The following is a 111,754-nucleotide window of genomic DNA, read 5'->3' as shown; positions in this document are numbered from 1 at the left end:
AAGGCGGGAAAATTCACCTTCCCGGGCGCCCATGCGGCGGCCGACGGCGTGGCGAACGGCGTGCCGCTGCAGGGCGATCCCGCGGTGAAGGGCGAGGTCTATGAGGGGATGACCGACGGCGCCGACGGCAGCCTGTTCCTGCGTGAGAAGGGCAACGGCGGCTATTTCGTCAGCATGGGCATGGGGTCCCGCAACTGCGCCGGCAGCATTCGCGGCCATGCGACAGTCCACGGCAACAGCCTGATCCTGCGCCTGAAAGAGGTGGCGGACATGCCCGACTGCGTGCTGACCGTGCGCAAGTCGGGACGCACGGTCACCGTGTCGGAGGAACATTGCATGGGCTTCCACGGCGCGTCCTGCGCCTTCGACGGGACGCTGACCCGCAAGCAGTGAGCCGGCCGGGGCAGGCGGTCCTTTACCCCGCCGGCACCAGCACGTCGGCGCAGATCGCCCGCACCACCTCGGCGCGGTCGGCCGCGGCGCCGGGGGCGAGCAGGCCCTGGCCGAAGGCGAAGGCGTAGAACAGGTAGGCGCGGGCGAAGGCCTGGTCGGGGGGCAGGCCCAGCGCCACGAACAGGCCGGCGACGCTGTGCAGGCGCTCGCGGTCGACCTCGGCGATCACGCTTTCCGCCTCCGGCGCGCGGCGGGCCCAGTCGCGCACCGCCAGTTCTATCGCCATGCCGCGCGGCTTGCTGCCGCCGTAGAGCGCCAGCAGGTCGCGCAGCTGCTGTGCCGGCTCGCGGCCGTCCAGCCGGGTCTGTTCCTTGATGGCGGCGATGCGGCCCGTCTTCCAGCTGTCGAGCAGGGCGTTCATCAGGTCGGTGCGGTCGCGGAAATGCCAATAGAAGCTGCCCTTGGTCACCTTCAGGGCCTTGGCCAGCAACTCCACCCGCACCTTGTCGACGCCGCCTTCGGCCAGTGCCGCGAAGGCGGCGGCCAGCCAGGATTCGCGGTTCTTCGTCTTGGATTCCATACCCGTCCTTCGCGCTTTCCGCCGCCCTGGCCCGCTTCCACAACTCCGGTGGCGATCTATACCCGAAAAGGAGGGCCGCTGACTATTCGCCCTGCTGCATCTGGATCGCGTCGGACGCCCGGCCGCGATAGTGGATGTTGCCGTCGGCGTCGAGGAAGGCGCGGTCGCCGGTCAGGTAATAGCGCCGGCCGTGGCGGAAGCGTTGGGCGGTGCGCTCCGGGTTGTTGGCGTAGGATTCGAACCAGAACAGCGGGGAATGGTCGACGTCGATGGCGATCTCCCCGGCGCCGCCCACCGGTGCCTCGCGCCCGTCGGGATCGAGGATGACGACGCGGAAGCCCGGCATCGGCCGGCCGAGCGAGCCGCTGGGCGGCTGGACCGCATCGCCGTCCTCCGGCGCGTCGGAGTCGTAGCGGCCGATTCCGTCGGGGTCGTACCTGTTGACGATGAAGATGCCGGTCTCGCGCTGGCCATACTGGTCGAGCAGCGGGACCTTCACCGTCCGGTTGGCCCAGGCGATCAGGTCGGGCGGCAGCGGCTCGCCCACCACCGACAGGATGCGCAAGGCGAACTGGTGCGACACGCCGGGATCGGCGCCGTGCCAGGCGCGGATCTGCGACGGCGCGGCGGTCAGGTTGGTGACGCCGAACTTGGTCAGCATACGGTAGCCCTGCCGGACGTCGTAGGGACCGTCGCAGAAGATCGTCGTCCGCCCCAGCAGCAGCGGCCCGACCAGACCGTAATAGGCGCCATAGGCCCAGCCGGGATCGGCCATGTTCCAATAGATGTCGTCGTCGCGCAGATCGAGGCCGATGCGCATGTACTGCTCGATCCCCGACAGCGCCTTGACCGGCAGGGACACGCCCAGCGGCGTCGGTTCGGATTCCGACGTGTAGATCAGGGCGAAGGCGTCGCCTTCGCGGTAGCGCGCCACCTCGGCCAGCGGGGCGGCCTCGTGCAGTGACGACCAGAAGGGCACGGCGTCGGGACCGAAGGCCTCGTCACCCTCCACCGTCACCACCGGGCGGGTGTTGTCGCGCGGCACCTTGCGGCGCAGGAAACCGTTGGTGACGATGGCGCGCGCGTCGCTGTCGGCCAGCCGGTAGGCGACGGCCGATGCGGTGTAGGTGGTGAACAGCGGCATATAGACGCCACCCAGCCGCCAGATCGCCAGCGCGGTGATCAGCAGCTCCGGCCCCTTGGGCAGCAGCACCGCCACCCGGTCGCCCGGTCCAACCCCCATGCCGGCCAGCACGGTGGCGAAGCGCGCCGAATCGCGGGCCAGCCGGGCGAAGCTCAGCTCCGTCGTCTGGCCGGCCACGCTTTCATGCAGAAGCGCCGCACGCGCGCCGTCGGCGGCGCGGACATGGCGGTCGCACAGCAGCGTCGCCAGCGCGATGGACTCGCCGCGGTATTCCGCACGCAGGAAGGCCGAGGGCCGCACCATCAGGGCGGGTGGCGGGGGTGGCGCCGGCGGGGAGGACGCGATTTCCGGCGGCTGGGGCGGAGCAGGGGTGGGAAGCGGGTCGGCAGGAGGGCGGTGGCGTAGCGCCGCCAGATCGCCCAGCGCCATCAGATCGGGACCCAGGTGATAGCGCTTGCTGCGGGCGTCCTGCTCCACCAGCCCGTCGCGCGCCAGCGCCATCAGCAGCCGGTGGGCGGTCGCCTTCGACAGCCCGACCCCGGTCATCAGGTCGGCCAGCCGCGCGCCGCCGGTTTCGGCGTCGGCGACCGCGCGCAGCAGGGCGATGGCGCGTTCCAGGCTCTGGGTGCCGCCCGCCGCATTCGGAGCGGCCGGAGAGGCGGCGATGTCGGCGTGACTGTTCATGAGGTCCATCATATGGACCGTGCGGCGCCTTATCACAACAAAAAACATGCACTGGCGGAATGTCAGTGTTGAAAACAGACGGAGGCTCGGTATATAGTCGGGAAGTTGCTCATGAAACGGTCCACAATATGGACCTCGCCGGCCACCAAGAGCCGGATCGTGACCCCGAGAAGCGGTACCAACTAGCAACGGAGGAGGAAATGTCCGGCGCGCCCGTCGCACCACACCCCGGCCCTGGCCAGAATTCCCCTGGCCAAAATTCGCCCACCACCCAGGCGGAGACCATTTTCGAGGCTCGGGGCGTCAACCTGCGCTTCGGGGGCGTCCATGCGCTGACCGACGTCAGCTTCGGCATCCGCAGGGGCGAGCTGTTCTCGATCATCGGTCCCAACGGGGCCGGCAAGACCTCCATGGTCAACTGCATCTCCGGCCGCTACCGGCCGACCGACGGCAAGGTCTTCTTCAAGGGCCGCGACGTGACGGGGATGACCCCGAACCATCGCGCCTCGCTCGGCATCGGCCGTACCTTCCAGAATCTGGCGCTGTTCGGGCACATGACCGTGCTCGACAACATCATGGTCGGCCGCCACCACCTGCTGAAGAACAACTTCCTGACAGGGTCGCTCTATTGGCTGACCGGCGCCAGGAAGGAGGAGCTGTCCCACCGCCGCGAGGTGGAGGAGATCATCGACTTCCTCGAAATCCAGCATGTGCGCAAGGCCACCGCCGGCACGCTGTCCTACGGCCTGCGCAAGCGGGTGGAGCTGGCCCGCGCCATCGCGCTGAAGCCGGACCTGATCCTGCTGGACGAGCCGATGGCCGGCATGAACCTGGAAGAGAAGGAGGACATGGCCCGCTACATCGTCGACCTGAACGAGGAGTTCGGCATGACCGTGGTCATGATCGAACACGACATGGGCGTGGTCATGGACATCTCGCACCGGGTGATGGTGCTGGAATTCGGCAAGAAGATCGCCGAAGGCAAGCCGGAGGAGGTTCTGGCCGATCCCCGCGTCCGCCGCGCCTATCTGGGCGAGGACGACGAGGAAGAGGCGCCCGCCGCCGCAGTTCCTCCGGCCCGGAAGGAGGTCGCGTGATGTCGAGCCTCAATCTGCCCGATCTTGTCGCCAACGACACCCTGCCGAAGCTGCTGTCCCTGCATGCCCGCGAGCATGGCGGCGACATCGCCATGCGCGAGAAGGATTTCGGCATCTGGCGCACCTTCACCTGGAGCCAGGTCCATGCCCGCGTCCGCGCCTTCGCGCTGGGCATGACCAAGCTCGGCGTCGTGCCGGGCGAGGTCGTCGGGCTTCTCGGCGACAACCGTCCCGACTGGGTGATGGGCGAGATCGCGACCCATGCGGTGCGCGGCTACAGCCTGGGCATCTACCGTGACGCGCTGGATGAAGAGGTCGCGTACCTCATCACCTATGCCGACGTGAAGGTGGTGTTCGCCGAGGACGAGGAGCAGGTCGACAAGCTGCTGAACCTCGCCGACCGTCTGCCGACGCTGCAGCACATCATATATTCCGATCCGCGCGGCATGCGCAAATACCACGACCCCCGCCTGATGCCGGTCACCGATCTGGTCCGGATGGGCGAGGAGCTGCATGCTCAGCAGCCTGACCTGTACGACCGCATGGTGGCCGCGACGAAGGGTGAGGAGGTCGCCGTCCTCTGCACCACCTCGGGCACCACGTCGAACCCGAAGATGGCGATGCTGCCGGCCGGCCGGCTGATCCGCCATGTCGCCAGCTACCTGTCCGCCGATCCGAAGGGGCCGGAGGACGAGTATGTCTCGGTCCTGCCGCTGTCCTGGATCATGGAACAGGTCTATGCCGTCGGCATGGGCATGGTGTCGCGGATGCGCGTGAACTTCGTCGAGGAAGCCGAGACGATGATGCACGACTTCCGCGAGATCGGGCCGACCTTCGTGCTGTTCGCCCCGCGCCTGTGGGAGCAGATCGCCGCCGACGTGCGCGCCCGCATGATGGACGCCTCGCCCTTCAAGCAGAAGATGTTCGACCTCGGCATGAAGCTGGGTCTGGAGGCGCTGGCGAAGGGGCAGCGGTCGGCGATGGCCGACGCGATCCTGTTCAAGGCTCTGCGCGACCGGCTGGGCTTCACCAACCTGAAATCGGCGGCGACCGGCGGTGCGGCCTTGGGGCCGGACACCTTCAAGTTCTTCCAGGCGCTGGGCGTGCCGCTTCGCCAGATCTACGGCCAGACCGAGACGATGGGCGCCTACACCGTCCACCGCGGCAACGACGTGGATTTCGACACGGTCGGCGTGCCGTTCGACGGCGGCATCGAGGTGAAGGTGATCGACGCCGACCACAACGGCGTCGGCGAGATCGTCACCCGCCACCCCAACATGTTCGCCGGCTATTACCGGAACGAGAATGCGACCGTCGCCGACATGCGCGACGGCTGGATGCACACCGGCGATGCCGGGTTCTTCGACAAGAAGGGCCATCTGGTCATCATCGACCGCATCAAGGACATCGCCACCACCGCCCAGGGCGACCGCTTCAGCCCGCAATACATCGAGAACAAGCTGAAGTTCTCGCCGTATGTGGCGGAGGCGGTGATCCTGGGCGACAAGCGCGACTATCTGTCGGCGATCATCTGCATCCGCTTCCCCATCGTGTCGAAATGGGCGGAGAAGAACCGCATCGCCTTCACGACCTACTCCGACCTGTCGTCGAAGCAGGAGGTCTACGACCTGCTGCGGGCCGAGGTGGAGCGGGTGAACCAGACGCTGCCGGAGTATCAGCGCATCTCCAAGTTCCTGCTGCTCTACAAGGAGCTGGACGCCGACGATGGCGAGCTGACCCGCACCCGCAAGGTGCGCCGCGGCGTCATCGGCGAGAAGTACGGCACCATCATCGACAGCATCTATGCCGGCCAGCCGAAGATCGACGTGGACACCACGATCGCCTTCCAGGACGGCACCAAGCAGCGCATCCGCACGACGCTGACCGTCATCGACCTGGCTCCGACCGCCGCGGTGAAGAAGCCGCAGCCGGTTGCGGCGTAACGCCGATGCAAACAGGAAAGACCCCTCTCCCCCCCGGGGAGAGGATGGGTGAGGGGGATCCGCTTGCCGGACGCTCCTCGCCACGCAACCCCCTCACCCTAACCCTCTCCCCGGGGGGGAGAGGGAATAACCCGATCCTCACGGGCGAGGCCACGCCATGACCCTTCTGTTTCAGCTTCTCGTCAACGGCCTGATCGTCGGCGCGCTGTATGGCGTGGTCGCCATGTCCTTCGTGCTGATCTACAAGGCCAGCCGCATCGTCAACTTCGCGCAGGGCGAATTCCTGCTGATCGGCGCCTGGACCTGCTGGTGGCTGCTGACCAGCTGGCAGTTGCCCTTCTGGATCGGCTTCCCGATCACGCTGGTCTTCATGCTGGCCTTCGGCGTCATCCTGCAGATCGTCGTCTTGAGGCCGATGATCGGCGAGCCGATTATCTCCGTCATCATGGTGACGATCGGCCTGTCGATCGTCTTCCAGGCGGCGATGAAGTGGATGTTCGGCGTCTTCGCCAAGCCCTTCCCGCCGATCTTCGCCAGCCCCACCATGAACCTGTTCGGGCTGGAGGTGCAGACCGTCTACGTCATGTCGCTGGTCATCTCGATCCTGATCATGGCGGGCTTCGGCTGGTTCTTCAAATACTCGCGGACCGGTCTCGCCATGCGGGCCACCGCCTTCGACCAGCAGGTGGCGCAGTCGCTGGGCATCTCGGTCCGCCACATGTTCGCGATGAGCTGGGCGATCTCCGCCATGGTGTCGGCGGTGGCCGGCGTCACGGTGGGCGTGGTCAACGGCGTGTCGTCGGCGCTGTCCTTCTTCGGCATCAAGGTGTTCCCGGCGGTGATCCTGGGCGGCCTCGACAGCGTCATCGGCGCGGTGGTCGGCGGCCTGATCGTCGGCGTGCTGGAGAACATGGCGCACTACCTGGACAGCCAGTGGCTGAACTGGGGCAACATGTACGAGATCGCGCCCTTCTACGTCCTGATCGCCATCCTGATGATCAAGCCCTACGGCCTGTTCGGCACCAAAGACATCGAGCGCGTGTGAGGCCCCCATGGCATCCGTCAGCATCATCCCGAGCGGCGATTACAAGACGTCCTACGGGTCCGACACCACCATCTTCCCGACCAGGACCAGCCGCAACTTCGCGATCCTGGGCGTGGTCCTCCTGCTGGCCTGCCCGGCCTTCATGGACCGCTACTGGCTCAGCCTGCTGATCCAGATCGGGTATCTCGGCATCGCGGCGCTCGGCCTAAACATTCTGGTCGGCTTCACCGGCCAGATCTCCATCGGCCATTCCGCCTTCTTCGGCTTCGGCGCCTTCGCCTCGGCCTGGCTCAGCAACAGCCTGGGCGTCCCGGTGGCGCTGGCCATTCCGCTGGCGGGCGTCGTCACCACGCTGGTCGGGCTGCTGTTCGGCATGCCGGCGGCGCGGCTGAAGGGCCTGTACCTCGCCATCGCCACGCTGGCGGCGCAGTACATCCTGCAGGACTTCTTCGCCCGCGCCGACTGGTTCACCGGCGGCACCGCCGGCACCATCGCCGAGCCGCTGACCATCTTCGGCTTCGCCTTCGACACCGACGAGCGGTACTTCTACGTCGCCCTGGTGGCGCTGGTGGTGATGTACATCCTCGCCACCAACCTGATGCGGACCCGCGACGGCCGCGCCCTGGTGGCGGTGCGCGACCATTATCTCTCCGCCGAGATCATGGGCATCAACCTGACGAAGTACCGGACGATGTCCTTCGGCATCTCCGCCTTCTACGCCGGCATCGGCGGCGCGCTGTACGCCCATTACCTGCAGTTCGTGTCGGTCGAGGGCTTCACCATCCTCTTCTCGATCCAGTTCCTGGGCATGATCATCATCGGCGGGCTGGGCTCGATCATGGGCACGCTGATGGGCACCGCCTTCATGGTCTTCCTGCCCGAGGCGATGCAGGCCCTGACCAAGCTGGTCAGCGGCACCGCGCTGGATACCGCGCTGAACCTGAAGGACAACATCGCCTTCCTGCGCGAGATGTCGATCGGCCTCGTCATCATCCTGTTCCTGGTGTTCGAGCCCGACGGGCTGGCCCACCGCTGGAAGCAGATCAAGGCCTACTGGAAGCTCTATCCCTTCTCGCACTGATGCCTAAGCTTTTGCCGATCAACAAACAGAACAGAATGGGGAGTAAACGCACCATGTCGATCAAGACCGCGCTCTTCGCGACCTCTGCGCTTCTGCTGGCGACCTCCGCCACCGCTTATGCGGACATCCCGGTCGGCCATCTGGCGGACCAGTCCGGCGCCACCTCCGACGTCGGCGTGCCCTATGCGCAGGGCGTGTCGGACGCGCTGGCCTACATCAACGCCCATGGCGGCATCAACGGCACCAAGCTGGCGGTCGACACCGTCGACTACGGCTATCAGGCGCCGCGCGCCATCAGCCAGTACAAGAAGTGGTCGTCGGGCAGCGACAAGATCGCCGCTCTCCAGGGCTGGGGCACCGCCGACACCGAGGCGCTGACCGGCTTCGTCGGCAAGGACGAGATTCCGGCCTATTCCGGCTCCTACTCCGGCCACCTGACCGACCCGACCGGCAAGGGCCCGCACGGCTCCAAGCCGGCGCCCTACAACTTCTTCTACGGCCCGTCCTATTCCGACGCGCTGCGCGGCATGCTGATGTGGGCGGCTGAGGACTGGAAGAAGCAGGGCGGCCAGGGCAAGCCGAAATACGTCCACATGGGCGCCAACCACCCCTATCCCAACGCGCCGAAGGAAGCCGGCGAGCAGCTGGCCAAGGAGCTGGGCTTCGAGGTGCTGCCGGCCGTGCAGTTCGCCCTGACCCCCGGCGACTACACCGCCCAGTGCCTGACCCTGAAGCAGTCGGGCGTCAACTACGCCTATCTCGGCAACACCGCCGGCTCCAACATCTCGGTGCTGAAGGCCTGCCAGACGGTCGGCGCCAAGGTGCAGTTCATGGGCAATGTCTGGGGCATGGACGAGAACGCCGCCAAGGCCGCCGGTTCGGCCGCCGACGGCGTGGTATTCCCGATGCGCACGGCGGTGACCTGGAACGCCGAGGTGCCGGGCATGAAGACGCTGAAGGACATCTCCAAGATCTCCGACCCGTCGGGCAACGCCTATCGCCCGGTGCATTACATGGCCGGCGTCTGCACCGCCTACTACATGAAGGAGGCGATGGACTGGGCGTCGAAGAACGGCGGCGTCACCGGCCCGAACATCCGCAAGGCGATGTACCAGAAGAAGGATTGGGTGCCGGCCGGGCTCGAGGGCGTCTGCGTTCCGTCGACCTGGACCGACACCGACCACCGCGGCATGACGGCGGTCAACATCTACCGCGCCAAGGTGTCGGGTGAGACCGGCGCCAGCGTGGACGATCTGGTCAAGGCCGGCACCATCAAGCTGGACAAGCTGACCACCGTCGACGTTCCGCGCAAGGCGGAATGGCTGGGCTGGTAAGTCCTTGAGCAAGCGGCGCCTCCGCCCCGTTTCCGGCGGGGGCGCCCCCCTTCTTACGAACAGTTCAGGTGCCGCATGCTGACCACCGCCACGGCCGCTTCGACCAACGCTCCCGCCCAAGCCGGAATGCCGCCCGTCACGGCTGCGAAGCGGATGATGCTGTCCGTCAACAACATCGAGGTCGTCTACAACGACGTGATCCTCGTGCTCCGCGGCCTCAGCCTGGAGGTGCCGGAGGGTGAGATCGTGGCCCTGCTGGGCGCCAACGGTGCCGGCAAGTCGACGACGCTGAAGGCGATCTCCGGCCTGCTGAAGACCGAGGACGGCGAGGTCACCCGCGGCGACATCACCTTCAACGGCGAGCGCATCAACGGCATCGACCCCGACCAGATCGTCCGCAAGGGCATCTTCCAGGTGATGGAGGGCCGGCGCATCATCGCCGACATGACCTGTCTGGAAAACCTGCGGCTCGGCGCTTACACCCGCCGCGACAACGGGGTGAAGGACGACCTGGACATGGTCTTCAGCTATTTCCCCCGGCTGAAGGAGCGCACCGGCCTTGCCGGCTACCTGTCCGGCGGCGAGCAGCAGATGCTGGCCATCGGCCGCGCGATGATGGCGAGACCGAAGCTGATCCTGATGGACGAGCCCAGCATGGGCCTGTCGCCGCTGATGGTTAAGGAGGTGTTCAGCATCGTCCAGCAGATCAACAAGGACCTTGGCGTCACCATCCTGCTGGTGGAGCAGAACGCCCGCATGGCGCTGCAGGCAGCCACCCGCGGCTACATCATGGAGAACGGCAAGGTCGTGCTGGACGGCACCGCCGACGAGCTGCGCAACAACGAGGACGTGAAGGAATTCTACCTCGGCGGCGGCAATGAAGAGCGCAAGAGCTTCAAGAATTTGAAGAGCTTCAAGCGGCGCAAGCGCTGGATTTGAGCCTCTCGGAGCTGCCGGCTGACGATGCCCCCACCCTAACCCTCCCCCGCTGGACGGAGGAGGGAACTGCCGCCGCTCTCCCGCATCAGCACTTGCTCCCTCCCCCGCCCAGCGGGGGAGGGTAGGGGTGGGGGCAAGACCCGCGTCACCTCGGCCGACCCCTGAACGGACGAACGACCATGACCGATTACTACGACGACCTCGAAACCCGTTCCTCCGACCGGCGCGAGGCCGAGCAGTTCGCGGCGCTGCCCGTCCATCTGCACCACGCCAAGGACGCGGCACCCTATTTCGGCCGGCTGCTGGCCGACATCGACCCGGCGTCGATCCACGACCGCAACGCGCTGGCCACGCTGCCGGTGACGCGGAAGTCCGACCTGATCGCGTTGCAGCAGGCGGATCCGCCCTTCGGCGGCCTGGCGGCGGTGGAGGTCGGGCGGCTGGCCCGCGTCTTCGCCTCCCCCGGCCCGATCCATGATCCGGAGCCGCATGGCACCGATCCCTGGCGCAGCGCCCGCCCGCTGTTCGCCGCCGGCTTCCGTGCCGGCGACCTCGCCCACAACTGCTTCGCCTATCACCTGACCCCCGCCGGCTCGATGTTCGAGACGGGGGCGCACGCCATCGGCTGCGCCGTCATCCCCGCCGGCACCGGCAACACCGAAATGCAGGCCCAGGTCGTCGCCAGCCTGAAGCCGCGCGGCTATATCGGTACGCCCGACTTCCTGAAGATCATCCTGGAGAAGGGCGACGCGCTGGGGCTGGACGTGTCGTCGATCCGCATCGCCAGCGTGTCGGGCGGCCCCTATCTGCCCGACGCCCGCGCCTTCTACGAGGCGCGCGGGCTGGAGGTCTACCAATGCTACGGCACCGCGGATCTCGGCATCGTCGCCTATGAGACGGAGGCGCGCTCCGGGCTGGTGGTGAACGAGGGGTGCATCGTCGAGATCGTCCGTCCCGGCACCGGCGACCCGGTTCCCGACGGCGAGGTCGGCGAGGTGGTGGTGACCATCTTCAACCCGGCCTATCCGCTGATCCGCTTCGGCACCGGCGACCTGTCGGCGGTGCTGCCGGGGACCAGCCCCTGCGGCCGGACCAACATGCGGCTGAAAGGCTGGATGGGCCGCGCCGACCAGACCACCAAGGTCAAGGGCATGTTCGTCCATCCGAGCCAGGTGGCTGAGGTGCTGCGCCGCCATCCCCAGGTCGCCCGCGCGCGTCTGGTGGTGGGGCGGCAGGATGCCAGCGACACGATGACGTTGCGTTGCGAAGCGGAGGAGAGCGGGGAGGGCTTGGCCGCCGCCATCCGCGAGACGCTGGCGTCGGTGACCAAGCTGAAGGGGGCGGTGGAGTTCGTGGCGCCGGGGAGTTTGCCGAACGACGGCAAGGTGATCGACGATACGCGGGGGTGAGTGGGTGGTGAAGTTAGACCCCCACCTGACCTCCCCCGCTCTCAGCGGACCTGCGGTCCGCCTGCCGCGTCAGCACAAAGCGAAGCTTTGTGCGAGAGCTGGGCGGGGGAGGGACTACCGCCGCCTTCCTGAGCAAGCACTTAGTCCCCTCCCCCGCCCAGCGGGGGAGGGTTAGGGTGGGGGTCTAACTTCGCAAGAATACCGCCCTCAGCACTCCGCGTCCGCCTGCGGCATCAGCTCGTACTGCGGCTTGTAGCCCGGCTGGGCGCGGACGCGGTCGGCCCAGGCCTGGACGTTGGGATAGTCCTTGGCGTCGATCCCGGATTCGGTCAGCAGGTCGATCCAGGGGAAGGCGAAGATGTCGGCGATGGTCAGCCGGTCGCACTCGATGAAGCTGCGGCCGGCCAGATGCTGGTCGAACAGCTTCAGGCCGCTGGCCGCCGAGGCGTCGATCCAGGGCAGGGCGTTGGCGTCGCCGTTGAACTTGCGCACCGCGCGGGCGCGCTGGACCGGCAGCAGCACGTCGGCCAGCCAGCTCAGCCATTCGGCGAGGCGGATCTTTTCGACATCGTCGCGGCCGCCGAACTGGCCGGTCTGTTCGGCCAGATAGGTCAGGATCACGCTGGACTCGGAAACCGACCGGTCGCCATGCACCAGCGTCGGCACCCGGCCGAAGCGGTTGATCGCCTGATATTCGGGCGACTTCTGCTGACCGTTGCGCAGGTCGACATGGCGGTACTGGAAGGGAATGCCGCCCAGCCGGAAGAACAGCGCGATGCGGGTCGCGGGCTGGGAATTCATGTTGCCGTAGAGGATGAAAGGCGCGGTCACGTTGCTCTGTCTCCCTGATTTGCGGACACCGGATCGACCAGTGTCCGGCATTTCAGGGAGCATGGCCTCAACCGGCCCGGCCGCGCCAGCGGAAACCGCGCCCACCTCCCCTCCGCCTCACACGTCGCTGGTCGCCGGCTCCTGCACCCGCTTCACGCCGAGCAGCTTCAGCACATAGCGCTCGTACACCGGTTCGCTGATGCCCTTGCGGACCTTGCGCAGGAAATAGCGCTCGAACCCGATCTTGGCGAAATGGACCCAGCGTCCGTGCGACGACCAGTTGACGTTGCGCGGCGGAATTTGCGGCATGGCGACGAAGGCGACGCCGCTGTCGCCGAAATCGGCGAGGCACAGCGCGCTCCAGGTCGCTTCCTCCACCGGCTCCTTGCCGTCGAGCAGGGAGCGGATGTTGCGGGCGGCGGCGGTGACCATCGTCTCGATCATATAGCCGGTCTTCGGCACGCCGACCGGCACCGGCGTCTTTTCCACCGGCGGGATGGCGATGCAGACGCCGACGCCGAAGACGTTGCGGTGGGTCGGATTGCGCTGGTGCCTGTCGGCCAGGACGAAGCCGCGCGGGTTGACCAGCCCCTCCGCACCGCGCAGGGCGGCGATGCCGCGGAAGGCCGGCAGCATCATGGTCAGGCGGCTTTCGACCACATGCGCCGTCTTCTCCCGGCCGTTCTCGTCCATCTCCGTGACATGCACGGCGTCGGGGGTGAAGCGGTCGGTGCGGGCGTTGACGATCCACTTGATGTGACGCTCGCGCAGCGCCGATTCCAGCAGCCCCTTGGTGTCGCCGACGCCGCCCAGCCCGAGATGGCCGACATAGGGTTCCGACGAAATGAAGGTGATGGGGACCTTGTGGCGGATCTTCCGGCGCCGCAAGTCGGCGTCGGCGATCATCGCGAACTCATAGGCCGGGCCGAAGCAGGAGGCGCCCTGCACCGCGCCGATCACCAGCGGGCCGGGGTCGCGGCAGAAGGCCTCCCAGCGCTCCGCCGCCTCCACCGCATGGTCGACATGGCAGATGGAGATGGTGTTGGCCTGCGGACCGAAGCCTTCGATCTCGTCGAAGGCCAGTTCGGGGCCGGTGGCGATCACCAGCTGGTCGTAGTCGAGGCTGGTGCCGTCATTCAGCTCCAGCCTGTTCTCCTCCGGTCGCACCCGACGGCAGCCGACCGGCGTGAAGGCGATGCCCTTGCGGGCGAAAGGTTCGGCAAGCGGGACGGTGATGTCCTCCCGCTTGCGCCAGCCCACGGCCACCCAGGGGTTGGACGGCACGAACTGGAAGCTGTTGCTGTTCGACACGACGGTGATCCGATCCTCCGGCCGTGCCAGTTCCTTCATTTCGTAGGCCATCGGGATGCCCCCGATGCCCGCCCCCAGGACGACGATATGCGCCATTGCTGTTTCCTCTCCTAAGGCAGGCCTTCTTCTCGGTCATCTCGACGGATTGACCGGCGGGCCTTGCGTTTGTGGAAGATGTGCGCCGCCGCTCCCTCAGGAGAAGGCGACGCCGGAACGCGCGCCCAGCCGCTTCAGGATCATCGCCAGCGGGCAGAAGCCGGTGAAGGAGGCCTGCAGCAGGTTGGCGCCGACGAAGGCGGTCAGCCAGAGCCACTGCGGGCTGTGCAGTTGCGACAGCGCCAGACTGACCAGGATCATGGTCCCGGCGAAGGCCATCACGATTCGATCGATGCTCATGTCCGTGTCTCCGGTGGGGAAGAGGGGAGTGCCGACGAATGGTCCGGCGGCGGTCCGTCGCAGTAGAGGCCCTGCAGCACCTCGATCACCGCGGCGGCCTCGGTGCTGGCCAGCGCATAGACGATCGAATGCCCAACGCGCCGGGTGCGGACGAGGCCGTCGGCGCGCAGCCGGGCCAGATGCTGCGACAGGGCCGATTGGCTGAGTCCGATGGCGGCCACGAGCGCGCCGACGCACATCTCCCCGTGCGCCAGATGGCAGAGGATGGAAAGGCGCCGTTCGTTGGCGATCGCCTTCAGCAGGCGCGCCGCGGAGCGGATATGGCGGCCATCCGAATCATTCATTGACACTAAATTAGAGTATTCTAAATTAAAGGTCAACAGGCGTCCGCCGCACCTATCCGTCCGTTCCTGCCGTTCGAGGTGGCCCAATGTCCCGTCGATCCTCTCCAGCCATTCTGGCCGCCCCCCTCGCCCTCGCCCTGGCCCTGCTGTGCGTCGCCGGCTTCCCGCCGGGCGCGCGCGCCCAGCAGACGGCCCCGCAGGCGGAGGTGAAGGCGACGGTGAAGTCGGAGCTACCTGCCAGCATCACCATCCAGCCCCGCCCGGTGGAGGATCTGAAGGCCGTCTACGCCACGGTGGAAAGCGTCCACGAGACGCTGGCCCGCACCCGCATCGGCGGCACCATCGCCGAGCTGAAGGTGAAGGAAGGGGACAAGGTCACCACCGGCCAGCTGCTCGCCACCGTCCGCGACCCAAAGCTGCCGTTGCAGATCGTCTCGCTGGACGCGCGCATCCAGGCTTTGCAGGCGCAGCAGCATCAGGCCGAACTGGAGCTGGACCGGGCGCAGCGCCTGCGCGCCAGCGGCACGGGCACGCAGCAGCGGCTGGACGACGCGCAGTCGGCGGTGGACGTCGCCCGCGCCCAGATCGCCGCCATGAAGGCGGAGCGGGCGGTGGTCGAGCAGCAGCTGCGCGAGGGCGAGGTGCTGGCCCCGGCCAACGGCCGCATCCTGCAGGTCAAGGTGATCGACGGCGCGGTGGTGGTCCCCGGCGAGACGGTGGCGAGCATCGCCACGGAAACCTATGTGCTGCGCCTGCATCTGCCGGAGCGCCATGCCCGCTTCATGCATGAGGGCGACCCGGTGCTGGTCGGCAACCGCGGGCTGGCGCCGGCCACGCCACAGGCTGCCACTCCGCAGGCTGCCGCTCCGGTTGGTGAAACCGCGTTGAAGCGCGGCACCGTGCGGCAGGTGTATCCGGAACTGTCGGGCGGGCAGGTGGTCGCCGACGCCACCGTCACCGGGCTGGGCGACTTCTTCGTCGGCGAGCGGGTGCGCGTCTATGTGGCGACCGGCACACGGCAAGCCATCGTGGTGCCGCCGGACTGGATCGTCCGCCGCTTCGGCACCGATTTCCTGCGGCTGGCCGACGGAAGCGAAACGCCGGTGCAGGTCGGCGGACCGATCCCGGCGCTGGACGGCCAGCCCGGCGGGATCGAGGTGCTGTCGGGATTGAAGCCGGGCGACGTGATCGTCCGGCCGGAGGGCGTGTGATGAAGCTCGGCATTTCCGGGGTGTTGACGCGGACCTTCATCCGCTCGCCCCTGACCCCCCTGCTGCTGCTGGCCTCGCTGGTGGTCGGCGCCGTCGCGCTGATGTCGCTGCCGCGCGAGGAGGAACCGCAGATCAGCGTGCCGATGGTGGACATCCTGGTCCGCGCCGACGGGCTGAAGGCCGACGATGCGGTCGAGCTGGTGACCAAGCCGCTGGAGGAGATCGTCAAAGGCATCGACGGGGTCGAGCACACCTACAGCCAGACCATGGACGACCGGGTGGTGGTGACCGCCCGCTTCCTGGTCGGCACCTCTTCCGACGACGCCATCCTGCGCGTGCACGAGAAGGTGCGCGCCAACATGAACCGCATCCCGCTCGGCATTCCGGAACCATTGATCGTCGGGCGCGGCATCAACGACGTGGCGATCCTGACCCTGACGCTGGCGCCCAAGCCGGACGAGGCGGGGCGCTGGACCGATACCGCGCTGCACGGCGTCGCCGACGAACTGCTGGCCCAACTGGTCCAGGTCGAGGATGTCGGCAAGAGCTACATCGTCGGCGGCCGGCCCGACCAGATCCGGGTGGAGCCCGATCCGGAAAAGCTGGCGCTGTTCGGGGTGACGCTGAACCAGTTGGTCGACAAGGTGAAGAACGCCAACCGGTCCTTCATCGTCGGATCGGTGCGGGCACAGGGCGGCAGCCTGCCGGTGGTGGCGGGACAGACCCTGCAGGGCACCGCCGACATCGGCCTGCTGCTGGTGACCACCCGCGACGGACGCCCGGTCTATGTCAAGGACGTGGCCGACATCGTCGTCGGCTCGCGGCCCGACGACAGCATGGCCTGGACGATGACGCCGGACGGCAAGGGCGGGCTGGTCCGCACCCCGGCCGTCACGCTGGCCATCGCCAAGCGGGCCGGCGCCAACGCCGTCACCATCGCCGAGCGCGTGCTGGAGCGCGTCCACGCCATCGAGAGTGAGTCGCTGCCGAAGGGCCTGACGCTGACCGTCACCCGCAATTACGGCGAGACCGCCAACGAAAAGGTGAACGAGCTGCTGTTCCATCTGGCGCTCGCCACCGTCACCATCGTCGCGCTGATCGTGCTGGCCATCGGCTGGCGCGAGGGCATCGTGACGCTGATCGTCATTCCGACGACCATCCTGCTGACCATGTTCGCGTCCTGGCTGATGGGCTACACCATCAACCGGGTCAGTTTGTTCGCCCTGATCTTCTCCATCGGCATCCTGGTGGACGACGCCATCGTCGTGGTCGAGAACATCGATCGTCATTGGGCAATGAAGGACGGCCGGTCCAAGGTGCAGGCCGCCATCGAGGCGGTGGCCGAGGTCGGCAACCCCACCATCGTCGCCACCCTGACCGTCATCGCCGCGCTGCTGCCGATGATGTTCGTGTCCGGCCTGATGGGGCCGTACATGAGCCCGATCCCCGCCAACGCGTCGGCGGCGATGGTGTTCAGCTTCTTCGTCGCCATGGTGCTGACGCCCTGGCTGATGGTGAAGCTGCGGCCCGGCGAGACGCCGGCTGCCGGACATGAGTCAGGACATGGTGGCGGCCACGAGGGCGGCGGCGCGCTGGGACGGATGTATCTGGCGGTGGCACGGCCGCTGATCCGCAGCAAGCGTCGGGCCTGGACCTTCCTGCTGGTGGTCGGCGTCGCGACCCTGGCCTCGACCACGCTGTTCTATACCAAGGACGTGGCGGTGAAGCTGCTGCCCTTCGACAACAAGTCGGAACTGCAGGTCGTCGTCGATCTGCCGCGCGGCGCCTCGCCGGAGGAGACCGAGCGCGTGCTGCTGACCGCGGCGCGGGCGATTGGCGACCTGCCGGAGCTGGAGAGCGTCCAGGCCTACAGCGGTACCGCCTCTCCCTTCAACTTCAACGGCCTTGTCCGGCATTACTACCTGCGCGACCAGCCGGAGCAGGGCGACCTGCAGGTGAACCTCGCGCCGAAGGGCGAGCGCAGCCGCAACAGCCACGAGATCGCGCTCGACGTCCGCGCCCGGCTGAAATCCGTTGCGGTGCCGGACGGCACGACGGTCAAGGTGGTCGAGGTGCCGCCCGGCCCGCCGGTGCTCTCCACCCTGCTGGTCGAGGTCTATGGCCCCGATGCGGCGACACGGCAGAAGGCGGCGCACATCGTCGAGGACGCCTTCCGCAGCGTGGACTTCATCGTCGACGTCGACAACACGGTCCGGCCGCCCGGCGAGCGGCTGCGCTTCGCGCTCGACCATGAAAGCCTGGAGTTCCATGGCGTCGAGGAACAGGCGGTCTACGACACGCTGCAGGCGCTGGTCGGCGGCGTGCCGGTCGGCTATTCCCATCGCGGCGCCGGGCGCAATCCGATCGAGATCGCGGTGCAGCTGCCGAAATCCGGCCTGTTCCTGTCCGAACGCATCCTCGCCACCCCGGTGCCGGGCACGCGCGGCACGGTGGAACTGGGCGATCTCGTCACGATGACGCGGGAGCCGGCCTCCTACCCGCTGTTCCGCCGCAACGGCCGCTATGCCGAGATGGTGATGGCCGACCTCGCCGGCCGGTTCGAGGCGCCGATCTACGGCATGCTGGCGGTGCAGGACCGCTTGAAGCAGGTCGATTGGAAGGCTGCCGGTCTGGGCGCGGAACCGGAGATCCTGCTGCACGGCCAGCCCGAGGACCAGAGCAAGCCGGCGCTGCTGTGGGAGGGCGAGTGGGAGATCACCTATGTCACCTTCCGCGACATGGGGGCGGCCTTCGGCGTGGCGATCCTCGGCATCTATCTGCTGGTGGTCGGCCAGTTCGGCAGCTTCAAGCTTCCGCTGGTGATCCTGGTGCCGGTGCCTCTGACGCTGATCGGCATCGTGCTCGGCCACTGGCTGTTCGGGGCGGCCTTCACCGCGACCTCGATGATCGGCTTCATCGCGCTGGCCGGTATCATCGTCCGCAACTCCATCCTGCTGGTGGACTTCATCCGCCACCTGCGGGAGCGCGGGATGAGCGTGCGCGAGGCGGTGCTGGAGGCGGGGGCGATCCGCTTCAAGCCGATCCTGCTGACGGCGGTCGCCGCGATGATCGGCGCCGCCTTCATCCTGACCGACCCGATCTTCCAGGGGCTGGCGATCTCGCTGCTGTTCGGGCTGCTCAGTTCGACGCTGCTGACCGTGCTGGTGATCCCGGCGATCTACGTCGTGCTGCGCGGCGACGCGCCCACCCCGCCGCCGCAGCGGGGGGAGACGGCAGAGACGCCGCAGGAAAAGGCCGTGGCGGCGAGGGAACTGGTGGGGACGTGAGGGAGTCCCCTCTCCCCCCCGGGGAGAGGGTTAGGGTGAGGGGGGTGCGTTGCAGGATTTTCACAAGGGTCCCGCCGTGCATCCCCCTCACCCCGACCCTCTCCCCGCTTTCGGCGGACCGGAGGTCCGCCTGTCGCGTCAGCGCAAACTTCGTTTGCGCGTGAGCGGGGGGGAGAGGGGGATTTCGGACGCGCAGAACAGGTGGTAGAGGTCGCCCAGGATCGGCCGCACCCGGTCGGAGCCGATGCGGTAATGGATCGCGGTGCCCTGCCGGCGGGTGGCGACCAAACCCTCCTCGCGCAGCTTGGCGAGATGCTGGGACAGGTTGGATTGCGACAGGCCGAGGCGGCGCACCAGTTCGCCCACCTGCATCTCGCCCTCCAGAAGGCTGCACAGGATCATCAGCCGATGGCGACTGGCGATGGAGCGCAGGAAGCCTTCCGCCTCCGCGGCGCGCGCTTCGAAATCGGCAGCCTCGAAATCGGGGGTATTGAGTGCTGTATCGCCCAGCGTTGAGGTCATCGCCTGGACCATCCTGCCGTCGGAAGTCTGCAAATTAGGGTAAACTAATATAACCCCTGGCAGAGTGGGTTCAAGGGATTTGTCGGCCGCATGGCGGCTCAGCCGATCCGCCGCAGCGACAGGCCCGACGCGGCGATGCGGAAGCTGCCATCCGGCGTCGGCTCGACCGGCTCGCCGCCGTCGAGGCGATAGCTCTTGCTCTCCGGAACCCAGCCGGCCGGGCCGCGGAAGGTCACCATCTGGATGAAACTGGTCGTCTCGACCACGGCATGGGTGCTGCCGTCCTCGGCCGTCGCCTCGAAGCGGTCCGTTTCCATCTCCTGACGCAAAGGCATCGACCTGCTCCCTCCCACATCCGCAGCGGTCCATAGCCTGCCATGGCGCCGCCAAAGCAAGGCATAAGTTTAATTTGGGGCTTCCGCGAGGAAAGCTCGTTTGTTCGCGCACCCCCGGCTTTTTATCGTCCGGCCATCGAAACAGCGGAAAACGGGGTTGGAGATGATCGGAAGACGGGGATTCCTGGCGGCGACGGGCGGGGTCCTGCTGCTGTCGGCGGCAGGGGCGGTGGCTGGGGCGCAGGCTGCGGAAGGCAAGAAGAGCAAGGCTGGCAACGCGTCCGGCAGCGACGCGCTGGCCGGAAAGATGACGGAGCTGGAAGCGCGCAGCGGCGGCCGGCTTGGCGTCGCGGTGCTCGATACCGCAAACGGCAAGCTGCATGGCTGGCGCGGGGACGAGCGGTTCCCGATGTGCAGCACCTTCAAATTTCTATTGGCTGCCGCCGTGCTGAAGGCTGTGGACCAGGGCAAGGACCGGCTGGACCGGCGGATCCCGGTGACCAAGGCCGATCTGGTGCCCTATGCCCCCTTCGCCGAAACCCGGCTGAACGGCGCGCCGCCGACGGTGGCCGAACTGTGCGAGGCGGCGATGACGCTCAGCGACAATGTCGCGGCCAACCTGCTGCTGCCGGGGATCGGCAATCCGGCCGGCCTGACCGCCTTCATGCGGGGCATCGGCGACAAGACCACCCGGCTGGACCGCAACGAACCGACGCTGAACACTGCCATCCCCGGCGATCCGCGCGACACCACCACGCCGGCCGCCATGGTGCGCAGCATGGAACGCATCCTGGTCGGCGACGTGCTGCGGCCGGACTCCCGCCGGCAACTGATCGACTGGATGGTCGCCAACAAGACCGGCGACAAGCGCCTGCGCGCCGGGCTGCCGGCCGGCTGGCGGGTGGGGGACAAGACGGGGACCGGCACCAACGGCACCGCCAACGACATCGCCATCGTCTGGCCGGAGGGCCGTGCGCCGCTGCTGGTCGCCTGCTACCTGACCCAGACGGCGGAGGGCTTCAAGCAGCAGGACTCCATCCATGCCGAGGTGGCGCGGGCGGTTGCCGGCCTGATCGGCTGAGGCCCTTCAAGCGAGTAGGGTCAGGCGGGAGATGCCGGCGTCGGTTGCGGCGGCTGGGCCCATCGCACGATGGACCGCACGGCGTTCAGGGCGTTCACATTGTCCTGAATGTGAAAATGCCGCCGCAACTCGGCGACCGCCGCCCACTCGCCGCTTTCGTGAAACGCCTTCTGGATTGCGGCGGCTTCATCCTGGCTGACGCTGAACATCCGACCCTCATGGCCGACCTTGCGACCTTCGCCGCCGATCATGCACCGGCGATGGTGTCGGTTGCAAGATCACCGACGGCCGATCCTTGCTGACGGGCCGGGAAAGGATGGGCGGCGGCATAGGCGGCGATCCGGCCGGCGAGATGGTCGGCCAGCGCGTCGACCCGCAAGGGGCGGCGACGGCCGGAGGCGAACAGCAGCTGGAGCGGGGAATCCTCGTCGCTCCAGTCCGTCAGCAGCGGACGCAGGCGTCCGGCGGTGACGTCGGCGGCGACATCAAGCCAGGATTTGTGGGCGATGCCGCAGCCGGCCAGCGCCCAGTCGCGCAGCACCGCGCCGTCGTCGGTGGCGCGGTCGGCCTCCACGACGATGCTGCGCTCGCCCGCCGGCCCGGCGAAGCGCCAGCGGTTCAGCGGCTCCCGGCCGCGCAGCAGGACAAGGCAGCGATGGCCGCGCAGATCCTCCGGCATGGTGGGGGTGCCGTGCGCCTCCAGATAGGCGGGCGAGGCCACCGGCACCCGGCGTGACGGTGCCATCCGCCGCCGGACGAAGGCGGAGTCCGGCAGGGCGCCATAGCGCAGCGCGCAGTCGAGATCGTCGCGCAGCAGGTCGGCCAGATGATCGCCCAGCAGCAGGGTGATGCGGATGGCCGGATGCCGGTCGTGGAACTCGTCGAGCCACGGGCGCAGGATCGTCCGGCCGAAGTCCGATGGCGCCGCCAGCCGCACCGGCCCGGCGAAGCGGCTGCGGTCGCCGGCCAGCCGTTCGGCCGCCGCATCCAGCTGTTCCAGAGCCTGCCGGCAACTGGCGAGATAGGCGGCGCCGGCATCGGTCGGGCGGACGCTGCGCGTCGACCGTTCGAACAGGCGGGCGCCCAGCGCCTGCTCAATCCGTTTCAACGCGGCGCTCGCCGTCGCCGGCAGCAGGCCGAGCTGCCGCGCCGCCGCCGACAGGTTGCCATGCTCCGCGACGGCAAGCAGCAGGCGAAGGTCGTCGAGCGCGATCATTGTCAAATCTCGTTTGGCAATATCTCAAAAACTCCCGGGATTATCCGCCAAGGCGCCGAGGGAGACAATCAGGTTCAAGGCAAGAGGGACGGCGCCGCCGCCCGGCCTCAGGAGATTTTCCCATGACAATCGAAACAGCGGCCGGTGCCGCATCGCTGGCGGATCGCAGCGTGGTCGTCATCGGCGGCGGGTCCGGCATCGGCCGGGCGGTGGCCGCGGCGGCGCGCGGGCAAGGGGCGCGGGTGGTCATCGCCGGCCATGACGCGGTGAGGACCCGCATCGCCGCCGAGGCCTTGGGGGTCGAGGGGCTGGTCGCCGACCTGGGAGACCGCCGCAGCCTGGACGCCCTGTTCCGCAGCGTCGGCAGCCTCGACCATCTGGTGGTGACCGCCGGGCCGCAGATCGGGTCCCCCGCCTTCGCGCAGCTCGACCTCGCCGCCGCCCGGCGGGCTTTCGAGGTGAAGCTGTGGGGTGCGGCCGACGCGGTCCAGGCGGCGCTGCCGCATCTGGCGCCGGACGGGTCGGTGACGCTGACCTCCGGCCTGCTGTCGCGCAAGGCGAGTGTCGGGTCTCTGGCCAAGACGGTGATGAACGCCGCCGTCGAGGCGTTGGGCAAGTCGCTGGCGAAGGAGCTGGCGCCGCTGCGGGTCAATGTGGTGTCGCCGGGCGTGACGGCGACGGAGAACTGGCGGGCCATCCCGGCGGACGGGCGCGACGCCTTCTTTGCGAAGGTCGGGGGCGGGCTGCCGGTCGGCCGTGTCGGCCGCGCGGAGGAGGTGGCTGCGGCCTTCCTGTTCGCGGTGACCACGGCTTTCGTCACCGGATCGGTGATCGACGTCGATGGCGGAGGCTTGCTGTGAGCGGGTCCTTGTTTTCCCCCTACCGGCTGGGCGGGCTGGAGCTGCCCAATCGCATCGTCATGGCGCCGATGACCCGTGCCCGCGCCGGCGAGGACGAGGTGCCGTCGGATCTCGCCCCGGCCTATTATGCGTTCGAGTAGCAACGGACACTGTTGGCGAAATTGGGGCCTATGCCGTGGATAGCTGGAGAGCGGCGAAACGGGAGATACGGGTTTTGGCCAGGGGTCGGTCAGTCCACCAAGCTTCCAGGCGGACGATGTTGAGGGCGACGGCGGTCAGGACGTGCTGCAACCGCGTCTTGGCCAGCCCGATGTACCGGCAGTGCCGCAGATCGAAGAGTTGCAGGGCTTGGGCCAGCGTGCTCTCGACCCCGGCACGGGTCGCGTAGCGACGGCGCCATTCCTCCGTTTCTTGCTGACGGCGCGCGTCCTGAAGCGCTTCATGTTCGGCGCGTGGTCGGAAGGTGAGATTCCGTGGGCTGGTCTTGGCCTGGGTGCAGAGCGTCCGTGCTGGGCAAGCGGTGCACGCCCGGACGGGAAATTTGACGTGGATGACCGCGTTACCCCAATGGTCCGTCTTCGGCACCCAGGATGTGGCGGTCTGACCCTGCGGACAGGTCACGGTTCGGGTGTTCCAGCCGATGATGAAGGTGCCCAGGTCGTAGGCTTGGCGCGTCTTGCCCTGCCAACTGGCGTCGGGACGGACTGGCCCCACTATCTCGATCCCGTGCTCGGCCTGACTGGCCAGCAGCAACGGGGCATCGACGTAACCGGCATCGAGAAAATGCACCGCAGGTGCCAGATCTCGCGCCACCAGAGCTTCGTGAATGGGGGCGGTACGATCGATGTCGCTGACCGGCGCCGGCGTGGTCTCGACGTGTGTGATCAGGTGGGGCGCTCCGGCATCGCAGGTCTCGGTCAGATGGACCTTATACCCGACCCAGGTCACGCTGCGTTTGTTGGCGTAGCGCGCCTCCACGTCATAGGGCGAGTCATGGCGTTGGCCAGCCGGCGGCAACTCGGCCGCGGTCCGCCAGCGGACCTGCTCATCCTCGACGTAGAACTGGTGAACCCAGGTCCGGCGCAACGCCTGGACCGCCGGCAGGGCGTGCAGGCCGGTCGGAGCGCCCGGAGCGTAGACCGCCGCCAGGATCTGATGGCCGTCCCGGCCGATCCGCTCGGCCAAGGCGGTCCGTGCCGTCTCGCCCTTGGGCAGCCGATACTCCTCGACCCGGCGGCCATAGCGCTCGAACCAGTCGGGAGCGATCCACTCGGTCAACCAGGCCGGTGCCACCTCGGCCAGGCTGTTCAACGCGGCCCGCAATGTCTCGCCGACCGTTTCCAGCCGGTTGAGCCCACGGATGGCGGCCAGGACGTGAGTGGAATCGGAGCGCTGCCGGCCACCGGGCTTGACCAATCCGGCCTCCTTGAGCCGAACCAGCAGAGTCTCCAGCAACAGCATCTCTTGCTCTCCGGCGACCAGTCGGTCACGGAACTCGCTCAGTACGGAAAAGTCGAAGCCCGGATCGGTGAGATCCAAGCTGAGAGCGTACTTCCAGTCGATCCGCCCGCGCACGGCATCAGCCGCCTGCCGGTCGGGCAGGTCTTCCAGAAACTGCAGCACCGAGACCAGCGCCAACCGCCACGGCGCCGCCGCCGGTTGGCCCCGCTCGGGGTACAAGGTGGCGAACAGTTCGTCCTGGTAGATCGTCCCCAGCTCGTCGCGGAGGCGGAGAACGGTCGTGCCCTTGGGAAAGGCGGCCCGCGCGACGGTCGCGGTCGTCTCGGGCACCGGCGGAATGGGCTGCGGCTTGAGCGACATGATCGGCCCCCTTTATTGAGGATGTCTCCTCAACAGCCGCCGTTACCAGGCCGTGCTGAGGCCCCGGATTTCGCCAACAGTGTCAGCAACGGAACAGAAAGTCCGATAGAGCAGGGATGGCTGTACGGAAAACTTCTCTGCGCTGGTTTCCGTACAGCCGATCAATCCGACAGGGTTTTCCGTCTGCGAATCTGAGGTATTGGAACAGTCGGGCGATTCAACGTTATCCCATGTCGGCAAACAGGTGATTTCCAGCGGGGTGGTAGATATACAATTGATTCAATATTGCCACACCTCTACGTTAATGCCTTCAGCGCAATGGCTGTACTGAAAACAACGAAGCTATTTATGAAACCAAACATAAGTTCAGATATGGTAATTCGAAGCTTTCCAGCGTTTGGATATCCTTTCGGCTCTGGAATAATTAGAGCATATGCAAAAACAATAATGAAGGAGATTATCAGACCATATACTTTATGTGTGGATGGAGGGTAGACCTCGCTCATCGCTCCCCAGACAAATGCAACAACAGCTGCACACCCAACTGTCGAGAAGGACGTACCTGCGGAATAAAAATCCTTCGCTCCGGAGGATATGTAATCCAGAACTTCTGTATCGTTTTTCTGCATTAAAAACCTCTAGCCTCCTGTGTCGTTCCACCCAAATTTTGCCGATCGGCGAAGCGGGCAAGGAGCTTAGCAACAGTCTAAGCAACCATAAAGGGTGTAGCAACATTTAGCGCCACTTAACTTGCGGAAGCCGCATGCTTTTGCCATTTTTGCAACACCAGAGACTTGAAACGGACTTTCTGTTCCAATGCCACTGAGATCCCTAAAATGCGTGACGCGCCGGCGCCGGGCTGATCGTGACCGAGGCGACCCAAGTCGGCCCCAGCGCGGCGGGTGTAACGTCGCGCAGCTCTGGCATACCGGGCGGGTGTCGCATCCGATGTTCGATGGCGGGGCGAAGCCACCGGCTCCATCGGCGATCCTGCTGGCGGAATTCCGCGCCGACAGCCTGTTCGGCGGCGGGGCGACGGGCTACACCGATTATCCGGCGGTCGATTCCACCGATTGAGGCTCAGGCGCCTTCCATCTCGGCGTCGGGCTCCATGCCGCCGGACTCGTCGAAATAATCGCCGGCGACGTCCGGCCCCCATTCCTGGACCAGCGCCACCTTCTTCTGCTTCAGCACCTCCACCCGCTTTTCGGCGCGGGTGACCTCCATCCCGGCGACCAGCGGCGGGATGCCGTAATAGAGGCCCCAGCCGACAGCGGCGGCGCTGTACATCACCAGCCAGGCCAGCGGGTCGGCGAACACCTTCGCTGCGGCGCCGATGGTGTGCTGGTGCTTCCACAGATCGATGGCGAAGGGCATGCAGCCGCAGAAATTCAGCCCGCCGACGGTGATCGGCGCCGATTTGTCTGGGTCGCGGTCGACGACATAGGCGACGATGGTCGGGATCATGCCGATGCCGAACAGGATGGTGGTCGGCAGCACGATCAGCGCCGCCGGGATGATCAGCAGGATCAGCGTGAGGCCGCCGCCCTTTTTCTTCTTCTTGCGCGCCATGGCGATCCCCCCGTTTTCCGGTCAGAAGGCGAAGAACAGGATGATGCCGGCGACCAGTACGGTCGACAGCAGGCTGGACGCGATGGCGGCGACCTGCCGGCCCGACGTTTCGATGATGGAATTGCGGTCGGCGATGGTGTGGCGGATCTTGTCCATCTCCGCATCGGCCTCGCGGTAGGCGATCTGCGCCGCCTCGAATTCCAGCCGGTCGCGGCGCAGCGATTCGGGATCGTCCACCACCTTCAGCAGTTCGGTCAGCCGTCCGTTGTGCGCGGCGGCGTCTGCCATCTTGCGCACCTCCTGCTGCTGCGGCCGGTTGTGGAAGCGGCGGAAGGCGGGGTCGAGCAGAGCCACCACCCAGCTGGCCAGATGGGTCAGCCCATCGACCCCGGTGCGGGCCTGGATGTCGGACAGGATGGTCAGCATGGCGATGACGCGCCGCATCGGCTCCACCCCGCTGCCGAGCTGGGTGTAGAGCAGCTCGTCACCGCGCTTGTGCCGGGCGCCCAGGAAGGCGGCGATCTGGCGGTCGATTGGGTCCTTGTGCCGCTCGCCCCCGGCGGCGATCCAGTCCAGCGCCCGCAGCAACTCGGCCGGCGAGGTCGGCAGCTGCTTGGCGACCAGACCGCTCATGCAGGGCATGGTCGGGTTCATCTCGTACAGCACGCGCTCCACCCCCAGCCCGTGGCTGGAGCGGTCGAGGAAGCCGCGCAGCTGGTCGAAACTCTGCACCAGCGGCACGAATTCCGGCTTGAAGTCGGTCTGGACGTTGACCCAGAACATCGGCAGCTGGTTGGCGATCACCTCCGCCACCGCCTGGGGGGATTCGCCGCGCATGAAGGCGTCGGCCAGCATGGTGGCGATGCCGTCCGGCATCATCGCCCGGCCGCGGTAGCGGATGGGGGCGGCGGGGTCGAGCGCGATGCAGACGCGGGCGACCAGCCGGTCGCCCTGGGTGCCGCCCTTGCCGCTGGAGGCGGTCTGGATCGCGTTGTTGACCGCCTCCGCCCGCACGTCGTCGCCCATCGACCGGCGCAGCCACTTGTCCAGCTCGCCGCTTTCGATGACGGAGGCGGCGGCGGGGGCATGGCGGGCGAAGGCGCGGGCCAGCGTGCGGCAATGCCAGTATTCCGACCCCTGGAATTCCAGCGGCCGGGCGGCGCGGCGGGAAATCTGCGGTTGTTTCGGGCTGAGCCGGCGGCCGGCCACCCACAGATCGAGGTCGTTCAGGGTCCAGCGCTGCTTCGGATCGTCCACCAGCAGGCCGCGCACCACCTCGTTGATCGCCAGAGGCAGACGGTGCTGCTGGACCAGCGCCGGATAGGAGCCGCGCTCCAGCTTCGCCTGCAGCACCGCCTCGTCGTCCAGGCCGGACAGCGGGTTTCGGCCGAGCGCCAGGATCAGCAGGGTGACGCCCAGCGAATAGAGGTCGTCGGCCATGGTGCCGGTGCCGCGCCCGGCCGGGTTGGCCATGCCGCGCTCGATCGTCTCCAGCAGGACCGGCTGGCCGTAGCCGGGCTGCGCCGACACGCAATCGCCCAGCATCAGCCCGCCGCCGGCCAGATCGCGGTAGAACAGGTTGGTCGGGCGGATCGCGCCATGGACGACGCCGCGGCTCGACAGCTCTTTCAGCGCCGAGACCAGCGGGTGGATGATCTGCCGGGTCAGCTGGTCTTCCGGCATCGGGTCCAGCGTGTCGGTCAGCGACCCCATCAGCCGCTTGCCGCCCGGCCGTTCGAACACCAGGCAATAGCGCCGCCCGCGGTCCTGCGGCCAGTCCACCAGCCCCCAGTCGAGCAGCCGCATGTGGGTGGCGTTGTCGAGGCTGCCGACGGTGGAGCAGATGTCCATCCGCGGCAGGATCGAGGCGTGACAGATGACGGCGAAGGGCTCGATCCGCTTTTCGCGCAGAGCCTTGGCGGTGAAGGCGTTGCCGCCGACGGCGTTCAGCAGCGGGATCGGCGCGCCCGGCTGGATCTCGTAGCGTTCGGCGAGCTTGACCGTTTCGGCGTTCGCCATCGCCCCCGTGGCGGCTCCCATCGTGGCGGTTTGGGCGTCGGATGGCATGGACGGCGGATCCCCGGGGCGTGCGAAAGTGCGCAAGCCTTAGGTGGCGTGAAAAGGGCAAACAAACCCTTAACGTGCGCGTGCGTAACACTATCGGATTGGACCGGAAAGGAAAACCCCCGCCGCGGTGTCGGAGCTTTGTCGGGTACGGGAGCGGCGGGCAAGATCAACACGGATGTCACGGATTAAAACACGGATTTCACGGATGCGGCGTTCCGAGGCGGCGGCTCCCGGAAAAAGCGGGGTGTCGCCAAGGCTAAAAAAATCCGTGTAATCCGTGTCTAAATCCGTGACATCCGTGTAAATCTTGCCGGCACAACCGAACGGTCCAAAAAGGCAGGGGCCGCCTTTCAGCGACCCCTTGAGCAGTCCCCCTCGCCCACAGTGGAAGAGGGGATATCTCGACGGAACGGTTACCCGTTCTTGACCTTCACGTAGGACCCCGGCGCGTCTTCCAGGGCGGGCAGGGCGCCGTCGCCGGGCTGGCGGGCGGGAACCTTGCCGTTGGCGTACTGGCCGACCCACTTGTTCCATTCCGGCCACCAGGAGCCGGGGGTCTGGGTCGCCTTCTCCAGCCACTCGTCGGAGGTCTTGGCCAGCTTGTCGCTGGTCCAGTAGCAGTACTTGTTGGCCGCCGGCGGGTTGACGACGCCGGCGATGTGGCCGGAGGCGCCGAGCACGAACTTCACCGGGCCGCTGAACAGCTGGGCGCCGCTGTAGGTGCTCTTCCACGGCGCGATGTGGTCCTCGCGGGCCGACAGGAACAGCGTCGGGACCTTGACCTTGCCCAGGTCGATCGGCACGCCCTTCAGCGTCACCGCCCCCGGCTGCGCCAGCATGTTCTTCTGGTACATGTTGCGCAGATAGAAGCTGTGCATCGCCGCCGGCATGCGGGTGCTGTCGCCGTTCCAGTACAGCAGGTCGAACGGGAACGGGTCCTTGCCCAGCAGGTAGTTGTTGACGACGAACGACCAGATCAGGTCGTTGGCGCGCAGCATGTTGAAGGTGGTCGCCATCTTGGAGCCGTCGAGATAGCCCTGCTCGGCCATCTGCCCTTCGATGAAGGTCAGCTGCTCCTCGTCGATGAAGACCGACAGCTCTCCGGCCTCGGTGAAGTCCAGCATGGTGGTGAAGAAGGTGGCCGACTTGATGCGGTCGTCCTTCTTGGCCGCCATGTAGGCCAGCGTCGAGGCCAGCAGCGTGCCGCCCAGGCAATAGCCGATGGCGTTCACGTCCTTCTCGCCGGTCGCCTTCTCGATGGCGTCGAGCGCGGCCAGCGGGCCTTCGACCATGTAGTCCTCGAAGCCCTTGGCCGCCAGCGTCTCGTCAGGGTTGACCCAGGACAGGACGAAGACGGTGTGGCCCTGGTCGACCGCCCATTTGATGAAGCTGTTCTTCTCGCGCAGGTCGAGGATGTAGAACTTGTTGATCCAGGGCGGCACGATCATCAGCGGGCGCTTGTTCACGTCCGGCGTGGTCGGCGTGTACTGGATCAGCTGCATCAGGCTGGTCTGGAAGACGACCTTGCCCGGCGTGACCGCGATGTTCTTGCCCAGCTGGAAGGCGTCGTAGTCGGTCATGGAGATGCGCAGCTCGCCCTTGCCGCGCTCCAGATCCTTCAGCAGATGCTCCAGCCCCTTGACCAGATTCTCGCCGCCGCTCTCGATCGTCGCGCGCAGCACCTCCGGGTTCGTCATGACGAAGTTGGAGGGCGCCATCGCGTCGACGAACTGGCGGGTGTAGAAATCGACCTTCTTGGCGGTGTGGTCGTCCAGCCCGTCGACCTGATTGACGGTCGACTGCATCCACCGGGCGCTCAGCAGGTAGGACTGCTTGATGAAGTCGAACAGCGTGTTCTCGTCCCAGGCGGCATCCTTGAAGCGGCGGTCGTCCTTGGCCGGCGCGATGACCGGCTGCGTCTCCTGCCCGAAGAAGCGCTGGGTGGTGCGCTGCCACAGGGTCAGGTAGTCCTGCCACAGCGACATCTGCGCCTGCATCAGCTTGGCCGGATCGGCCATCATGCGGGTGGTCATCTCCAGGAAGGCATGGCCGACGCCCATCGGATCCGGGCTCTTCGGGCCGGCGCCGTCGGAGGCCTGGCGCGCGAGGAACTCGGAGACCAGCCGCTGGCTCTGTTCGGCGATGCGGGTCATCGCCCGCGACATCTCGACCGGATCGGGAAGCTTGACGTCGGGCACCTGGGGGAAGCCGGGGTGGAAGCCTGGGGGGGGGCCTTGGTCTCGGCCATGAGCACGGTCCTTCTTCTTTGGGCGGGTGTCGCGTCGTCTCGGTCACATCGTGTCGACCACCATGGTCCTCATGGCCCGGCTTGCGCCAGATTGGGCTTTGGGCCTTGCGGACGGGCGGCTATACAGGCTTGCGGGCGATGGTCTTCGGTGGCGGTCTCCGGGGGTGTTCTGCACCATGTCGCTGTGGGTGGCGTGCGGCGGTCCGACCTTCTGGTGCGGTGCGGGAGAAATCCGGGACCTCTCATACACCGCTGATGTGAACATTTCATTTCGCGGATCGTCGCACAAGTGTGGCGTGGCGGCCAGACACGGGGAAGGATGATGGTGACGGGCAGTCAGGAAGGCGTTCGGGGCATCGTGGCGGCCGGACGGGCGGTCGGCGCGCTAATCGTAGCGATGCCAATGGTTTTCGGGCTGTCGGCCTGCAGCGACCGGGCGCTGGACACCGGCCTTCTGGGGGCCGTCACCGGCGAGCCCTCGCCGGTCAGCGACAATTCGTCGCCCATCCGCAACATGACCGGGGAGCGCACCGACTACCCCAACCTGGGGACGGTCCCGCCGCGTCCGACCGATCTGACCACCGAGGCGCAGCGCCAGCAGGCGATGGACCGCCTCGCCGAGGACCGTGCGGCATCGCGCCGCACGCGGGAGCAGACGGAAGCGATCCAGATGCCGGAGCCGCTGCCCATACCGCCGAAGCCCAACCTGCAGCCGGGCAAGAGCTGAGGGTTTTGGGTAAAGAAAAAGCCCGCGGCCGGATGGCCGGGGGCTTTTTCGTGTGTGGGGAAGGGGATGGCTGACGATGCCCCCACCCCAACCCTCCCCCGCTGGGCAGGGGAGGGAGCAAGTGCTTGTGCGGGAGAGTGGCGGCAGTCCCTCCCCCGCCCAGCTCTCGCACAAAGCTTTGCTTTGTGCTGACGCGGCAGGCGGACCGTAGGTCCGCTGAGAGCGGGGGAGGATAGGTGGGGGTCTAACCTCGCACCCCCATCCCCCATCCCCCATCACTCCTGGATGAACGCCTTCACGTAGGACTGGCGCAGCGGCTGGATCAGGTAGTCCAGCGGGGTGCGGGCGGAGAGCACGATGCGGGCTTCCACCGGCATGCCGGCCTTGATCTTCAGGTTGCGGACCTCGTGGCTATCCGCGTCCTTCAGGCGGATGCGGGCCAGATAATATTCCTGGCGGGTGGCGTTGTCGGTCAGGCGGTCGGCCGAGACGTAGGAGACGGTGCCGTCGATGGTGCCGACGACGCGGCTGTCATAGGCGGTCAGCTGCACCTTCACCGGCAGGTCGACGGCCATCGACTTGATGTCCTTCGGCTGGATGCGGACCTCGGCCAGCAGGGCCTTGTCGTCGGGGACGATGTCCAGCACCGGCTCGTTGGCGGTGATGGTGCCGCCGACGGCCGGGTGGCCGTACATCACGACGTTGCCGGCGTCTGGCGCCTTGATGGTGCGGTTGTCCAGGCGGTTCTTGGCGTCGCGGATCTGCTCGGCCAGCTTCTGGGCGTCGCCGCGCGCCTTGTCCAGCTCGACCAGCACCTTCTCGCGGAAGTCGCTGCGGCGGCGGACCAGATCGCCCTGGGCGTCGACCGCCTGCTGGCGCGACTGCGACATGCGGGCTTCCAGCTCGTGGTCCTGGGCGTGGAGCTGCGCGTTCTCCTTCTGCGCCGCCACCAGCTTGGTGCGGGTGGAGTTGCCGCGGTCCAGCAGGCCCTGGGTGATCTGGATGTCCTCGTCCGACAGCTTGATCTCGCGGTTCAGGAAGGCGCGCTGCTGCTCCAGGCTCTTCACCTCGTCGCCCAGCGTGGCGATGCGGTCCTGCGTCAGCTTCGCCTCGGTCTCCAGCTGGTTGCGGCGGACCTGGAACAGCTTCTCCTGGTTCTGCATGGCGTTGTCGACCGCCGGCTCCTTGCCGCGGCGGGCGGCCAGCTCGGCCGGCCATTCGATGGCGGGCTTCTCGAACAGCTCGGCCGACAGGCGCGCTTCGGAGGCCAGCGTGTCGAACAGCGCGGCGTTCAGCATGTCCAGGCGGGTCTGCGCCTCGGTGTTGTCCAGCCGCATCAGGACCTGACCGGCGTCGACCCGGTCGCCCTCATGGACCAGGATGGCGCTGATGACGCCGCCTTCGGTGTTCTTCACCACCTTGCGGCCGGTTTCCGGCGCCAGCGAGCCCGACGCGCTGATCGCGCTGTGCAGCGGGGCCACCGCCGCCCAGCCGGTCATGCCGCCGAAGCCGACCGCCAGGACCAGGAAGCCGCCCAACAGCAGGCCGCGCACGCTGGTTTCCGGCATCGTCGCCCGCAGCGCATGGATCGAGGTGATGGTCGCCGTCTTGCGCGACGGCTTGCCGGCGGGGGTTTCGGAACCGTTGTCACCGGACAGCGGGGTGGGGAACGTCGTGGTCATCGTGGTCATGGGGCTTCCTTGGCTCTGTCGGGTCGGGCGTCTTCAGCCGGATGGTCGGTCTTGGAGGCGGTGCCGGCGGTCAGCCGGCGGCCCCTGCCGTGGCGGCGGACGGACCCTGAGGGCCGAGATTGCGAAGGCGGGCGAGGTTGACGGCGCCGGGCTGGGCCTGCTGCTGGTCCGGACGCGGCAGCTCCATCGCCATGCCGTTCTTCAGGACATAGGTGTGGTCGGACATGTCGACGAAGATCGGGGCGTGGGTCATGACGATGGTGGTCGCCCCGCGCTCCTTGCAGGCCGCGACGAAGGCGCGGACCGCCTTGATGCCCAACTCGTCCAGGCCGGCGGTCGGCTCGTCCAGCACCAGCAGCGGCGGCTGGCCGAAGGCGGCGCGGGCAAGGCCGATCAGGCGGGCGCTGGCGCCGGTGATCGGGGACAGCGGATCGTTGACCTCGGTCTCGTAGCCCATGGGCAGGCTTTCGATCCACTCGTGGAGGCCGACGGCCTTGGCGGCCTCTTCCACCTGTTCACGGGTGGCGGTGGTGAAGCGGGCGATGTTGTCGGCGATGCTGCCGGGCAGGAGATCGACCTGCTGCGGCAGGTAGCCGATGCCCTGTTCGGGGCTGTCGGGGGTCAGGGTGGCGACGGACAGGCCGCCCAGCCGCACCGTACCGGCCGACGGCAGGGCGACACCGGCCAGCAGGCGGGCCAGAACCGACTTGCCCGAGCGGTTGGGGCCGGCGATGCAGACGGTCTCGCCGGGCTCGACCGACAGGGTGACGCTGCGCAGGATCGGCTTCTGGTCGCGGGGGGAGACGAACAGCAGGTTCTCGACGGTCAGGCGCTCGCTCTCGACGGGCACGGAGGGACGCTCCGGCTCACGCGACAGGCGCTTCAGCAGCGGCAGCAGGCGGCGGACGGCCTGGGCGGAGCGGACCAGCCCGCCCCAGGCGCCGGCGGTCTGCTCGATCGGGGCGAGGCCGCGGCCAACCAGCATCGAGGTGGCGATCATGCCGCCGAAGGACAGGTGCTGCTCGATCACCAGCCAGGCGCCGATGCCCGTCACAGCGATCTGCAGGACCATGCGGACCCACTTGGTGGCGGCGCCGATGGCGGCGCTGCGCTCATAGCCCTGGCCCTGCATGGCGCTGGCGGTCAGGAAGTCGCGGTTGACGGCATCCAGCGAGGCGTTGCCCATGCGCAGGCCGCGCACGGTGTCGGAGCGGGAGGCCAGCGCCTCGAACAGCTTCTGGGCGCGGCTGGCCGGCAGCTTGCTCTCGTCGTTGATGTCCTTGACGGCCATGTAGCCGATCCAGCCCATCACCGCCATGATCGCCATCGACACCACCAGCACCAGCGCCAGCATCGGATGGATGACGTAGATGCCGATGACGTAGAGCGGAGCCCAGGGCAGATCCATCAGCGCCGGCAGCGACGGACGCGAGAAGGCGCCCTTCAGCTCCATCAGGTCGGCGAGCGGACCGTTGTCCGGACGGCCGCGGCCGGCGGCGTCCAGCGCGTCGGCGGTCAGCCGGCGGCGCCAGCGCACCTCCAGCGCGTTGCCGGCGCGGGCCAGCAGGCGGGAGCGCACCATCTCCAGCAAGCCGCTCAGCGTCAGCGCGAGCACGACGATCAGCGTCAGCATGATCAGGGTGTCGTAATTGCCGGACGGAATGGCGCGGCTGAACACCTGAAGCGAATAAAGCGGCATGGCCAGCATCAGGGCGTTGATGGTGGCGCTGAAGATAAATGTACTAACGAGTATCCTGGTGAAATAACCGCGATTGAAAGCGGCTTCCGGCTTATCATTGCCGGGCTGTCGCAAAGAGTTGAACTTGGTAGTAACAGGCATGAACAGCCCTCCAATTGTCACCGGTCAGCGCAGTGCCCACTGGATGCAGGCGAGGTCAGAGAACGCCATCTTGGTAAATGGGACCTTAACATTCGGGGACGTCACAGGATTGCCACCGGATGCCACCACTTTTGCGCAAGACTACTCCGGTATTGTTTGTTCATTCGGGGTGATTTGCCCCGCTGGCCGGCAGGGACGCATGACCTATGGCCGGTTGGAGGGGCCGGGCATTGCCGGTATCGTGGCCCGCAGCGGCGATTCCGCCGGTCCACCCCAACCACAGCCGGAGAAGATGATGGAAGGGCGCAAGGTCCCCTCGGTGGTGTTCAAGACCCGCGTGCGCGACGAGAGCGTCGGCGGACCCAACCCGTTCCGTTGGCAGGATGTGCGGAGCGACGAGCTGTTCCAGGGCAAGCGGGTGGTTCTTTTCTCGCTGCCCGGCGCCTTCACGCCGACCTGCTCCAACGAGCAGTGCCCCGCCTTTGAGCGGCTCTATGACGATTTCAAGGATTTGGGCATCGACGAGGTCTATTGCCTCAGCGTCAACGACGCCTTCGTCATGTACCAGTGGGGCAAGAGCCTGAACCTGAAGAAGGTGAAGCTGATCCCCGACGGGTCGGGCCATTTCACCCGCCGCATGGGCATGCTGATCGACAAGGACCATGTCGGCTTCGGCTTCCGGTCCTGGCGCTATGCCATGGTCGTGAAGGACGGCGTCGTCGAGAAGTGGTTCGAGGAGCCGGGCATCAACGACGAAGGCGAGAACGGCGACCCCTACGGCGAATCCTCGCCGGAGACCGTGCTGGCTTACTTGCGGAGCTGAGACACCCGATTCGGCGCCGACCGGGTGCCGCAGGGCGGGACGGTCCACAGGGTGCAGGGTGAAAGGCCGGCGGGGCGAAGGCTCCGCCGGCCTTTTCCATGACCACCCCACGCCTCGCCGCCGGCGGGGGCAGGGTGCAGCATTGCGTATGAATGCGTGCATAACGGTGGTAAATATTCTTTTTATTAGAAAATCATTATTGCATTGCTACCTTCTGCGCCAGCTTCCACCACGGTTCCAGCCCGCGGGGCGGCCGGCAACAATCTGATCGTGCGCCGCCCGGCTTGCCGGGACAGGATCGGCACGGCGGGGACGGATGACGCGACGAAGGGGCGGGGCGCAGACCGCCGCTGTCCATGCGACGTTGACACCCTTAGCAGGGCAAAGGTGACCCTCCCATGAGCATTTCCAAGCAAGTCATTGTGAAAACCGCGCTGGCGGCGCTCGTCGTCCTGGCACCGCTTCCCGCAGCGGCGCAAGTCAAGCTGTCGGATTTGAAGCTGAAGATCGACCCGGCGCAGACCACGGTGTCGGGCATCTCCTCCGGCGCCTATATGGCCGGGCAGTTCCAGGTCGCCTATTCGGGGCTGGTCAAGGCGGCGGCCCTCGTCGCCGGCGGCCCCTATGATTGCGCCGAGGTGTCGGAGGGCGGCATCGCCCCGGCGGTGGTGGCGCTGAAGCGCTGCATGGACGTGGCGATGGGCGCTCCCAACGTCGACGCGCTGGTCGCCAACGCCAAGGCGCGCGAGAAGGCCAAGGACATCGATCCGCTGTCCAACATGGCGCAGTCGAAGATCTACCTGTTCAACGGCGACAACGACTTGACGGTGAAGCGCCCGGTCGCCGACGCCACGGAGCAGTTCTACAAGGCGCTGGGCGTGCCGGAGGCGAACCTCTCCTATGTGAAGCTGCCGAAGGCGGCGCACGCCTACATCACCGACGGCTATGGCGCCGCCTGCGACTTCATCCCGAAAGAGGATGAAAAGAGCGAATACATCAACAACTGCCAGTACGATCAGGCCGGCGCCATCGTCCGCTTCTTCTACGCCGACGCCAGAACCCCGAACGCCCCTACCGCGGCCCACCAGCCGCAGCTGTTCAACCAGGCGCCCTTCATCGGCGACACCAGCCGCAGCGGCATGGCCAAGACCGGCTACATCTATGTTCCGGAAGCCTGCGAGGGCGGCAAGCAGACCTGCCGCATCCATGTCGCCTTCCACGGCTGCAAGATGGCGTCGAACCTGATCGGCGACCATTTCGCCGTGAACGCCGGCTACAACCGCTGGGCCGACGTCAACAACATCGTCGTGCTGTACCCGCAGATCGACGGCGACGCCAAGCTGTCCTCCAACCCCAAGGCCTGCTGGGACTGGTTCGGCTACACCGGCTACGACTTCGCCCGCAAGGGCGGCTTCCAGATGACCGCCGTCCGCAAGATGATTGGGGCGCTGGCTGGGGAGTAAGGTTCGGCCTCTTGCCCCCACCCCACCAACAAAAAAGCCCCTCTCCGGCGACCCGGAGAGGGGCTTTTTCAAATCAGCGCGATCAGGCCTTCAGGATGCCGCGGCCGGCGAAGCGGGCGGCGACGCCCAGCTGCTCCTCGATGCGGATCAGCTGGTTGTACTTGGCCAGACGATCCGAACGGCTCAGCGAGCCGGTCTTGATCTGGCCGCAGTTGGTGGCGACCGCCAGATCGGCGATGGTGCTGTCCTCGGTCTCGCCGGAGCGGTGCGACAGGACGGCGGTGTAGCCGGCCTTGTGCGCCATATCGACCGCCTCCAGCGTCTCCGACAGCGTGCCGATCTGGTTGACCTTGACCAGGATCGAGTTGGCCACGCCTTGGCGGATGCCCTGGGCCAGACGCTTGGGGTTGGTGACGAACAGGTCGTCGCCGACCAGCTGCACCTTGTTGCCGATGGCATCGGTCAGCGCCTTCCAGCCTTCCCAATCGTCTTCGGCCATGCCGTCCTCGATCGAGATGATCGGGAAGCGGCCGACCAGATCGGACCAGTAGGAGACCATCTGCTCCGGCGACAGCGACTTGCCTTCGCCGGCCAGCTCGTACTTGCCGTTCTTGAAGAACTCGGTCGAGGCGGCGTCGAGCGCCAGCATGACGTCGTCGCCCGGCTTGTAGCCGGCGGCCTCGATCGCCTTCATGACGAAGCCGAGCGCCTCGTCGGTGGAGCCGATGTTGGGGGCGAAGCCGCCCTCGTCGCCGACGTTGGTGTTGTGGCCGGCGTCCTTCAGCTTCTTCTTGAGGGACTGGAAGATCTCGGAACCCATGCGGATGGCGTCGGCGCCGGTCTCGGCACCCACCGGCATGATCATGAATTCCTGGATGTCGATCGGGTTGTCGGCATGGGCGCCGCCGTTGATGATGTTCATCATCGGCACCGGCAGCAGCGAGGCGAAGGCGCCGCCGACATAGCGGTAGAGCGGCAGGCCGGCATCCTCGGCGGCGGCGCGGGCGACCGCCAGCGACACGCCCAGGATGGCGTTGGCGCCGAGCCGGCTCTTGTTCTCGGTGCCGTCCAGGTCGATCATGGCGAGGTCGATGGCGCGCTGGTCGTCGGCGTCCAGGCCGGCGAGCGCGTCGTAGATCTCGCCATTGACCGATTCGACCGCCTTCAGCACGCCCTTGCCGCCGAAGCGGGCCTTGTCGCCGTCGCGCAGCTCGACCGCCTCATGGGCGCCGGTGGAGGCGCCCGACGGCACCGCGGCGCGGCCGAAGGCGCCGCTGTCCAGCGCAACGTCGACTTCCACGGTGGGGTTGCCGCGGCTGTCCAGGATTTCGCGGGCGTGAATCTCGGTGATGACGCTCATGGTCGGTCGATCCTTCGAGGAATGGCAGCCGCGTTGTCTCGCAGGCCGCGTTTTAAGGCGCGCAGGCTTGATAGCCCCGACGTCCGGGCGATGCAATATCTGCTTCGGCTTACAACCACGCGAAAATGCGGGGTTTTGCCGCGGAAATCAGAGGAAACCCTCGACCAGCGCCGCAAATTCGGCCGGACGTTCGGCGTGCAGCCAATGCCCGACCCCCTCGATCATGCGGATTTCCGCCTTGGGGAAATGACGGCGGATGGCGTCGTGATGCTCCGGCCGGATGTAGTCCGACGCGCCGCCGCCGATGAACAGCGTCGGGCCGTCATAGCGGGCGCCGGCGAAATCGGGGAAGCCGATCAGCCCCGCCATGTTCGCCCCGATGGAGTCGAGGTTGATTCGCCAGGAGAAGACGCCGTTCTCCAGCACCAGATTCTGCATTAGGAAGGAGCGCAGCGGCGCCTCCGGCACGGCGTCGGCCAGCTGGGCCTCCACTTCCGGCCGGCGGGTGACGCCTTCCAGCTTCGCCGCCTTCATCGCGGCGACATAGGGGGTGTGGGTGTGGGTGTAGGCAACGGGGGCGATGTCGGCGACCACCAGCCGTTCCACCCGGTCGGGATGGGCCAGCGCCAGCGCCATGGCGGTCTTGCCGCCCATCGAGTGGCCGACGACGGTGGCGCGGGCGAAGCCGCGGTCGTCGAGGAAGCGCAGCACATCGGCCGCCATGTCCGGATAGCTCATGCTCTCCGCCCAGGGCGCGCCGCCATGGTTGCGCAGGTCCAGCGCATAGACCCGGTGCTGCTCGCCGAAGCGGCGGGCCAGCGTCTGCCAGTTGCGGGCCGAGCCGAACAGCCCGTGCAGGACAAGCATCGGCGTTCCGCCGTTGGCTTCGCCGGCTTCCAGATAGGTCAGGGGGAGGGCTTGCTGCTGCGGCATGTCGGTGCTTTCGGCCTGTGATGTCGGAAGATGCGTTCTGGACGAATGCGGGCGGCGATCCTATGACGAACGCGGCCGTGCCGCTAGGATGCCGCCGGGCTAATTCCGCACCACAAGAGCGACCCTGCCATCGTGTTCCGTCATATCCTGTCCGTCGGCGGCCTGACCCTGGCCAGCCGGGTGCTCGGTTTCCTGCGCGACGTGCTGACCGCGGCGCTGCTCGGCGCCGGTCCGGTGGCCGACGCCTTCTTCGTCGCCTTCCGGCTGCCGAACCATTTCCGCGCCCTGTTCGCCGAAGGGGCCTTCAACTCCGCCTTCGTGCCGCTGTTCTCGGGCAAGCTGGTGCAGGACGGTGCCGCCGCCGCCCGCCGCTTCGCCGACGAGGTGATGACGCTGCTGGTCATCGTGCAGATGGTGCTGCTGCTGGCGGTGCTGGCCTTCATGCCGCAATTCATGACGGTCTTCGCCCCCGGCTTCGCCGACGACCCGGAGAAGTTCCGGCTGGCGGTGCTGTTCACCAGCATCACCTTCCCCTATCTGCTGCTGATCTCGCTGGTCTCGCTCTATGGCGGCGTGCTGAACAGCATGAGCCGTTTCGGCGCGGCGGCGGCGGCGCCGATCCTGATGAATCTCTGCCTGATCGCGGCGCTGGTGGTCGGGACGCCGCTGATGCCGACGGCCGGCCACGCGCTGTCCTGGGGCGTTCTGGCGTCGGGCGTCGCGCAGTATCTCTATCTGGCCTGGGATGCCCGGCGGGCCGACATGACCCTGCGGCCGGTGATGCCGCGCCTGTCGGCCGACGTGAAGCGCTTCCTGAAAGTGCTGGGGCCGGCGGCGCTGGGGTCGGGGCTGACCCAGATCAGCCTGTTCGCCGACACGCTGATCGCCTCGGCCCTGCCGACGGGCGCGGTGTCCTACCTCTATTACGCCGACCGGCTGAACCAGCTGCCGCTGGGGGTGATCGGCATCGCCGTCGGGACCGTTCTGCTTCCGGAAATGTCCAAGCGGATCAAGAGCGGTGACGAGGCCGGCGCAGTGGACAGCCAGAACCGCGCCATCGAGCTGTCGCTGGTGCTGACCCTGCCGGCCGCCGTTGCCTTCCTGGTGGCGGGCACGCCGATCCTGTCGGTGCTGTTCCAGCGCGGCGCCTTCGGCCCGTCGGACGCCGCCGCTTCGGCGCTCACCCTGCAGGCTTATGCGTTGGGGCTGCCGGCCTTCGTTGTGATCCGCAGCCTGGTTAACGGCTTCTACGCCCGCCAAGACACCGCGACGCCGGTGCGGGTGGCGCTGGCGGCGGTCGGCATCAATGTGGCGCTGAAGCTGGCACTGATGGGGCCGCTGGCCCAAGTCGGGCTGGCGGTCGCCACCTCCGTCGGCGCCTGGGTGAATGCCGGGCTGCTGGCGCTGCTGCTGCACCGGCGCGGCCTGTTCCGGGCCGATGCGCGGCTGACCCGCAACCTGCCGCGCATGGCGATTGCCGCCGCTGCCATGGCCGGCGCCCTGTGGCTGGCGACGGAGCGGCTGGCTCCCTGGCTGGGCGCCATGGGCGTGGTGGAGCGGCTGGGCGGGCTGCTGGTGCTGGCGGTGGTCGGGCTGGCGGTTTATGCCGTCGCCGCCGTCCTGCTGGGGCTGGTGCGGCGCAGCGACCTCAGCCGTCTGCGCCGCCGCCGGGCGAAGGCGTGAAACCGGTGCTAGGAGCTTTGGCGCCGTGCCGCTTTGTCGGGCAAGATTTACACGGATGTCACGAATTTATACACGGATTACACGGATTTTTTTAGGCTCGCCTTGGGGTCAGCTCGCGGCTGGCCTGCGCGCTGCAGTGAAGCCATCCGTGACATCCGTGTTCCAATCCGTGACATCCGTGTCGATCTTGCCGAACACTCCTGCTCCTTTCCAAGTATCCTTCTGCCTCACCCTTCCGTCTGCAAAGGCCGCTGCGGATCGGCGCTCCATTCCGACATGGAGCCGTCATAGAGCCGCACGCCCGGCACGCCGGCGATTTCGCTCAGCGCGAACCAGGACACCGAGGCGAGGTGGCCGGTGTTGCAGAAGGTGATGGGCTGGTCCTGCAGCGGCAGTCCGGCTTGATCGGCCATTGCCTTCACCGCCTCGGGCGAGGCGAAGCGGTGCTCCGCTGGGGAAAAGAGGGCGGCGATGTCGAGATTGACGGCGCCGGGGATGGTGCCGGCCGCGCGGGCCTGCGGGCTCTTGGCCTTGCCGGCGAACTGCTCGGGCGAGCGGGCGTCGTGCAGCGGCGTGCCGCCGGCCTGCACCGCCGCCTCGACCTGCTCCAGGGTGGCGCGCAGGTCGGTGCGGGGACGGACGGTGAAGCCGGTCGGCTTGCGAACCGCCGGCTGCGGCGTCACCGGGCCGCGGTCCGCGGTCCAGGCGGCGAAACCGCCGTCCAGCACCGACACGGCGTCGTGGCCCAGCATCTTGAAGGTCCAATAGACGCGGGTGGCGTTGCCCATGTCGGACGCATTTGCGCCGGCCGCCACCAGAACGACATGGTCGCCGTTGCCGATCCCCAGCCCGCCGATCAGCCCCGCCAGCACATCCGGTTCCGGCAGCATCCCGGCCCCGCCGCCGACCACAGTCCGCCAGCCGGCCGTTGCGTAGTCGGAATGAACCGATCCCGAAACGAAGCCGCCGGCGGGCGGGGTCCGCACGTCGAGGACGACGATGCCGGGGCTGTCGAGCCGGCTTTTCAGCCAGGAAGCGTCCACAAGCGGGGAAATGCTGCTGTCGGTCATCAGGATGAACCCGGTTCCGGTTGGTCAATGCCCTGTCGTGCCTGGATTGTTGCGCATCGGCAACGGAAAGGTCGGCAGGTGGGCGGGCCGACAGTGTGGGCGAAGTGCCGGTATGGGAAAAGCCCAATCTTGTCGCAATCCCCATCGGTCGGTGGCGTTGCCGGCTAACCCGTCCGGGGTGTAGGATGTCCCGTTCGTGTAAGAAGGCGCCCATTCCGGCGCGGGAGCTTGGACAGCCATGGCCAACATCGACGACCTGCTCGGCGCGGCCGATCCCAACGACGGCGACGCCTCGTCCTTCGCCATCGGCGACGCGCCGGTGGAGATCAAGGTCGTCATCGGCACCGCCATGCTCCGCGTCCGCGACCTGTTGAAGCTGGGCCGCGGCGCCGTCGTGGAACTCGACCGTCATCTGAAGGATCCGACCGACGTCTATGTCGAAGGCGTGCTGGTCGCCCGTGGCGAGGTGGCGATCATCGACGACAAGATCGGCGTCACCCTGACCGACTTCATCAAGTCCAGCCGCGAATGGAAGCGCTGATCGCGCCCTCCCGCCATTGGGCCCGCCTTCCGGAATGCTTCATTCGGTAGCAGCCGCGCTCCCGCTGGCGTCTTGACGGCGGGCGGTGGCTTTTGGTCTCGTTGTGCGTGGTCGTGGGATGGGCCGTCGCCGACGGCACCGCTCACCGGCCGGCCCGGAGAGCGAAGCCATGCCCCACCACGCCATCTCCCCATCCTCCTGCCTGCCGCGCCATTTCTCCAATCCGCATGCCGACCATGACCGGGTCTATGGCCCGTCGGAACGCGCGATCCTCAGCCGTGCCGCCTTCGAGGAGGCGATGGCGGAGATCGGCGCCTGGCCCGGTTATGCGCCCACCCCGCTGCGCTCGCTGCCGGGACTGGCGCGGGAGGCGGGGATCGACCGCCTCTGGTACAAGGACGAAAGCGCCCGCTTCGCTCTCGGCAGCTTCAAGGCGCTGGGCGGGGCGTACGCCGTGCTCCGGCTGCTGGCGCGGGAGGTGACGGCGCGGGTGCCCGGCGTGCCGGTGACGGCACTTGACCTCGTCGTCGGCCGCTATGCCAAGGTGACGCGGACGCTGACGGTCACCACCGCCACCGACGGCAACCATGGAAGGTCGGTCGCCTGGGGCGCGCAGGTGTTCGGCTGCAATTGCGTGGTGTACGTGCCCGCCGCCTGTACGCCCGGCCGCCGCGACGCCATCGGGGCGTACGGGGCGCGGGTGGTGGTCGTCGACGGGCCATACGACGACGCGGTGCGCCGCGCCGCCGCCGACGCGGCGGAGCAGGGCTGGTTCGTCGTCTCCGACACCTCCTACACCGGCTATATGGATGTGCCGCGCGACGTGATGCAGGGCTACACCATGATGGTGGAGGAGGCGATCTCCCAGCTTCCGGCCAGCGAGCGGCCGACCCATGTCTTCGTACAGGGCGGCGTCGGCGGGCTGCCCGCCGCGGTCTGCGGCCATCTGTGGGAAAGCTGGGGCCGGCAGCGCCCGCGCTTCGTGGTGGTGGAACCGCACAGCGCCGACTGCCTGTACCAGAGCGCGCTGGCCGGGCGGCCGATGCGGTCGGAGGGCGATCTGGACACGGTGATGGCCGGCCTTGCCTGCGGCGAGGTCTCTCTGCTGGCCTGGGCGATCCTGGAACGCGGCGCCGACGATTTCCTGACCATTCCCGACGAAGGGGCGATTGCCGCCATGCGCAAGCTGGCGGAAGGCAAGCATGGCGGCCGTCCGGTGGTGGCCGGCGAATCCGGCGTCGCCGGGCTGGCCGGGCTGCTTTGTGCCGCGGCCCATGAGGAGACCCGGCTGGCGCTGGGCCTCGTTCCCGACGCCCGCGTGCTGGTGTTCGGGACCGAGGGGGCGACCGACCCGGAGGTTTACGAGCGGATCGTCGGCCGCACGCCGGAGGCGGTCGCCGAGGGGCTGGTCAGCGCAGCAGGTCGGTGACGATGTTGGCGCCGTCGGCGCTCAGCCGGTCGGCGGTCTCGCGGTAATCGCGGGCGCCGGAAAAACCGCCCTCCGCCGTCACCCGCTGGATCCAGGCCGGCGAGGCACCCAGGGATACCAGACGGTCCACCATCATCTGGATGGAGCGGAGCGTCATCCGGCCATTCTCCGCCATGCGCGGCGCATGCACCATGAACTCCGCCCGCGGGGCGGCATAGCGCGGATAGCCGGCCAGATAGAGGCCGACGCACATGCTTTCGCAGGAATCGCCGTCGCGCACCCGCGTGGCGACCGGCCGTCCCCCCTGGCGTTCGGCCAGCACGGCGTCGATCATCCGGTAGCCGGCGGCGGTGAAACCGCCCGGGCTCGACAATTCGATCACCAGCGGCCGGCGGGCCGGCAGGGCGCGCAGGGCATCGACGAAGTTGCGCTCCGCGCCCGGTGTGATGATGCCGTCCAGGCGCAGGATGGTGATGTCGCCCTGGTCGTCGCGGGACATGGCGGCATCGGGATAGTCGGACGAGGAGGGCGCGGCGGGTGCCGGGTTGACGGTGACCGGACCGGCCGGGCTGCCGACGGGGCTGAGCGACAGGCCGTCCGGCTGGGTGGCGGCATGGCCGAGGGCGGCGCCCGCCATCAGCAGGGCGCCCAGACCGACACCGAACCCGACCTTCCGCACCAGCTTTCGCACCGACATCAGACTCTCCTGCGCTCGTCCGGTTCAGCGTGGCGGGCAAAGCTTGCCTGAGGGTTAACGGCGCGTCTGTGGCCGGCCGCACAATGGTGGTAGGGCGGTGGTAGGAAAGCGGCGGCGCGATAAAGCGTGCGCGCGGGCGCAAAGGGCGTTAGAAGAAACAGGATTCCAAGGGTATGGCCGGGGCGCCCTTTTCCAGGGCGGCGCCCGTCCGGTCCCGTGCCGTGAACGTCGAAGAGCGGAACGATGTCGTATATCCAGGGTGAAACGGGCGATTGGGAAGTCGTGATCGGGCTTGAGGTCCATGCCCAGGTGATTTCGAACGCGAAGCTGTTTTCCGGCTCCGCCACCGAATTCGGGGCCGCGCCGAACAGCCAGGTCAGCTTCGTCGACGCCGCGTTCCCCGGCATGCTGCCCGTCATCAACGAATATTGCGTCGAGCAGGCGGTGCGCACCGGTCTGGGCCTGAAGGCGCAGATCAACCTGAACTCGGTCTTCGACCGCAAGAACTACTTCTACGCCGATCTGCCGCAGGGTTATCAGATCAGCCAGTTCCTGCAGCCGATCGTCGGCAAGGGCGAGATCGTGCTGGACCTGCCGGACGGCACCAGCCGCACCGTCGGCGTCACCCGCCTGCACCTGGAGCAGGACGCCGGCAAGTCGCTGCACGACCAGCACCCGTCCAAGACCTACATCGACCTGAACCGGTCGGGCGTGGCGCTGATGGAGATCGTGTCGGAGCCGGATATGCGGTCCTCGGAGGAGGCCGGCGCCTACGTGCGCAAGCTGCGCTCCATCCTGCGCTATCTCGGCACCTGCGACGGCAACATGGAGGAAGGCTCCATGCGCTGCGACGTCAACGTGTCGGTGCGCAAGCCGGGCGATCCCTTCGGCACCCGCTGCGAGATCAAGAACGTCAACTCGATCCGATTCGTCATGCAGGCGATCGAGTATGAGGCCCGTCGCCAGATCGAGATCATCGAGGAAGGCGGCAAGATCGACCAGGAGACCCGGCTGTGGGACACGACGAAGTTCGTGACCCGCTCCATGCGGTCGAAGGAAGAGGCGCACGACTACCGCTATTTCCCCGACCCCGACCTGCTGCCGCTGGAACTCGACGCGGCGTGGGTGGAGGACATCAAGAAGACCCTGCCCGAACTGCCGGACGACAAGAAAGCCCGCTTCATCGAGGACTACAAGCTGTCGGTCTATGACGCCGGCGTGCTGGTTTCGGAGAAGTCGAAGGCCGACTATTTCGAGGCGGTGGCCAAGGGCCGCGATCCGAAGCTGGCCTCCAACTGGGTCACCGGCGAGCTGTTCGGCTATCTGAACAAGGCCGGCAAGGAGATCGAGGAGAGCCCGGTGTCGGCCGAGAATCTCGGCGGCCTGATCGACCTGATCGCCGACAACACGATCTCCGGCCGCATCGCCAAGGAAGTGTTCGAGACGATGTTCGAGACCGGCGAGAAGGCCGCCGACATCGTCGAGAAGAAGGGGCTGCGCCAGGTCACCGACACCAGCGCCATCGAAGGCTCGATCGACGCCGTTCTGGCCGCCAACCCCGACAAGGTGGCGGAGTTCCGCAGCGGCAAGGACAAGCTGTTCGGCTTCTTCGTCGGTCAGGTGATGAAGGCGACCCAGGGCAAGGCCAACCCGGCCATGGTCAACGAAATCCTGACCAAGAAGCTGAAAGGCTAAGCGGCCACAGCCTGTTGGCGGGGCGAAATCCCCGCCCTGTCCGAAAGAAAGCCTCTCCGCCCGGCGGAGGGGCTTTTTTCTTGGGTACTGTCCGTCTGTACGGCAAAGCCGCAGTTGAATTTTCCCGGTTTCCATCGCCACAGTGCTGGAAACGGTGGAGGAACCATGGCGGCGGAGCCGGTGATGGTGGCGCTGGCGGCTGGTGCGGTCGGCGGTCTGCTCGGGGTGCTGCTGGGCCGGTATGCCGGGCGCCGGATGGACGGCCGTTCGCCGGTCATGTCGGGCACTGGTTCCGGTACCGGGCCCGGCAGGGTCGCGGCGGCGCCCCTCCACGAACCGGAGATCGGCGAGCGGCTGGAAATGGCGCTGGAGGCGACCGGGGCCGCGGTGTGGGACGCCGATCTGGTGGCCGGCACCTGCTGGTGGTCGGACACCTTTCCGCGGATACTGGGCTATCGCAGCCGGCCGCCCATGCCGCCCGACTTCTGGGAACGGCGGCTGCACGCGGAAGACCGCGACCGGGTGCTGGCCCACATCGCCTCGCATCTGGCGGGGGAGACGTCGGCCTACGCCTATTCCTACCGCCTGCGCCACGAGGCCGGCGGCTGGGTGTGGATCGCCGCGAAGGGCCGCGCCTTTCGCGACAAGACCGGCCGGGCGGTGCGCTATGCCGGCATCATGACCGACATCACCGAGGCGCGCCGGCAGGAAGAGCGGCTGCGCGCCAGCGAGGAACGGCTGCTGAAGATCATGGAGGCGGCGCCGATCGCGGTGAACGTCACCACCCGCGACGGCCGCTGGCTGTTCTGCAACGCCCAGTCCGTGCGGCTGATGGGGCGCGACCGGGCGGAGCTGATGCGCTCGCCGGTGGCGGACCTCTATGCCGACCCCGCCGACCGCGAGGCGCTGATCGCCCGATTCGACCGCGAGGGCGCCTTCCGCAATGCCGAACTCCGCTTCCGCCGGCCGGATGGCAGCATCGTCTGGGTGCTGTCCTCGTGGAACAGCATCGAACTGGACGGCGAATCGGCGCTGCTGACCTGGCTCTACGACATCACCGACCGCAAGGCCGCCGAGTCGGCGATGATCCAGGCCAGGGAAGAGGCCGAACAGGCGCTGGCCGACCTGCGCGAGGCACAGGAAAGCCTGATCCAGGCGGAGACCATGGCGTCGTTGGGCCAGCTGGTGGCCGGGGTGGCGCACGAGATCAACACGCCGATCGGCATCGGCCTGACCGCCGCCAGCCACATCGGCGAACAGGCGCAGGCCCTGCGCGACCGCTTCGCCGGCAACACGCTGCGGCGCTCGGATTTCCTGGAGTTCCTGGATGGCTTGAGCGAAAGCAGCCGTCTGCTGATGGCCAACATGGACCGCGCGGCGTCGCTGGTGCAGAGCTTCAAGCAGGTGGCGGTCGACCAATCCTCCGGCGACCGGCGGGTGTTCGAACTGGGCAGCTATATCCAGGAACTGCTGTTCTCGCTGCGGCCCCGCCTGAAGCGCACCAACCTGAAGGTGGCGGTGGAGTGCGACGACGAGTTGACGATGGACAGCTTTCCCGGCGCGCTGGGGCAGGTGCTGACCAATCTGGTCATCAACGCCGTCGTCCACGCCTATGGCGACGGCGAGCGCCTGTCGGAGAAGCCGCCCGGCACGATCAGGATCACCGCCCAGCCGGACGGGTCCGACAAGGTGCGGATCGACTTCATCGACGACGGCGTCGGCATCGCGCCGGAACATCTGTCGAAGGTCTTCGACCCCTTCTTCACCACCAAGCGCGGGCAGGGCGGCTCCGGCCTCGGGCTGCACATCGTGTTCAATACCGTCACCGGCCCGCTGGGCGGCACCGTGTCGGTGCAGTCCTGGCCGGGGCAGGGCACCCGCTTCACCATCCTGCTGCCGCGCGAGGCGCCGGCCATGCAGCCGGCCCTGGCGGAGGAACCGGCATTGGGGTGAGGCGGAATCGCGGCCGATCAGGCGGCGGACGGCAATTCAGGCGACGTGCAGTTCGTGGAACTGCAGATGCTTGGGCCGCCGGCCGCGGCGCTTGGGCGCCGCGAAATTGGCGAGCGCACCGTTTTCTCCGCGCAGTTCGGCGTTCAGTTCCTGCACGCAGCGCTGCAGCAGTTCCTTTTCGCGCTGGTCCTCGCGGTCGGTGATCTCCAGGCAGCTCAGCTTGATCTCGACGAGGTCGATCAGCGTTTCGGCGCAACGGCGTGACAGGGTCATAGCATCCTCCACGGCGACGGGGTGCGGCGTCACTGTCCGGCGGGGCGGGCCTTCGCGAAACCCCCGCGCGACCGAGTTGTGCGTCACCCAGGCTTTTTATTGCTCATGGTGGCATCATATCCTCCTTCCGTTAAAAAGCACCTAAAATTTTATACAGATTTGTCCTTCTCTGTCGATTTTCGGGAAAAGCGGATTTGTGCCTCCGTAAGCGTTGACAAGGCTACGGCCGGCCGCTAGAACCCTCCCCACGCCAGCGATGCCCCACGGGCAACCGCACTGGCTGGAGGGGTGGCCGAGTGGCTGAAGGCAACGGTTTGCTAAACCGTCATAGGGTTTAAAGCCCTATCGTGGGTTCGAATCCCATCCCCTCCGCCATCTTGCTTGGCAGGCGCCAAGCCTTTGAATTTCCCAAATAGTTGAAGCGTTTGAAATGCCCGGTGGGGCATGGTCCATTGGTGCGCCGATGGAAGTTTGTTGTTTGGCGCTCCGGTCAAGCCAGCGCGTAATTTTCCCATATTTTGAGAGCCCGCAATTCAGTTCCGGCTGAAGATCCACGCCGCCGCCCGCTGGCTGCTGCGCCGGACGCCGGGAATAGGCGCTCTGTCCGAAACATTGGCAATCGCCGGCTGTCGTCGGCCCTGGGTTGTTCCCATCCGGGTGGTTGGCTGCCGTCGGATCGTGGTATCCACGGGGCATCGTCAAACCGATGGCAGATCGCGGGGCTTTCAATGCCGTTTCCTTTCCGGGCGCTCGTCTTCGATCTCGACGGAACGCTGATCGACAGCGCGCCCGACATGACGCGCGTGCTGAACCGCACCCTGGCCGAGTTCGGCCGCCCGGCCCTGACCGAGGCGCAGGTGCGGACGATGGTCGGCGACGGGTCGGCGATGCTGGTGCGCCAGGCTTTCGCCGCGACGGGTGCGCCGCTCGGGGACGAGGCGGTGCAGCCGGTGCTGCGCCATTATCTCGATACCTATTACGACGACGCTGAGCCGCCGGTGCTCTATGACGACGTCATTGAAACGCTGGCGGCGCTGGCCGGGCGGGGTGTGCGGCTGGGGCTGTGCACCAACAAGCCGGAGCGGATCACCCGGAAACTGCTGGGTGTGCTGGGGATGGAGGGGCTGTTCGGCGCCGTGGCCGGCGGGGACACGCTGGCGGTGAAGAAGCCGGACGGACGCCATCTGACCTGGGTGCTGGAGCGGCTGGACGTGTTGATGCCTGCGGGGACGGCGCCTGCGCGGGCGGCGATGGTCGGCGACAACGCCAACGACGTGAAGGCGGCGCGGTCGGCCGGCGTGCCGGTGGTCGCCATGAGCTACGGCTATCCCCGCATGCCGGTGGAGGAACTGGGCGCCGACCTGATTCTGGACCGCTTCGCCGATCTGCCGGACGGGCTGCTCCGGCTGGCCTCCGCCGATTGAGCGCCGCCGATTGAGCGCCACCGATCGGGCAGGGGCCGGCACCGGACGCGGTACGGACGGTCGCATACACTGATACTATCCCTTTGGACAGCAGCGGTATCCCTCAGGACCCGCGTGCCGGCTCGGTAAAGCCCCTAAGCTGTTAGGGTCGATCCGGTTCCGCCGGGCGACAGGACGTCGATCCGGGGGAGGACGCGCCATGATGCAGGATGATGCCCTGATGGTCGGTCCGCTGACCTTCATCGCCACCATCCTGCTGCTGACGCTGGCCGCAACCGGCAGGCACAACAAGCAATCAAGAACCTGCCGGTTGCGGGTCGGGCGGCGGCGCGACATGCCGCCGCCCGGCCGGCGTCACGGCGGTGGCCGATGGGAAGGAACTCCACCATGGTTTCTCGCATGGCTCGGATCGTTCATATGGGCAAACTGGGCGGCTATGCGGCGCTGCTGGACGGCACGCTGCTGGAACTCGACAGCCGCATCCTTTGGCCGTCGGTTCCGGCGCTGACGGAGGCCCTGCGGCGGGCCGGCATCACGCCGTCCGACATGATCCTGGACACCCGGTCTCCCGCCGGTGTCCGGCCGGCCGCCGCGGTCAGCGCGCCGGCTGCGGCATCGCACCGGCCCGGCGGTCTGCCGCTGGCGGCGTGACGCCGGTCAGGTGGACCACCACGCTGCCGAAATCACTGTCCGTCTCCAGCCGCACCGGAAGGGGCGGATAGCCGGCGGCGACCGGGGCCAGCCACAGATCGACCGGGGGCCGGTCCGCCGGATCGTTGCGCTGCCAGAATCGGCCGGCCGGTGATGACCGGGCATAGCCGGCCACCGGCTTGTAGGTCACCCGGCATTGCTGGGCCACGCCGGCGAAGACCGAGTAGCGCGACGGGTCGACGATGCGCCGACCCACCTCGCTGAACAGCATGTCATAGCGGCGGCGGCCGTCGAACACCGGCAGCGACCGGTCGCAGCTTTCGCGCGCCCCCACCGCGAACAGCAGGTCCAGCACGGCGCTCAGCGGGTCCAGAGTGCCGCGCTGCAGCGCCGGCGGCACCGGTTCGCGGTCGTCCTTCTCCGGCGGCGGCGAGACACTGGCGGCAACATCGCCCTGCGGCCCATAGGTCAGGGTGACGTTGCGCGGCTCGCCGCGAAGCTGGCTGGTCTGACGGTGGCTGGCCGGCCGCAGGTCGTCGCCGCGGACATAGCCGTCGGTCAGCGAATCCGTGCGCCAGCTGAACAGCCGGCCGATGGTGCCGCCGGTCACCGCCGACACCTCGATCCGGTAGCGGTCGCCGGTCACCTCCAGCATTGCTTCGACGTCTAGCGCGGTGATGCCGCCGACGAAGACACGGTAGGTCGCCTTTATCGGCTCCGCCGTTGCCGTGGCGGCGGCGAGGGGAAGCAGGGGAAGGGACAGGCCGGCCGCCATCAGGGCTGCCCGGACAGGATTGGGAAGGCGGCGGGGGCTGGGCTGGGGCACGGTCCGGGGCTCCTGCGGTCGGCTGATCTTTTTTAAGATGGGGATGAATCTGGTGCTTGACACCCGGTGGGGAAGGCCGTAGAAACCCGCCCACCGCAGCGGCGGGGCCGACGAAAAACGGCCGCGACGCAAAAGAGTTCGGTAAGAGTTTCACGGTTCGGGCGCGTAGCTCAGCGGGAGAGCATTCGCTTCACACGCGAAGGGTCACAGGTTCAATCCCTGTCGCGCCCACCATCATAAAAAGGCTTCGGACGAAAGTCCGGAGCCTTTTTGTTTTCCGCACCGGCGGCTGTGGGCCGCGCGAAACATGCATTATGCATTGCTTATATGATTGGCGAATCCGCGGTCGATTGACGCAGATCAGCCCTCTTCGCGCTGCAATGCGGTATTAGGGGGGCCATCCCTGTCACCCGCTTCGGAAAGCCAATCAGATGGACGACACCCGTATCGCTTTGCTCTCCCTCGGCCTGCTGGTCGCTGTGCTCGCCGTCATCATCGGTTCGGTTGTCTTCGTTCCGTCCTTCACCGCCCTGCTGGCCACGCTGCTGGCCTGGGCGAACCTGGCCTATCTGGTCGGCATCACGATTAAGCGCTGATCCATTCCGCGGCGGGGCGCAACCTTCCCCGCCGCGGATGCCGAACCTTCAGGGTCCGGCAACAGTCTGTCCTGCGGAAAGCTTTTCTGGACAGGAACGGTCCGTCGGGTTATCCAGCGCCCGGTTTCGCTGCGCTCCCGATATCGCTGTGCCCCCGATCTTGCTGTGCCAAGGACCGACGCCATGACGCCGACCACTGCCCAGACCTCCAGTCCGCTGCCGATCCTGAGGACGGTGGAGGACCTGAGAGCCCAGGTCGCGGCTTGGCGGCGGGAGGGGCTGACCGTCGCGCTGGTGCCGACCATGGGGGCGCTGCATGACGGGCATCTGGGCTTGGTGCGGCGCGGTCGCGAACTGGCCGACCGGGTGGTCGCCAGCGTCTTCGTCAACCCGACCCAGTTCGCCCCGCACGAGGATTTCGACCGCTACCCGCGCGACGAGAGCGGCGACTCCGCCAAGCTGGCCTCGGTCGGCTGCCACGCGCTCTATGCGCCGACCGTGCGCGCCATGTATCCGGAGGGCTTCGCCACCGCCATTTCGGTCGGCGGTCCGGCGGAGGGGCTGTGCGGCGCCTTCCGGCCGCAGATGTTCGGCGGCGTGGCGCTGGTGGTGACCAAGCTGTTCCTGCAGGCGCTGCCCGACGTCGCGGTGTTCGGCGAGAAGGATTACCAGCAGCTGATGGTGATCCGCCGCTTCACCCGCGACCTCGACATTCCCGTGCGGGTCGAAGGGCTGCCGACGGTGCGCGAGGCCGATGGGCTCGCCATGTCGTCGCGCAACGCCTATCTCAGCGCCGACGAGCGCGCCCGCGCGCCGGAGCTGTACCGGGCGCTGACCGCGGCGGCCGAAGCGCTGGCGCGGGGGGCGGAGCCCGACGGCGCCCTGACCGGCATCCGCGGCCGCATCGCCGAGGCGGGGTTCGGCACGATCGACTATGTCGAACTGCGCGACGCCGAAACGCTGGAGCCGGTGACCGCCGTCACCCGTCCGGCCCGCCTGCTGGCCGCCGCCTGGATGGGGAAGGCCCGCCTGATCGACAATGTGCCGGTGATTCCTGCCGGTTGACATACCGGGGAATGAGGACGGCCGGCCCAATGGGGCATCCAATGGCATTTGACCGGAATTTGTTGCGCGTCTAACATGAATTTCCTCGGGCATGGTCCCGATGGGAAATGGACCCCCGTGTTGGGGGCGGAAAGGCGATCTTGCGGCTCGTTCGTCGCAACCGGCAGGGGGAAACGGTTTCCCTGATGCCGCTCGTTCTGACCGGCCTCCTGCTGACGCTGGCGGCGCTGGGTGCGGGCGGCGCCATGATCGCCGGCCGCAACCGGGCTCCGGCTCCGCAGGCGCAGACAGGTCCCGACAAGAAATACGCCGCCCTGCCGATGATGACCTTCAGCCTTGGCGGCGGCGATGCCCGGATGGTGGACGTGAAGGTCCTGCTGGAGATCGATCCGTCGGTGGACGGCAAAGTCGCCGACCCCTATGTCCCCCGCATCACCGACCGCCTGTCCGACCGGATGCGCCAGATCGACCCCCAGCAGCTGACCGGCGCCGACGGGGCGAAGCTGATGAAGAGCACCATTGCCGGCGTGCTCGACCGCGAACTGCGCGGCGTGCGGGTGAAGGAGATCCTGCTGGACCGCATGGTGGTCAGGTAGGGCCGGAGACGCCGCCGGCCCCATTGAAAAGTCAGTCGGCCAGCCGGGTGGTCAGGCGCGGGGTGGCGCTGCTGGCCGCGGCGACATAGCGGGCGCGCAGCGGCTTCAAGACGAACAGGGCGAGGAAGGCGGCCAGCGCGTTGACGATGGCGACGCTGTAGAAGACGGTCTGCCAGCTTCCGGTCGCCTCCACCATCAGGTTGCCGACAGGGACCATCAGGGCGGCCACGCCCTTGGCGGTGTAGAGCATGCCGGCGTTGGTCGCGGCGAAACGCGAGCCGAAGGTGTCGGCGCAGCAGGCCGGGAACAGGCTGAAGATCTCGCCCCAGGCGAAGAACACCAAGCCGGTCAGGATGACGAAGGCCACCGGATCGGCACCATAGGCGCTGAGCGCCATCACCCCGACCGCTTCGATGGTGAAGGCGATGAACATGGTGTTCTCGCGGCCGATATGGTCGGAGACCCAGCCGAAGAAGGGCCGCGTGATGCCGTTCATCACCCGGTCGATCGACAGGGCGAAGGTCAGCGCCGGCAGGGTCAATCCCAGGATGCTGACCGGCGCGTCGACCAGACCCATGTCGGCGGCGATGGGGCCGAGCTGGGCCGTCACCATCAGGCCGCCGGCGGCGACCATGGTGAACATGCCGTACATGATCCAGAAGACGGGGGTGCGCAGCATCTCCTGCGGGGCATAGTGGCGGCGCTGCGGGGCGGCCGTGCCGCGGCTCTGGCCATATCCCATCTTCGGCGGGTCGGTCATGAAGCAGGCCAGCACCAGGATCACCAGCCCCTGGCCCAGCCCGAAGGTCATGAAGGTGGTCTCGAAGCCGGAGGACTCGATCATGGTGGCGATCGGCACGACCGTCAGGGCGGAGCCGGCGCCGAAGCCGGCGGCGGTCAGGCCGGCCGCCAGCCCGCGGCGGTCGGGAAACCATTTCAGCGCGTTGCCGACGCAGGTGCCATAGACGCCGCCGGCGCCGATGCCGCCGATCACCGCTGCCAGATAGAGAAGCGCCAGCGAATCCGCCACCGCGTTCAGCGCCCAGGACAGGGCGCACAACGCACCGCCCACCAGCACGACGATGCGCGGACCGAATTTGTCGACGAACCAGCCCTCCACCGGCACCAGCCAGGTTTCGGTGACGATGAAGATGGTGAAGGCCACCTGGATCGCGGTGCGACCCCAGCCATGCTTGTCGTCGATCGGCTCGACGAACAGGGTCCAGCCATATTGCAGATTGGCGATCATCGACATGCAGACGATGCCGATAGCAAGCTGCATCCAGCGCCCGCCCCAGGGTGCGACCTGGGCCGTTTTGCCGTGCGTCTCACGCACCATGTCCTTCCTCCCCAATGCACCCGACATGTTCTGTTCGGCGTCTCTTGTTCGGCATCTTCTGTTCGGATGTCCGGACCTGTATTTTCGACCCTGTTCTTGGTTTCTGGTGTCCGGTCCGGGAAAACGGCTGTGGGATGGAACCTTCCACCACCAACTTGCGGTTGCTGGCATGCCAAATGCCCCATGCCCGCCTTCACGATCATCAGTTTGACTGACTATGTCAATACGAACCATTTGCCGACGCAGTGACATGCATGCGAATTGTCCATGTGAATCCGTTGCAATTCCACGATTCGGAAAAAGCGGGGTCTCGCGGCTGGTCGAAAGCGCTACGCCGTTGCGGTAATGCTCGGCCGAACAGGAGGAATCCGTCCTATGCCGTTGCCTGATCCGGCGCTGCTGGTCATCACCGACCGCCGTCTGGCCGAGCATCCGTTGCCGCAGGTGGCGGAGCGCCTGTTCGCGTGCGGCGTGCGCTGGCTGTCGTTGCGTGACAAGGACCTGCCCGATGCCGAACGGGTGGAGCTGGCTCGCGCGCTGATGGTGCGTGCCCGTCGGTGGGGGGCCTACGTCACCTTGCATGGCGACCCGGCGCTGGCGGCGGCGGCCGGGGTGGATGGGGTGCATCTGCCCTCCGGCGGCGATCCGGCGGCGGCGCGTGCGTTGCTGGGGCCGGGGGCACTGATCGGGCTGTCACGCCACGACTCGGACGGCGCCGAGGCGATGGAGCAGTGCGGGGGGCAGTTTGATTACGTGACCCTGTCGCCGATCTTCCCGTCCGCCAGCAAGCCGGGCTACGGCCCCTGCCTGGGTGAGGCGGGGCTGCGGAGGTGGGTGAGCCGGGGCGTGCCGGTGATCGGGCTGGGCGGCATCGACCACGCCGGCGCGGTGGCCGAATGCCGGGCGGCCGGGGCGGCGGGCGTGGCGGTGATGGGGCTGGCGATGCGCGACCCGCAAGCGCTGGCGCCGCTGCTGGCCGCGCTGGTGCCGGCCAAAACAGCCGGGCTGTCCTGCGGTTAAGCTCAGGCGCGTTTCACGCCGGTCCCCCTGGACATTTCAACGGCTTGCATGCATCTGGTATGTAGGATACGAAAAAAGGCACGGTGGCTCCGTGCAAGGGGCCGACCGGGTGCGCCGCGACCGCCGGCGAGACATGAGGACATCCACTCCATGACCTTTCCCGCTCTCAACGTCCAGCCCCTCGACACCGGAACCACCTTCCGCAGTCAGGTCTACCATGCGCTGAAGCAGGCGATCACGGAGATGGACATCTACGACCATGACCGTGAAATCCGGCTGGACGAACGGCAGCTCAGCGACAAGCTCGGCGTCAGCCGCACCCCGATCCGCGAGGCGCTGACCCTGCTGGAGCAGGAGGGCTTCATCCGCCTGCAGCCGCGCCGCGGCATCTTCGTCGTCCGCAAAACCAAGACCGAGATCGTCGAGATGATCCAGGTCTGGGCGGCGCTGGAAAGCATGGCCGCCCGCATGGCCGCCGAACATGCCCCGGCGGCTGAGATCCACAAGCTGTGGGACCTGTTCGGCAGCTTCGAGCAGCGCAGCCCGAAGGACCATGTCAGCGAATATTCCGACGCCAACATCGCTTTCCACAAGAGCATCATCCAGCTGAGCGGGTCGAAGCTGATCCAGGACGTCACCGACAACCTGTTCATCCACATGCGGGCGATCCGCAAGCTGACCATCGGCCAGGAGGACCGGGCCGAACGCTCCATCCACGACCACCGCGCCATCATCAAGGCCCTGGAAGAGCGCAACGCCGACCTCGCCGAACGGCTGGTGCGCGAGCACACCATGGGTCTGGCTGCGCATGTGGAGAAGCATTGCGATTTTCTGGAGTGAGGCGGAGTTAAACCCCCACCTATCCTCCCCCGCTGGGCGGGGGAGGGACTGCCGCTACTTATCTGAACAAGCACTTGTCCCCTCCTCCGCCCAGCGGGGGAGGGTTAGGGTGGGGGTCTAACGCCACAATTCTCAAACCGTCGCCGCCTCCCTCTGCGCGGTCTCCACCTTCGGTGCGTCGTCGCCGTCGATGGTCACCACCCGCAGGGAATTCGTCTTGCCCGGCGTCCCGAACGGCACGCCCGCGGTGACCACCAGCGACTGGCCGGAACTGCCGATGCCGGTTTCCGCCGCTGCGGTCAGCGCCCGCCCGACCATTTCCGAGAAATTCGCCACGTCGTCGGTCAGCACGGCATGGACACCCCAGGCCAGCGACAGCCGCCGCGCCGTCGCATGGTTGGCGCTGAGGCCGAGGATCGGCACGCCCGGCCGCTCGCGCGAGGCGCGCAGCGTGGTCGATCCGGTGGTGGTGTAGGTGACGATGGCGGCGGCGCTGATGGTTTCCGCCACCTGTCGCGCCGCGGCGGTCAGCGCGTCGGGGGCGGTCGCCTCCGGGCTGGGATGGTCGGCGTCCATGATGCGGCGATAGAGCGGGTCGCCCTCCACCCGGCGGACGATGCGCTCCATCATCGCCACCGCCTCGACCGGATAGCGGCCGGAAGCGGATTCGGCGCTCAGCATCACCGCGTCGGCCCCGTCATAGACGGCGTTGGCGACGTCGGAGGCCTCGGCGCGGGTCGGGGTCGGCTCCGACACCATGGATTCCAGCATCTGGGTGGCGACGATCACCGGCTTACCCATGGCGCGGCTGAGCCGGATCATCTTCTTCTGCAGGGCCGGCACGTCTTCCGGCGGCAGTTCCACGCCCAGGTCGCCGCGCGCGACCATCACCGCGTCGGACAGCTCGATGATCCGGTCCAGCGTCGGCAGGGCGGCCGGCTTCTCGATCTTGGTCATCACATGGGCACGGTTGCCGATCAGCTCGCGCGCCTCCAGGATGTCTTCCGGCCGCTGGACGAAGCTGAGCCCGATCCAGTCGACGCCGAGTTCCAGCCCGAAGGCGAGGTCGCTGCGGTCCTTCTCCGAGAGCGCGCTCAGCGCCAGCGCCGCGCCCGGCACATTGACGCCCTTGCGGTCCGACAGGGTGCCGCCGGCGACCACCTCCGTCTCGGCGAAGTCGGGGCCGCAGTCCAGCACGCGCAGCCGGATGCGACCGTCGTTCAGCAGCAGGTCGAGGCCCGGTTCCAGGCTGGCGAACACTTCCCCATGGGGCAGGCAGACGCGGCGGCGGTCGCCCGCCGCGCGGTCGAGGTCCAGGCGGAAGCGGTCGCCGATGGCGAGGTCCACCGGCCCGGATCCGAAGGTCCCGACCCGCAGCTTCGGCCCCTGGAGGTCGAGCAGGATGCCGATCGGCCGGCCCAGCGTCTTTTCGGTGGCGCGAATGCGGGCGTAACGCTCCGCATGTTCGGCCTGGGTGCCGTGGCTGGCGTTCAGGCGGAAGACATTCACGCCCGCACGGGCCAGGGCCGTGATCTGGCTTTCCGAAGAACTGGCGGGGCCCAGCGTGGCGACGATCTTTGTGCTGCGGTGAAACGGCATGACGACAGCCTTCCTCCGCCCGGCCCTTTGCGAAAGGGGCGGGACTGGCGAATGATGATGAGCGAGGTTCGGTGTTGCCCGGATGCTGGAAGTCCTAGGCCGGACGGTCAAACGGCACCCGCCCCTTATTCCGCATCGTGAGAGTGGTTCTTCCCGCCGCACATGGACAGCCGGACCGCCCGTCGGCGACACTTGGGCATGTCCGAGACCACCCCTCAGAACCCTGTTTTCCCCCATCCGGCCGCCACGCTGATCCTGCTGCGCGACGGCCCGGATGGGTTGGAAGTGCTGGTGATGGAACGCCATGCCGGCCTGCGCTTCGCCCCCGGCGCCACCGTCTTTCCCGGCGGCCGGCTGGAGGCGGCGGACCATCATCCGCTGTGGCGTGCCCACTGGCCGGAGGGGGAGCCGCCCGCCGACCTCGCGCACCGGGTTGCGGCCCTGCGGGAGTGCGTGGAGGAGTGCGGCCTGTTGCCGACCTGCGCCCCGCTTTCCTCCGCGGTGCTGGCGGATCTGCGCCGCGGACTGGCGGCGGGGGAGGGCTTCGCCGCGGCGCTGGCGCGGGTCGGAGTCGCGCCAGCGCTCGACCGCATGACGGTGCTGGCCCGCTGGATCACGCCGGAGATGCTGCCGCGCCGGTTCGACACCTTGTTCTTTCTAGTCATGGCGCCGCGCGGGCAGGAGCCGGTCTGCGACGGCGGGGAAGCGGTCGGCGTGCTGTGGGCCACTCCGCGCCGTTTGCTGGCGGAGGAGGAGTCCGGGCGCCGCCGGCTGGTCTTCGCCACCCGGATGACCCTGTTGCGGCTGGCGGGATGTGCCGACATGGCGGCGGCGTTGGCCTGTGCAGCGGTGCCCGGCCAGGGCTTGCCGGCGCCGATCCTGCCGCGGCTGGTGGAAACAGCGGCCGGTCCGGTGTTCCGGATTCCGGCCGGCTGCGGCTTTTTGCCACTGGAGACCTCCGCCCAAACTGTTAGGCTTGGGTAAGATTAGGCAAGTTCAGGCCGGTTTCCGCGATGTGAAAATTGCGCAGACGTGCTATTGTGCGATGCGACATGCGCAATCAATCTCCATGCTGATGCTCGGCGCCGGATGACGGCGTTCCGGGCCGAGGCGGGAGGATCGCGGAATGGATGTCGGGTTCATCGGGGACGGGAAGATGGCCGAGGCGATCATGGACAGGCTGCGCGACGCCGGGCACCGGCTGCACCGCCACCCCCATGGCCGCGGCGACTTCCGCCACCGGGCCGGCAGGTGCGACGTGGTGATGATGCTGTTGCCCGATGCGCCCGCGATCGAGGCCGCCCTGTTCGCCGAGGACGGCTTTGCCGCCGCCTTGCCGCCGGGCGCGCTGGTGATCGACCTGTCGGTCCTGCCGCCGGCGGAGGCTTCGGCCAACGCCGCGCGGCTCGCCGATCTGGGTGCCCTGTTGGCCGATGCGCCGGCAGGAAACGCTCCGGTCATCGATCCTGTCATCGACCTCGGCGGCAGCGACGTGGCCTGTGCGCGGGCCGAACCGCTGCTGCGGCTGTTTAGCGATGGCGTCGTCCGTGCCGGCGGCCCCGGTTCGGGGCAGCGGGCGCGTCTGGTCCGCACGTCGGACATGAGGATGGCGGACAGGAAAAGCGACGATCCGGATGGACTGCACCGGCTGCTGCGTCTGATGGCCTTCGACGGGCCGGCTGAATCCAGGTTGGGCACATCATGAACACCTCCACCGCTCCCGACATCGCCCCGATGCGCCGCCCGGCCTCCAGCCTCTTCGCGGCCGGACCGGACATGATCGTCCCTTTCGGCGCCGGGCTTGCCGCCGGTCTGGTCGCCGGGCGGGCCGATGTGGCGCGGCTGGGCAACAAGGGCGGGCGCTTGGTGGAGATGGCGGCGCTCGGCATTCCGGTGCCGCCGGGCTTCGTCATCGCCGCGGAGGCCGGGCGCGGGTTGGGCGCGGAGGACGCGCTGCCGGCTGGCCTGCTGAAGCGGATCGATGAGGCCGTCCTGGCGCTGGAGCGGCAGGCGGGCGGGCGTTTCGGCGGCACCGGTGATGGTGATGGCGGGCCGCTGCTGCTGTCCGTCCGCTCGGGCGCGGCGGTGTCGATGCCCGGCATGATGGACAGCATTCTGAATCTCGGCCTCAACGACCGCACCGTGCAGGGGCTGGCGGCGGCGTCGGGCGATGCGCGCTTCGCCTACGACTGCTATCGCCGGCTGGTCCAGTCCTTCGGCTGCGTGGTGATGGGCGTGCCCGGCCACCGGTTCGAGGCGCTGCTGGACGAATACAAGGAGGAGCGCGGGCTTCAGCGCGACGGTGATCTGACGGCGGAGGACTGGCGCAGCCTGATGCCGCGCTTCCTTCGGCTGGTGGAGACGCGCTGCGGCCGTCCCTTCCCGCAGGATCCGGCGGAGCAGCTGCGTCTGGCGGTGGCGGCGGTCTTCCGCTCCTGGATGAACCCGCGGGCGGTCGCCTTCCGCGCCTTGCACGATGTTCCGGAGGATCTGGGAACGGCGGTGACGGTGCAGGCGATGGTGTTCGGCAACCGTGGGCCGGAGTCCGGCACCGGCGTTCTGTTCACCCGCGATCCCTCCACCGGCGCGCCCGGCCTGTGCGGCGAGTTCCTGGCTGATGCCCAGGGCGAGGACGTCGTGTCCGGCACCTGCGATCCCGACCCGCTGAGTGCCAGCCAGCCGAACCCCGACCGCTCGATGGAGCGCCGCATGCCGGCGGTTTATGCCGAGCTTTGCCGGGTGGCCGAGCGGCTGGAACAGGCCTTCGGCGACATGCAGGACATCGAGTTCACCGTGGATGGCGGGCGCCTGTTCATCCTGCAGTCGCGCAGCGGCAAGCGCTCTTCCGAAGCGGCCGTCCGCATCGCCGTCGACATGGCGGAGGAGGGGATCATCACCCGCGATGAGGCGGTGGGCCGCGTCGACCCGCAGGCATTGGACGAGCTGCTGCGCCCGACCCTGACGCCGGAGGCGCTGGCCGCCGCCATCGCGACCGGTCTTCCCGCCTCGCCCGGGGCGGCGACCGGCCGCGCCGCCTTCACGACCGAGGATGCGCTGCGGCTGGCGCGCGGCGGTGCGCCGGTGATCCTGTGCCGGCCGGAAACCTCGCCGGAGGACATCCACGGCATGCAGGCCGCCGTCGGCATCGTCACCGCCCGCGGCGGCTTCACCAGCCACGCCGCCACCGTCGCCCGCGGCATGGGCCGCCCTTGCGTCTGCGGTGCCCGTGGGCTGCGCATCGACCCGGAAGAAGGGGTGATGCGGGTTGACGAGGTGACGGTCCGCACCGGCGACCTGCTGACCATCGACGGCAGCAACGGCGCCGTGGTGCTCGGGACCGCCGCCCTGCAGCGGCCGGCGCCGGACGGTGCGACCGCCCGGCTGCTGGACTGGGCGCGGGAGTGCGGGGTGGGGCTGGCGGCGGATTGAGGTTTAGGGTTGCTGAGCTAGACCCCCACCTAACCTCCCCCGCTCTCAGCGGACCTTCGGTCCGCCTGTCGCGTCAGCACAAAGCGGAGCTTTGTGCGAGAGCTGGGCGGGGGGGGGGCTGCCGCCGCCTTTCAGAACAAGCGCTTGTCCCCTCCCCGCCCAGCGGGGGAGGGTTAGGGTGGGGGCATTCGAAGCCGACGCCCCACTCACCCCCGCATCAACGCCTTTAAATGCGCCGCGCAGCCTTCCGCCAACCCGGTCGCGTCATAGCCGCCTTCCAGCGCCGACACCACCCGGCCACCGCACACCCGGTCGGCAAGCTCGACCAGCTTGCGCGTCACCCATTCGAAATCCTCGGCGGTGAAGCCGAGCTGGGCCAGCGGGTCGCGCTTGTGGGCGTCGAAACCGGCGGAGATCAGCAGCAATTCCGGCTGGAACGCCTCCAGCGCCGGCAGAATGGCGCGCTCCACTGCCTGGCGGAACTCGACGGAGCCGCTGTAGGGCTCCAGCGGCAGGTTCAGGATGTTGCCGTCGACGCCGCGCTCCCACGAATTGCCGGTGCCGGGATAAAGCGGCGACTGATGGGTGGAGGCGAAGAACAGGTTAGGGTCGTCGGCGAACATCGCCTGGGTGCCGTTGCCGTGATGCACGTCGAAATCGACCACCGCGACGCGGGTCAGGCCGTGCACCTTGCGGGCATGCTCGGCCCCGACGGCGATGTTGTTGAAGACGCAGAAGCCCATGGCGCGGGCCGGTTCGGCATGGTGGCCGCAGGGGCGCACCGCGCAGAAGGCGTTGGTCGCCTCGCCGGCCAGAACCGCGTCCACCGCGGCGCAGACCGATCCGGCGGCGCGCAGGATGGCGCCGCGCGACCCCGGCGACAGCAGCGTGTCGCCGTCCAGCCGCTGATACCCGTCGGCCGGGACCGCGGCGAGCACGGCATCGACATAGCTGCGTTCATGGACGCGCGACAGCTGCTCGACATCGGCCTCGGGGGCGGACCGGCGCTCCAGGTCGCGGAACTCCGGCCGGTCCAGCACTTGCCACACCACGGCCAGCCGTTCCGGCGCCTCCGGATGGCCGGGGCCGGTGTCATGCGCGAAGCAGTCGTGATGGGTGAAGATCAGGGTGGTCACAGGCGGCCTCTCCCATAGGAAAGGCGCCGCCGGACAGGATGTGCCGGCGGCGCCATGTTCGGGGAATGGTTCAGTGGGCGTAGCTGGTGGTGGCCGGCGGCGGCTCCGCGACCGAGGCGACGGTGCCTTCAAGCTCCTGCAGATGCAGGCGGGTGAAGTCGCGCGCACTGACGACGCCGACCAGATGGCCGTCCTCCAGCACCGGAAGATGGCGGATATGGTGCTTGTCCATCAGCTGCAGCGCCTGATGGACGCTGTCCGACGGGGTGCAGGTCACCGGTTGGCGCGTCATCAGCTGCGACACCGGCATGGACAGCAGCGAACCGCCGCGCTCCAGCAGGGCGTGGACGACGTCGCGTTCCGAAAGCACGCCGGCCAGCGTGTTGCCTTCGGTGCGGCAGACATCCTTGACGACCAGGGCGCTGATGTTCTCCGCCTTCATCAGCTTGACGGCCTCGGCGACTGTTGCGCTGGTCCGCACGGCGACGACGCGGGATTCCTTGGTGCGCAGGATATGTTCGACCTTCATGGCGTGACTCCTGATCGGCTGGCGGCTGGCAGGAAGACCGTCTGTCGGGCGGCTCCCCTCGGGGCGGCAAGGCGCCCGGCCGGGCGTCGTGCTGTGAATATGGTATGCCAGATACAGTACGCCACGCAAACAATTTCGACGTCGGCCTATGCGATGGTGCAGCGCAATCGAAATCGCTCTGTTGGAGCCGTAATGCCAAAGCATAAGAGGCGAAATGTTCGACATGCGGTATGTTTGATATGCGTGCAAATTGATGGAGGTATGCGGCATGCGCATGTCCGGCATCGTGTACCTTGTATACCAAACAACTTGAACCAATTGCTGCGACGCGTCATAACAGAATGGTCACGCCGAAGCCGACCAAACAAAAAAAGCACCTCACCGAGACACTGGAGCGATGAACATGTTGGAAATGCTGGTTCTGGCGCTTGTGCTGTCCGTCTTCGGCGGCACGGTCCACTACATCCTGTCGATGCAGATCGCCGCCGCGGGCAAGTCGCAGCGCGATTTCTCCTCCGCGCCGCTTCGCCTCGCCAACCCGACCGAAGCCGATCTCAAGGAGCCGGAAGACGAGCTGCCGCCGGGTCCGGCCTGGGCAAGCTTCCCCCGCGCCTTCTGAGCTGCGGTTCCCCACCAAACAGATCGTGAGAAAGACGGCCCTTCCAGGCCGTCTTTTTCGTTTCGACTCCAGTCCGGCATGCGGTCCGCTCAGGCGAGCGGCAACACCAGCTGGAAGCTTTTGATGGTCATCCGCTTGCGGTGATAGAAGCGGTGGGCCTCGCCGCGCTGGATGCCGGAGATGATCTCCATCTGGGCGCAGCCGCGCTCCCGCGCCTCGCCCGCCAGCCAGTCGAACAGCTTGTCGCCCAGCCCGTAGGACCGCTTGGCGGAGCTGGTGACCAGATCCTCCACATACATGTAGCGACCGCGCGACAGCGTCTCGTGGACGCGGAAGCCGCCGCAGCCGGCGATCTCGCCGTCCAGCCGCAGAAGGGCGAGGTTGTAGCCGTCGTCCATCTGGCGGCGAATCTGCGCGCGGTAGGCCTCGGGGTCGGTCATGTGGGTCCGCAGCTCCTTCATGATCGGATAGCTGGCGGCGATATCGGCATCGTCACGCGCCACGACGATCTCGATGTTCTGCTGCTGGTCCATGGCGGTCGACTCCTTATCTATATGGGTTCTGCCGGGAAGGGCGTCAGCGCCGGCGGCGGAGACCATGCCGGCCGGCGGTTGCCGGGCCGAACTGTGCCGTCGGAGCTGGCATACCATATGCCAATAGATTGTCCGGCCAAAAGCTGCGCCGCCCCGCTTTCCGCGTGCCGTAAAATCGAAACGCGACTCTCGCCCCCGGTGCCTGGGCGAATGCAGCCTGCGGAAACAGTTCGCCCAACCCACTAATCGCTTGTCAGGTGTCCGGCATCTGGTATACCATATTGATAATTCCAGATCGGATCAGGACTGCACCGGTCTGGCGGGAGGCGAAAACCCGTCACCCAAGCAGTGCAGCGCCCCGAGGCCGCATCCTCGCCGCGCTGCCAAGCAAAAGCGAACAACAGCGTCAAACCTCTTAAAGCATCTAAGAAGACGCCAAAAGTAAAAGCCTAAGCATCAAAACAGAAGCGACGCCCGAACCGGCAGAGAACCGCTTCCTAGGAGGAGATAGAAGATGCAGCATACGAATTCGGAGGCGCAGGGAGCACCGCTCGGCGGCCGCTGGATGCAGTTGGTCATCGGCGTGATCTGTATGTCGATGATCGCGAACCTGCAATATGGCTGGACGCTGTTCGTCAACCCCATCGATGAAAAGTACCATTGGGGCCGTGCCGCCATTCAGGTCGCCTTCACCATTTTCGTCGTGACCGAAACCTGGCTGGTGCCGATCGAAGGCTGGTTCGTCGATAAGTTCGGTCCCCGCATCGTCGTCGTGGTCGGCGGCATCCTGTGTGCGCTGGCCTGGGTCATCAACTCGTTCGCCGACTCTCTGGCGCTGCTCTATATCGGCGCGGCGGTGGGCGGCGTCGGTGCCGGCGCCGTGTACGGCACCTGCGTCGGCAACGCGCTGAAGTGGTTCCCGGATCGCCGCGGTCTGGCCGCCGGCCTGACGGCTGCCGGTTTCGGCGCCGGTTCCGCCGTGACGGTCGTGCCGATCGCCAACATGATCCAGACCTCCGGCTTCCAGCAGACCTTCCTGGTGTTCGGTCTCGGCCAGGGCCTGATCGTCTTCGCGCTGGCCTGGTTCCTGAAGGAAGCCAACCCGGCCCTGCTGCCGAAGGGCAAGTCCACCGTCAACCAGAGCCGCCGCAACTACACCCCGCAGGAGACGCTGAAGTCGCCGGTCTTCTGGGTGATGTACCTGATGTTCGTCATGGTCGCCGCCGGCGGTCTGATGGCCACCGCGCAGCTCGGCCCGATCGCCAAGGACTTCCACCTCGACGGCGCCCCCGTCAGCATCATGGGCCTGACCCTGCCGGCGCTGACCTTCGCGCTGACCATCGACCGCGTGCTGAACGGCGTGACCCGTCCCTTCTTCGGCTGGGTGTCGGATCACATCGGCCGTGAGAACACGATGTTCGTCGCTTTCGCCATCGAAGCGGTCGGCATCCTGGCGCTGAACCAGTGGGGCCACAACCCGGTCGCCTTCGTCATCCTGACCGGTCTGGTGTTCTTCGCCTGGGGTGAAATCTACAGCCTGTTCCCGTCCTGCTGCGCCGACAGCTTCGGGTCCAAGTTCGCCACCACCAACGCCGGCCTGCTCTACACCGCCAAGGGCACTGCCTCTCTGGTCGTTCCCTTCGCCAACATCATAGTGGCCTCCAGCGGGTCCTGGCAGACGGTGTTCTTCTTCGCCGCCGCGGTCAATGCCATCGCCGCCTTCATGGCCCTGTTCGTCCTGAAGCCGATGCGTGCCCGTCAGATCGCCGAGGACACCGTCCAGCCGGTCAGCGGCAAGCTGGCGACCGAAGGCGCCGACTGAAAGGGAAAGGGAGTTCCCGCTGACCGGGGGGCCGGCCGGGACTCCAGTTAAAGGCGGTACAGTTCACCGCCAAACGACACGACAAGCCGGCATCGGGACCACCGCATTGGTCCCGGTGTCGGTTTGTCGCGTTTTGGGAGGCAGAATCGTGAACCGCATCGGAGGGTGAGGGTCACAAACCATGCGTCCCGGCAGAGCCCGCTTCAAAGGCTGATATTCTGTATACAGAATACGAGTTGCATCGTCAACACCGATCGAAAGGGGTGGATCGATTATGCTGGCTATCGTCGTTCTGATGCTGGCGGCTTTCTCCTCGGGCGCGCTGAATGCGGTCGCCGGCGGCGGCGCGTTCATCACCTTTCCGGCCCTGTTGTTCGCCGGGGTGTCACCGGTGGCCGCCAACGCCTCCAGCACAGTGGCGCTGTTTCCGGGGCAGGCGGCCAGCAGCTGGGCCTACCGGCGGGAGATCGCGGCGGGCGGGCAGGTGAATGTTCCGGTCTTTGCGGCGCTCAGCCTCGTCGGCGGGCTGGCCGGCGCGCTGCTTCTTCTGCTGACGCCGAATGCGGTGTTCGCGCGCTTCGTGCCGTGGCTGCTGCTGTTCGCGACAGCCGTCTTCGCCATCGGCGCCTATGCGCCCGGCATCGTGTCCAGGCTGCGGCTGGGCGGGCGCAGCGTGCTGGTGGTGCAGTTCCTGATCTCGATCTATGGCGGCTATTTCGGCGGCGGCATCGGCTTTCTGATGCTGGCGGCGCTGACCCTGTTCGGGCTGCGCGACATTCACGCCATGAACGGGCTGCGGCTTCTGCTGGCGATGCTGATGAACGCCGCGGCGGTCGGCACCTTCATCGTCGCCGGGGCGGTGTCCTGGCCGGAAACGCTGGCGATGGCGATTGCGGCGATGGCCGGCGGCTATGCCGGCGCCATGGGGGCCAAGCGGGTCGATCCGAAGCTGCTGAAAACACTGGTGGTCATCATCGGAACGGCGTTGACCCTCTACTTCTTTGCGAAGGGAGCCTGATTCGATCGGGGAAGCGCCCGATTCCGCAATCTTCAACCCCACCCCCACATTCCGCATTGACATACGGTATGTGGTATACCAAACTCCAAACACAGTTTGCGCGACAGACTGTTGGATGCCGCTGCAAAGCAACCGGTCAGCCGATGGATGCGGCCGGTGTGGGCAGGCTGGCGTCGTCCAGCCCCACAGCATTCAAAAAGTGAAATCGGGGGAGAGGGGAATCCGGCATGAAGATCTGCATCTACGGATCCGGGGCCATTGGCGGCTATCTCGGCGTGCGCCTGCACCAGGCGGGTGCCGAAGTCAGTCTGGTGGCGCGCGGTGCGCATCTGGCGGCGATGCGCGAGAACGGCGTCACCTTGCTGATGGGGGAGGAGAAGACCGTCGTCCACCCCCGTTGCACCGACAACCCGGCCGAACTCGGCCCGCAAGACTATGTCATCGTCGCGTTGAAGGCCCACTCCGTCCCCGGTGTCGTGCCCGCGATGCAACTGCTGCTGGGTGACGACACCGCCGTCGTCACCGCGGTCAACGGCATTCCCTATTGGTATTTCCACGGCACCGGCGGCGCCTTCGACGGCCGCACCCTGGAGACGGTCGATCCGGGCGCGGTCCAGTGGAACGGTCTCGGTCCGCAGCGCGCCATCGGCTGCGTCGTCTATCCGGCGACCGAAGTGGTGGAGCCCGGCGTCATCCAGCATGTCTATGGCGACAAGTTCTCGTTGGGCGAGCCGGACGGGTCGAAGTCGGAGCGCGTCGTCGCCCTGTCCAAGGCGATGGAGGCCGGCGGCCTGCGCGCGCCCGTGCTCGACCGCATCCGCGACGAGATCTGGCTGAAGCTGTGGGGCAACCTGTGCTTCAACCCGATCAGCGCGCTGACCCACGGCACGCTGGAAGGCATCTGCGGCGACCCGGACACCCGCGCCGTCGCCAAGGCGATGATGCTGGAGGCCAAGGACATCGGCGACAAGCTGGGCGTCCATTTCCGCGTCGACGTCGAACGCCGCATCAACGGCGCCGCTGCGGTGGGGGCGCACAAGACCTCCATGCTGCAGGACCTGGAGCGCGGCCGTCCGATGGAGATCGATCCGCTGCTGTCGGTGGTGCAGGAGATGGGCCGCATGGTCGGCGTGCCGACGCCGACCATCGACGTGGTGCTCGCCCTGGTGAAGCAGCGGGGCGAGAACGCCGGCTGCTACAGCCGGCCGCAGCCCGCGGCTCCCGCTGCCGCACCGGAAGCGGTCGCGGCCCAGTAAGCAAAGTAGGTGGCGCGGCCGGCGCCGAGCCCGAAGGGACCATGGGGCCGGCCGCATCGAACAGGGGGAGGAGCGTCATGAAGGTCGAGGACATTCTCCGCAAGAAGGGCACGCGCATCGGCATGGTGCGCATCAACGAGACTGTCGCCACCGCGCTGCGCCTGATGAAGGCGGAGAACACCGGCGCGCTGGTGGTCAAGGACGTCTGCCGCACCGAAGGCAACACGGTGGTCGGCGTCATTTCCGAACGCGACGTGGTCCGCGCGCTGGTCGACCGCGGGCCCGGCATCCTGGAGCAGGCGGTATCGGCGCTGATGACGCGCGATCCCTATTGCTGCAGCCCGTCGGATACGGTGCGCCATGTGCTGAGCCTGATGGACGAGCACGGCATCCGCCATGTCCCGGTGCTGGAGGGCGCGACGCTGGTCGGCGTCGTCAGCGTCCGCGACCTGATCCGCCGCCAGCTTGAAGAACTGCCGGTGGACAATCTGCCGGCTGGAGAACTGCCCATCGCGGCCTCGGCCGCCGAAAGCTGGGACTTCCCGGTCGTCGCCAACCAGTGACCGGTGCCGGTGGGGCCGGCGCAAATCGGTTGCCGGCTCCCCTGCCTTTGCCGCTTCGGCGCTAGCCCGCCCTGATCTGGACGCGGGTGGATTTTGCCCGCCGCCATGGCCGGCCTTCGAAAGCAAACGACATGAAGATCGCGATACCCAGGGAGCGCCGCCCGGGCGAGCGCCGCGTCGCCGCGTCTCCCGAAACCATCAAGAAATTCAAAACTCTCGGATTGGATGTCGTCGTTGAGAGCGGGGCCGGTCTCGGTTCCAGCATCACCGACGCGGCCTATGAGGCGGCGGGGGCCGCCATCGCCGCCGACGAGGCGTCGGCGCTGGCCGATGCCGACATCGTGCTGAAGGTGCAGCGGCCGCTGATCGCCGGTGAGGGCGATGTGGACGAACTGGCGCTGATCCGCAAGGGCGCGCTGCTGTTCGCCATCCTCAACCCCCACAACAGCCGCGACCATGTGAAGGCCTACGCCGATGCCGGCGTGAACGCCTTCGCCATGGAGTTCATGCCGCGCATCACCCGCGCCCAGGTCATGGACGTGCTGTCCTCCCAGGCCAACCTCGCCGGCTACAAGGCCGTCGTCGATGCCGCCAGCGAGTATGGCCGCGCCTTCCCGATGATGATGACCGCCGCCGGCACCGTTCCGCCGGCGCGCGCCTTCATCATGGGCGTCGGCGTCGCTGGCCTGCAGGCGATCGCCACCGCCAAGCGGCTTGGCGCCATCGTCTCGGCCACCGACGTGCGCCCGGCGGTGAAGGAGCAGGTGCAGTCGCTGGGCGGCAGCTTCGTCGCCGTCGAGAATGACGAGTTCCGCCAAGCGGAGACCGCCGGCGGCTATGCCAAGGAGATGTCGGACGACTACAAGCGCCAGCAGGCCGCCTTGGTCGCCGAGCACATCAAGAAGCAGGACATCGTCATCACCACGGCGCTGATCCCCGGCCGCAAGGCGCCGATCCTGGTGACGGCGGAGCATGTGGCGTCGATGAAGCCGGGGTCGGTCATCATCGATCTGGCGGTGGAGCAGGGCGGCAACGTCGAGGGCGCCAAGCTGGGCGAGGTGGTGACCACGGCCAACGGCGTGAAGATCGTCGGCCATGCCAACTACGCCAGCCGCATCGCCGAAAGCGCCTCGCTGCTCTACGCCAAGAACCTGCTGGCGCTGCTGACGTCGCTGCACGGGAAAGACACCGGCGTGGCCGTCAACTGGGACGACGAGATCGTCAAGGCCATCGCGCTGACCCGCGACGGCGCCATCGTGCATCCTGCCTTCGCGGACGCCCGCGAAGCGCAACCCGCGTGAGGAGGCGGATCCCATGGAACACCCGGATCCCGCAAGCAACATCGCCGCTTTCCGTGAAATCCTGGCGAACCTGAGCAATCAGGTCGATATGCTGGCCGCCCAGGTCGCGCACAGCACGCAGCCGGTCACCGAGGCCGCCGGCGGTCACGGCAGCTTCTTCGTCACCGGCCTGACGGTGCTCGTTCTGGCCTGCTTCGTCGGCTACTACGTCGTCTGGCGCGTCACCCCGGCCCTGCACTCGCCGCTGATGGCGGTCACCAACGCCGTGTCGTCGGTCATCATCGTCGGCGCGCTGATCGCCGCCGGCCCGGCCGGCTTGGACTTCTCCAAGGTCCTGGGCTTCCTCGCCGTCATCCTGGCGTCCGTCAACATCTTCGGCGGCTTCCTCGTGACCCAGCGCATGCTCTCCATGTTCAAGAAGAAGGGCAAGTAAGACCATGGAAACCTTGTCGGCCCTTCTCTATCTCGTCGCCTCCATCTGCTTCATCATGGCGCTGCGCGGGCTCTCCAGCCCGGAGACCTCGCGCCAGGGCAACATCTACGGCATGGTCGGCATGACCATCGCCATCCTGACCACGCTGGCCTCGCCCATCGTCCAGTCCTATTGGATGATCGTGCTGGGCATCGCCATCGGCGGCGCCATCGGCTATGTCGTCGCCAAGAAAATCGAGATGACGGCGCTGCCGCAGTTGGTCGCCGCCTTTCACTCGCTGGTCGGTCTGGCCGCCGTCTTCGTGGCGCTCGCCGCCTTCTACTCGCCGGAGGCCTACGGCATCGGCCTGCGCGGCGCCATCGCCAAGGGCTCGCTGGTCGAGATGGCGCTGGGCACCGCCATCGGTGCGATCACCTTCACCGGCTCGCTGGTCGCCTTCGCCAAGCTGCAGGGTCTGGTCACCGGCAAGCCGCTGGTCTTCCCGATGCAGCACCCGCTGAACGCGGCGCTGGGCGTGCTGACCGTCATCCTGATCGGCTGGCTGGTGCAGTCGAATGCCGATGCGGCGCTCTGGCTGATCGTGGCGGTTTCGCTCGCTCTCGGCTTCCTGCTGATCCTGCCGATCGGCGGTGCCGACATGCCAGTGGTCATCTCGATGCTGAACAGCTACTCCGGCTGGGCGGCTTGCGGCATCGGCTTCACCCTGCAGAACAATCTGCTGATCATCACCGGTGCGCTGGTCGGCTCCTCGGGCGCGATCCTGTCCTACATCATGTGCAAGGGCATGAACCGCTCGATCTTCAACGTCATCCTCGGCGGCTTCGGCGGTGAAGTTGCCGCGGCCGGCGGTGAGGCCAAGGGTCCGCAGGGCAGCGTCAAGGCCGGCTCGGCCGAGGATGCCGCCTACATCATGAAGAATGCCCAGTCGGTGATCGTAGTGCCGGGCTATGGCATGGCGGTGGCCCAGGCGCAGCATGCCCTGCGCGAGATGTCCGATGCGCTGAAGCACGAGGGCGTCGACGTGAAGTACGCCATCCACCCGGTGGCGGGCCGCATGCCCGGTCACATGAACGTGCTGTTGGCGGAAGCCAACGTGCCCTATGACGAGGTGTTCGAACTGGAGGACATCAACCGCGACTTTGGTACGGCGGATGTGGCCTTCGTCATCGGCGCCAACGACGTCACCAATCCGGCCGCCAAGACCGACCCGTCGAGCGCGATCTACGGCATGCCGATCCTGGACGTGGAAAAGGCCAAGACGGTGTTCTTCATCAAGCGCGGCATGGCGGCGGGGTATGCCGGTGTCGAAAACGAGCTGTTCTTCCGGCCGAATACGATGATGCTGTTCGGCGACGCCAAGAAGGTGACTGAAGAAGTGGTGAAGGCGATGGAAGCGTAACGGGGGTTCTTACGGAAAAGCGCGCCGCTCCGGATGGGGCGGCGCATTTTCTCTTTTGTTGAAGTATCGGCTTCGAGTGCCCCCACCCTAACCCTCCCCCGCTGGGCAGGGGAGGGAATTGGACCTTTGTCGGCGTTCGGCGGCAGTCCCTCCCCCGCCCAGCGGGGGAGGCTAGGTGGGGGCAATCGGAGCCGACACTATTCCACCACCAGATCGTCCAACCTGAACCCCGCGATCTTGTAGATCTCCTCCAGCGCCCGGCCGAATTCCACTTCCGGCTCGTTGGCCACGCGCTCGCGCATCGCCGCCAGGATCTCCTGCTTGCTGCTGAAGCGCACCGCCATGATGAAGGGGAAGCCGAACCGCTCGCGATAGGCGCGGTTCAGGTCGCGCTGTTCCTGCGCTTCGGCTTCCGTCAACTCGTTCAGCCCGGCCTTCGCCTGCTCGGTCTGGGAAAAGGCGGTCAGGTTGGCGGCGCGGGTCGCACGGTCGGCGAGGTCGGGGTGGGCGAGGATCAGCGCACGCTGCCGCTCCGTCCCGGCGTTGCGGACGATGCCGGTCATCACCGCGCGCAAGGCTGCGGCATCGGCGAAGGGCCGCTCGTCCCAGGCGGCCTCGGCCACCCAGGGGCTTTCCTCGAACACCGCACCCAGCGCCGCGACGAAGGCGGCGCGGTCCATCCGGTTCAGATCGTCCAGGTTGTAGGGCATCTGCGCTCTCACTTCGCGGTGTAGGGATGTTCGGCGATCCAGTGGCGGGCGATGTCGAGCCGCGTCGCCACCCACGCCTTGTCATGGCCACGCACATAGTCGAGGAAGCGCGCCAGCGAGGCCGCACGGCCGGGCCGGCCGACCAGACGGCAATGCAGGCCGACCGACATCATCTTCGGCGCCGTCTCCCCCTCCGCATAGAGCGTGTCGAAGCTGTCCTTCAGGTAGGCGAAGAACTGGTCGCCGCTGTTGAAGCCCTGGTTGGTGGCGAAGCGCATGTCGTTGGCGTCGAGCGTGTAGGGCACGATCAACTGCGGCCGGCCATGGCTGTCGTCCCAATAGGGCAGGTCGTCGGCGTACGAGTCGGCGTTGTAGACGAAGCCGCCCTCCTCGGCGACCAGCCGCCAGGTGTTGGGGCTGCACCGCCCAAGATACCAGCCGAGCGGCCGCTCACCGGTGACGCGGGTGTGGACTTCGATGGCGCGCAGCATATGGTCGCGCTCCACCTCGGGCGGCAGATGCTGATAGTCGATCCAGCGCCAGCCATGGGTCGCGATCTCCCAGCCGGCGGCCTTCATCGCGGCGACCACCTCCGGATTGCGCTCCAGCGCCATGGCGACGCCATAGACGGTGACCGGCAGGTTACGCTCGGTGAACAGGCGGTGCAGCCGCCAGAAGCCGGCGCGGGAGCCGTATTCGTAGATCGACTCCATGTTCATGTGGCGGGCGCCGGGGATCGGTTGGGCGCCGACGATTTCCGACAGAAAGGCCTCCGACGCGGCATCGCCGTGGAGGACGCAATTCTCGCCGCCCTCCTCGTAATTGATGACGAACTGCACCGCCACCCGGGCGCCGCCCGGCCAGTTGGCCTGCGGCGGGGTGGCGCCATAGCCGATCATGTCACGGGGGTAGCCCTGGGGTTGGGCGGTCTCGGTCATCGTCGTCTCGCTCGCTGCGGTCGAAGCGGGGACTACGCTAAGCCATTGGCGGCAGGGGGTTCAATCGGCGGATTGGGCGCGGGGCTGAAGACAGTTTCCGGATTTTGGAGGGTGGGCGGGGGTGGGGGGTGATCTATCGTCGCCGTTAGACCCCCACCTATCCTCCCCCGCTGGGCGGGGGAGGGACTGCCGCCACTTTCCCGAACAAGCGCCAATCCCCTCCCCCGCCCAGCGGGGGAGGGTTAGGGTGGGGGGTCTAACGCCGGCAACGCGCAGAATGGAGACCACCCCCATGGGCCGCCTGACCACCCACGTCCTCGACATTGCCGCCGGCCGTCCGGCGCCGGGCATGCGCATCCGCCTGACGGCGCTGGATACCGGCACCATCCTTGGCGAGTTCACAACGAACGCCGACGGCCGGCTCGACGCCCCGGCGCTCCAGGGCGACGAGTTCAAGCCCGGACGCTATGAACTGCTGTTCATGGCCGGCGACTATTTCCGCCGCACCGGCGCCATCTCCGGCGATGGCCCGGACTTCATCGACGAGGTGCCTCTGCGCTTCGGCATCAGGGACGCCGCCCAGCATTACCATGTGCCGCTGCTGGTTTCGCCCTGGGCTTATTCCACCTATCGCGGCAGCTGACGCGCTCTGCCCCGTTCGCGCCGCTTTCCAGCCTGTGGAAAAGGCAACCCATTGATTTGCCGCACCCACCATCCGCGCGCTTAGCTGTCCTCAGGAACAATCGCGTTTGGTGAGGAGTCGAGCGATGGCGAGAATGACGGCGGCGGAAGCGGCGGTGCGGGTGCTGGAGCGGGAGGGCATCGACGTCTGCTTCGGCGTCCCCGGCGCCGCGATCAACCCCTTCTACGCGGCGATGCAGCGGCGCGGCACGATGCGCCATGTGCTGGCCCGCCATGTGGAGGGTGCCTCGCACATGGCCGAAGGCTACACGCGGGCCAATGCCGGCAACATCGGCGTGTGCATCGGCACCTCCGGCCCGGCCGGCACCGATATGATCACCGGCCTCTATTCGGCGATCGCGGACTCGATCCCGATCCTGTGCATCACCGGACAGGCGCCGCGCGCCCGCCTGCACAAGGAGGATTTCCAGGCGATCAACATCGCCGACATTGCCAAGCCTGTCGCCAAATGGGCGGTGACGGTGCTGGAGCCGGCGCAGGTGCCCTACGTCTTCCAGCAGGCCTTCCACCTGATGCGCTCCGGCCGGCCCGGCCCGGTGCTGATCGACCTGCCGATCGACGTCCAGATGGCGGAGATCGAGTTCGACGACGAGGCCTATGAGCCGCTGCCCGCTTACAAGCCGGCGGCCACCCGCCAACAGGTCGAAAAGGCGCTGGCGATGTTCGCGGCGGCGGAGCGTCCGCTGGTGGTGGCCGGCGGCGGCATCATCAACGCCGATGCCTCCGACAAGCTGGTCGAGTTCGCCGAGTTGCTGGGCGTGCCGGTGATCCCGACGCTGATGGGCTGGGGCACCATCCCCGACGACCATCCGCTGATGGCCGGCATGGTCGGGCTGCAGACCGCCCACCGTTACGGCAACGCGACGATGCTGAAGTCCGACTTCGTGCTGGGCATCGGCAACCGCTGGGCCAACCGCCACACCGGCTCGGTCGAGGTCTACACCAAGGGCCGCAAGTTCGTGCATGTCGACATCGAACCGACCCAGATCGGCCGCGTCTTCATGCCCGACCTCGGCATCGTCTCTGACGCCGGTGCGGCGCTGGACATGTTCATCGCGGTGGCGAAGGAGTGGAAGGCCGCCGGCAAGTTCAAGGACCTTGGCGCCTGGGTCAAGGACTGCCAGGGCCGCAAGCGGTCGATGCACCGCCGCAGCGACTTCGATCAGGTGCCGATGAAGCCGCAGCGCGTCTATCAGGAGATGAACAGCGCCTTCGGCCAGGACACCACCTACGTCACCACCATCGGCCTGTCGCAGATCGCCGGCGCGCAATTCCTGCACGTCTACAAGCCGCGCCACTGGATCAACTGCGGCCAGGCCGGCCCGCTGGGCTGGACCCTGCCGGCGGCGCTGGGCGTCCGGGTGGCCGATCCGAAGCGGCGCATCGTCGCCCTGTCCGGCGACTACGACTTCCAGTTCATGATCGAGGAGCTTGCGGTCGGCGCCCAGCACAAGCTGCCCTACATCCATGTGCTGGTGAACAACGCCTATCTCGGCCTGATCCGGCAGGCGCAGCGCGCCTTCCAGATGGACTTCCAGGTGCAGCTGTCCTTCGAGAACATCAACGCGCCGGAGATCGGCGTCTATGGCGTCGACCACGTCGCGGTGGCCGAGGGGCTGGGCTGCAAGGCCATCCGCGTCACCGAGCCCGACCGCATCCAGGACGCCTTCGCCCAGGCCCAGGCCTGGATGGACGAGTATCAGGTGCCGGTCGTCGTCGAACTGGTGCTGGAGCGGGTGACCAATATCTCCATGGGCACCGACATCGACAACGTCACCGAGTTCGAGGAGACGCTGGACCTGCCGGTGGACGAGAGCGAGACGGTTCTGGTCTGACGATCCTGTCCGTCTGACGAAAGCCGCCGGGGCGCCGATGCGCTCCGGCGGCTTTCTTTTTGACGGATTTGCTGCATTGCGCAAATTCCCTCGCCGCACTGCGCGTGCTAGCGTCGATGCCGATCCGCAGTCGGGAAGGGAGTCCGCGCGAGCATGGCGTTGCTTGAGAACATGCGCATCTTCGTCCGCGTCGTCGAACTGGGCAGCCTGTCGGCCGCCGGGCGGAACCTGCGCATGTCGCCCGCCATGGTCAGCCACCGCATCCAGCAGCTGGAAACCCATCTCGGCGTCCGGCTGCTGAACCGCACGACGCGGCAGTTGCAGGCGACCGAGACCGGCATGGACTTCTACCAGAGCTGCCTGGAGGTGCTGGAGGCGGTCGAGCGTGCGCACAGCAGCATCGCCGCCGGGTCCGGCGTGCCGTCGGGCAGCGTGCGGGTGACGGCGCCGCTGGGCTTCGGCCGCCGCATCCTGGCGCCGCTGGTCCCGGACTTCTGCGCCACCCACCCGCTGGTGGAGGTGCGGCTGCGCCTGTCCGATCATCTGCTGGATCTGCTGCGCGAGGCGGTGGATGTCGCGGTGCGGATGGCGGTGCTGAAGGATTCCAGCTTCGTTGTCCGCAAGATCGCCGATGTGCGGCGGGTGCTGGTGGCCGCCCCCTCCTACCTGTCGGAGCGTGGGATGCCTTCAATGCCGGCGGACCTGTCCGGCCACAACTGCCTGCTTCTGCGTTTTCCCGGCACCCAGCAATATCAATGGAGCGTGCTGGAGAATGGCGAGCCGGTGAAGCTGCCGGTGTCGGGCCGCTTCGACGCCGACGACGGCGACGTGCTGACCGGCTGGGCGCTGGACGGCCGCGGCATCGCCATGAAGCCGCTGTGGGAGGTGGCGGACCATCTCGCCAGCGGCGCGCTGGTGCCGGTTCTGCCGGACTTCCCGCCGGAGCCCGTGACGCTGGCCGTGCTTTATCCCCATCGCGCGCTGGTGCCGGCCAAGGTGCGGGCCTTCGCCGACCATATGGTGCCGAAGATCAAGGCGGCGCTGACGGCGATCTCGCCGGATACAATCCTGTAGGGCAGTCAGCGCCGACATTTCCTGAACGATCGCGCAGATCTTGCGAACGCCCGCGCATTCAGCGTTCGGCGCCCGGCGTCTATCGTTGCCGTTCCCCACAACGGAGACGACTCATGAACAGCTCAGCACCCACCTCGAAGGTCGTGGCGATCACCGGTGCCAGCAGCGGCATCGGCGAGGCGACGGCCCTGCGTCTGGCCGCGTCCGGCGCGAAGCTCGTCCTCGGCGCCCGCCGGGCGGATCGGCTGGACGCGCTGGCTCGACGCATCGCGCAGGCCGGCGGCGAAGCGGTCTTTCTGCCGACCGATGTCCGCCGGCGCGGCGACCTGACCGCTCTGGTCGGGCTGGCGTGCGAGCGGTTCGGACGGCTTGATGTCCTCATCAACAATGCCGGGATCGGTCCGATCTCGCCGCTCGACGAGTTGCGGGTCGAGGATTGGGAAGACATGGTGGACGTCAACATCAAGGGCGTGCTCTACGGCATCGCTGCGGCGCTGCCGGTCTTCCGCGCCCAGGGAAGCGGCCATTTCGTCACCACGGCATCGACCGCCGCGCACCGCACGGTGCCCACCATGGCCGTCTATGCCGGAACGAAGGTCGCCGTCCGCACCATCTGCGAAGGGCTGCGGCAGGAGGCCGGCGAGACCCTTCGGGTGACGGTCGTGTCGCCGGGTTTCGTTCGCACGGACTTTATCGACGGCATCACCAGTGCGGAGGTGCGGGCGCGGGTTGCCGCATCACGCGACGCGCTTGGGATCCCGCCGGACGCCGTCGCCCGTGCCATCGCTTTCGCCATCGACCAGCCTGCCGACGTCGACATCAACGAGATCATCGTCCGCCCCACCGCGCAGGCCTGACCGCGCCGCCACCAGCCCGGCTGCCGCATGCTTGTTGCGGTAGAGGCTCGGCGCCATACCGAAGGTCCGCTTGAAGGCGTTGCTGAACGCGCTTTCCGACTGGTAGCCGAGCGACAGGGCGATGGCCGACACCGACGTCGTCTCGCAGCACAGCTCCCGCTCGGCCAGCCGCATGCGCCAGTTCAGCAGATAGGTGAGCGGCCCGACCCCGGCCGCCGCCTTGAAGCGTACGGCGAAGGCCGTCCGCGACATGCCCGACGCCCGCGCCAGTTCCCCGAGTTGCCAGGCGCGGCCGGGATCGCCGTGCATCAGCCGCAGGGCGGGAACGAGGCGCGGGTCGCGCAACGCGCCGGCCCAACCGGGACCGAGCGGACCGGATGTGGCGAGATGGGCGCGGATGATCTGGACGAACAGCATCTGCGCCAACTGACCCGACACCAGCATGGTGCCCGGCCGTCCTTCGGCCAATTCGCTTCCGAGCTGGTCGAGCAGCCAGCGCATGGCGGGCGCCTCCGCCGCTCCCGACCGAACATGGATCAGCGGCGGCAACACGTCCCGGAGCAGGTGGCCACGGATTGGATCGAGCGTGACATGCCCGCCGACCGCCAGGAACTCCGCGCCGTTGCCGACCGTCACCCGGTCACCCTTCGTCGGATCGCCGGCCGCGGCGGCGAAAGCGCCGGCGCCGTCCTCCGCGGGCAGGGCAAGGTCGCTGCCGAGCCGAAATGGCTGCTCCGCGGCCAGCATGATCACGTCGCCGGTGGCGAGGTGCCGCGGCTCATCGATGCCGTCCACCGCCAGCCAGACGTCGCCCGTCATGATGGCGATGAATTTGATCATCCCCGGCGGTGGGAAGCGCATCGCCCAGTTCCCGCCGGCCGCCAGCCGGCCGGACACGGCGCAGCGGCTGCCCGCCAGCGTCAGGATGTCCGAGAGTGGATCGCCGTCCGCGGAAGGGCGGACCTCCACCTCACACCCCCCGTGAGCGCACCAGCAGCACCCGCGCCTCTTCCGCCGCGCGGGTCAGGTGGGGCAGGAACTGCACCTCCATCTCCGGGCAGGTGACGCGGGCGGCCTGGGCGCTGATGTTCATCGCCGCGACTACGCCGCCCGACGCGGTGCGGATCGGCACGGCGATGGAGCGCAGCCCCAGCTCCAGCTCCTGGTCCACCAATGAGAAGCCGCGCTCCCGCACCCGCTCCAGTTCGCGTTTCAGTGCGTCGGCCGCCGTGATAGTCCGCTCGGTGTAGGGCTTCAGCGGCACCCGCGCCAGATAGGCGTCCAGCTCCGCCTCCGGCAGCGCCGCCAGCAGGACGCGGCCCATCGAGGTGCAATAGGCGGGCAGGCGGCTGCCGACATTCAGCCCGACCGACATGATCCGCTTGGTCGCCGCGCGGGCGATATAGACCACGTCGTCCTCGTCCAGCACGGCGGCGGAACAGGATTCCTGCACCGCCCCGCTGACCTGCTCGATCAGCGGGTCGAGGATCGTCGCCAGCGGGGCCGACGACAGGAAGGAATAGCCCAGCGCCAGGATCTTCGGCCGCAGATGGAAGGTCCGGCCGTCCGATCCGGCATAGCCCAGTTGCATCAGCGTCAGCAGGCAGCGCCGTGCCGCCGCCCGCGGCAGGCCGGTGATCTTGGCGATGTCGGCGATGGTCAGGTTCGGCTCGCGTTCGGTGAAAGCGCGAATCACCGACAGGCCACGGGCCAGAGAGGTCATGAAGTTCGGGTCGGACGCTTCCTCCGCCGCGCCGGATGACGGCTCGTCCGCGGCCTTGGCCAGATGCTGAGTGTCGGCCATGCGATGGCTCCTTCCCCGAAGAGCGGTCCTAGGACGGCCAAATTAGGGCGATTACCGCGCAATAGCCAGAAAAATCGAACAAAACCGTCCGCAACTCCGTCGGCGGCAGAAATAGTTCGAGGTGCCCGCAATTGATGTTGCGGGTGTCTGGCATCTGGTATACCGTATCGATAATTCAAAACGACGCGCCACAGGGCGATCACCCGGACGCTCGCACAGGAACGCTCACGACAACAAGCGGCGCCGATGGCGTCGGCGCGCAAAGGGTCGGAAACGTGATGAACCGCGAAAGATTCAGTGTTGAACCCCTCGAACAGGGGATGAGCTTCAAGGCCAAGGCCTACCAATCGCTGCGACAGGCCATCACGCAGATGAACATCTACGGCCAGAGCAACGAGATCAGGTTGGACGAACGCCGTCTGTGCGAAGCGTTGGGTGTCAGCCGCACCCCGGTGCGTGAGGCGATGGCGCTGCTGGAACAGGAGGGGTTCATCCGCTCCCAACCGCGGCGCGGGATCTTCGTGGTGCGCAAGACGAAGGCCGAACTGGTGGAGATGATCACGGTGTGTGCCGCCCTGGAAGGCATGGCGGCACGCCTGTTCGTCGAAAACGCCACCACGGACAAGCTGGAACTCCTGCACGCCGCGTTCGACAAATATACGAAAGCCGAGTTGGCGGAGCATGTCGCCGAGTATTCGGACGCCAACATCGTCTTCCATCAAAGCATCGTCCAGGCTTCGGGCTCCACCCTGATCTCGGACCTGACCGACCGCTTCTTCATCCATATGCGTGCGATCCGCCGCGCGACGATGGGCCTCGGCGACCGTGCCGACCAGTCCGTCCACGAGCATCGGGAAATCATCGAGGCGCTTGCCGCCCGCGATGCCGATCTCGCGGAACGCCGCGTCCGGGAACACACGCTCGGTCTCGCACAGTACGTGGAACGGCATTGCGCCTTCCTCGACTAACCGATCTTGAACCTTTTTGGAGCCTCGGGGAGGAGTCACCCATATGTCTACTGCGGCTGCAACGATCACTAAGAACCAGGCCACGGAAGCATCTGTTGTCGAAGACGCGCCGGCGCTGACCGACGGCTTCCAGCTCGTCATCGACGCGCTCAAGCTCAACGACATCAACAACCTGTATGTCGTCCCCGGTATTCCGATCTCCGACCTGCTGCGCATGGCGCAGGCCGAGGGCATGCGCGTCGTTTCGTTCCGCCACGAACAGAATGCCGGCAACGCCGCCGCGATCGCCGGTTTCATGACGAAGAAGCCGGGCGTCTGCATGACGGTGTCGGCGCCGGGCTTCCTGAACGGCCTGACCGCTCTGGCGAACGCCACCACCAACTGCTTCCCGATGATCCTCATCAGCGGCTCGTCGGAGCGCGAGATCGTCGACCTGCAGCAGGGCGACTATGAGGAGATGGACCAGCTCGCCATCGCCAAGCCGCTCTGCAAGGCCGCCTTCCGCATCCTGCACGCCCAGGACATCGGCATCGGCGTGGCGCGTGCCATCCGCGCCGCCGTGTCGGGCCGTCCGGGCGGCGTCTATCTCGACCTGCCGGCGAAGCTGTTCTCGCAGGTGATGGACGCCGTGGAAGGCGCCAAGTCGCTGGTCAAGGTGGTCGATCCGACCCCGGCGCAGTATCCGTCGGCCGACGCGGTCAACCGCGCGCTCGACCTGCTGAAGGGCGCCAAGCGTCCGCTGGTCATCTTCGGCAAGGGTGCCGCTTACGCCCAGGCCGACGAGACGATCCGCGCCTTCGTCGAGAAGAGCGGCATCCCGTTCCTGCAGATGAGCATGGCCAAGGGCCTGCTGCCCGACACCCATCCGCAGTCGGCCGGCGCCGCCCGTTCGCTGGTGCTGCAGGAAGCCGACGTGGTCATGCTGGTCGGCGCGCGCCTGAACTGGCTGCTGTCGCACGGCAAGGGCAAGACCTGGGGCAAGCCGGGCTCCAAGAAGTTCATCCAGGTCGACATCGAGCCGCGGGAGATGGACAGCAACGTCGAAATCCATGCTCCGCTGGTCGGCGACATCGCCTCGGTCATGGAAGTGATGCTGAAGGGCATCGAGGGCGGCCTGACCCCGCCGACCGAGTGGATGGCCACCGTCGCGGCCAAGCGTGAGCAGAACGTCGCCAAGATGGCGCCGAAGCTGATGAGCAACGCGTCGCCGATGAACTTCCATGGTGCGCTCGGCGCTCTGCGCCGCGTCATCAAGGAGCGTCCGGACGCCATGCTGGTCAATGAGGGCGCCAACACCCTCGACCTCGCCCGCGGCATCATCGACATGTACGAGCCGCGCAAGCGTCTGGATGTCGGCACCTGGGGCGTCATGGGCGTCGGCATGGGCTATGCCGTCGCCGCGGCGGTGGAGAGCGGCAAGCCGGTGCTGGCGGTGGAAGGCGACAGCGCCTTCGGCTTCTCCGGCATGGAGGTGGAGACGATCTGCCGCTACAACCTGCCGGTCTGCATCGTCATCTTCAACAACAACGGCATCTATCGCGGGACCGACACCAACCCGACCGGCGGGGCCGACCCGTCGCCGATGGTCTTCGTCCCGGGTTCCCGTTACGACAAGATGATGGAAGCCTTCGGTGGCGTCGGTGTCCATGTCACCAACCCGGACGAGCTGTACCGCGCGGTCAACGAGGCGATGGACAGCGGCCGTCCGACCCTGATCAACGCCGTCATCGATCCGGCGGCGGGCACCGAAAGCGGCAACATCGGCAGCCTGAACCCGACCAGTTCGGTCCGTAAGATGCCGTCCTAAGAGACGGCCTCAGGAAGCCAAGCGGCCACACGACTTTAAAAAAGCAGGGGGAGAGATACATGGGCAAGGCACTTCAGGGCGTGCGGATTCTCGACTTCACGCATGTGCAGTCGGGGCCGACCTGCACCCAGTTGCTCGCCTGGTTCGGCGCCGACGTCATCAAGGTCGAACGGCCGGGCGAGGGTGACATCACCCGCAGCCAGCTGCGCGATCTGCCGGACGCCGACAGCCTGTATTTCACCATGCTGAACCACAACAAGCGGTCCATCACCCTCGACACCAAGACCCCCAAGGGCAAGGAGGTGCTGGAGGCGCTGATCAAGACCTGCGACGTGATGGTCGAAAACTTCGCCCCCGGCGTGCTCGATCGCATGGGGTTCACCTGGGAACGCATCCAGGAACTGAACCCCGCGATGATCGTCGCGTCGGTCAAGGGCTTCGGCCCCGGGCCGTTCGAGAACTGCAAGGTGTACGAGAACGTCGCCCAATGCGCGGGCGGCGCCGCCTCGACCACCGGCTTCGACGACGGCCCGCCCATGGTCACCGGTGCCCAGATCGGCGACAGCGGCACCGGCCTGCATCTGGCGCTGGGCATCGTCACCGCGCTCTACCAGCGCAAGGAAACCGGCCGGGGCCAGAAGGTGCTGGCCGCCATGCAGGACGCGGTTCTGAACCTGTGCCGCGTCAAGCTGCGCGACCAGCAGCGCCTTGCCCACGGGCCGATGAAGGAATACCCGCAATATCCGAACGGCGAGTTCGGCGACACCGTGCCGCGGGCCGGCAACGCCTCGGGCGGCGGTCAGCCGGGCTGGATCCTGAAGTGCAAGGGCTGGGAGACGGATCCCAACGCCTACATCTACTTCATCGCCCAGGCGCCGGTGTGGAAGTCGATCTGCAAGGTCATCGGCAAGGAGGAGTGGATCACCGATCCCGACTACGCCACCCCGGTGGCCCGCCTGCCGCGCCTGATGCAGATCTTCGGCACCGTCGAGGAGTGGACCAAGACCCTGAGCAAGTTCGAGGTCATGGACATCCTCAACAAGTACGACATCCCCTGCGGTCCCATCCTGTCGATGAAAGAGATCGCCGAAGACAAGTCGCTCTACGAGACCGGCACGCTGGTCGAGGTGGAGCATCCGACCCGCGGCAGCTACCTGACGGTCGGCAACCCGATCAAGCTGTCCGACAGCCCGACGGAGGTCACCCGCTCCCCCCTGCTGGGCGAGCACACCGACGAAATCCTGCGTGACGTGCTGGGTTTCGGCGAGCGTGAGATCGTCGAAATCCGCGACAGCGGCGCCATCGGCGTCGTGCAGCGGTTAGCGGCGGAGTAACGCACACGCCACGCAAACTTAGTCCCTCCCCCGCCCAGCGGGGGAGGTTAGGTGGGGGTCTAACTCCACCAGCAATAGTGCCTTTAAAATACTGGACCGCGCCTCCCTCTCCCCCGACCGTCCCCTTCCCGGTCGCCTGAGAGCCGAAGCCCGGACTTTTAAAAATCCGCCGCCTGTCAGTCGACAAATTTCCGACTCCCCGCGGCATCCAAAAGACCATTCCCGACAGGGTTGAGACGCAAATCATGAACATTCACGAATATCAGGCCAAGGATCTGCTGCGGGGGTATGGCGTCGCCGTTCCGCGCGGCGGTGTGGCCTTCACCCCGGAAGAGGCTGAATCGGTCGCCCGCGAGCTGGGCGGTCCGGTCTGGGTGGTGAAGTCGCAGATCCATGCCGGTGGCCGCGGCGCCGGTCGGTTCCAGGACAATCCGAACGGCAAGGGCGGCGTCCGTGTCGTCAAGTCGATCGAGGAGGTCGCCTCCAACGCCGCCGAGATGCTGAACCACGTTCTCGTGACCAAGCAGACCGGCCCGGCGGGCAAGGAGGTCAAGCGCCTCTATGTCGAGGAAGGCGCCGACATCAAGCGCGAGCTGTATCTCGGCCTGCTGATCGACCGCGCCACCGGCCGCGTCACCATCATCGCCTCGACCGAAGGCGGCATGGAGATCGAAGAGGTCGCTCACAACACGCCGGAGAAGATCGTCAAGGTCGCCATCGACCCGGCCACCGGCATCCAGGGCTACCACACCCGCAAGGTCGCCTTCGCGCTCGGCCTGGAAGGCAAGCAGATTGGCGCCGCCGCCAAGTTCATCCAGGCCGCCTACAAGGCGTTCGTGGATCTGGACTGCGCCATCGTCGAGATCAACCCGCTGATCGTCACCGGTTCGGGCGACATCCTGGCGCTCGACGCCAAGATGAGCTTCGACGACAACGCGCTGTTCCGCCACAAGGAGGTCGCCGCGCTGCGTGACGAGGCCGAGGAAGACCCGGCCGAGATCGAAGCCGCCAAGCACGAGCTGAACTACGTCAAGCTCGACGGCAACATCGGCTGCATGGTCAACGGCGCCGGTCTGGCGATGGCCACCATGGACATCATCAAGCTCTATGGTGCCGAGCCGGCCAACTTCCTCGACGTCGGCGGCGGCGCCACGAAGGAGCGCGTCACCGCGGCCTTCAAGCTGATCCTGTCCGACAGCGCGGTCGAGGGCATCCTGGTCAACATCTTCGGCGGCATCATGCGCTGCGACGTGATCGCCGAGGGCGTGGTCGCCGCGGCCCGCGACGTGAAGCTGCATGTCCCGCTGGTGGTGCGGCTGGAAGGCACCAACGTGGCGCTGGGCAAGAAGATCCTCGCAGACTCCGGCCTGCCGATCCTGTCCGCCGACAATCTGGACGACGCAGCCAAGAAGATCGTCGCCGCCGTCAAGAAGGAGGCCGCGTGAGATGGCTGTTCTCGTCGATAAGAACACGAAGGTGATCTGCCAGGGCTTCACCGGAGCCCAGGGCACCTTCCACTCCGAGCAGGCCATCGCCTACGGCACCAAGATGGTCGGCGGCGTGACCCCGGGTAAGGGCGGCGCCAAGCACCTCGACCTGCCGATCTTCGACACCGTGTCGGAAGCGGTGGAGAAGACCGGTGCGAACGCCTCCGTGATCTACGTGCCGCCGCCCTTCGCCGCGGACGCGATCCTGGAAGCCATCGATGCCGAGATCCCGCTGGTGGTCTGCATCACCGAAGGCATCCCGGTGCTGGACATGGTCCGCGTCAAGCGCGCCCTGGACGGCTCCCGTAAAAATGGAGTTGGGACCCGCCTGATCGGCCCGAACTGCCCCGGCATCATCACGCCGGACGAGTGCAAGATCGGCATCATGCCGGGCCACATCCACAAGCGTGGCAAGATCGGCATCGTCTCGCGCTCCGGCACGCTGACCTATGAAGCGGTGGCGCAGACCACGGCGGCCGGCCTCGGCCAGACCACCTGCATCGGCATCGGCGGCGATCCGGTCAACGGCACCAACTTCGTCGACAGCCTGGAGCTGTTCGTGAAGGACCCGGAGACCGAGGGCATCATCATGATCGGCGAGATCGGCGGCGACGCCGAAGTCCGCGGCGCCGAGTTCATCAAGGCCTCGGGCACGAAGAAGCCGGTCGTCGGCTTCATCGCCGGCCGCACGGCTCCTCCGGGCCGCCGCATGGGCCATGCCGGCGCGGTGATCTCCGGCGGCAACGACACCGCCGACTTCAAGATCGACTTCATGAAGTCGGTCGGCATCGCCGTCGCCGACAGCCCCGCCAGCCTGGGCTCCACCATGCAGTCCATTTTCAAAGGTTGACCGGTACCCCGCGGGACCGCCGTCCGCGACGGTCCCGCGCTTCACACAAAGCTTCTGTCACTCACGCCATCAGCCGCAACAGACAGGCGCAATCAACGCGCCGGACCCCGAGGGAGATGGGACATGAAAGCGCAAGCCCACACGAGCACTGCCCGCCGCATCATCCACGATGACCCCAGCGAGGGCGCCGCCGCGATCATCAAGACCGCCATCATCGAAACGCCGCGGGTGAAGAACGACAACGGCAAGGACGCCAAGGCCGATGCCAAAGCCGATCGGGGCCAAGTCGTCCAGTCGCTGTGCCGCGCGCTGAACATCCTGACGATCCTCGGCTCCAACGACGGGCCGATGACCCTGACCGAGTTGTCTGAGGCCGCGACCCTGTCGCCCTCCACCACCCATCGCCTGCTGACGACCCTGCAGTACGAGCGCTACGTCCGCTTCGACCAGAGCGCGCGCGGCTGGGTGGTCGGCGTCCAGGCCTATATGACCGGCGCCAATTTCCTGAAGACCCGCAATCTGGTCGATGTCGCCCGTCCCCGCATGCGCCGCCTGATGGAGGAGAGCAGCGAGATCGTGAACCTCGCCGTCGAGGAGAATGGCGAGGCGCTCTATCTGGCCCGCGTCGGCGGTCCCCGCGCCGCCCAGGTCGCGGTGCCGCAGACCGACCGCACGCTGCTGCACTGCTCCGCCGTCGGCAAGGCTCTGCTGGCCGGCATGCCGGAGACCAAGATCCAGACCATCGTCACCCAGCGCGGCATGCGCCAGTTCACCCGCAGCACCCTGTCGTCGCTGCCGGCGCTCTACCGCGACCTGACGCTGGTCCGCACCCGCGGCTATGCCCTGGACCAGGAGGAGCGGGTGTCCGGCCTGCGCTGTGTCGCCGCCCCGATCTTCGACGAGAATTCCCGTGTGATGGGCGCCCTGTCGCTGTCCGGCTCCAGCCGGCGCATCGAGGACGCGCGGTTGCGCGCCCTGGGCGAGATGGTCAAGCGCGCCGCCGCCGCGGTGACGCAGGAACTGGGCGGCCGCGTGCCGGTTCCCAACTGACCCTTACACGGAACAGTAACGCCAAGAGCTGACGGCAGGTGGTGCACGTTGGCATTCCTCCCTGGCGCACTCAGGGCCGCGTTCCTCACGGGACGCGGCCTTTTTTCTTGAGAAAAGAATCGTTTCCACGGAATGGAAAAGCGGCTTTTTTCTCGGGCAAATCGATCGGATCGGTGCGATTGTCTGTCTCGGGAAAGGCGTTCCTTTCTCATCGGGCGGATGTGTTGTTTTGCATGTTCGCGCTTCTCTCGGAGACTGGCCGTGCTGTGTGCAGCACGGCCATTTTTTTGACTTTTCCGCAGGGCGAAATCGGATCCATCGCCGCGTGGACTGGCCGTCCGCCGTGACGACACAGTGCCCCCAAACCCATCACGACGACAGGGCAGGGGAACGATCCGAATGACAGACACCAGAAGCATGACGGCCATCAAGGTGAGCCAGCCCGGCAAACCGGAGGTGCTGGTCGCGGCGCGCCGTCCGGTTCCCGATCCGGCGCCGGGCGAGATCCGCATCGCCGTCCAGGCTGCCGGCGTCAACCGGCCCGACGTGCTGCAACGGCTCGGCAAGTACAATCCGCCGCCCGGCATCACCGACATCCCCGGCCTGGAGGTCGCCGGGACCGTCGATGCGCTGGGCGAGGGGGTTGAGAGCTGGCGGGTCGGCGATCCCGTCTGCGCCCTGTTGGCCGGCGGTGGCTATGCCGAGTTCTGCGTGGTGCCGGCGGCGCAATGCCTGCCTATTCCCGCCGGCCTGTCGATGGCCGAGGCGGCGGCCCTGCCGGAGACCTTCTTCACCGTCTGGTCGAACGTGTTCGAGCGCGGTGCGCTCCAGCCCGGCGAGGCGTTGCTGGTCCATGGAGGCACGTCCGGCATCGGCACCACGGCGATCCAGCTGGGTGCGGCCTTCGGCGCGCGCGTCTTCGCCACCGCCCGCGGACCCGAGAAATGCGGCGCCTGCGTCCGGCTGGGCGCCGAACGTGCCATCGACTACGCCGAGGAGGATTTCGTTGCGGTGGTCAAGGAGGCGACCGGCGGCGCCGGCGTCAATGTGGTGCTGGACATCGTCGGCGGCGACTACGTCGCCCGCAGCATCGACGCGCTGGCGGTCGAGGGCCGCTATGTCTGCATCGGCTTCGTCCGTGGGGCGACGGCCAACGTGAACTTTTTCCCGGTGATGACCAAGCGGCTGGTGCTGACCGGCTCCACCCTGCGGGCGCGTCCCGTTGCCTACAAGCAGGCGGTGGCGGAGCAGCTGAAGGCACGGGTCTGGCCGCTGATCGAGCAGGGCAAGGTCAAGCCCGTCGTCCACGAGGTCTTCCCGCTCGACCAGGCCGCCGACGCCCACCGGCTGATGGAGAGCAACCAGCATGTCGGCAAGCTGGTGCTGGCGGTGGGGTAATGATCGTCTTCAATCCAACATCGGCAGGCCGGTCTCGATCCTGACCAGTGCGGCCAGCAGCGGGGCGCCGATGTCGCGGCGGACGAAGTTGCTGGCCTTTTCCGCCGCGTTGATCGCCTGCTGGAAGGTGCGGCGCCAGCGGTCGTCGTTGTAGAAGGCCTTTTCCGCCTTGGCCCGCTGTGCCAGCAGGCCGGGTCGGCGGCCGGCGGAGTCGTCCGCCAGCTTGTTCAGGCGGTTCATCAGGTCGTTGGCGACGGCCGGCTCGCCACGCTTCATCGCCGCGTCGATCAGCTCGGCATAAGCCTCGCCACGGGTGTCGATGTCGGCGACCTGTTCCGCATAGGCGACGGCCATCGCCGTCTCGCCCCGCTTGGCCAGCCGCCCCAGCACCGCCGGGATCGTCCACGGGTTCTCGTCCTGCACGGTGCTGAGCAGGCCAAGCGCCAGCTTCGGCTCGCCGATGTCGGCCGCCGCCACCGCCAGCTCCGGCGGGCAGCAGTCGCCGCGAGTTTCCTTGAACTTGGAGAACTGCGTCTCGACCGTGTTCAGGAACAGGGTGCGGGCCTGCGCCTCCTTGCCTGCGCGCAGCAGCGTCTGGGCGACCAGCCCCAGCTCCCACGAGCAATTGTGGCTGGAGGCGTAGCCCTTGGCCTCGTCGGCCAGCGCGTTGGTCAATGCCGCGTCACCGCGCCAGGATGCCGCCTTGGCAATGTCGGCGAGGTTGTAGATGCGGGTCGAGCAGTCGTTGATCTGCCGCGTGATGTCGAGCGCCAGCGACGTCTGCCCCATCAGGGACAGGGCGCGGGCGACGAACAGATCCTGGCCGGAGCTGTCGGCGACGCCGCCGCGGCGCACCGCGCTGACGAAGGGCGCCATGATCTCCTTGGCGCGGCCGGGATCGCCCAGCTGCTGGTAGGCGACCGCCAGCGACAGCCAGTCCCAGCGGGCGGCGGTGATCGGCGTTTCCACCGGCGGCAGCATCTCGCCGATGCGGTGGAGGAAGCACAGGCTGTTCAGCGCGTCGTTGCAGACGAGCGCCCGTATGCGCGAGCGGAATTCATAGAAGTCGAAGTCGCCCACGAACTGGTTGGTGACGAGCTGCACCGCCAGCGGGCTGTCGGGGTATTTCGTCACGATCTCGTTGAACAGCTTGTCGGCCTCCTTCAGAAGGCGCGACTCCTCGGCGACGTCATAAGTGTTGTCGGCCTGCCGGATCAGCTGCAGCGCCTGGACGAACAGGCGGTTGGCCGGACCCGGCGTGCCGGCGGCGGGGGAGTCCGCCCCGCCGCCATCCTGATCCTGGGCCACCACATCTTGCGCCACCACGTCCGGGGCCCCCGGTATGCCCTGCGCTGCGCCCTGCGTCGCCGCATCCTGCGCCAGAACGGGACCGGTCGCGACCGCCGCCGGCAGGATCAGGGCTGCGGCGACGGCGGCGGTGCGGAGAACGGCGAGGACGCGGGATAGGGCGGAGGCCATGGCGGTCGGGTTTCAACCCTGGAGGTTTTGGTTTGAGAGCAGACGCACGTAGCTGACGACGCGTTGAACGTTGGGCACCGAACGGGCGTGCTGGAGCACGTTGTTCAGCTCTTCCTGTGAACTGGCGACACCCATCAGATAGACAACACCATCGACGGTATCGATGCTGTAATTTTGGCTATGAATATTCGCATCGAACGTGATCCGGCTGCGAATCTGGGTTGAAATCCAGGTGTCGCGCGCGGTGTCCACGATGCTGGACCCGTTGTCGATCTGGATTTCGTTGATGACTTCCTTGACGCCGTCGGCCTGCCAGGCGAGACGCACCGCGTCGAGCCGCATCTGCGCGTCGGCGGCGCGGCCGGTCAGCAGCACGCGGCCCTGGTCGACGGTCAGGCCGATCCGGTTGGTCATGTCGATCGAATGCTGCAGCCACAGCGAATTGATGCGGGCGCGGATTTCGGTGTCGCTGACGAAGCCGCTGAAACCGCGCTCCTGCGAGGCCACGACGGCGGCGCCGCCCGCGGTGCCCAGCACCAGCGGCCCGCAACCGGCCAGCGAAGTCCCTGCTGCGCAGGCAAGTGCGACCATCATCCAAAGGCGGCTCAAACCCGTCACAGCGTGCCTCCCTTCGCCTGCGTGTCGAGCGCCGGGAAAATGCGGCGCGCGGCCGGAAAAAGTCACGGCGGAACGGTCTTTGCAATGGGGAAATTCGAGGCTTTCACCAGTCATCGTCACTTTGTCCCGAGGTGATGCACGGATGTTGCAGTCGCTGCGACTGCGAAGGAGCGGCCGCGGCGGAAGTTTCGCCGCAGAGCCTCATGCAGTCTCGGGGCAAAATCAGGCGAAAGCTGGGCTGGAGAGCACGCGTGCGATCTCGCGGGCCAGGACGCGCGAAACGACCCGCCGCGCCGTGGCGTCACGCAGGATTTCCTCGTCCCTGGGATTGGACAGGAAGCCGGTCTCCACCAGCACCGACGGCACGTCCGGCGCCTTCAGCACCGCGAAATTGGCCGAGCGCATCGGGTTTTCCAGCAGGCGCAGCTCCTTGCCCGCGCCCTCCACCAGAAGCTGGCGGGCGGCCAGCGAGGCATGGCGGGTGTGGCGCGCCGTCAGGTCCAGCAGGATGTCCTTGACGATCCGGCCGCCGCCCAACGATCCCGACTTTCCGAAGCGGTCGGCCTGATTCTCCTGCTGGGCGAGGCGCGAGGCGAAGGAGTCCGACGCCTTTTCCGACAGGATGTAGGCCGACAGCCCGCGGGCATCGGCATTGGGGGCGCTGTCGGCATGGATCGACACGAACAGCTCGGCCCCGGCCTCGCGCGTCAGCGCCACCCGCTCGTCCAGCGCCAGGAAGCGGTCGTCGCGCCGCGTCAGCTTCACCGCGACGTTGGTTCGGTCGGCCAGGATGCGTGCGACCTCGTGGGCGATGTCGAGCGTCACCTCCTTTTCGAAGGTGCCGCGGGTGCCGATCGCGCCGGGATCGTTGCCGCCATGGCCGGGATCGAGCATCACCAGCCGGGGCCGCGACGATCCGCCGCCGGCCGGCTTGCGGCCGGGCCGCCGCTCCGCAGCCAAAGCCGTGCCCGGCGGATCGGCCAGGGCCAGTGCTGCGGTGCCGAAAGCGGTTAACCAAAGTTTGCTCAGCCCGAGCCCAAGCAGCTGTCGTCGATCCATCGCCAGAAATACCATGCTGCAAAGGTGGGGAGACCGCGGCGTCAGGTCGCCCGACCCGTTGTGCCAACCGTTGGTCTAGCCTGATTCATTAACCAATGCGGCTGCAAAAAAGTATTGTCAAGACCGGGTAGGTTACCGTTTCTGAATATTTGTGAGCCTCCGGTCATGCGGGCACACTTGAAAGGCTGAGAATTCGACAGACGTGATTGGTTGCTTGATGACCGATTGAAAAAGCGCTAAAATTTTAGCGATCAGCTCGGGAGGTGTCGATGTTGAGGAAAGCCCTGTTCAACATCATCCGGCAAGAGCAGCGCGATATCGAGGACAAGCTCGAACGCGAGGAACAGCAGCCCAGTCCTGACGTCCGCCGGATCGTCGGCCTGCGGCAAGAGGCGACCAGCCTGCGTCGTGAATTGGAACATTTCCACGACGTGTAAGCCCTGATACCGGCCATCATCCGGCCACCGGGCGTCGCTATGGAAAGTCGCCACTGAATATGTGACCGATCGGTCGCGCCCCTTCTCCGCAGGATCGCGGGGGAGGGGATTTTTGTTTTCAGCTCCCTGCCGGGGCCACTCTCGGCCGTCTTCCCCGCGAAGGCGGGGAACCAGGAAACCCTCTCTGGGAAACTGCTGAAATGGCTGGATTCCCGCCTTCGCGGGAATGATGGCCGAAGGAGGCCTCACCCCAGCTTGGCGTATCCGCGCTCGATCACCCGTTCGGCGGCCTCATAGACGGCCAGCATCTCCTCGTAGGCGGCGCGCAGGCGGGCGAGGTCGGTGACGGTGGAGGAATCAGGATGCCGGGATTCGGACATCTTCAGGCCGGCGCGGATATAGTCGGCGCGCAGTTCCGCCACCCGCACCGCCATGCGCAGGAAGCTGTCGCGGTCCAGGTTCGGCAGTTCGCGCCCGATGACCTCGCAGTTGGCCTCCAGGATCGCCGCATCCATGTTTTCCAGGAAATGGCGGATGCGCTGGCTGCGGCTGCTGTCGGCGGCATCCGCCGTCATCAGCTTGTCGACCTTGCCCTTGGTGTATTCACCGATGATCTTGCCGCCGGTTGCCATGGGTGACCCCGCCTTCCCGATGCCGGCCAGTCCGGCCGCCGCCGATTGTCGCACCGCCGGCGCATCTGCGCCAGAGCCGCGTGGGGCGCGCGGGTTCGGGGGCATTCCCGCTCGACAGTGTGGCCCGCCTGACGGTGCAGCCATGTGCGCATCCGCACATGAAGCGGGTGCAACATCGCGGCGTTCGTGCTAGGGAAGCTTCCCCCTATTTCTTGCTGTACGCCATGGTGGACGCGCGATGTCTGAGACCGGCTCCGACTATATCCTCACCGTTTCCTGCCCCGACACCGTCGGCATCGTCTTCGCGGTGTCCGGCTTCCTGGCGGAGCGGAGCTGCAACATCATCGACAGCGCGCAGTTCGGCGACCGCATCTCCGGCCTGTTCTTCATGCGCGTCAGCTTCAACGGCAACCCGGCCGGGCCGGCGAAGGCGCAGCTGGAGGCCGAATTCGCCGCCCAGGTGGCGGAACGCTTCGGCATGACCTGGAAGATCCACGATGCCCGCCGCCGTCCGCGCGTGCTGATCATGGTGTCGAAGTTCGGCCATTGCCTGAACGACCTGCTGTACCGCTATCGCACCGGCTACCTGCCGATCGAAATTCCGGCCATCGTCTCCAACCACCGCGACTTCTACCAGCTGGCGGCGTGGCACAACATCCCGTTCCACCATCTGCCGGTCGGCCCCGACAACAAGGCGCATCAGGAAGCCCGCCTGCTGGAGATCGTGGACGAGGAGAAAATCGACCTCGTCGTGCTCGCCCGCTACATGCAGGTGCTGTCGGGGGCCTTGTGCGAGCGGATGGCCGGCCGGGTCATCAACATCCACCACAGCTTCCTGCCCAGCTTCAAGGGGGCCAAGCCCTATCATCAGGCCCATGCGAGAGGCGTGAAGCTGATCGGCGCCACCGCGCACTATGTCACCTCCAACCTCGACGAAGGCCCGATCATCGAGCAGGAGGCCGAGCGCGTCGACCACACGATGACGCCCGACGACCTGGTGGCCATCGGGCGTGACATCGAGAACATCGTGCTGGCCCGCGCCGTCCGCTATCACGTGGAGCACCGCGTGCTGCTGAACGGCAACAAGACGGTGGTCTTCCGCTAAAGCCGGATAAGGCGGCGCTGCCCCTCAGTGGGGCTGCGCCGTCTCGCGGGCGTCTTCCGGCTGGGGCATGAACACCGCGCGGGTGATCGCCTGTTCGATCTGGTCGCGGGTGAAGGGCTTCGGGATCACCGGACCCAGATGCTCCAACCCGTGCTTGGCCAGATCGTCGGGGAAGGCGGTGACGAAGATCACCGGCAGGAACCGGCGGGCCCGCAATTCGCGCGCCACCTCCAGCCCGTTGTCGCCGTCGGCCAGCCGGATGTCCATCAGGGCCAGCGTCGGCCGGTGTTCCGCCGCCAGCGACAGCGCCTCGTCCATCGTCGCGGCGTTGCCGCAGACGATGTGACCCATGCCGCGCACCGTTTCCGCCAGATCGAAGGCGATGATGGCATCATCCTCGACGATCAGGATGGTGGCGGTCAGCCGGGCGCGGACACGCTCGCGGGCGTGGTTCAGCCGCTCCATCGCGTCCTCCGGGGCGATGCCCAGGACGGCCGCGGCGTCGCCGACCGGCAGATCCTCCAGATTGACCAGAAGGTAGAGCCGGCGGTCGGTCTCCTCCAGCGTCATCAGCGCCGATTCGACCGGATGATAGGGCGCCACCGCCGGGGGCGCGCCTTCCTCGTCCTGCAACTCGTTCAGATGGCGATAGAGCGTGCCGCGCGACAGGTCGCCGCCCCGGCCGGTTTCAGCCTCGTCCGCCTCCAGATACCATTCCAGAGTGCGGGTCACCAAGGCGTCCCCCCGCCCGTTCGTCCCGGTCAGCGCGCGGGCATAGCGGCGCAGGTAGGGCAAATGCTGCATGAAGTGACCGGTGTACTGCTCCATCTCTCTCCCCGTGCCTTTCTGCGGCGCGTGTTCCTGGCATCCACCCGACATGCCGCTCCGGATACCCGGATGCGGCCGGTGCAACCCGATCCTTCCGGGCTTGAAGTGTTCGGCGGCGAAAACCGGCGACGAATTCCGGAGGTCGGTTCCCGCCGGAGGTCGCGACGCCATCGACGCTGCCTTCACAGCAGACTGACGCATTGCGACCTGCAACGGTCAAATTCATATGGCGCAGTCCACGGCCTAACGGGAGTGAACCCGAAAGATTTATTCGAGATACCTGCAAAGGATTACTCAGTATGCATGGTATGCAACAGGGCATGACAGGGGCCGGCGAGGCCGGCCGGCGGTCTATGACCCCCGCCGCATAGGGGGTTGCGGAGGCCGGGATTTAACCGTTCCGAAAGACTTACCAGCCTACTCTGACTTTGCCCTCCGGCATTTGCTGCGCATCTGCCGTGTGAGGGCGAGGCGAGTGTTCCCGATCCTCGAACGCGCCGGCCACCCCCTGGCCGGCGCGTTTTTCTTTCTGCGTATCGTGACTTTCGGGTCGCGCGGTCCGGCAATTGAAAAAACCAAGCACTCCGCCCGGGAACCAACCGGCAGCAGCCGTGTTGGAACCGCCAATGGTGTGATTCCTCCCTGAACCGCCAGTCCTTCCGCCGCCTGGCGCCGCCGCGAGATCATGCGGATGGGCGCCGGCGGCGAATTTTTATCTGGATGGATAACGGCCCTGTCACCGCATTCATTTCGTCAATTGGTGACTTTCACAACCCGACGCTTGCAACCCGTTTAATCCAACGTTAAGGACATCGGCCCACGGTTGGGGTTGGGTGTCATCGGGTCCGGGTTTGTGCATGGAAGACCAAGAGTTGGATCGGTCCCTGATGGATGGCATTCCGCCGGATGAGTTGGCCGACTTCGTCCAATGGCGGGAACGCGTGCGCGGCACGAACATCTCGGAAAAGACGCTGCTGGCGACCGACTATCTCAATCACTTCAACGAAATCGTGATGCTGATCGAGATGATCCCGGACATGCCGGACATGCTGGAGGAATGCCGCATCTGGCAACCCAAGAGCTATGCCGAGCATTTCCGCGACAGCGGCTTTTCCGACAAGGAACTGGCGATCGAGGCCTACGGCCATGTGCCGTCGAAGTTCCTCCGCCCCTTCGAGGACACCATCGCCCAGGCCCATCAGGTGATCGCCCACACGCTGGAGCGGATCGGCACCGACATCGACAGCGGCGATCCCGACAAGCTGCGGATGGACTGCCAGGCCTCCGTCGCGATGATCCACCGCATCATCCAGGTCGCCAACGGGATCATCCACGGCACCGCCCATGTGATGGAACAGGGCGAGATCGACATCTATCTGCAGAACGGCTGACGGTTGGTACGCCGACCCGTACTTTCGGTCCGAATCGTGCGTCTTACCAACGAAAAACAGGCCTTTTCAGTCACTTGTCCCGGCAGGAATGGCGATTGATGGTGCACCCACCATTCGTTCGTTGCATGGCTCACTTGCTCCCCCCGGCACTATAGTCGGAGCATAAAAGATAAGACGGAGGCGTGTTCATGCGTCCTCTGCGGGGGGAGATGGAGCATTGCCCATGAAGGGATGCGCATTCGCGCCGGCCGATGGCATGGCCGTGTCTGAACCGCGCGTGTGGCGGCAGGTTCCGCCCACCGATCACGCCGGCCCCATCCTCCCCGTTAGCCAATGGGGGGAGGCAGCACCGCGCATGACGCCATCCGGACATCTGGACAGCTTCACCCGTGACCGGCTGCCGGCGCCGGCGCAACGCCCCGACCTGATTCTCGAACGCCCCGAACTCCAATACCCGCAGCGCCTGAACGCCGCCTCCGTCCTGATCGACGGCTGGCGCGAGCGCGGCTGGGACGGGCGTCCCTGCCTGATCGGCGGTGACGGCGAGGTGTGGAGCTATGGCCGGATGCGCGACACCGTCGACCGCATCGCCCGCGTCCTGACCGAGGATTACGGGCTGGTCACCGGCAACCGCGTCCTGCTGCGCGGCCCCAACACGCCGATGCTGGCCGCCTGCTGGCTGGCGGTCATCAAGGCCGGCGGCGTTCTGGTGCCGACGATGCCGCTGCTGCGCGCGCCGGAACTGGCCGACGTGCTGAAGCGCGCCGCCATCGACATGGCGCTGTGCGACACCCATTACCTCGACGATCTGGAAGAGGCGGCGCTGCCGTCGCTGCGCATCGTCGGCTTCCGCGATGGCGAGCTGGAACACCGCATCGCCACCAAGCCGGCCGGGTTCGAGGCCGCCGACACGGCGCAGGACGACGTGGCGCTGATCGCCTTCACCTCCGGCACCACCGGAACGCCGAAGGCGGCCGCCCATTTCCACCGCCATCTGCTGGCGATCTCCGACCTGTCGCCGCGCTCGGTGCTGGGGACGACGGCCGAGGACGTGTTCTGCGGCTCGCCGACGCTGGCCTTCGCCTATGGGCTGGGCGGGCTGCTGCTGTTCCCGCTGCGCATCGGCGCGTCGGTCATCCTGCTGGAGCGCGGGACCGCCGACCGGCTGCTGGAGGCCGCCACCCGCCACCGGGCGACGGTGATGTTCACCGTGCCCACGGTCTACCGCGGCATGATCGGCCGCATGGCCGCCGATCCGGCTTTGGCCAACGGTCTGTCCTCTCTGCGCCTCTGCGTTTCGGCTGGGGAACCGCTGCCGCAGCAGACCTTCGAGGGCTGGCGCGACGCCACCGGGCTGCAGATCCTCGACAGCCTGGGCACCACCGAGCTGCTGAACGCCGTGCTGCACGCCGTCCCCGGCGATGTCCGGCCGGGCTCCACCGGCAAGCCCGTGCCGGGATACGAGGCGATGGTGGTCGACGACCAGTTCCGCCGGCTTCCCCCCGGACAGGTCGGCCGGCTGGCGGTGCGCGGGGCGACCGGCTGCCTCTATCTCGACGATCCGCGCCAGGAAAGCTATGTCCAGCAGGGCTGGAACCTGACCGGCGACGCCTTCCACGTCGATGAGGACGGCTTCTTCTGGTATCACGCCCGCACCGACGACCTGATCGTCTCGGCCGGCTACAAGATCTCCGGTCTGGAGGTCGAGAACATCCTGCTGAGCCACGAGGCGGTGCAGGAATGCGCGGTGATCGCCGCCCCGGATCCGGTGCGCGGCACCATCCCCAAGGCCTTCGTCGTTCTGCGCGACGATGTCCGCCCCGACGAGCGTCTGGCGGAGGAGCTGCAGAGCTTCGTCAAGGAGCACATTGCGCCCTACAAGTACCCCCGCGCGGTGGAATTCCTCGACGCGCTGCCGCGGACGGAGACCGGCAAGGTCCAGCGCTTCAAGCTGCGCCGCCGGGCCTGGCAGCCGGACGACGAGGAGTAGGGCGTCGCTTTACCGGGGAAAGCCGGCGAAGCGGGTCAGGCGGATGTTGTGCGCTTTCAAGAGCGCGGCGAACTCCGGCCCGCGCAGATAGTCGTACTCGGTGCGCCGCGGCTCGACCAGAGTGTCGACGCGGCGCAGCTCCTCGTCGGGCAGGCCGGGATGGACCATCACCAGGGTCCGGCCGCCGATGCCATCGAGGAAGCGGGACATCAGCTCGGCGAAGGGCCGGTTGCCGGCGAAGTCGTAGACTCCGGCGAAGCGGTCGTTGGCCGGGATGCCGCGTGCCCGCACCATGCGCCTCAGCCCGCCGCCCAGCCCGCCGATCAGCAGCGTCTTCGGCACCGCGACGCCTCGGCGCAGCACCGAGGCCACCGGCTCGCCGCACAGGCGGACATAGGCGCCGGGCAGGGTGGCCAGCGCCTCCACCACCGCGTCGCGCACGCCGGGCAACTGGTGGATGTGCTGGTGGCCGTCGATATAGTCGGGCGGCGCCCCCCAGGCGTCGGTGAAGGCGGCGATCTGGCGCGACAGTTCGTCACGGATCTCCACCCGCGCCGCCGGCGTGCTCAATTTCCCGCGATAGGCCCAGCCCATCAGCCGCCCCAGCGGCGGCAACCGCCCATCCGGCGCCAGCGTCGGCATGGCCCCCAGCGGCGGCTGGTCGGTCAGGGTGAAATGCAGCCCGACATCCGCCTTGTCCTTCAGCTCGCGCAGGGCCGCGGCGCCCTCACGCCAATGCGGGCAGAGGCTCATGACGGAGGTGGCGGTCAGGCGACCTTGGGCGATCAGGTCGCGGATGGCGGCGTTGACGCCGGGCGCCAGACCATAATCGTCGGCACAGAGCAGGAGCGGGGTGGGCGCGGTATCGGGCATGACCGGACGGAAGCAGGATGCGGAGTTCCGGCCAAGATGGGCGGGCCGCCCCGATCAGGCAATAGCATTCAGGCCGCTTCGGTCGCCGGCTCCGCCGCCGGCTTGCGGACTTGCAGGGTGGCCAGCATCACGCCGGGCAGGACCAGCGCCACCCCCATCAGGTGAAAGCCCTGCAGCGGCTCGGACAGCAGGACCCAGGAGGCGAGCGCCGCCCACAGAGGCGAGACGTACAGCGCGGTGGAGGCGCGCGCGGCGCCCATCATCGCGATGGTCTTCTGATAAGCCAGCAGAGCCAGGACCGACGCGAACAGCGCGACCGCGACGATCGACAGGATGGTGGAGACGGAAAAGGGCACCGGCCGCACCGCCACCGTCTCCCACGCATAGAAGGGAGCCAGCACCAGCACCCCGGCGAAGGCGTTCGCCGCGAAGGCGGTGACCACCGGCAGGGGTGTGCCCGATTGCCGCAGCAGGATGGTGTAGACCGACCAGGATACTGCCCCGGTCAACACCAGCAGGTCGCCGGAATTGAAGGACAGGTGGCGCAAGGCGTCGAGATCGCCGCGGGTGAGGATCACCAGCACGCCCGCCATCGCCAGCAGGATGCCCAGCACCTGCCGCGGCCGGATCGCGTCGCCCAGCCAGACGGCGGCCAGCGCCAGGATCATCGCCGGGCTGGTCGCATAGATCAGGCTGGCGTTGGTGGCGCTGGTCCGCTCCAGCCCGTAATAGACGATGGCGCCCGAAATCCCCTGGCCCAGCACGCCCAGCAGCAGATAGCGCCGCCACTGCCGCTTCAATTGAACACGGTGGGTCAGCAGCCCCGGCAAGGCGAAGGGCAGCACGATCAGGAAGGCGATCAGCCAGCGCCAGAAGGCCAGCCCGATCGGCGGCACCACATGCGCCACCGCCCGCCCGACCACCGGGTTTGAAGCCAGCAGGGCGGAACCGACGATGTAGAGGCCATAGGCGGCCAACGGGCCGGCCAGCGGACCGGTTCGCAGGAAGGACGGCAGGAGCGGAAGCGACATCGCCGGATCGGTATCCGAAAAGGGGGTTCCCGAAAAGGGGGTTCCATGACGGGTGCAACCCAGCCTAGCATGGCAGCCGCGGCCGCCCTTCACGGCAGCTGTGCATGGCAGCCGTCCGACTCCCGTCGGCTGCGGGCATTGCCGGAATGGTCCACCCGGATAACCTGATTCGCAGGGGAAGGAAACTATCGATTCGGTCAACCGGATGGTTGGCTTTGCAACTGTTTCGTTTTCAGGGGCGAAAATGTGTCCATACGGACGTATTGGTGCCCAAAAATATGCTCTGCGCCACGGTATAGCCACGTATGCATGTTGGCGTTGACAGGCGCCTTTGCCACGCGCCAAATGGCGACGCTATTTCCAAAAGCGTTCTGGCAAATTTCCGTACGCTCCAACCGGAATCGGGAGGCAAGACGAATGAAGCGCATCCTGCTGGGTGCCGGGCTTGGTATGGCCGCGGCGCTGGCGCTGTCGACGCCGGCCCAGGCGGCGAAGACCCTTGTTTATTGCTCCGAGGGTAGCCCCGAAAACTTCAACCCCATGTTGAACACGACCGGCACCAGTTTCGACGTTGCTCTCCCGGTCTACAACAACCTCGTCCAGTTCGAGCATGGCGGCACCAAGGTCGTTCCCGGCCTCGCCGAGTCCTGGACCATCTCCGACGATGGTCTGGTCTACACCTTCAAGCTGCGCGCCGGCGCCAAGTGGCACAGCAACAACGATTTCAAGCCGACGCGCGACGCCAACGCCGATGACGTGATCTTCTCGTTCGAGCGCCAGTGGAAGGCCGACAATCCCTTCCACAAGGTGTCGGGCGGCGCCTACGACTACTTCAACGACATGGCGATGCCGAAGTTGTTGAAGTCGATCGAAAAGGTTGACGACCTGACGGTCAAGTTCACGCTGAACGCGGTCGAGGCGCCGTTCCTGGCCAACCTCGCCATGCCGTTCGCGCCGATCATGTCGGCCGAATACGCCGCGATGCTGCTGAAGAAGGGCACGCCGGAGAAGCTGGATCAGGTTCCCATCGGCACCGGTCCCTTCCAGTTCGTCGCCTACCAGAAGGACGCCGTCATCCGCTACAAGGCGTTCGAGCAGTATTGGGGCGGCAAGCAGCCGCTCGACAACCTCGTCTTCGCGATCACGCCCGACGCGGCGGTCCGGCTGGCCAAGCTGAAGGCCGGCGAATGCCAGGTGATGCCGTACCCGAATCCGGCCGACATCGAGGCGATGAAGAAGGACGGCTCGATCGTCGTTCAGGAGCAGGAAGGCCTGAACGTCGGTTACGTCTCCTTCAACGTGACCAAGAAGCCGTTCGACGACGTCCGCGTCCGCCGCGCCGTCAGCATGGCGATGGACAAGAAGGCGATGGTCGCCGCGGTTTATCAGGCCGCCGGCGTCCCGGCCAAGAACCCGATTCCGCCGACCATGTGGTCGTACAACGACTCGATCGAGGACTATCCGTACGACGTCGAGCGGGCGAAGAAGCTGCTGGCCGATGCCGGCTATCCCAACGGCTTCGAGACCGACCTGTGGGCGATGCCGGTGCAGCGTCCGTATAACCCGAACGCCAAGCGCATCGCCGAGATGATGCAGGCCGATCTGGCCAAGGTCGGCGTCAAGGCGAAGATCGTTCAGTACGAGTGGGGCGAATACCGCAAGCGGATGCAGCAGGGCGAGCACCAGATGGGCATGCTCGGCTGGACCGGCGACAACGGCGACCCCGACAACTTCCTCTACACCCTGCTGGGTTGCGAGGCGGCGCGTCCGGGCGGCAACAACCTGTCGAAGTGGTGCAACAAGGAATTCGACGACCTCGTCGTCCAGGCCAAGCGCACCAACGACATCGCTGCCCGCACCAAGCTGTACGAGCAGGCGCAGGTCATCTTCAAGGAAGAGGCCCCCTGGTACACCATCGCCCATTCGGTGGTTTACATGGGCCTCGCCAAGAACGTCGTCGGCTACAAGATGGATCCGTTCGGCGTCCATCGCTTCGAAGGCGTCGATCTGAAGTGATGCGTGGCGCACCTCCGCAAAAAGGGGGTGCGGCGCCGGGTGTATAGGGTTGGAGGCGTGGGTTTCCGCGCCTCCAACCCTTTGAACAGAGTGGCATTCCCGACCCTGCGCAAGTGGGGGAGGGCCGGAGTGGGGGCAGGTGCCCCTGATGGAACGGGGCGTTGCCAAGTCAGCGCTCCGTTCCAGTTTTCACCATAGTTTTAAAAAACGAGTACCCGTCGATGCTTCGCTTCATCCTGACGCGGGTGAGCTTGGTGATTCCGACATTTCTCGGCATCACCTTTCTGACCTTCATCCTGATCCGGCTGGTTCCCGGCGACCCCATCGAGGTGCGAGTCGGCGAACGGGGTATCGCACCCGAGCGGCTGGCCGCATTCCGTCATGAACTGGGTCTCGACCAGCCGCTCTGGCAACAGTTCCTCGATTATGTCGGCCACGTGCTGTCGGGTGATTTCGGCCTGTCGCTGGTCACCCACAATTCGGTGCTGAGCGAGTTCCTGACGCTGTTTCCGGCGACGCTCGAACTGGCGCTGTGCGCCATGCTGTTCGCGACGCTGATCGGCCTGCCCGCCGGCATCCTGGCGGCGGTGAAGCGCGGATCGCTGTTCGACCACGGCGTGATGGGCGCCAGCCTGACCGGCTATTCGATGCCGATCTTCTGGTGGGGCCTGCTGCTGATCCTGTTCTTCTCGGTCGCGCTGGGCTGGACCCCGGTGTCCGGCCGCCTGGATCTGGTCTATTACGTGGAGCCGGCGACCGGCTTCATGCTGATCGACACGTTGATGGCCGGCGATTACGACGCGTTCCGCTCCGCGCTGTCCCACCTGATCCTGCCGACCATCGTGCTGGGCACCGTGCCGCTGGCGGTGGTGGCGCGCATGACGCGGTCGGCCATGCTGGAGGTGCTGGGCGAGGATTACATCCGCACCGCCCGCGCCAAGGGTCTGGCCGACGGCCGGGTCATCGGCATGCATGCGCTGCGCAACGCGCTGATCCCGGTGGTGACCGTCATCGGCCTTCAAGTCGGCACGCTGCTGGGCGGCGCCATCCTGACCGAGACCATCTTTTCCTGGCCGGGGGTCGGCAAATGGCTGATCGAATCGATCAACCGCCGCGACTATCCGGCCCTGCAGGGCGGTGTCCTGCTGATCGCCACCTCGGTGATCCTGGTCAACCTGCTGGTGGACGTGCTTTACGGCGTCCTCAACCCCCGCATCCGTCACGCGCGGTGAGGCCAATCCATGTCCGCTGAATTTTCGACCAACGCAGAACCCGCCACCCCCGAACCGGTCGCCGTGTCGCGCCCGCCGCACCCGCTGACCGAGTTCTGGTATCACTTCCGCCAGAACAAGGGCGCGCTGGGCGGTCTGGTGGTGATCCTGCTGATCGCGCTGATCGCCATCTTCGCCGGCGTCATCGCCCCGCACGATCCCGACATCCAGTACCGCGATGCGATCCTGACCCCGCCGGTCTGGCAGGATGGCGGCACCTGGACCTACCTCCTCGGCACCGACGACATTGGCCGCGACATGCTGTCCCGCCTGATGTACGGCGCGCGGCTGTCGATGATGATCGGCCTGATCGTCGTCACCCTGTCGCTGGCCGTCGGGCTGGGGCTGGGGCTGATCGCCGGCTTCTTCGGCGGGATGGCCGACGTGCTGATCATGCGCGGCATGGACATCCTGCTGGCTCTGCCCTCGCTGCTGCTGGCCGTCGTGGTGGCCGCCATCCTCGGGCCGGGGCTGGTGAACGCCATGCTGGCGGTGTCGGTGGTGGTGATCCCGCACTATGCCCGCCTGACCCGCGCCGCGGTGATGGCGGAGGTGAACAAGGATTATGTCATCGCGTCGCGCGTCGCCGGTGCCGGGCCGATGCGCCTGATGCTGATCGTGGTGCTGCCGAACTGTCTGGCGCCGCTGATCGTGCAGGCGACGCTGGGCTTCTCCACCGCCATCCTGGACGCGGCCGCGCTCGGCTTCCTCGGTCTCGGCGCCCAGCCGCCGACGCCGGAATGGGGCACCATGCTGGCCTCCTCGCTGCAGTTCCTCCAGCGTGCGCCCTGGGTCGTGACCTGGCCCGGCATCGCCATCCTGGTGACCGTGCTGGCCTTCAATCTGTTGGGCGACGGTCTTCGCGACGCGCTCGACCCCAAGCTGAAACGTTGACCTCATGCCTCTTCTCGACATCAAGAACCTGTCGGTCGAGTTCACCACCCGCGCCGGCACCTTCCGCGCGGTGGATGGCATCGACCTGACCGTGGACGAAGGCGAGGTCGTCGGCATCGTCGGCGAATCCGGCTCCGGCAAATCCGTGACCTCGCTGGCCGTGATGGGGCTTCTCGGCTCCAACGGCCGGGTGGTCGCCGACCGGATGACGTTCGGTGGCCGCGACCTGCTGACCATGCCCCCCGCCCAGCGCCGGAAGATCACCGGCAAGGACGTCGCCATGGTCTTCCAGGAGCCGATGACCAGCCTGAACCCCTGCTTCACCGTCGGCTTCCAGATCATGGAAACCCTGCGGGTGCATGAGGGGCTGTCCGGCAAGGCGCTGCGCAACCGCGCCATCGCCCTGCTGGAGCAGGTCGGCATTCCGGCGCCGGAATCGCGCCTGTCCGCCTTCCCGCACCAGCTGTCGGGCGGCATGAGCCAGCGCGTGATGATCGCCATCGCCATCGCCTGCAACCCGCGCCTGCTGGTGGCGGACGAGCCGACGACCGCGCTGGACGTCACCATCCAGAAGCAGATCCTCGACCTGCTGGTCCAGCTGCAGCGCGAGCGCGGCATGGCGCTGATCCTCATCACCCACGACATGGGCGTGGTGGCGGAGACGGCGCAGCGCGTCGTCGTCATGTATGCCGGTCAGGTGGCGGAGACGCGGCCCGTCGGTTCCCTGTTCGAGCGGCCGCGCCACCCCTACACCGGCGCCCTGCTCGACGCCCTGCCGGAGCGGGCGCTGGGCAAGCGCCGGCTGCCGACGATTCCCGGCATGGTGCCGGGCATCGCCGACCGGCCGGCCGGCTGCCTGTTCAGCCCGCGCTGCCGCTTCGCCGACGCCCGCTGCCGTGCCGAGCGCCCGGCCCTGTTCGACGTGGACGACGGGCGCGCGCGCTGTTTCTACCCGCTGCCGGACGGCCATCTCGCCGCCGGGGAGGCGCTGTGATGAGCATCGAGACTGAACCCCACATCTTCGAGGCGACGGCCGGCAATTCGGTCGTGCTGGAGGCGCGCGATCTGCGCAAGCATTATGCGGTCAAGCGCGGCGCCTTCAAGCCGTTGGCGACGGTGAAGGCGCTGGACGGCGTGTCCTTCCGCCTGCAGGCCGGCAAGACGCTGGCGGTGGTCGGCGAGTCCGGCTGCGGCAAGTCGACGCTGGCCCGCTCCGTCACCATGATCGAGCCGCCGAGTTCGGGCGAGCTGCTCTATGACGGCCGCGAGGTCGTCGGGCGCAGTGCAGCGGAGATGAAGGAACTGCGCCGCACGGTGCAGATGGTCTTCCAGAACCCCTACGGCTCGCTGAACCCGCGCAAGACGGTCGGCTCCATCCTGACTGAGCCGCTGGTCATCAACACCGACATGGACAAGCACGAGCGGCGCGACCGCGCGGTGGCCATGATGGGCAAGGTGGGCCTGCGTCCCGATCAGGTCGACCGCTACCCGCACATGTTCTCCGGCGGCCAGCGCCAGCGCATCGCCATCGCCCGCGCCCTGATGCTGAACCCGCGCGTCGTCGTGGCGGACGAGCCGGTGTCGGCGCTCGACGTGTCGATCCAGGCGCAGGTGCTGAACCTGATGATGGATCTGCAGGAGGAGCTGAACCTCGCCTACCTGTTCATCTCCCACGACCTCAGCGTTGTGCGGCACATCGCCGATTCGCTGATGGTGATGTATCTGGGCAAGCCGGTGGAGCATGGTGCCAAGGACGTGGTCTTCACCCGGCCGCGGCACCCCTATACCCGCATCCTGCTGGCGGCGACGCCGCGGGTGAACCCGGACCTGCGCATGGACCGGGTGGTGCCGAAGGGCGAGCTGCCGTCGCCGCTGAACCCGCCGCCGGGCTGCGCGTTCCACAAGCGCTGCCCCTTCGCCACCGATCGCTGCGCTGCGGAGGTTCCGCCGCTACGCACCGTCGACGAGCGGCTGGTGGCCTGCCATTACGCCGAAGAGATGAACTGACCGGCCCCTCGGCTGTTTGGAAGGCGACTGTTCGGAAGGCGGCTGTTGAGTGCGGCGGCCGTCTTCTTTACGGTGGGCCCGATTCGTTCCTCAGCCGTCCTATCAGGGAGAGTGCCGCCATGCCGTCGTTCGACATCGTGTCCGAGACGGACGTCCACGAGATCGACAATGCTCTCGCCGGCGTCCGCCGCGAGATCGAAACCCGGTTCGACTTCAAGGGCTCGAAATGCACCGTCGAGCGGACCGAGAACGAGATCGTCCTGCTGGCCGACGACGCGCCGAAGCTGGCGCAGATGCAGGAACTGCTGCGCGTCTACGTGACCCGGCGCAAGCTCGACGCAGCGGCGCTCGACTTCACCGCCCAGCCGCAGCGCGCCGCGGGCGATGCGCTGCGCCACACCGTGACGATCAAGCAGGGAATCGCGCAGGATCTGGCGAAGACCATCGTCAAAGGGATCAAGGACAGCAAGATGAAGGTCCAGGTCTCGATCCAGGGTGACGAACTGCGGGTGACGGGCAAGAAGCGCGACGACCTCCAGGAGGCCATCGCCCTGGTCAAGCGGTTGGGCATCGAGCAGCCGCTGCAGTACCAGAATTTTCGCGATTGATGGCCCTGCGGACCGGCAAGGCTTGCCGGCCGCTGGGAAACTTCTGCCGGGTGGCTGGGTAATTTTTGCCGGTCAAATCGTCGCAGGGGTGAGCGCAGCCCTTGCGATGCGCCGGTTGTGTTGATGGCGTGATTTTTGCGTGTGTCCCTGCGGTTCGCCACTAACCGCAGGGAATCGTCCCATGTCGATGATGGCCAACAGCGAGGCCACGCAAGCCATGCGCATCAGGGCGGAAGACGTCCTGGAGCGCAAAGGGACGTCTGCGTCCCGGCAGGCGGGTGCCCTGGCCGGCCAGTTCGCGGCGATGCTGGAAACCCTGAACGGGGTGGGAGAGGGTGGAACCTCCGGCGCCGACTGCACCGGGGTGGTGCCGAACGCCCAGCCTTCCGTTCGTCTCGGTGTCGGCGCCGTCACGCTGTTCGCCCAGGAAGAGGGGCAGGGCGACGCCGCCATGGACCCCACCGCAGCGGTGCCCGACCCGCAGGACCCGACGACCGCGATGCAGGTGGTGGAAAGCGCCATCCAGGCCGGCGACGGAACGAACTTCCGCTGGCTGACCACCCTGCTGACGCAGAACTCCGCGGCGTAGTGCTTTAAGCAGACCGCTCAGAACCCCCGGCCGAACTCGGCCCAGGACTGCGGGACGTCGGCGGAGTCCGGCTTGCGCTTGCCGCCGCCGTGACGGGCGCGGAAGCCGGCGAACAGGTCCGCCATCGCGATGTGCGGCAGCGCCTCGCCAAAGGTGAAGCCGGCGGGAGCGATGCCGACGGGCGCCAGGGCGGCGGGACCGGCGAACAGGCGGCTCAGAATGCTCGACATCATGTGATTTCCCCTTGCTGCGGCACCGTCCGTCGGCGCCGTCGACCATGAGCGGATCATGCGCCCGGCCCTGCACCGCAGCAAGATATTCTGTATACCAGATACCGTATTTCAAATATGTGTGCGCCGCATGGCTCGGCCTTGACAGTTTAGTTCGCCAGACAAGCAATGTGTGCATGACAGCAATCGTGAAAAAGCGAGCCTTTTCAACGCATTCCACAATGTGGAAAAGAATAACTCATTCAGTATCCGGTATTTGGAATACGGATTGTTGAGGCGCACTGTCATCTCCGAACGGCGCATGATGCGGTGCGATACGGATGGACCGCCGCACTCCGGAAATCCTGCGCTCCCACGCTCAACGGGACTTTGGGGCATGACCACAGAGACGACCGAAGACCGCGGTCTTCTGACAAACAAATGGTTCCAGCTCAGCGTCGGCCTGCTGTGCATGGCGATGATCGCCAACCTGCAATATGGCTGGACGCTGTTCGTCGATCCCATCGACGCCAAGCATGGCTGGGGACGTGCAGCCATCCAGATCGCCTTCTCCATCTTCGTCTTCACCGAAACTTGGCTGGTCCCGATCGAAGGCTGGTTCGTCGACCGCTACGGCCCGCAGGCGGTGGTGATGGTGGGCAGTCTGCTGGTCGGCGGCTCCTGGGTGATCGACAGCCAAGCCTCTTCGCTGCCGATGCTCTACACCGCGGCGGTGATCTCCGGCATCGGCGCCGGCTGCGTCTATGGCACCTGCGTCGGCAATGCGCTGAAGTGGTTCCCGCAGCAGCGCGGGCTGGCCGCCGGCATCACCGCGGCCGGCTTCGGCGCCGGTGCCGGTGCCACGGTCATTCCGATCGCCAACATGATCGCCAACCAGGGCTACGAGCATGCCTTCCTGGTCTTCGGCATCGGGCAGGGCGTGGTGATCTTCGTGCTGTCCTTCTTCCTACGCAAGGCGCCGAAGTCGAACGCGGCGATGCGCAAGAGCGGCCCGGCCCAGACCAAGATCGACCATCCGCCGGCCCGCGTCATCCGCACGCCGGTCTTCTGGCTGCTCTATGTGATGTTCGTGATGGTGGCGTCCGGCGGCCTGATGGCGGCGGCCCAGATCGCGCCGATCGCCCATGACTTCCATGTCGCCGATTCGCCGATCAACATGTTCGGCTTCATCCTGCCGGCCCTGACCCTGGCGATTTCGCTGGACCGCGTGCTGGACGGCGCCGGACGGCCCTTCTTCGGCTGGGTGTCCGACCGCATCGGCCGCGAGAACACCATGTTCATCGCCTTCGGCACCGCCGCCGTCGCCATCGTCCTGGTGACGCAGCTGGGCCGCAACCCGGTGGCCTTCGTGATCTTCACCGCGATGTTCTTCTGCGTGTTCGGCGAGATCTACAGCCTGTTCCCGGCCACTGCCGGCGACACCTTCGGTTCGAAGTTCGCGACGACCAATGCCGGCATGCTCTACACCGCCAAGGGCACGGCGGCGCTGCTGGTCCCGCTCAGCAGCATCATCGCCGGCCATTTCGGCTGGCAGGCCGTGTTCTACATCGCCGCCAGCTTCAATCTGGTGGCGGCGATCCTGGCGATGTTCGTCCTGAAGCCGCTGCGGGCCAGCTTCATCCAGGCCGACGATTACGGTTTGCAGTCGGCCGCCGTCACCGCCCAAGCGACTGCCGACCGCTGACGGCAGGCGTCCGTCAAAGCCCCAACTTCGCCCAGGCCGCCCAATCGTCCAGCGACTTGCGGGCGGCCGCCACCAGGGCATCGGCGAAGGCCTCATGCGCCCCGGCCTGCAGTGCCGGGGCGTTGCCGGTTCCGGTCCGCAGCCCCAGCCTCCGCAGCATGCCGCGCTCCTGCTGCACCACGCGCAGCCGCACCTTCTCGCCGAAACGCCCGCGCATCACCGAGCGCAGATCGCCCAGCCCGTCGACCAGCCCGAGAGCCAGCGCCTTGCGCCCGGCCCAGAAGGCGCCGGAGAACAGCTCCTCCTCCGGCCCGGTCAGCCGCGCGCCCCGCCGCGTGCGCACCATCGCCTTGAACGCCTCGTGCACGTCGGCCTGCAGCGCCTTCAGATGGGCGACGCCGTCCTCGCGCTCGGGCGAGAATGGGTCGAGCAGCACCTTCTTGTCGCCGGCGGTGTAGAGCCGCCGCTCGATCCCGTGGCGCTCGATCAGCGCATGCAGGCCGAAGCCCGACGACACCACGCCGATGGAGCCGACGATGGAGCTTTCGTCCGCCCAGATCTCGTCCGCCGCGCAGGCCAGCCAATAGCCGCCCGACGCCGCCGCGTCCTCGCAGAAGGCGAAGACCGGCACCTTCTTCTCCTCCGCCAGATCGCGGATGCGCTTGGCGATCAGCGCCGACTGCACCGGCGACCCGCCCGGCGAGTTGATGATCAGCGCCACCGCCTTCTGGTTCTTCGGCGCGAAGGCGCGTTCCAGCAGCGGGGCGACGCCGTCCAGCGACAGGCCGGAGCGGAAGGGGCCGGCCTGGCCGATGACGCCGGACAGGCGGACGACGGACACCAGCGGCCCGGCCTTGCGCCAGGGGCCGAAGGGGAGTTTGGCGAGGAGGGAATGCAGGCTCATGCCGGCAGAGATGGGATTGAAGTCTCCCGATTGAAAGGCTCCGTTCCCGCCAAATTGGTCCCGCTAAATCGCCCCCGCTAAATCGTGAGTGCTTCGGCGTCCCTCAGGATCCGCTCCGCCGCCGGGCTGTAGCCGCCTTCGGCCTTGTGCACGGTCAGGCCGGCGGTCAGCCGGGCCGGCGCCTTGCCGCCCTTGCGGGCGATCAGCAGTAGCCGCTTGGCCTCCACCCCCGGCTTGGGCCACAGCGGCACCAGGACGAGGCTGCCGAACCGGCCGCGCAACGCGTGCAGGATGTCGTCGATCCGGTCGGCGCGGTGGACCATCGTCAGCGTGCCGCGCGGCTTCAGCATGCGGTCGGCGAAGCGCACCCA

General features: G+C 67.1%; 105 protein-coding genes and 2 tRNA genes (2 of these 107 cut by a window edge). 65 read left to right on the top strand and 42 right to left on the bottom strand.

Features of this window, described 5'->3' with window-relative positions:
* Positions 1-393, top strand: the end of a protein-coding gene (locus tag ACCD06_RS26650; RefSeq protein ID WP_413344695.1) for a hypothetical protein. It extends 873 nt beyond the left edge of the window; 393 of the gene's 1,266 nt are visible here — the last part of the coding sequence; its start codon lies beyond the left edge, outside the window; the stop codon is at positions 391-393.
* A gap of 22 nt (positions 394-415) precedes the next feature.
* On the opposite strand, the gene ACCD06_RS26645 is transcribed toward ACCD06_RS26650, so the two are convergent.
* Together ACCD06_RS26645 and ACCD06_RS26640 are read right to left on the bottom strand one after the other, a co-directional pair.
* Positions 416-973 carry a TetR/AcrR family transcriptional regulator gene (locus tag ACCD06_RS26645; RefSeq protein ID WP_413344693.1) on the bottom strand — a complete coding sequence of 186 codons (558 nt, stop codon included), beginning with the start codon at positions 971-973 and terminating at the stop codon, positions 416-418.
* 82 nt (positions 974-1,055) lie between these two features.
* Complete coding sequence (locus ACCD06_RS26640) at positions 1,056-2,801, bottom strand: AMP-binding protein (protein ID WP_413344691.1); 1,746 nt, start codon at positions 2,799-2,801, stop codon at positions 1,056-1,058.
* 200 nt (positions 2,802-3,001) lie between these two features.
* Between ACCD06_RS26640 and ACCD06_RS26635 the strand changes: the two genes are divergently transcribed.
* From ACCD06_RS26635 to ACCD06_RS26605, 7 genes are all read left to right on the top strand, one after another.
* Entirely contained in the window at positions 3,002-3,898 is an 897-nt protein-coding gene (locus ACCD06_RS26635) for an ABC transporter ATP-binding protein (RefSeq protein ID WP_199232159.1), read from the top strand.
* Complete coding sequence (locus ACCD06_RS26630) at positions 3,898-5,841, top strand: long-chain fatty acid--CoA ligase (protein ID WP_413344689.1); 1,944 nt, start codon at positions 3,898-3,900, stop codon at positions 5,839-5,841. Before ACCD06_RS26635 ends, ACCD06_RS26630 begins: the two co-directional genes overlap by 1 nt.
* A gap of 157 nt (positions 5,842-5,998) precedes the next feature.
* Positions 5,999-6,886 (top strand): branched-chain amino acid ABC transporter permease, encoded by an 888-nt coding sequence (locus ACCD06_RS26625; protein ID WP_109152785.1) that lies wholly within the window; start codon positions 5,999-6,001, stop codon positions 6,884-6,886.
* A gap of 7 nt (positions 6,887-6,893) precedes the next feature.
* On the top strand, positions 6,894-7,967 hold the full coding sequence (locus ACCD06_RS26620; protein ID WP_109157682.1) for a branched-chain amino acid ABC transporter permease: 1,074 nt from the start codon (positions 6,894-6,896) through the stop codon (positions 7,965-7,967).
* A gap of 53 nt (positions 7,968-8,020) precedes the next feature.
* On the top strand, positions 8,021-9,301 hold the full coding sequence (locus tag ACCD06_RS26615) for an ABC transporter substrate-binding protein (RefSeq protein ID WP_109157681.1): 1,281 nt from the start codon (positions 8,021-8,023) through the stop codon (positions 9,299-9,301).
* A gap of 126 nt (positions 9,302-9,427) precedes the next feature.
* Positions 9,428-10,240: an ABC transporter ATP-binding protein gene (locus tag ACCD06_RS26610; RefSeq protein ID WP_136704129.1), complete on the top strand. Its 813-nt coding sequence runs from the start codon at positions 9,428-9,430 to the stop codon at positions 10,238-10,240.
* Positions 10,241-10,419: 179 nt separating this feature from the next.
* Entirely contained in the window at positions 10,420-11,649 is a 1,230-nt protein-coding gene (locus ACCD06_RS26605; protein WP_413344686.1) for a phenylacetate--CoA ligase family protein, read from the top strand.
* A 207-nt stretch (positions 11,650-11,856) separates the two neighbouring features.
* Here the strand turns inward: ACCD06_RS26605 and ACCD06_RS26600 are convergent, their stop codons facing one another.
* The 4 genes from ACCD06_RS26600 to ACCD06_RS26585 form a co-directional block, all read right to left on the bottom strand.
* The gene (locus tag ACCD06_RS26600; RefSeq protein WP_413344684.1) at positions 11,857-12,480 is read right to left on the bottom strand and encodes a glutathione S-transferase family protein; all 624 of its coding nucleotides are present in this window, start codon (positions 12,478-12,480) and stop codon (positions 11,857-11,859) included.
* Between the two features lie 117 nt (positions 12,481-12,597).
* Entirely contained in the window at positions 12,598-13,887 is a 1,290-nt protein-coding gene (locus ACCD06_RS26595; RefSeq protein WP_413344682.1) for an NAD(P)/FAD-dependent oxidoreductase, read from the bottom strand.
* A 96-nt stretch (positions 13,888-13,983) separates the two neighbouring features.
* Positions 13,984-14,187: a DUF2892 domain-containing protein gene (locus ACCD06_RS26590; protein ID WP_109152792.1), complete on the bottom strand. Its 204-nt coding sequence runs from the start codon at positions 14,185-14,187 to the stop codon at positions 13,984-13,986.
* Positions 14,184-14,531, bottom strand: a complete 348-nt coding sequence (locus ACCD06_RS26585; protein WP_109152793.1) for an ArsR/SmtB family transcription factor — start codon at positions 14,529-14,531, stop codon at positions 14,184-14,186. Before ACCD06_RS26585 ends, ACCD06_RS26590 begins: the two co-directional genes overlap by 4 nt.
* Before the next feature lie 86 nt (positions 14,532-14,617).
* Here ACCD06_RS26585 and ACCD06_RS26580 point away from each other — a divergent pair, with 86 nt between their 5' ends.
* Positions 14,618-15,742 carry an efflux RND transporter periplasmic adaptor subunit gene (locus ACCD06_RS26580; protein WP_413344679.1) on the top strand — a complete coding sequence of 375 codons (1,125 nt, stop codon included), beginning with the start codon at positions 14,618-14,620 and terminating at the stop codon, positions 15,740-15,742.
* Positions 15,742-19,029, top strand: coding sequence for an efflux RND transporter permease subunit (locus ACCD06_RS26575; RefSeq protein WP_413344678.1), 3,288 nt, complete (start codon positions 15,742-15,744; stop codon positions 19,027-19,029). Before ACCD06_RS26580 ends, ACCD06_RS26575 begins: the two co-directional genes overlap by 1 nt.
* Before the next feature lie 138 nt (positions 19,030-19,167).
* On the opposite strand, the gene ACCD06_RS26570 is transcribed toward ACCD06_RS26575, so the two are convergent.
* Together ACCD06_RS26570 and ACCD06_RS26565 are read right to left on the bottom strand one after the other, a co-directional pair.
* Positions 19,168-19,551 carry an ArsR/SmtB family transcription factor gene (locus ACCD06_RS26570; protein WP_109157372.1) on the bottom strand — a complete coding sequence of 128 codons (384 nt, stop codon included), beginning with the start codon at positions 19,549-19,551 and terminating at the stop codon, positions 19,168-19,170.
* 98 nt (positions 19,552-19,649) lie between these two features.
* Positions 19,650-19,886, bottom strand: a complete 237-nt coding sequence (locus ACCD06_RS26565; protein ID WP_109157367.1) for a hypothetical protein — start codon at positions 19,884-19,886, stop codon at positions 19,650-19,652.
* 163 nt (positions 19,887-20,049) lie between these two features.
* On the opposite strand from ACCD06_RS26565, the gene bla reads away from it, so the two are divergent.
* Entirely contained in the window at positions 20,050-20,967 is a 918-nt protein-coding gene (gene bla / locus ACCD06_RS26560; protein ID WP_413344675.1) for a class A beta-lactamase, read from the top strand.
* Positions 20,968-20,987: 20 nt separating this feature from the next.
* On the opposite strand, the gene ACCD06_RS26555 is transcribed toward bla, so the two are convergent.
* Together ACCD06_RS26555 and ACCD06_RS26550 are read right to left on the bottom strand one after the other, a co-directional pair.
* On the bottom strand, positions 20,988-21,176 hold the full coding sequence (locus ACCD06_RS26555; RefSeq protein WP_247870804.1) for a hypothetical protein: 189 nt from the start codon (positions 21,174-21,176) through the stop codon (positions 20,988-20,990).
* Positions 21,177-21,214: 38 nt separating this feature from the next.
* Positions 21,215-22,183 carry a LysR substrate-binding domain-containing protein gene (locus tag ACCD06_RS26550; protein WP_413344673.1) on the bottom strand — a complete coding sequence of 323 codons (969 nt, stop codon included), beginning with the start codon at positions 22,181-22,183 and terminating at the stop codon, positions 21,215-21,217.
* Positions 22,184-22,305: 122 nt separating this feature from the next.
* On the opposite strand from ACCD06_RS26550, the gene ACCD06_RS26545 reads away from it, so the two are divergent.
* Both ACCD06_RS26545 and ACCD06_RS26540 read left to right on the top strand, forming a co-directional pair.
* Complete coding sequence (locus tag ACCD06_RS26545) at positions 22,306-23,043, top strand: SDR family oxidoreductase (protein WP_413344671.1); 738 nt, start codon at positions 22,306-22,308, stop codon at positions 23,041-23,043.
* On the top strand, positions 23,040-23,183 hold the full coding sequence (locus tag ACCD06_RS26540; RefSeq protein ID WP_413344669.1) for a hypothetical protein: 144 nt from the start codon (positions 23,040-23,042) through the stop codon (positions 23,181-23,183). Before ACCD06_RS26545 ends, ACCD06_RS26540 begins: the two co-directional genes overlap by 4 nt.
* A 28-nt stretch (positions 23,184-23,211) precedes the next feature.
* On the opposite strand, the gene ACCD06_RS26535 is transcribed toward ACCD06_RS26540, so the two are convergent.
* Positions 23,212-24,864, bottom strand: coding sequence for an IS1182 family transposase (locus ACCD06_RS26535; protein ID WP_413344667.1), 1,653 nt, complete (start codon positions 24,862-24,864; stop codon positions 23,212-23,214).
* A gap of 296 nt (positions 24,865-25,160) precedes the next feature.
* Positions 25,161-25,493, bottom strand: a complete 333-nt coding sequence (locus ACCD06_RS26530; protein WP_413344665.1) for a hypothetical protein — start codon at positions 25,491-25,493, stop codon at positions 25,161-25,163.
* 319 nt (positions 25,494-25,812) lie between these two features.
* On the opposite strand from ACCD06_RS26530, the gene ACCD06_RS26525 reads away from it, so the two are divergent.
* Positions 25,813-25,941, top strand: a complete 129-nt coding sequence (locus tag ACCD06_RS26525; protein ID WP_413344663.1) for a hypothetical protein — start codon at positions 25,813-25,815, stop codon at positions 25,939-25,941.
* A gap of 3 nt (positions 25,942-25,944) precedes the next feature.
* Here ACCD06_RS26525 and ACCD06_RS26520 read toward each other — a convergent pair whose 3' ends face one another.
* The 3 genes from ACCD06_RS26520 to ACCD06_RS26510 all read right to left on the bottom strand — a co-directional run bounded on the left by ACCD06_RS26520 (position 25,945) and on the right by ACCD06_RS26510 (position 30,656).
* Positions 25,945-26,436 carry a hypothetical protein gene (locus ACCD06_RS26520; protein WP_109152802.1) on the bottom strand — a complete coding sequence of 164 codons (492 nt, stop codon included), beginning with the start codon at positions 26,434-26,436 and terminating at the stop codon, positions 25,945-25,947.
* 21 nt (positions 26,437-26,457) lie between these two features.
* A complete protein-coding gene (locus ACCD06_RS26515) occupies positions 26,458-28,503 on the bottom strand; it encodes a serine/threonine protein kinase (RefSeq protein WP_247871631.1) in 2,046 nt (681 codons plus the stop codon).
* A gap of 413 nt (positions 28,504-28,916) precedes the next feature.
* A complete protein-coding gene (locus ACCD06_RS26510) occupies positions 28,917-30,656 on the bottom strand; it encodes a PHA/PHB synthase family protein (protein WP_143266440.1) in 1,740 nt (579 codons plus the stop codon).
* Between the two features lie 492 nt (positions 30,657-31,148).
* On the opposite strand from ACCD06_RS26510, the gene ACCD06_RS26505 reads away from it, so the two are divergent.
* Positions 31,149-31,478 carry a hypothetical protein gene (locus ACCD06_RS26505; protein WP_247874551.1) on the top strand — a complete coding sequence of 110 codons (330 nt, stop codon included), beginning with the start codon at positions 31,149-31,151 and terminating at the stop codon, positions 31,476-31,478.
* A gap of 275 nt (positions 31,479-31,753) precedes the next feature.
* Here the strand turns inward: ACCD06_RS26505 and ACCD06_RS26500 are convergent, their stop codons facing one another.
* Positions 31,754-33,169, bottom strand: coding sequence for an HlyD family type I secretion periplasmic adaptor subunit (locus ACCD06_RS26500; RefSeq protein WP_413344660.1), 1,416 nt, complete (start codon positions 33,167-33,169; stop codon positions 31,754-31,756).
* Positions 33,170-33,239: 70 nt separating this feature from the next.
* Entirely contained in the window at positions 33,240-35,009 is a 1,770-nt protein-coding gene (locus tag ACCD06_RS26495) for a type I secretion system permease/ATPase (protein WP_413344658.1), read from the bottom strand.
* A gap of 295 nt (positions 35,010-35,304) precedes the next feature.
* On the opposite strand from ACCD06_RS26495, the gene ACCD06_RS26490 reads away from it, so the two are divergent.
* A complete protein-coding gene (locus ACCD06_RS26490) occupies positions 35,305-35,832 on the top strand; it encodes a peroxiredoxin (RefSeq protein WP_109152839.1) in 528 nt (175 codons plus the stop codon).
* A gap of 398 nt (positions 35,833-36,230) precedes the next feature.
* Positions 36,231-37,295 (top strand): plasmid partitioning protein, encoded by a 1,065-nt coding sequence (locus ACCD06_RS26485; protein ID WP_413344656.1) that lies wholly within the window; start codon positions 36,231-36,233, stop codon positions 37,293-37,295.
* Positions 37,296-37,377: 82 nt separating this feature from the next.
* Here ACCD06_RS26485 and eno read toward each other — a convergent pair whose 3' ends face one another.
* Together eno and ACCD06_RS26475 are read right to left on the bottom strand one after the other, a co-directional pair.
* Positions 37,378-38,655, bottom strand: a complete 1,278-nt coding sequence (eno, locus tag ACCD06_RS26480; protein ID WP_413344654.1) for a phosphopyruvate hydratase — start codon at positions 38,653-38,655, stop codon at positions 37,378-37,380.
* Between the two features lie 147 nt (positions 38,656-38,802).
* Positions 38,803-39,588 carry an alpha/beta fold hydrolase gene (locus tag ACCD06_RS26475; RefSeq protein ID WP_413344652.1) on the bottom strand — a complete coding sequence of 262 codons (786 nt, stop codon included), beginning with the start codon at positions 39,586-39,588 and terminating at the stop codon, positions 38,803-38,805.
* A 132-nt stretch (positions 39,589-39,720) separates the two neighbouring features.
* Between ACCD06_RS26475 and murJ the strand changes: the two genes are divergently transcribed.
* A complete protein-coding gene (gene murJ / locus ACCD06_RS26470; protein ID WP_413344650.1) occupies positions 39,721-41,271 on the top strand; it encodes a murein biosynthesis integral membrane protein MurJ in 1,551 nt (516 codons plus the stop codon).
* 227 nt (positions 41,272-41,498) lie between these two features.
* On the opposite strand, the gene ACCD06_RS26465 is transcribed toward murJ, so the two are convergent.
* Complete coding sequence (locus tag ACCD06_RS26465; protein WP_413344648.1) at positions 41,499-42,341, bottom strand: sulfurtransferase; 843 nt, start codon at positions 42,339-42,341, stop codon at positions 41,499-41,501.
* Between the two features lie 238 nt (positions 42,342-42,579).
* On the opposite strand from ACCD06_RS26465, the gene fliN reads away from it, so the two are divergent.
* Both fliN and ACCD06_RS26455 read left to right on the top strand, forming a co-directional pair.
* Positions 42,580-42,882, top strand: a complete 303-nt coding sequence (fliN, locus tag ACCD06_RS26460) for a flagellar motor switch protein FliN (protein ID WP_085084056.1) — start codon at positions 42,580-42,582, stop codon at positions 42,880-42,882.
* 169 nt (positions 42,883-43,051) lie between these two features.
* Positions 43,052-44,311, top strand: coding sequence for a diaminopropionate ammonia-lyase (locus ACCD06_RS26455; RefSeq protein ID WP_413344646.1), 1,260 nt, complete (start codon positions 43,052-43,054; stop codon positions 44,309-44,311).
* Here the strand turns inward: ACCD06_RS26455 and ACCD06_RS26450 are convergent.
* Positions 44,292-45,008, bottom strand: coding sequence for a hypothetical protein (locus tag ACCD06_RS26450; protein WP_109156460.1), 717 nt, complete (start codon positions 45,006-45,008; stop codon positions 44,292-44,294). The two genes, ACCD06_RS26455 and ACCD06_RS26450, sit on opposite strands and share 20 nt — an antisense overlap.
* 243 nt (positions 45,009-45,251) lie before the next feature.
* Between ACCD06_RS26450 and gatB the strand changes: the two genes are divergently transcribed.
* Positions 45,252-46,703: an Asp-tRNA(Asn)/Glu-tRNA(Gln) amidotransferase subunit GatB gene (gatB, locus tag ACCD06_RS26445; protein ID WP_109152814.1), complete on the top strand. Its 1,452-nt coding sequence runs from the start codon at positions 45,252-45,254 to the stop codon at positions 46,701-46,703.
* Between the two features lie 165 nt (positions 46,704-46,868).
* Positions 46,869-48,656 carry a PAS domain-containing protein gene (locus ACCD06_RS26440; RefSeq protein ID WP_413344644.1) on the top strand — a complete coding sequence of 596 codons (1,788 nt, stop codon included), beginning with the start codon at positions 46,869-46,871 and terminating at the stop codon, positions 48,654-48,656.
* A gap of 36 nt (positions 48,657-48,692) precedes the next feature.
* Here the strand turns inward: ACCD06_RS26440 and ACCD06_RS26435 are convergent, their stop codons facing one another.
* Positions 48,693-48,929 (bottom strand): hypothetical protein, encoded by a 237-nt coding sequence (locus tag ACCD06_RS26435; RefSeq protein ID WP_014188024.1) that lies wholly within the window; start codon positions 48,927-48,929, stop codon positions 48,693-48,695.
* 282 nt (positions 48,930-49,211) lie between these two features.
* On the opposite strand from ACCD06_RS26435, the gene ACCD06_RS26430 reads away from it, so the two are divergent.
* The 3 genes from ACCD06_RS26430 to ACCD06_RS26420 all read left to right on the top strand — a co-directional run bounded on the left by ACCD06_RS26430 (position 49,212) and on the right by ACCD06_RS26420 (position 51,004).
* Positions 49,212-49,304: transfer RNA gene (locus ACCD06_RS26430), tRNA-Ser, on the top strand.
* Between the two features lie 353 nt (positions 49,305-49,657).
* On the top strand, positions 49,658-50,353 hold the full coding sequence (locus ACCD06_RS26425) for an HAD family hydrolase (RefSeq protein ID WP_413344641.1): 696 nt from the start codon (positions 49,658-49,660) through the stop codon (positions 50,351-50,353).
* Positions 50,354-50,752: 399 nt separating this feature from the next.
* Positions 50,753-51,004: a hypothetical protein gene (locus ACCD06_RS26420; RefSeq protein WP_211103571.1), complete on the top strand. Its 252-nt coding sequence runs from the start codon at positions 50,753-50,755 to the stop codon at positions 51,002-51,004.
* Here ACCD06_RS26420 and ACCD06_RS26415 read toward each other — a convergent pair.
* The gene (locus tag ACCD06_RS26415) at positions 50,949-51,830 is read right to left on the bottom strand and encodes a DUF3108 domain-containing protein (protein WP_413344639.1); all 882 of its coding nucleotides are present in this window, start codon (positions 51,828-51,830) and stop codon (positions 50,949-50,951) included. The genes ACCD06_RS26420 and ACCD06_RS26415 overlap by 56 nt on opposite strands.
* 159 nt (positions 51,831-51,989) lie before the next feature.
* On the opposite strand from ACCD06_RS26415, the gene ACCD06_RS26410 reads away from it, so the two are divergent.
* The 4 genes from ACCD06_RS26410 to ACCD06_RS26395 all read left to right on the top strand — a co-directional run bounded on the left by ACCD06_RS26410 (position 51,990) and on the right by ACCD06_RS26395 (position 54,087).
* Positions 51,990-52,064 (top strand) — tRNA-Val (locus ACCD06_RS26410).
* 197 nt (positions 52,065-52,261) lie between these two features.
* Entirely contained in the window at positions 52,262-52,426 is a 165-nt protein-coding gene (locus tag ACCD06_RS26405; RefSeq protein ID WP_085084036.1) for a sugar tyrosine-protein kinase, read from the top strand.
* 183 nt (positions 52,427-52,609) lie between these two features.
* On the top strand, positions 52,610-53,491 hold the full coding sequence (gene panC / locus ACCD06_RS26400; protein WP_413344636.1) for a pantoate--beta-alanine ligase: 882 nt from the start codon (positions 52,610-52,612) through the stop codon (positions 53,489-53,491).
* Positions 53,492-53,676: 185 nt separating this feature from the next.
* Entirely contained in the window at positions 53,677-54,087 is a 411-nt protein-coding gene (locus ACCD06_RS26395) for a flagellar basal body-associated FliL family protein (protein WP_109156474.1), read from the top strand.
* A gap of 31 nt (positions 54,088-54,118) precedes the next feature.
* Here the strand turns inward: ACCD06_RS26395 and oxlT (ACCD06_RS26390) are convergent, their stop codons facing one another.
* The gene (oxlT, locus tag ACCD06_RS26390) at positions 54,119-55,426 is read right to left on the bottom strand and encodes an oxalate/formate MFS antiporter (RefSeq protein ID WP_413344634.1); all 1,308 of its coding nucleotides are present in this window, start codon (positions 55,424-55,426) and stop codon (positions 54,119-54,121) included.
* Positions 55,427-55,801: 375 nt separating this feature from the next.
* Between oxlT (ACCD06_RS26390) and ACCD06_RS26385 the strand changes: the two genes are divergently transcribed.
* Together ACCD06_RS26385 and ACCD06_RS26380 are read left to right on the top strand one after the other, a co-directional pair.
* On the top strand, positions 55,802-56,446 hold the full coding sequence (locus ACCD06_RS26385; protein WP_413344632.1) for a thiamine phosphate synthase: 645 nt from the start codon (positions 55,802-55,804) through the stop codon (positions 56,444-56,446).
* Between the two features lie 150 nt (positions 56,447-56,596).
* Entirely contained in the window at positions 56,597-57,286 is a 690-nt protein-coding gene (locus tag ACCD06_RS26380; RefSeq protein ID WP_085084025.1) for a GntR family transcriptional regulator, read from the top strand.
* 132 nt (positions 57,287-57,418) lie between these two features.
* On the opposite strand, the gene pyk is transcribed toward ACCD06_RS26380, so the two are convergent.
* Positions 57,419-58,885, bottom strand: coding sequence for a pyruvate kinase (gene pyk, locus ACCD06_RS26375; protein WP_413344630.1), 1,467 nt, complete (start codon positions 58,883-58,885; stop codon positions 57,419-57,421).
* A gap of 198 nt (positions 58,886-59,083) precedes the next feature.
* On the opposite strand from pyk, the gene ACCD06_RS26370 reads away from it, so the two are divergent.
* From ACCD06_RS26370 to ACCD06_RS26360, 3 genes are all read left to right on the top strand, one after another.
* Positions 59,084-59,869 (top strand): NUDIX hydrolase, encoded by a 786-nt coding sequence (locus tag ACCD06_RS26370; protein ID WP_413344628.1) that lies wholly within the window; start codon positions 59,084-59,086, stop codon positions 59,867-59,869.
* 142 nt (positions 59,870-60,011) lie between these two features.
* On the top strand, positions 60,012-60,590 hold the full coding sequence (locus tag ACCD06_RS26365; RefSeq protein ID WP_413344626.1) for an NAD(P)-binding domain-containing protein: 579 nt from the start codon (positions 60,012-60,014) through the stop codon (positions 60,588-60,590).
* On the top strand, positions 60,587-62,314 hold the full coding sequence (locus ACCD06_RS26360) for a pyruvate, phosphate dikinase (protein WP_413344624.1): 1,728 nt from the start codon (positions 60,587-60,589) through the stop codon (positions 62,312-62,314). The genes ACCD06_RS26365 and ACCD06_RS26360 overlap by 4 nt, the downstream gene beginning before the upstream one ends.
* Positions 62,315-62,520: 206 nt before the next feature.
* Here ACCD06_RS26360 and ACCD06_RS26355 read toward each other — a convergent pair whose 3' ends face one another.
* Positions 62,521-63,450, bottom strand: a complete 930-nt coding sequence (locus ACCD06_RS26355; RefSeq protein WP_109157808.1) for a histone deacetylase family protein — start codon at positions 63,448-63,450, stop codon at positions 62,521-62,523.
* 70 nt (positions 63,451-63,520) lie between these two features.
* Positions 63,521-63,979, bottom strand: coding sequence for a CBS domain-containing protein (locus ACCD06_RS26350; RefSeq protein ID WP_109157809.1), 459 nt, complete (start codon positions 63,977-63,979; stop codon positions 63,521-63,523).
* 403 nt (positions 63,980-64,382) lie between these two features.
* On the opposite strand from ACCD06_RS26350, the gene ACCD06_RS26345 reads away from it, so the two are divergent.
* A complete protein-coding gene (locus ACCD06_RS26345; RefSeq protein ID WP_247882621.1) occupies positions 64,383-64,598 on the top strand; it encodes a hypothetical protein in 216 nt (71 codons plus the stop codon).
* Positions 64,599-64,687: 89 nt separating this feature from the next.
* Here the strand turns inward: ACCD06_RS26345 and ACCD06_RS26340 are convergent, their stop codons facing one another.
* Entirely contained in the window at positions 64,688-65,131 is a 444-nt protein-coding gene (locus ACCD06_RS26340) for a GNAT family N-acetyltransferase (protein WP_085084000.1), read from the bottom strand.
* Positions 65,132-65,645: 514 nt separating this feature from the next.
* Here ACCD06_RS26340 and oxlT (ACCD06_RS26335) point away from each other — a divergent pair.
* The 7 genes from oxlT (ACCD06_RS26335) to ACCD06_RS26305 all read left to right on the top strand — a co-directional run bounded on the left by oxlT (ACCD06_RS26335) (position 65,646) and on the right by ACCD06_RS26305 (position 72,923).
* Positions 65,646-66,953: an oxalate/formate MFS antiporter gene (gene oxlT, locus ACCD06_RS26335; protein WP_109157811.1), complete on the top strand. Its 1,308-nt coding sequence runs from the start codon at positions 65,646-65,648 to the stop codon at positions 66,951-66,953.
* Positions 66,954-67,227: 274 nt separating this feature from the next.
* Positions 67,228-67,971: a sulfite exporter TauE/SafE family protein gene (locus ACCD06_RS26330; RefSeq protein WP_136703978.1), complete on the top strand. Its 744-nt coding sequence runs from the start codon at positions 67,228-67,230 to the stop codon at positions 67,969-67,971.
* Positions 67,972-68,198: 227 nt separating this feature from the next.
* Positions 68,199-69,227: a 2-dehydropantoate 2-reductase gene (locus tag ACCD06_RS26325; RefSeq protein WP_413344620.1), complete on the top strand. Its 1,029-nt coding sequence runs from the start codon at positions 68,199-68,201 to the stop codon at positions 69,225-69,227.
* Positions 69,228-69,304: 77 nt separating this feature from the next.
* The gene (locus ACCD06_RS26320; protein ID WP_109157814.1) at positions 69,305-69,790 is read left to right on the top strand and encodes a CBS domain-containing protein; all 486 of its coding nucleotides are present in this window, start codon (positions 69,305-69,307) and stop codon (positions 69,788-69,790) included.
* A 131-nt stretch (positions 69,791-69,921) separates the two neighbouring features.
* Positions 69,922-71,091, top strand: coding sequence for a Re/Si-specific NAD(P)(+) transhydrogenase subunit alpha (locus ACCD06_RS26315; protein WP_413344617.1), 1,170 nt, complete (start codon positions 69,922-69,924; stop codon positions 71,089-71,091).
* A 13-nt stretch (positions 71,092-71,104) separates the two neighbouring features.
* Positions 71,105-71,524, top strand: coding sequence for an NAD(P) transhydrogenase subunit alpha (locus ACCD06_RS26310; RefSeq protein ID WP_413344615.1), 420 nt, complete (start codon positions 71,105-71,107; stop codon positions 71,522-71,524).
* Between the two features lie 4 nt (positions 71,525-71,528).
* Positions 71,529-72,923 (top strand): NAD(P)(+) transhydrogenase (Re/Si-specific) subunit beta, encoded by a 1,395-nt coding sequence (locus tag ACCD06_RS26305; RefSeq protein ID WP_413344613.1) that lies wholly within the window; start codon positions 71,529-71,531, stop codon positions 72,921-72,923.
* Between the two features lie 197 nt (positions 72,924-73,120).
* On the opposite strand, the gene uraD is transcribed toward ACCD06_RS26305, so the two are convergent.
* Both uraD and puuE read right to left on the bottom strand, forming a co-directional pair.
* Positions 73,121-73,633, bottom strand: a complete 513-nt coding sequence (gene uraD, locus ACCD06_RS26300; RefSeq protein ID WP_413344611.1) for a 2-oxo-4-hydroxy-4-carboxy-5-ureidoimidazoline decarboxylase — start codon at positions 73,631-73,633, stop codon at positions 73,121-73,123.
* An 8-nt stretch (positions 73,634-73,641) separates the two neighbouring features.
* On the bottom strand, positions 73,642-74,571 hold the full coding sequence (puuE, locus tag ACCD06_RS26295; RefSeq protein WP_109157701.1) for an allantoinase PuuE: 930 nt from the start codon (positions 74,569-74,571) through the stop codon (positions 73,642-73,644).
* 292 nt (positions 74,572-74,863) lie between these two features.
* Between puuE and uraH the strand changes: the two genes are divergently transcribed.
* The 4 genes from uraH (at position 74,864) to ACCD06_RS26275 (ending at position 79,039) form a co-directional block, all read left to right on the top strand.
* Positions 74,864-75,214, top strand: a complete 351-nt coding sequence (gene uraH, locus ACCD06_RS26290; RefSeq protein WP_109493037.1) for a hydroxyisourate hydrolase — start codon at positions 74,864-74,866, stop codon at positions 75,212-75,214.
* A 124-nt stretch (positions 75,215-75,338) separates the two neighbouring features.
* Complete coding sequence (gcl, locus tag ACCD06_RS26285) at positions 75,339-77,108, top strand: glyoxylate carboligase (protein WP_413344609.1); 1,770 nt, start codon at positions 75,339-75,341, stop codon at positions 77,106-77,108.
* A gap of 153 nt (positions 77,109-77,261) precedes the next feature.
* A complete protein-coding gene (locus ACCD06_RS26280) occupies positions 77,262-78,182 on the top strand; it encodes a LysR family transcriptional regulator (RefSeq protein WP_413344607.1) in 921 nt (306 codons plus the stop codon).
* Between the two features lie 113 nt (positions 78,183-78,295).
* Positions 78,296-79,039, top strand: coding sequence for an SDR family oxidoreductase (locus ACCD06_RS26275; RefSeq protein ID WP_413344605.1), 744 nt, complete (start codon positions 78,296-78,298; stop codon positions 79,037-79,039).
* On the opposite strand, the gene ACCD06_RS26270 is transcribed toward ACCD06_RS26275, so the two are convergent.
* Complete coding sequence (locus ACCD06_RS26270; RefSeq protein ID WP_413344603.1) at positions 78,920-80,008, bottom strand: AraC family transcriptional regulator; 1,089 nt, start codon at positions 80,006-80,008, stop codon at positions 78,920-78,922. The genes ACCD06_RS26275 and ACCD06_RS26270 overlap by 120 nt on opposite strands.
* 1 nt (position 80,009) lies before the next feature.
* Positions 80,010-80,843, bottom strand: a complete 834-nt coding sequence (locus ACCD06_RS26265) for an IclR family transcriptional regulator (RefSeq protein WP_109157678.1) — start codon at positions 80,841-80,843, stop codon at positions 80,010-80,012.
* A gap of 134 nt (positions 80,844-80,977) precedes the next feature.
* Here ACCD06_RS26265 and ACCD06_RS26260 point away from each other — a divergent pair, with 134 nt between their 5' ends.
* The 7 genes from ACCD06_RS26260 to ACCD06_RS26230 all read left to right on the top strand — a co-directional run bounded on the left by ACCD06_RS26260 (position 80,978) and on the right by ACCD06_RS26230 (position 89,737).
* Positions 80,978-81,811, top strand: a complete 834-nt coding sequence (locus ACCD06_RS26260) for a GntR family transcriptional regulator (RefSeq protein WP_247871039.1) — start codon at positions 80,978-80,980, stop codon at positions 81,809-81,811.
* A 43-nt stretch (positions 81,812-81,854) separates the two neighbouring features.
* On the top strand, positions 81,855-83,618 hold the full coding sequence (gene oxc / locus ACCD06_RS26255; RefSeq protein ID WP_199232158.1) for an oxalyl-CoA decarboxylase: 1,764 nt from the start codon (positions 81,855-81,857) through the stop codon (positions 83,616-83,618).
* A gap of 59 nt (positions 83,619-83,677) precedes the next feature.
* Positions 83,678-84,952: a formyl-CoA transferase gene (gene frc / locus ACCD06_RS26250; protein WP_413344600.1), complete on the top strand. Its 1,275-nt coding sequence runs from the start codon at positions 83,678-83,680 to the stop codon at positions 84,950-84,952.
* 245 nt (positions 84,953-85,197) lie between these two features.
* Entirely contained in the window at positions 85,198-86,397 is a 1,200-nt protein-coding gene (gene sucC, locus ACCD06_RS26245) for an ADP-forming succinate--CoA ligase subunit beta (protein WP_413344598.1), read from the top strand.
* A 1-nt stretch (position 86,398) separates the two neighbouring features.
* Positions 86,399-87,289, top strand: a complete 891-nt coding sequence (gene sucD, locus ACCD06_RS26240; protein ID WP_149224628.1) for a succinate--CoA ligase subunit alpha — start codon at positions 86,399-86,401, stop codon at positions 87,287-87,289.
* A 123-nt stretch (positions 87,290-87,412) separates the two neighbouring features.
* Positions 87,413-88,339, top strand: coding sequence for an IclR family transcriptional regulator (locus tag ACCD06_RS26235; protein ID WP_109074641.1), 927 nt, complete (start codon positions 87,413-87,415; stop codon positions 88,337-88,339).
* 399 nt (positions 88,340-88,738) lie between these two features.
* Complete coding sequence (locus ACCD06_RS26230; RefSeq protein ID WP_413344595.1) at positions 88,739-89,737, top strand: NAD(P)H-quinone oxidoreductase; 999 nt, start codon at positions 88,739-88,741, stop codon at positions 89,735-89,737.
* Positions 89,738-89,746: 9 nt separating this feature from the next.
* On the opposite strand, the gene ACCD06_RS26225 is transcribed toward ACCD06_RS26230, so the two are convergent.
* The 3 genes from ACCD06_RS26225 to ACCD06_RS26215 all read right to left on the bottom strand — a co-directional run bounded on the left by ACCD06_RS26225 (position 89,747) and on the right by ACCD06_RS26215 (position 92,893).
* Positions 89,747-91,216: a hypothetical protein gene (locus tag ACCD06_RS26225; RefSeq protein WP_413344593.1), complete on the bottom strand. Its 1,470-nt coding sequence runs from the start codon at positions 91,214-91,216 to the stop codon at positions 89,747-89,749.
* Between the two features lie 12 nt (positions 91,217-91,228).
* Positions 91,229-91,948 (bottom strand): BON domain-containing protein, encoded by a 720-nt coding sequence (locus ACCD06_RS26220; protein WP_247871399.1) that lies wholly within the window; start codon positions 91,946-91,948, stop codon positions 91,229-91,231.
* Positions 91,949-92,056: 108 nt separating this feature from the next.
* A complete protein-coding gene (locus ACCD06_RS26215) occupies positions 92,057-92,893 on the bottom strand; it encodes an N-acetylmuramoyl-L-alanine amidase family protein (protein ID WP_413344590.1) in 837 nt (278 codons plus the stop codon).
* Positions 92,894-93,162: 269 nt separating this feature from the next.
* Between ACCD06_RS26215 and ACCD06_RS26210 the strand changes: the two genes are divergently transcribed.
* Positions 93,163-93,330, top strand: coding sequence for a hypothetical protein (locus tag ACCD06_RS26210; protein WP_167393191.1), 168 nt, complete (start codon positions 93,163-93,165; stop codon positions 93,328-93,330).
* Positions 93,331-93,575: 245 nt separating this feature from the next.
* On the opposite strand, the gene ACCD06_RS26205 is transcribed toward ACCD06_RS26210, so the two are convergent.
* Positions 93,576-93,962 carry a hypothetical protein gene (locus ACCD06_RS26205; protein ID WP_109074646.1) on the bottom strand — a complete coding sequence of 129 codons (387 nt, stop codon included), beginning with the start codon at positions 93,960-93,962 and terminating at the stop codon, positions 93,576-93,578.
* A gap of 238 nt (positions 93,963-94,200) precedes the next feature.
* Between ACCD06_RS26205 and purU the strand changes: the two genes are divergently transcribed.
* Complete coding sequence (purU, locus tag ACCD06_RS26200) at positions 94,201-95,067, top strand: formyltetrahydrofolate deformylase (RefSeq protein WP_109074647.1); 867 nt, start codon at positions 94,201-94,203, stop codon at positions 95,065-95,067.
* Between the two features lie 24 nt (positions 95,068-95,091).
* Here the strand turns inward: purU and ACCD06_RS26195 are convergent, their stop codons facing one another.
* Positions 95,092-95,895 carry a response regulator gene (locus tag ACCD06_RS26195; protein WP_109074648.1) on the bottom strand — a complete coding sequence of 268 codons (804 nt, stop codon included), beginning with the start codon at positions 95,893-95,895 and terminating at the stop codon, positions 95,092-95,094.
* A gap of 887 nt (positions 95,896-96,782) precedes the next feature.
* On the opposite strand from ACCD06_RS26195, the gene ACCD06_RS26190 reads away from it, so the two are divergent.
* A complete protein-coding gene (locus ACCD06_RS26190; RefSeq protein ID WP_109074649.1) occupies positions 96,783-97,286 on the top strand; it encodes a hypothetical protein in 504 nt (167 codons plus the stop codon).
* Positions 97,287-97,641: 355 nt separating this feature from the next.
* On the top strand, positions 97,642-99,276 hold the full coding sequence (locus ACCD06_RS26185; RefSeq protein WP_413344587.1) for an AMP-binding protein: 1,635 nt from the start codon (positions 97,642-97,644) through the stop codon (positions 99,274-99,276).
* A 9-nt stretch (positions 99,277-99,285) separates the two neighbouring features.
* On the opposite strand, the gene ACCD06_RS26180 is transcribed toward ACCD06_RS26185, so the two are convergent.
* Both ACCD06_RS26180 and ACCD06_RS26175 read right to left on the bottom strand, forming a co-directional pair.
* Positions 99,286-100,149 carry a ChbG/HpnK family deacetylase gene (locus tag ACCD06_RS26180; RefSeq protein ID WP_413344585.1) on the bottom strand — a complete coding sequence of 288 codons (864 nt, stop codon included), beginning with the start codon at positions 100,147-100,149 and terminating at the stop codon, positions 99,286-99,288.
* A 68-nt stretch (positions 100,150-100,217) separates the two neighbouring features.
* On the bottom strand, positions 100,218-101,180 hold the full coding sequence (locus ACCD06_RS26175; protein WP_413344583.1) for a DMT family transporter: 963 nt from the start codon (positions 101,178-101,180) through the stop codon (positions 100,218-100,220).
* A gap of 417 nt (positions 101,181-101,597) precedes the next feature.
* On the opposite strand from ACCD06_RS26175, the gene ACCD06_RS26170 reads away from it, so the two are divergent.
* From ACCD06_RS26170 to ACCD06_RS26140, 7 genes are all read left to right on the top strand, one after another.
* Complete coding sequence (locus ACCD06_RS26170; RefSeq protein ID WP_413344581.1) at positions 101,598-103,196, top strand: ABC transporter substrate-binding protein; 1,599 nt, start codon at positions 101,598-101,600, stop codon at positions 103,194-103,196.
* 221 nt (positions 103,197-103,417) lie between these two features.
* Positions 103,418-104,428: an ABC transporter permease subunit gene (locus tag ACCD06_RS26165; protein WP_109074654.1), complete on the top strand. Its 1,011-nt coding sequence runs from the start codon at positions 103,418-103,420 to the stop codon at positions 104,426-104,428.
* A 9-nt stretch (positions 104,429-104,437) separates the two neighbouring features.
* Entirely contained in the window at positions 104,438-105,361 is a 924-nt protein-coding gene (locus ACCD06_RS26160) for an ABC transporter permease subunit (protein WP_174757514.1), read from the top strand.
* A gap of 4 nt (positions 105,362-105,365) precedes the next feature.
* On the top strand, positions 105,366-106,355 hold the full coding sequence (locus ACCD06_RS26155; RefSeq protein ID WP_109074655.1) for an ABC transporter ATP-binding protein: 990 nt from the start codon (positions 105,366-105,368) through the stop codon (positions 106,353-106,355).
* Complete coding sequence (locus ACCD06_RS26150) at positions 106,355-107,368, top strand: peptide ABC transporter ATP-binding protein (RefSeq protein ID WP_413344578.1); 1,014 nt, start codon at positions 106,355-106,357, stop codon at positions 107,366-107,368. The genes ACCD06_RS26155 and ACCD06_RS26150 overlap by 1 nt, the downstream gene beginning before the upstream one ends.
* A 119-nt stretch (positions 107,369-107,487) precedes the next feature.
* Positions 107,488-107,976 carry a YajQ family cyclic di-GMP-binding protein gene (locus ACCD06_RS26145; protein WP_109074657.1) on the top strand — a complete coding sequence of 163 codons (489 nt, stop codon included), beginning with the start codon at positions 107,488-107,490 and terminating at the stop codon, positions 107,974-107,976.
* A gap of 181 nt (positions 107,977-108,157) precedes the next feature.
* Complete coding sequence (locus tag ACCD06_RS26140) at positions 108,158-108,565, top strand: hypothetical protein (protein ID WP_413344576.1); 408 nt, start codon at positions 108,158-108,160, stop codon at positions 108,563-108,565.
* A gap of 17 nt (positions 108,566-108,582) precedes the next feature.
* On the opposite strand, the gene ACCD06_RS26135 is transcribed toward ACCD06_RS26140, so the two are convergent.
* Positions 108,583-108,798 (bottom strand): hypothetical protein, encoded by a 216-nt coding sequence (locus ACCD06_RS26135; protein ID WP_413344574.1) that lies wholly within the window; start codon positions 108,796-108,798, stop codon positions 108,583-108,585.
* A 373-nt stretch (positions 108,799-109,171) separates the two neighbouring features.
* Here ACCD06_RS26135 and oxlT (ACCD06_RS26130) point away from each other — a divergent pair, with 373 nt between their 5' ends.
* Positions 109,172-110,479: an oxalate/formate MFS antiporter gene (gene oxlT, locus ACCD06_RS26130; RefSeq protein ID WP_413344572.1), complete on the top strand. Its 1,308-nt coding sequence runs from the start codon at positions 109,172-109,174 to the stop codon at positions 110,477-110,479.
* Between the two features lie 13 nt (positions 110,480-110,492).
* Here oxlT (ACCD06_RS26130) and ACCD06_RS26125 read toward each other — a convergent pair whose 3' ends face one another.
* Together ACCD06_RS26125 and ACCD06_RS26120 are read right to left on the bottom strand one after the other, a co-directional pair.
* Positions 110,493-111,383 (bottom strand): S49 family peptidase, encoded by an 891-nt coding sequence (locus ACCD06_RS26125; protein WP_413344570.1) that lies wholly within the window; start codon positions 111,381-111,383, stop codon positions 110,493-110,495.
* A gap of 77 nt (positions 111,384-111,460) precedes the next feature.
* Positions 111,461-111,754 carry the final stretch of a tRNA1(Val) (adenine(37)-N6)-methyltransferase gene (locus tag ACCD06_RS26120; protein ID WP_413344568.1) on the bottom strand. Its footprint extends 429 nt past the window's final position, so 294 of the gene's 723 nt are visible here — the last part of the coding sequence; the start codon falls outside the window, past its right edge — the gene reads right to left on this strand; it ends in the stop codon at positions 111,461-111,463.

Origin of the sequence: Azospirillum sp. CT11-132 (genome assembly GCF_047302835.1) — a bacterium.
GTDB lineage: Bacteria > Pseudomonadota > Alphaproteobacteria > Azospirillales > Azospirillaceae > Azospirillum.
This window is presented reverse-complemented; position numbering and strand designations above follow the sequence as displayed.

Excerpts from the sequence above, each read along its gene's own strand:
- ACCD06_RS26565 (WP_109157367.1), bottom strand. The coding sequence starts at position 19,886 with ATGCCTTTGCGTCAGGAGATGGAAACGGACCGCTTCGAGGCGACGGCC.
- ACCD06_RS26135 (WP_413344574.1), bottom strand. The coding sequence starts at position 108,798 with ATGATGTCGAGCATTCTGAGCCGCCTGTTCGCCGGTCCCGCCGCCCTG.
- ACCD06_RS26370 (WP_413344628.1), top strand. The coding sequence starts at position 59,084 with ATGTCCGAGACCACCCCTCAGAACCCTGTTTTCCCCCATCCGGCCGCC.
- uraD (WP_413344611.1), bottom strand. The coding sequence starts at position 73,633 with ATGCCCTACAACCTGGACGATCTGAACCGGATGGACCGCGCCGCCTTC.
- ACCD06_RS26320 (WP_109157814.1), top strand. The coding sequence starts at position 69,305 with ATGAAGGTCGAGGACATTCTCCGCAAGAAGGGCACGCGCATCGGCATG.
- ACCD06_RS26265 (WP_109157678.1), bottom strand. The coding sequence starts at position 80,843 with ATGGCCGACACTCAGCATCTGGCCAAGGCCGCGGACGAGCCGTCATCC.
- ACCD06_RS26230 (WP_413344595.1), top strand. The coding sequence starts at position 88,739 with ATGACAGACACCAGAAGCATGACGGCCATCAAGGTGAGCCAGCCCGGC.
- ACCD06_RS26420 (WP_211103571.1), top strand. The coding sequence starts at position 50,753 with ATGGCTCGGATCGTTCATATGGGCAAACTGGGCGGCTATGCGGCGCTG.
- ACCD06_RS26235 (WP_109074641.1), top strand. The coding sequence starts at position 87,413 with ATGAAAGCGCAAGCCCACACGAGCACTGCCCGCCGCATCATCCACGAT.
- ACCD06_RS26185 (WP_413344587.1), top strand. The coding sequence starts at position 97,642 with ATGACGCCATCCGGACATCTGGACAGCTTCACCCGTGACCGGCTGCCG.
- ACCD06_RS26450 (WP_109156460.1), bottom strand. The coding sequence starts at position 45,008 with ATGTCGGTGCGAAAGCTGGTGCGGAAGGTCGGGTTCGGTGTCGGTCTG.
- ACCD06_RS26455 (WP_413344646.1), top strand. The coding sequence starts at position 43,052 with ATGCCCCACCACGCCATCTCCCCATCCTCCTGCCTGCCGCGCCATTTC.
- ACCD06_RS26330 (WP_136703978.1), top strand. The coding sequence starts at position 67,228 with ATGCTGGCTATCGTCGTTCTGATGCTGGCGGCTTTCTCCTCGGGCGCG.
- ACCD06_RS26315 (WP_413344617.1), top strand. The coding sequence starts at position 69,922 with ATGAAGATCGCGATACCCAGGGAGCGCCGCCCGGGCGAGCGCCGCGTC.
- ACCD06_RS26190 (WP_109074649.1), top strand. The coding sequence starts at position 96,783 with ATGGATGGCATTCCGCCGGATGAGTTGGCCGACTTCGTCCAATGGCGG.
- ACCD06_RS26475 (WP_413344652.1), bottom strand. The coding sequence starts at position 39,588 with ATGCCGCAGCAGCAAGCCCTCCCCCTGACCTATCTGGAAGCCGGCGAA.
- ACCD06_RS26225 (WP_413344593.1), bottom strand. The coding sequence starts at position 91,216 with ATGGCCTCCGCCCTATCCCGCGTCCTCGCCGTTCTCCGCACCGCCGCC.
- ACCD06_RS26405 (WP_085084036.1), top strand. The coding sequence starts at position 52,262 with ATGGACGACACCCGTATCGCTTTGCTCTCCCTCGGCCTGCTGGTCGCT.
- ACCD06_RS26515 (WP_247871631.1), bottom strand. The coding sequence starts at position 28,503 with ATGCCATCCGACGCCCAAACCGCCACGATGGGAGCCGCCACGGGGGCG.
- ACCD06_RS26180 (WP_413344585.1), bottom strand. The coding sequence starts at position 100,149 with ATGCCCGATACCGCGCCCACCCCGCTCCTGCTCTGTGCCGACGATTAT.
- ACCD06_RS26260 (WP_247871039.1), top strand. The coding sequence starts at position 80,978 with ATGTTGCGGGTGTCTGGCATCTGGTATACCGTATCGATAATTCAAAAC.
- ACCD06_RS26435 (WP_014188024.1), bottom strand. The coding sequence starts at position 48,929 with ATGACCCTGTCACGCCGTTGCGCCGAAACGCTGATCGACCTCGTCGAG.
- gatB (WP_109152814.1), top strand. The coding sequence starts at position 45,252 with ATGTCGTATATCCAGGGTGAAACGGGCGATTGGGAAGTCGTGATCGGG.
- ACCD06_RS26505 (WP_247874551.1), top strand. The coding sequence starts at position 31,149 with ATGCCAATGGTTTTCGGGCTGTCGGCCTGCAGCGACCGGGCGCTGGAC.
- ACCD06_RS26590 (WP_109152792.1), bottom strand. The coding sequence starts at position 14,187 with ATGAGCATCGATCGAATCGTGATGGCCTTCGCCGGGACCATGATCCTG.
- ACCD06_RS26490 (WP_109152839.1), top strand. The coding sequence starts at position 35,305 with ATGGAAGGGCGCAAGGTCCCCTCGGTGGTGTTCAAGACCCGCGTGCGC.
- ACCD06_RS26310 (WP_413344615.1), top strand. The coding sequence starts at position 71,105 with ATGGAACACCCGGATCCCGCAAGCAACATCGCCGCTTTCCGTGAAATC.
- purU (WP_109074647.1), top strand. The coding sequence starts at position 94,201 with ATGTCTGAGACCGGCTCCGACTATATCCTCACCGTTTCCTGCCCCGAC.
- oxc (WP_199232158.1), top strand. The coding sequence starts at position 81,855 with ATGTCTACTGCGGCTGCAACGATCACTAAGAACCAGGCCACGGAAGCA.
- ACCD06_RS26535 (WP_413344667.1), bottom strand. The coding sequence starts at position 24,864 with ATGTCGCTCAAGCCGCAGCCCATTCCGCCGGTGCCCGAGACGACCGCG.
- ACCD06_RS26195 (WP_109074648.1), bottom strand. The coding sequence starts at position 95,895 with ATGGAGCAGTACACCGGTCACTTCATGCAGCATTTGCCCTACCTGCGC.
- ACCD06_RS26510 (WP_143266440.1), bottom strand. The coding sequence starts at position 30,656 with ATGACCCGCATCGCCGAACAGAGCCAGCGGCTGGTCTCCGAGTTCCTC.
- ACCD06_RS26205 (WP_109074646.1), bottom strand. The coding sequence starts at position 93,962 with ATGGCAACCGGCGGCAAGATCATCGGTGAATACACCAAGGGCAAGGTC.
- ACCD06_RS26280 (WP_413344607.1), top strand. The coding sequence starts at position 77,262 with ATGGCGTTGCTTGAGAACATGCGCATCTTCGTCCGCGTCGTCGAACTG.
- ACCD06_RS26340 (WP_085084000.1), bottom strand. The coding sequence starts at position 65,131 with ATGGACCAGCAGCAGAACATCGAGATCGTCGTGGCGCGTGACGATGCC.
- ACCD06_RS26580 (WP_413344679.1), top strand. The coding sequence starts at position 14,618 with ATGTCCCGTCGATCCTCTCCAGCCATTCTGGCCGCCCCCCTCGCCCTC.
- fliN (WP_085084056.1), top strand. The coding sequence starts at position 42,580 with ATGGCCAACATCGACGACCTGCTCGGCGCGGCCGATCCCAACGACGGC.
- ACCD06_RS26530 (WP_413344665.1), bottom strand. The coding sequence starts at position 25,493 with ATGCAGAAAAACGATACAGAAGTTCTGGATTACATATCCTCCGGAGCG.
- ACCD06_RS26605 (WP_413344686.1), top strand. The coding sequence starts at position 10,420 with ATGACCGATTACTACGACGACCTCGAAACCCGTTCCTCCGACCGGCGC.
- bla (WP_413344675.1), top strand. The coding sequence starts at position 20,050 with ATGATCGGAAGACGGGGATTCCTGGCGGCGACGGGCGGGGTCCTGCTG.
- ACCD06_RS26575 (WP_413344678.1), top strand. The coding sequence starts at position 15,742 with ATGAAGCTCGGCATTTCCGGGGTGTTGACGCGGACCTTCATCCGCTCG.
- ACCD06_RS26155 (WP_109074655.1), top strand. The coding sequence starts at position 105,366 with ATGCCTCTTCTCGACATCAAGAACCTGTCGGTCGAGTTCACCACCCGC.
- ACCD06_RS26165 (WP_109074654.1), top strand. The coding sequence starts at position 103,418 with ATGCTTCGCTTCATCCTGACGCGGGTGAGCTTGGTGATTCCGACATTT.
- ACCD06_RS26635 (WP_199232159.1), top strand. The coding sequence starts at position 3,002 with ATGTCCGGCGCGCCCGTCGCACCACACCCCGGCCCTGGCCAGAATTCC.
- ACCD06_RS26555 (WP_247870804.1), bottom strand. The coding sequence starts at position 21,176 with ATGTTCAGCGTCAGCCAGGATGAAGCCGCCGCAATCCAGAAGGCGTTT.
- ACCD06_RS26550 (WP_413344673.1), bottom strand. The coding sequence starts at position 22,183 with ATGATCGCGCTCGACGACCTTCGCCTGCTGCTTGCCGTCGCGGAGCAT.
- ACCD06_RS26345 (WP_247882621.1), top strand. The coding sequence starts at position 64,383 with ATGTTGGAAATGCTGGTTCTGGCGCTTGTGCTGTCCGTCTTCGGCGGC.
- gcl (WP_413344609.1), top strand. The coding sequence starts at position 75,339 with ATGGCGAGAATGACGGCGGCGGAAGCGGCGGTGCGGGTGCTGGAGCGG.
- ACCD06_RS26425 (WP_413344641.1), top strand. The coding sequence starts at position 49,658 with ATGCCGTTTCCTTTCCGGGCGCTCGTCTTCGATCTCGACGGAACGCTG.
- ACCD06_RS26360 (WP_413344624.1), top strand. The coding sequence starts at position 60,587 with ATGAACACCTCCACCGCTCCCGACATCGCCCCGATGCGCCGCCCGGCC.
- ACCD06_RS26615 (WP_109157681.1), top strand. The coding sequence starts at position 8,021 with ATGTCGATCAAGACCGCGCTCTTCGCGACCTCTGCGCTTCTGCTGGCG.
- ACCD06_RS26220 (WP_247871399.1), bottom strand. The coding sequence starts at position 91,948 with ATGACTGGTGAAAGCCTCGAATTTCCCCATTGCAAAGACCGTTCCGCC.
- ACCD06_RS26385 (WP_413344632.1), top strand. The coding sequence starts at position 55,802 with ATGCCGTTGCCTGATCCGGCGCTGCTGGTCATCACCGACCGCCGTCTG.
- ACCD06_RS26440 (WP_413344644.1), top strand. The coding sequence starts at position 46,869 with ATGGCGGCGGAGCCGGTGATGGTGGCGCTGGCGGCTGGTGCGGTCGGC.
- oxlT (WP_413344572.1), top strand. The coding sequence starts at position 109,172 with ATGACCACAGAGACGACCGAAGACCGCGGTCTTCTGACAAACAAATGG.
- ACCD06_RS26350 (WP_109157809.1), bottom strand. The coding sequence starts at position 63,979 with ATGAAGGTCGAACATATCCTGCGCACCAAGGAATCCCGCGTCGTCGCC.
- ACCD06_RS26125 (WP_413344570.1), bottom strand. The coding sequence starts at position 111,383 with ATGAGCCTGCATTCCCTCCTCGCCAAACTCCCCTTCGGCCCCTGGCGC.
- ACCD06_RS26140 (WP_413344576.1), top strand. The coding sequence starts at position 108,158 with ATGTCGATGATGGCCAACAGCGAGGCCACGCAAGCCATGCGCATCAGG.
- ACCD06_RS26645 (WP_413344693.1), bottom strand. The coding sequence starts at position 973 with ATGGAATCCAAGACGAAGAACCGCGAATCCTGGCTGGCCGCCGCCTTC.
- ACCD06_RS26625 (WP_109152785.1), top strand. The coding sequence starts at position 5,999 with ATGACCCTTCTGTTTCAGCTTCTCGTCAACGGCCTGATCGTCGGCGCG.
- ACCD06_RS26495 (WP_413344658.1), bottom strand. The coding sequence starts at position 35,009 with ATGCCTGTTACTACCAAGTTCAACTCTTTGCGACAGCCCGGCAATGAT.
- ACCD06_RS26610 (WP_136704129.1), top strand. The coding sequence starts at position 9,428 with ATGCCGCCCGTCACGGCTGCGAAGCGGATGATGCTGTCCGTCAACAAC.
- frc (WP_413344600.1), top strand. The coding sequence starts at position 83,678 with ATGGGCAAGGCACTTCAGGGCGTGCGGATTCTCGACTTCACGCATGTG.
- ACCD06_RS26485 (WP_413344656.1), top strand. The coding sequence starts at position 36,231 with ATGAGCATTTCCAAGCAAGTCATTGTGAAAACCGCGCTGGCGGCGCTC.
- eno (WP_413344654.1), bottom strand. The coding sequence starts at position 38,655 with ATGAGCGTCATCACCGAGATTCACGCCCGCGAAATCCTGGACAGCCGC.
- ACCD06_RS26465 (WP_413344648.1), bottom strand. The coding sequence starts at position 42,341 with ATGACCGACAGCAGCATTTCCCCGCTTGTGGACGCTTCCTGGCTGAAA.
- ACCD06_RS26150 (WP_413344578.1), top strand. The coding sequence starts at position 106,355 with ATGAGCATCGAGACTGAACCCCACATCTTCGAGGCGACGGCCGGCAAT.
- ACCD06_RS26380 (WP_085084025.1), top strand. The coding sequence starts at position 56,597 with ATGACCTTTCCCGCTCTCAACGTCCAGCCCCTCGACACCGGAACCACC.
- panC (WP_413344636.1), top strand. The coding sequence starts at position 52,610 with ATGACGCCGACCACTGCCCAGACCTCCAGTCCGCTGCCGATCCTGAGG.
- ACCD06_RS26640 (WP_413344691.1), bottom strand. The coding sequence starts at position 2,801 with ATGAACAGTCACGCCGACATCGCCGCCTCTCCGGCCGCTCCGAATGCG.
- ACCD06_RS26545 (WP_413344671.1), top strand. The coding sequence starts at position 22,306 with ATGACAATCGAAACAGCGGCCGGTGCCGCATCGCTGGCGGATCGCAGC.
- ACCD06_RS26620 (WP_109157682.1), top strand. The coding sequence starts at position 6,894 with ATGGCATCCGTCAGCATCATCCCGAGCGGCGATTACAAGACGTCCTAC.
- ACCD06_RS26500 (WP_413344660.1), bottom strand. The coding sequence starts at position 33,169 with ATGACCACGATGACCACGACGTTCCCCACCCCGCTGTCCGGTGACAAC.
- oxlT (WP_413344634.1), bottom strand. The coding sequence starts at position 55,426 with ATGGTGCGTGAGACGCACGGCAAAACGGCCCAGGTCGCACCCTGGGGC.
- ACCD06_RS26210 (WP_167393191.1), top strand. The coding sequence starts at position 93,163 with ATGTTGAGGAAAGCCCTGTTCAACATCATCCGGCAAGAGCAGCGCGAT.
- ACCD06_RS26215 (WP_413344590.1), bottom strand. The coding sequence starts at position 92,893 with ATGGATCGACGACAGCTGCTTGGGCTCGGGCTGAGCAAACTTTGGTTA.
- sucD (WP_149224628.1), top strand. The coding sequence starts at position 86,399 with ATGGCTGTTCTCGTCGATAAGAACACGAAGGTGATCTGCCAGGGCTTC.
- ACCD06_RS26585 (WP_109152793.1), bottom strand. The coding sequence starts at position 14,531 with ATGAATGATTCGGATGGCCGCCATATCCGCTCCGCGGCGCGCCTGCTG.
- ACCD06_RS26525 (WP_413344663.1), top strand. The coding sequence starts at position 25,813 with ATGTTCGATGGCGGGGCGAAGCCACCGGCTCCATCGGCGATCCTGCTG.
- ACCD06_RS26630 (WP_413344689.1), top strand. The coding sequence starts at position 3,898 with ATGTCGAGCCTCAATCTGCCCGATCTTGTCGCCAACGACACCCTGCCG.
- uraH (WP_109493037.1), top strand. The coding sequence starts at position 74,864 with ATGGGCCGCCTGACCACCCACGTCCTCGACATTGCCGCCGGCCGTCCG.
- sucC (WP_413344598.1), top strand. The coding sequence starts at position 85,198 with ATGAACATTCACGAATATCAGGCCAAGGATCTGCTGCGGGGGTATGGC.
- ACCD06_RS26520 (WP_109152802.1), bottom strand. The coding sequence starts at position 26,436 with ATGGCGCGCAAGAAGAAGAAAAAGGGCGGCGGCCTCACGCTGATCCTG.
- ACCD06_RS26305 (WP_413344613.1), top strand. The coding sequence starts at position 71,529 with ATGGAAACCTTGTCGGCCCTTCTCTATCTCGTCGCCTCCATCTGCTTC.
- oxlT (WP_109157811.1), top strand. The coding sequence starts at position 65,646 with ATGCAGCATACGAATTCGGAGGCGCAGGGAGCACCGCTCGGCGGCCGC.
- ACCD06_RS26145 (WP_109074657.1), top strand. The coding sequence starts at position 107,488 with ATGCCGTCGTTCGACATCGTGTCCGAGACGGACGTCCACGAGATCGAC.
- ACCD06_RS26325 (WP_413344620.1), top strand. The coding sequence starts at position 68,199 with ATGAAGATCTGCATCTACGGATCCGGGGCCATTGGCGGCTATCTCGGC.
- ACCD06_RS26170 (WP_413344581.1), top strand. The coding sequence starts at position 101,598 with ATGAAGCGCATCCTGCTGGGTGCCGGGCTTGGTATGGCCGCGGCGCTG.
- ACCD06_RS26570 (WP_109157372.1), bottom strand. The coding sequence starts at position 19,551 with ATGACCTCAACGCTGGGCGATACAGCACTCAATACCCCCGATTTCGAG.
- pyk (WP_413344630.1), bottom strand. The coding sequence starts at position 58,885 with ATGCCGTTTCACCGCAGCACAAAGATCGTCGCCACGCTGGGCCCCGCC.
- ACCD06_RS26175 (WP_413344583.1), bottom strand. The coding sequence starts at position 101,180 with ATGTCGCTTCCGCTCCTGCCGTCCTTCCTGCGAACCGGTCCGCTGGCC.
- ACCD06_RS26275 (WP_413344605.1), top strand. The coding sequence starts at position 78,296 with ATGAACAGCTCAGCACCCACCTCGAAGGTCGTGGCGATCACCGGTGCC.
- ACCD06_RS26395 (WP_109156474.1), top strand. The coding sequence starts at position 53,677 with ATGCCGCTCGTTCTGACCGGCCTCCTGCTGACGCTGGCGGCGCTGGGT.
- ACCD06_RS26160 (WP_174757514.1), top strand. The coding sequence starts at position 104,438 with ATGTCCGCTGAATTTTCGACCAACGCAGAACCCGCCACCCCCGAACCG.
- ACCD06_RS26365 (WP_413344626.1), top strand. The coding sequence starts at position 60,012 with ATGGATGTCGGGTTCATCGGGGACGGGAAGATGGCCGAGGCGATCATG.
- puuE (WP_109157701.1), bottom strand. The coding sequence starts at position 74,571 with ATGACCGAGACCGCCCAACCCCAGGGCTACCCCCGTGACATGATCGGC.
- ACCD06_RS26595 (WP_413344682.1), bottom strand. The coding sequence starts at position 13,887 with ATGGCGCATATCGTCGTCCTGGGGGCGGGCATCGGGGGCATCCCGATG.